General features: G+C 61.2%; 86 protein-coding genes, 3 tRNA genes, 1 rRNA gene and 1 riboswitch (1 of these 91 running past the window's edge). Of the genes, 54 read left to right on the forward strand and 36 right to left on the reverse strand.

From position 1 onward, the window contains the following. The 6 genes from HMPREF9695_RS00270 to glcF all read left to right on the forward strand — a co-directional run. On the forward strand, nucleotides 1-916 hold the 3' portion of the coding sequence (locus tag HMPREF9695_RS00270; protein WP_006018751.1) for a class I adenylate-forming enzyme family protein. 641 nt of this gene lie to the left of the window's left edge; the window shows 916 of its 1557 coding nt (coding positions 642-1557); the start codon falls outside the window, past its left edge; its stop codon occupies nucleotides 914-916. 25 nt (nucleotides 917-941) lie between these two features. Then, nucleotides 942-2396: an NAD-dependent succinate-semialdehyde dehydrogenase gene (locus HMPREF9695_RS00275; RefSeq protein WP_006018752.1), complete on the forward strand. Its 1455-nt coding sequence runs from the start codon at nucleotides 942-944 to the stop codon at nucleotides 2394-2396. Between the two features lie 127 nt (nucleotides 2397-2523). Beyond that, nucleotides 2524-3393 carry a VOC family protein gene (locus tag HMPREF9695_RS00280; RefSeq protein ID WP_006018753.1) on the forward strand — a complete coding sequence of 290 codons (870 nt, stop codon included), beginning with the start codon at nucleotides 2524-2526 and terminating at the stop codon, nucleotides 3391-3393. 87 nt (nucleotides 3394-3480) lie between these two features. Further along, complete coding sequence (locus HMPREF9695_RS00285; protein WP_006018754.1) at nucleotides 3481-4917, forward strand: FAD-linked oxidase C-terminal domain-containing protein; 1437 nt, start codon at nucleotides 3481-3483, stop codon at nucleotides 4915-4917. A gap of 15 nt (nucleotides 4918-4932) precedes the next feature. Continuing rightward, the gene (glcE, locus tag HMPREF9695_RS00290; RefSeq protein WP_006018755.1) at nucleotides 4933-6123 is read left to right on the forward strand and encodes a glycolate oxidase subunit GlcE; all 1191 of its coding nucleotides are present in this window, start codon (nucleotides 4933-4935) and stop codon (nucleotides 6121-6123) included. Between the two features lie 16 nt (nucleotides 6124-6139). Beyond that, nucleotides 6140-7447: a glycolate oxidase subunit GlcF gene (glcF, locus tag HMPREF9695_RS00295; protein WP_006018756.1), complete on the forward strand. Its 1308-nt coding sequence runs from the start codon at nucleotides 6140-6142 to the stop codon at nucleotides 7445-7447. Nucleotides 7448-7474: 27 nt separating this feature from the next. On the opposite strand, the gene HMPREF9695_RS00300 is transcribed toward glcF, so the two are convergent. Genes HMPREF9695_RS00300 through HMPREF9695_RS00320 form a run of 5 tightly spaced genes read right to left on the reverse strand, consistent with a single transcriptional unit; the run spans nucleotide 7475 to nucleotide 13120 of the window. Continuing rightward, on the reverse strand, nucleotides 7475-8515 hold the full coding sequence (locus HMPREF9695_RS00300; RefSeq protein ID WP_006018757.1) for an ABC transporter ATP-binding protein: 1041 nt from the start codon (nucleotides 8513-8515) through the stop codon (nucleotides 7475-7477). Then, nucleotides 8512-9453 (reverse strand): ABC transporter ATP-binding protein, encoded by a 942-nt coding sequence (locus tag HMPREF9695_RS00305; protein WP_237863167.1) that lies wholly within the window; start codon nucleotides 9451-9453, stop codon nucleotides 8512-8514. The genes HMPREF9695_RS00300 and HMPREF9695_RS00305 overlap by 4 nt, the downstream gene beginning before the upstream one ends. A gap of 60 nt (nucleotides 9454-9513) precedes the next feature. Next, a complete protein-coding gene (locus tag HMPREF9695_RS00310; protein ID WP_006018759.1) occupies nucleotides 9514-11211 on the reverse strand; it encodes an ABC transporter substrate-binding protein in 1698 nt (565 codons plus the stop codon). Nucleotides 11212-11244: 33 nt separating this feature from the next. After that, nucleotides 11245-12147: an ABC transporter permease gene (locus HMPREF9695_RS00315; RefSeq protein ID WP_006018760.1), complete on the reverse strand. Its 903-nt coding sequence runs from the start codon at nucleotides 12145-12147 to the stop codon at nucleotides 11245-11247. Between the two features lie 4 nt (nucleotides 12148-12151). After that, nucleotides 12152-13120, reverse strand: a complete 969-nt coding sequence (locus HMPREF9695_RS00320) for an ABC transporter permease (RefSeq protein ID WP_230551318.1) — start codon at nucleotides 13118-13120, stop codon at nucleotides 12152-12154. A 359-nt stretch (nucleotides 13121-13479) separates the two neighbouring features. On the opposite strand from HMPREF9695_RS00320, the gene HMPREF9695_RS00325 reads away from it, so the two are divergent. The 7 genes from HMPREF9695_RS00325 to HMPREF9695_RS26200 all read left to right on the forward strand — a co-directional run bounded on the left by HMPREF9695_RS00325 (nucleotide 13480) and on the right by HMPREF9695_RS26200 (nucleotide 19704). Continuing rightward, a complete protein-coding gene (locus HMPREF9695_RS00325) occupies nucleotides 13480-15132 on the forward strand; it encodes an FAD-binding oxidoreductase (protein ID WP_006018762.1) in 1653 nt (550 codons plus the stop codon). Nucleotides 15133-15144: 12 nt separating this feature from the next. After that, nucleotides 15145-15825: a glutathione S-transferase N-terminal domain-containing protein gene (locus HMPREF9695_RS00330; protein WP_006018763.1), complete on the forward strand. Its 681-nt coding sequence runs from the start codon at nucleotides 15145-15147 to the stop codon at nucleotides 15823-15825. 35 nt (nucleotides 15826-15860) lie between these two features. Continuing rightward, on the forward strand, nucleotides 15861-16202 hold the full coding sequence (locus HMPREF9695_RS00335) for a non-heme iron oxygenase ferredoxin subunit (RefSeq protein ID WP_006018764.1): 342 nt from the start codon (nucleotides 15861-15863) through the stop codon (nucleotides 16200-16202). A 184-nt stretch (nucleotides 16203-16386) separates the two neighbouring features. Beyond that, the gene (locus tag HMPREF9695_RS00340) at nucleotides 16387-17721 is read left to right on the forward strand and encodes an aromatic ring-hydroxylating oxygenase subunit alpha (RefSeq protein WP_237863165.1); all 1335 of its coding nucleotides are present in this window, start codon (nucleotides 16387-16389) and stop codon (nucleotides 17719-17721) included. A gap of 9 nt (nucleotides 17722-17730) precedes the next feature. Beyond that, a complete protein-coding gene (locus HMPREF9695_RS00345; protein WP_006018766.1) occupies nucleotides 17731-18231 on the forward strand; it encodes an aromatic-ring-hydroxylating dioxygenase subunit beta in 501 nt (166 codons plus the stop codon). Between the two features lie 146 nt (nucleotides 18232-18377). Next, the gene (locus HMPREF9695_RS00350) at nucleotides 18378-19559 is read left to right on the forward strand and encodes an NAD(P)/FAD-dependent oxidoreductase (RefSeq protein ID WP_006018767.1); all 1182 of its coding nucleotides are present in this window, start codon (nucleotides 18378-18380) and stop codon (nucleotides 19557-19559) included. 76 nt (nucleotides 19560-19635) lie between these two features. Continuing rightward, on the forward strand, nucleotides 19636-19704 hold the full coding sequence (locus tag HMPREF9695_RS26200; protein ID WP_244438006.1) for a DUF2274 domain-containing protein: 69 nt from the start codon (nucleotides 19636-19638) through the stop codon (nucleotides 19702-19704). 313 nt (nucleotides 19705-20017) lie between these two features. Here the strand turns inward: HMPREF9695_RS26200 and HMPREF9695_RS00355 are convergent, their stop codons facing one another. The 4 genes from HMPREF9695_RS00355 to HMPREF9695_RS00370 are packed head-to-tail and all read right to left on the reverse strand — an operon-like array spanning nucleotide 20018 to nucleotide 22937. Then, on the reverse strand, nucleotides 20018-20449 hold the full coding sequence (locus HMPREF9695_RS00355; RefSeq protein ID WP_006018768.1) for a type II CBASS E2 protein: 432 nt from the start codon (nucleotides 20447-20449) through the stop codon (nucleotides 20018-20020). 45 nt (nucleotides 20450-20494) lie between these two features. Continuing rightward, nucleotides 20495-21694 carry a nucleotidyltransferase domain-containing protein gene (locus HMPREF9695_RS00360; RefSeq protein ID WP_006018769.1) on the reverse strand — a complete coding sequence of 400 codons (1200 nt, stop codon included), beginning with the start codon at nucleotides 21692-21694 and terminating at the stop codon, nucleotides 20495-20497. Beyond that, complete coding sequence (locus HMPREF9695_RS00365; protein WP_006018770.1) at nucleotides 21691-22707, reverse strand: CBASS cGAMP-activated phospholipase; 1017 nt, start codon at nucleotides 22705-22707, stop codon at nucleotides 21691-21693. Before HMPREF9695_RS00365 ends, HMPREF9695_RS00360 begins: the two co-directional genes overlap by 4 nt. Nucleotides 22708-22712: 5 nt before the next feature. Next, a complete protein-coding gene (locus HMPREF9695_RS00370; RefSeq protein ID WP_006018771.1) occupies nucleotides 22713-22937 on the reverse strand; it encodes a DUF2188 domain-containing protein in 225 nt (74 codons plus the stop codon). A gap of 134 nt (nucleotides 22938-23071) precedes the next feature. On the opposite strand from HMPREF9695_RS00370, the gene HMPREF9695_RS00375 reads away from it, so the two are divergent. Together HMPREF9695_RS00375 and HMPREF9695_RS00380 are read left to right on the forward strand one after the other, a co-directional pair. Continuing rightward, a complete protein-coding gene (locus HMPREF9695_RS00375) occupies nucleotides 23072-23386 on the forward strand; it encodes a helix-turn-helix domain-containing protein (RefSeq protein WP_013500416.1) in 315 nt (104 codons plus the stop codon). Nucleotides 23387-23396: 10 nt separating this feature from the next. Further along, nucleotides 23397-24278 carry an ImmA/IrrE family metallo-endopeptidase gene (locus HMPREF9695_RS00380; protein ID WP_006018773.1) on the forward strand — a complete coding sequence of 294 codons (882 nt, stop codon included), beginning with the start codon at nucleotides 23397-23399 and terminating at the stop codon, nucleotides 24276-24278. Between the two features lie 445 nt (nucleotides 24279-24723). Here HMPREF9695_RS00380 and HMPREF9695_RS00385 read toward each other — a convergent pair whose 3' ends face one another. Then, nucleotides 24724-26094: a tyrosine-type recombinase/integrase gene (locus tag HMPREF9695_RS00385; RefSeq protein WP_006018774.1), complete on the reverse strand. Its 1371-nt coding sequence runs from the start codon at nucleotides 26092-26094 to the stop codon at nucleotides 24724-24726. A gap of 211 nt (nucleotides 26095-26305) precedes the next feature. Then, a tRNA-Leu gene (locus HMPREF9695_RS00390) sits at nucleotides 26306-26390 on the reverse strand. A gap of 179 nt (nucleotides 26391-26569) precedes the next feature. Between HMPREF9695_RS00390 and HMPREF9695_RS00395 the strand changes: the two genes are divergently transcribed. After that, entirely contained in the window at nucleotides 26570-27070 is a 501-nt protein-coding gene (locus tag HMPREF9695_RS00395; protein ID WP_041710937.1) for a disulfide bond formation protein B, read from the forward strand. A gap of 16 nt (nucleotides 27071-27086) precedes the next feature. Here HMPREF9695_RS00395 and HMPREF9695_RS00400 read toward each other — a convergent pair whose 3' ends face one another. Further along, the gene (locus tag HMPREF9695_RS00400) at nucleotides 27087-28178 is read right to left on the reverse strand and encodes an AbrB family transcriptional regulator (protein WP_006018776.1); all 1092 of its coding nucleotides are present in this window, start codon (nucleotides 28176-28178) and stop codon (nucleotides 27087-27089) included. Nucleotides 28179-28331: 153 nt separating this feature from the next. After that, nucleotides 28332-28616: a PsiF family protein gene (locus HMPREF9695_RS00405; protein ID WP_006018777.1), complete on the reverse strand. Its 285-nt coding sequence runs from the start codon at nucleotides 28614-28616 to the stop codon at nucleotides 28332-28334. 189 nt (nucleotides 28617-28805) lie between these two features. Here HMPREF9695_RS00405 and HMPREF9695_RS00410 point away from each other — a divergent pair, with 189 nt between their 5' ends. From HMPREF9695_RS00410 to HMPREF9695_RS00425, 4 genes are all read left to right on the forward strand, one after another. Next, on the forward strand, nucleotides 28806-29291 hold the full coding sequence (locus HMPREF9695_RS00410) for a hypothetical protein (protein WP_006018778.1): 486 nt from the start codon (nucleotides 28806-28808) through the stop codon (nucleotides 29289-29291). A 73-nt stretch (nucleotides 29292-29364) separates the two neighbouring features. After that, nucleotides 29365-30159: an LssY C-terminal domain-containing protein gene (locus HMPREF9695_RS00415; RefSeq protein WP_208856372.1), complete on the forward strand. Its 795-nt coding sequence runs from the start codon at nucleotides 29365-29367 to the stop codon at nucleotides 30157-30159. Between the two features lie 81 nt (nucleotides 30160-30240). Next, a complete protein-coding gene (locus HMPREF9695_RS00420) occupies nucleotides 30241-30627 on the forward strand; it encodes a CidA/LrgA family protein (protein WP_006018780.1) in 387 nt (128 codons plus the stop codon). Next, the gene (locus tag HMPREF9695_RS00425; protein ID WP_006018781.1) at nucleotides 30624-31346 is read left to right on the forward strand and encodes an LrgB family protein; all 723 of its coding nucleotides are present in this window, start codon (nucleotides 30624-30626) and stop codon (nucleotides 31344-31346) included. The genes HMPREF9695_RS00420 and HMPREF9695_RS00425 overlap by 4 nt, the downstream gene beginning before the upstream one ends. A 46-nt stretch (nucleotides 31347-31392) precedes the next feature. Here HMPREF9695_RS00425 and HMPREF9695_RS00430 read toward each other — a convergent pair whose 3' ends face one another. Further along, nucleotides 31393-32199 (reverse strand): SDR family NAD(P)-dependent oxidoreductase, encoded by an 807-nt coding sequence (locus HMPREF9695_RS00430; RefSeq protein ID WP_006018782.1) that lies wholly within the window; start codon nucleotides 32197-32199, stop codon nucleotides 31393-31395. A gap of 132 nt (nucleotides 32200-32331) precedes the next feature. Here HMPREF9695_RS00430 and HMPREF9695_RS00435 point away from each other — a divergent pair, with 132 nt between their 5' ends. Together HMPREF9695_RS00435 and HMPREF9695_RS00445 are read left to right on the forward strand one after the other, a co-directional pair. Next, the gene (locus HMPREF9695_RS00435; protein WP_006018783.1) at nucleotides 32332-33273 is read left to right on the forward strand and encodes a GlxA family transcriptional regulator; all 942 of its coding nucleotides are present in this window, start codon (nucleotides 32332-32334) and stop codon (nucleotides 33271-33273) included. Between the two features lie 436 nt (nucleotides 33274-33709). Next, complete coding sequence (locus tag HMPREF9695_RS00445) at nucleotides 33710-34825, forward strand: alkene reductase (protein ID WP_006018784.1); 1116 nt, start codon at nucleotides 33710-33712, stop codon at nucleotides 34823-34825. A gap of 92 nt (nucleotides 34826-34917) precedes the next feature. Here HMPREF9695_RS00445 and HMPREF9695_RS00450 read toward each other — a convergent pair whose 3' ends face one another. From HMPREF9695_RS00450 to HMPREF9695_RS00460, 3 genes are all read right to left on the reverse strand, one after another. Continuing rightward, on the reverse strand, nucleotides 34918-35475 hold the full coding sequence (locus HMPREF9695_RS00450; protein ID WP_006018785.1) for an HNH endonuclease: 558 nt from the start codon (nucleotides 35473-35475) through the stop codon (nucleotides 34918-34920). Nucleotides 35476-35592: 117 nt separating this feature from the next. After that, nucleotides 35593-36687: a DUF2855 family protein gene (locus HMPREF9695_RS00455; protein ID WP_006018786.1), complete on the reverse strand. Its 1095-nt coding sequence runs from the start codon at nucleotides 36685-36687 to the stop codon at nucleotides 35593-35595. Beyond that, nucleotides 36684-37499, reverse strand: coding sequence for a DNA-3-methyladenine glycosylase family protein (locus tag HMPREF9695_RS00460; protein ID WP_006018787.1), 816 nt, complete (start codon nucleotides 37497-37499; stop codon nucleotides 36684-36686). The genes HMPREF9695_RS00455 and HMPREF9695_RS00460 overlap by 4 nt, the downstream gene beginning before the upstream one ends. Before the next feature lie 74 nt (nucleotides 37500-37573). Between HMPREF9695_RS00460 and gluQRS the strand changes: the two genes are divergently transcribed. Both gluQRS and HMPREF9695_RS00470 read left to right on the forward strand, forming a co-directional pair. Next, complete coding sequence (gene gluQRS / locus HMPREF9695_RS00465) at nucleotides 37574-38452, forward strand: tRNA glutamyl-Q(34) synthetase GluQRS (protein WP_006018788.1); 879 nt, start codon at nucleotides 37574-37576, stop codon at nucleotides 38450-38452. Between the two features lie 65 nt (nucleotides 38453-38517). Next, nucleotides 38518-39798: an ATP-binding protein gene (locus HMPREF9695_RS00470; protein ID WP_006018789.1), complete on the forward strand. Its 1281-nt coding sequence runs from the start codon at nucleotides 38518-38520 to the stop codon at nucleotides 39796-39798. On the opposite strand, the gene HMPREF9695_RS00475 is transcribed toward HMPREF9695_RS00470, so the two are convergent. Further along, nucleotides 39740-40618, reverse strand: a complete 879-nt coding sequence (locus tag HMPREF9695_RS00475; protein ID WP_006018790.1) for a YihY/virulence factor BrkB family protein — start codon at nucleotides 40616-40618, stop codon at nucleotides 39740-39742. The two genes, HMPREF9695_RS00470 and HMPREF9695_RS00475, sit on opposite strands and share 59 nt — an antisense overlap. Nucleotides 40619-40750: 132 nt before the next feature. Here HMPREF9695_RS00475 and HMPREF9695_RS00480 point away from each other — a divergent pair, with 132 nt between their 5' ends. From HMPREF9695_RS00480 to HMPREF9695_RS00505, 6 genes are all read left to right on the forward strand, one after another. Beyond that, on the forward strand, nucleotides 40751-40948 hold the full coding sequence (locus HMPREF9695_RS00480; RefSeq protein ID WP_024919540.1) for a twin transmembrane helix small protein: 198 nt from the start codon (nucleotides 40751-40753) through the stop codon (nucleotides 40946-40948). Nucleotides 40949-40994: 46 nt separating this feature from the next. Then, nucleotides 40995-41567, forward strand: a complete 573-nt coding sequence (locus HMPREF9695_RS00485; RefSeq protein WP_006018792.1) for a cob(I)yrinic acid a,c-diamide adenosyltransferase — start codon at nucleotides 40995-40997, stop codon at nucleotides 41565-41567. Between the two features lie 132 nt (nucleotides 41568-41699). Beyond that, the gene (locus tag HMPREF9695_RS00490) at nucleotides 41700-42446 is read left to right on the forward strand and encodes an electron transfer flavoprotein subunit beta/FixA family protein (RefSeq protein WP_006018793.1); all 747 of its coding nucleotides are present in this window, start codon (nucleotides 41700-41702) and stop codon (nucleotides 42444-42446) included. Next, on the forward strand, nucleotides 42446-43375 hold the full coding sequence (locus tag HMPREF9695_RS00495) for an electron transfer flavoprotein subunit alpha/FixB family protein (protein ID WP_006018794.1): 930 nt from the start codon (nucleotides 42446-42448) through the stop codon (nucleotides 43373-43375). Before HMPREF9695_RS00490 ends, HMPREF9695_RS00495 begins: the two co-directional genes overlap by 1 nt. Nucleotides 43376-43531: 156 nt before the next feature. Then, complete coding sequence (locus tag HMPREF9695_RS00500) at nucleotides 43532-44410, forward strand: 3-hydroxybutyryl-CoA dehydrogenase (protein ID WP_006018795.1); 879 nt, start codon at nucleotides 43532-43534, stop codon at nucleotides 44408-44410. An 80-nt stretch (nucleotides 44411-44490) separates the two neighbouring features. Next, on the forward strand, nucleotides 44491-44670 hold the full coding sequence (locus HMPREF9695_RS00505) for a YjfB family protein (RefSeq protein ID WP_006018796.1): 180 nt from the start codon (nucleotides 44491-44493) through the stop codon (nucleotides 44668-44670). Here HMPREF9695_RS00505 and HMPREF9695_RS00510 read toward each other — a convergent pair whose 3' ends face one another. The 7 genes from HMPREF9695_RS00510 to tlpA all read right to left on the reverse strand — a co-directional run bounded on the left by HMPREF9695_RS00510 (nucleotide 44671) and on the right by tlpA (nucleotide 48046). After that, entirely contained in the window at nucleotides 44671-45048 is a 378-nt protein-coding gene (locus tag HMPREF9695_RS00510) for a VOC family protein (protein WP_006018797.1), read from the reverse strand. Between the two features lie 13 nt (nucleotides 45049-45061). Next, the gene (locus tag HMPREF9695_RS00515) at nucleotides 45062-45451 is read right to left on the reverse strand and encodes a VOC family protein (protein WP_006018798.1); all 390 of its coding nucleotides are present in this window, start codon (nucleotides 45449-45451) and stop codon (nucleotides 45062-45064) included. A gap of 136 nt (nucleotides 45452-45587) precedes the next feature. Further along, nucleotides 45588-46031 (reverse strand): VOC family protein, encoded by a 444-nt coding sequence (locus HMPREF9695_RS00520; protein ID WP_006018799.1) that lies wholly within the window; start codon nucleotides 46029-46031, stop codon nucleotides 45588-45590. Nucleotides 46032-46118: 87 nt separating this feature from the next. Then, the gene (locus tag HMPREF9695_RS00525; protein ID WP_006018801.1) at nucleotides 46119-46478 is read right to left on the reverse strand and encodes a DUF1428 domain-containing protein; all 360 of its coding nucleotides are present in this window, start codon (nucleotides 46476-46478) and stop codon (nucleotides 46119-46121) included. Between the two features lie 66 nt (nucleotides 46479-46544). Beyond that, nucleotides 46545-46892 carry an SRPBCC family protein gene (locus HMPREF9695_RS00530; RefSeq protein WP_244434430.1) on the reverse strand — a complete coding sequence of 116 codons (348 nt, stop codon included), beginning with the start codon at nucleotides 46890-46892 and terminating at the stop codon, nucleotides 46545-46547. Next, on the reverse strand, nucleotides 46859-47308 hold the full coding sequence (locus HMPREF9695_RS00535) for an ArsR/SmtB family transcription factor (RefSeq protein WP_024919537.1): 450 nt from the start codon (nucleotides 47306-47308) through the stop codon (nucleotides 46859-46861). The genes HMPREF9695_RS00530 and HMPREF9695_RS00535 overlap by 34 nt, the downstream gene beginning before the upstream one ends. A 63-nt stretch (nucleotides 47309-47371) precedes the next feature. Beyond that, nucleotides 47372-48046, reverse strand: coding sequence for a thiol:disulfide interchange protein TlpA (gene tlpA, locus HMPREF9695_RS00540; RefSeq protein ID WP_006018803.1), 675 nt, complete (start codon nucleotides 48044-48046; stop codon nucleotides 47372-47374). A 69-nt stretch (nucleotides 48047-48115) separates the two neighbouring features. Between tlpA and argH the strand changes: the two genes are divergently transcribed. The 4 genes from argH to HMPREF9695_RS00560 all read left to right on the forward strand — a co-directional run bounded on the left by argH (nucleotide 48116) and on the right by HMPREF9695_RS00560 (nucleotide 52417). Further along, nucleotides 48116-49513 carry an argininosuccinate lyase gene (gene argH / locus HMPREF9695_RS00545; RefSeq protein ID WP_006018804.1) on the forward strand — a complete coding sequence of 466 codons (1398 nt, stop codon included), beginning with the start codon at nucleotides 48116-48118 and terminating at the stop codon, nucleotides 49511-49513. A gap of 82 nt (nucleotides 49514-49595) precedes the next feature. Then, the gene (locus tag HMPREF9695_RS00550; protein WP_006018805.1) at nucleotides 49596-49874 is read left to right on the forward strand and encodes a hypothetical protein; all 279 of its coding nucleotides are present in this window, start codon (nucleotides 49596-49598) and stop codon (nucleotides 49872-49874) included. Nucleotides 49875-49878: 4 nt separating this feature from the next. Next, complete coding sequence (gene lysA, locus HMPREF9695_RS00555; protein WP_006018806.1) at nucleotides 49879-51138, forward strand: diaminopimelate decarboxylase; 1260 nt, start codon at nucleotides 49879-49881, stop codon at nucleotides 51136-51138. 289 nt (nucleotides 51139-51427) lie between these two features. Further along, nucleotides 51428-52417: a Bug family tripartite tricarboxylate transporter substrate binding protein gene (locus HMPREF9695_RS00560; RefSeq protein WP_006018807.1), complete on the forward strand. Its 990-nt coding sequence runs from the start codon at nucleotides 51428-51430 to the stop codon at nucleotides 52415-52417. Nucleotides 52418-52472: 55 nt separating this feature from the next. Here HMPREF9695_RS00560 and HMPREF9695_RS00565 read toward each other — a convergent pair whose 3' ends face one another. Beyond that, the gene (locus tag HMPREF9695_RS00565; RefSeq protein WP_006018808.1) at nucleotides 52473-53150 is read right to left on the reverse strand and encodes a methyltransferase family protein; all 678 of its coding nucleotides are present in this window, start codon (nucleotides 53148-53150) and stop codon (nucleotides 52473-52475) included. Nucleotides 53151-53371: 221 nt separating this feature from the next. Between HMPREF9695_RS00565 and HMPREF9695_RS00570 the strand changes: the two genes are divergently transcribed. The 6 genes from HMPREF9695_RS00570 (at nucleotide 53372) to HMPREF9695_RS00595 (ending at nucleotide 58526) form a co-directional block, all read left to right on the forward strand. Continuing rightward, nucleotides 53372-55933, forward strand: coding sequence for a TIGR02302 family protein (locus tag HMPREF9695_RS00570; RefSeq protein ID WP_041710947.1), 2562 nt, complete (start codon nucleotides 53372-53374; stop codon nucleotides 55931-55933). A 144-nt stretch (nucleotides 55934-56077) separates the two neighbouring features. Next, nucleotides 56078-56473, forward strand: a complete 396-nt coding sequence (locus HMPREF9695_RS00575) for an ArsR/SmtB family transcription factor (RefSeq protein WP_006018810.1) — start codon at nucleotides 56078-56080, stop codon at nucleotides 56471-56473. A 62-nt stretch (nucleotides 56474-56535) separates the two neighbouring features. Beyond that, the gene (locus tag HMPREF9695_RS00580; RefSeq protein WP_006018811.1) at nucleotides 56536-56973 is read left to right on the forward strand and encodes a VOC family protein; all 438 of its coding nucleotides are present in this window, start codon (nucleotides 56536-56538) and stop codon (nucleotides 56971-56973) included. A 39-nt stretch (nucleotides 56974-57012) separates the two neighbouring features. Beyond that, nucleotides 57013-57540, forward strand: coding sequence for an SRPBCC family protein (locus HMPREF9695_RS00585; protein ID WP_006018812.1), 528 nt, complete (start codon nucleotides 57013-57015; stop codon nucleotides 57538-57540). Between the two features lie 17 nt (nucleotides 57541-57557). Continuing rightward, complete coding sequence (locus HMPREF9695_RS00590) at nucleotides 57558-57956, forward strand: DoxX family protein (RefSeq protein WP_006018813.1); 399 nt, start codon at nucleotides 57558-57560, stop codon at nucleotides 57954-57956. A gap of 36 nt (nucleotides 57957-57992) precedes the next feature. Next, on the forward strand, nucleotides 57993-58526 hold the full coding sequence (locus HMPREF9695_RS00595; protein ID WP_006018814.1) for an SRPBCC family protein: 534 nt from the start codon (nucleotides 57993-57995) through the stop codon (nucleotides 58524-58526). Between the two features lie 21 nt (nucleotides 58527-58547). On the opposite strand, the gene soxR is transcribed toward HMPREF9695_RS00595, so the two are convergent. Continuing rightward, nucleotides 58548-59006: a redox-sensitive transcriptional activator SoxR gene (soxR, locus tag HMPREF9695_RS00600; protein ID WP_006018815.1), complete on the reverse strand. Its 459-nt coding sequence runs from the start codon at nucleotides 59004-59006 to the stop codon at nucleotides 58548-58550. A gap of 98 nt (nucleotides 59007-59104) precedes the next feature. On the opposite strand from soxR, the gene HMPREF9695_RS00605 reads away from it, so the two are divergent. After that, on the forward strand, nucleotides 59105-59494 hold the full coding sequence (locus HMPREF9695_RS00605; RefSeq protein WP_006018816.1) for an antibiotic biosynthesis monooxygenase family protein: 390 nt from the start codon (nucleotides 59105-59107) through the stop codon (nucleotides 59492-59494). 28 nt (nucleotides 59495-59522) lie between these two features. Here HMPREF9695_RS00605 and HMPREF9695_RS00610 read toward each other — a convergent pair whose 3' ends face one another. Continuing rightward, a complete protein-coding gene (locus HMPREF9695_RS00610) occupies nucleotides 59523-60311 on the reverse strand; it encodes an SDR family NAD(P)-dependent oxidoreductase (RefSeq protein ID WP_024919523.1) in 789 nt (262 codons plus the stop codon). A gap of 152 nt (nucleotides 60312-60463) precedes the next feature. On the opposite strand from HMPREF9695_RS00610, the gene HMPREF9695_RS00615 reads away from it, so the two are divergent. Continuing rightward, nucleotides 60464-61675 carry a multidrug effflux MFS transporter gene (locus HMPREF9695_RS00615; RefSeq protein ID WP_034459899.1) on the forward strand — a complete coding sequence of 404 codons (1212 nt, stop codon included), beginning with the start codon at nucleotides 60464-60466 and terminating at the stop codon, nucleotides 61673-61675. A gap of 1 nt (nucleotide 61676) precedes the next feature. Here HMPREF9695_RS00615 and HMPREF9695_RS00620 read toward each other — a convergent pair whose 3' ends face one another. Both HMPREF9695_RS00620 and HMPREF9695_RS00625 read right to left on the reverse strand, forming a co-directional pair. After that, nucleotides 61677-62051 carry a response regulator gene (locus tag HMPREF9695_RS00620; RefSeq protein ID WP_006018819.1) on the reverse strand — a complete coding sequence of 125 codons (375 nt, stop codon included), beginning with the start codon at nucleotides 62049-62051 and terminating at the stop codon, nucleotides 61677-61679. After that, nucleotides 62052-62921, reverse strand: coding sequence for an MJ0042-type zinc finger domain-containing protein (locus HMPREF9695_RS00625; RefSeq protein WP_006018820.1), 870 nt, complete (start codon nucleotides 62919-62921; stop codon nucleotides 62052-62054). It abuts the gene before it with no gap. A 176-nt stretch (nucleotides 62922-63097) separates the two neighbouring features. On the opposite strand from HMPREF9695_RS00625, the gene ftsE reads away from it, so the two are divergent. The 4 genes from ftsE (at nucleotide 63098) to HMPREF9695_RS00645 (ending at nucleotide 66353) form a co-directional block, all read left to right on the forward strand. Then, nucleotides 63098-63757: a cell division ATP-binding protein FtsE gene (ftsE, locus tag HMPREF9695_RS00630; protein WP_006018821.1), complete on the forward strand. Its 660-nt coding sequence runs from the start codon at nucleotides 63098-63100 to the stop codon at nucleotides 63755-63757. Continuing rightward, nucleotides 63750-64712 (forward strand): cell division protein FtsX, encoded by a 963-nt coding sequence (locus tag HMPREF9695_RS00635; RefSeq protein ID WP_006018822.1) that lies wholly within the window; start codon nucleotides 63750-63752, stop codon nucleotides 64710-64712. Before ftsE ends, HMPREF9695_RS00635 begins: the two co-directional genes overlap by 8 nt. A 216-nt stretch (nucleotides 64713-64928) precedes the next feature. Then, the gene (locus HMPREF9695_RS00640) at nucleotides 64929-65564 is read left to right on the forward strand and encodes a YdcF family protein (RefSeq protein ID WP_081758565.1); all 636 of its coding nucleotides are present in this window, start codon (nucleotides 64929-64931) and stop codon (nucleotides 65562-65564) included. A gap of 12 nt (nucleotides 65565-65576) precedes the next feature. Beyond that, nucleotides 65577-66353 (forward strand): lysophospholipid acyltransferase family protein, encoded by a 777-nt coding sequence (locus HMPREF9695_RS00645; protein ID WP_006018824.1) that lies wholly within the window; start codon nucleotides 65577-65579, stop codon nucleotides 66351-66353. Nucleotides 66354-66362: 9 nt separating this feature from the next. On the opposite strand, the gene HMPREF9695_RS00650 is transcribed toward HMPREF9695_RS00645, so the two are convergent. Next, the gene (locus HMPREF9695_RS00650; RefSeq protein WP_006018825.1) at nucleotides 66363-66941 is read right to left on the reverse strand and encodes a gamma-glutamylcyclotransferase; all 579 of its coding nucleotides are present in this window, start codon (nucleotides 66939-66941) and stop codon (nucleotides 66363-66365) included. A gap of 176 nt (nucleotides 66942-67117) precedes the next feature. On the opposite strand from HMPREF9695_RS00650, the gene HMPREF9695_RS00655 reads away from it, so the two are divergent. Next, nucleotides 67118-68245 (forward strand): DUF2125 domain-containing protein, encoded by a 1128-nt coding sequence (locus HMPREF9695_RS00655; RefSeq protein ID WP_041711752.1) that lies wholly within the window; start codon nucleotides 67118-67120, stop codon nucleotides 68243-68245. A gap of 105 nt (nucleotides 68246-68350) precedes the next feature. On the opposite strand, the gene HMPREF9695_RS00660 is transcribed toward HMPREF9695_RS00655, so the two are convergent. The 3 genes from HMPREF9695_RS00660 to HMPREF9695_RS00670 are packed head-to-tail and all read right to left on the reverse strand — an operon-like array spanning nucleotide 68351 to nucleotide 71247. Beyond that, nucleotides 68351-69295: a prephenate/arogenate dehydrogenase family protein gene (locus HMPREF9695_RS00660; RefSeq protein ID WP_024919516.1), complete on the reverse strand. Its 945-nt coding sequence runs from the start codon at nucleotides 69293-69295 to the stop codon at nucleotides 68351-68353. After that, complete coding sequence (hisC, locus tag HMPREF9695_RS00665; protein ID WP_006018828.1) at nucleotides 69292-70386, reverse strand: histidinol-phosphate transaminase; 1095 nt, start codon at nucleotides 70384-70386, stop codon at nucleotides 69292-69294. Before hisC ends, HMPREF9695_RS00660 begins: the two co-directional genes overlap by 4 nt. Before the next feature lie 21 nt (nucleotides 70387-70407). After that, nucleotides 70408-71247, reverse strand: coding sequence for a chorismate mutase (locus HMPREF9695_RS00670; protein WP_006018829.1), 840 nt, complete (start codon nucleotides 71245-71247; stop codon nucleotides 70408-70410). Between the two features lie 203 nt (nucleotides 71248-71450). Next, nucleotides 71451-71530, forward strand: a riboswitch (SAM riboswitch). Between the two features lie 89 nt (nucleotides 71531-71619). Between HMPREF9695_RS00670 and metX the strand changes: the two genes are divergently transcribed. From metX to HMPREF9695_RS00685, 3 genes are all read left to right on the forward strand, one after another. Then, nucleotides 71620-72819, forward strand: a complete 1200-nt coding sequence (gene metX, locus HMPREF9695_RS00675; protein ID WP_006018830.1) for a homoserine O-acetyltransferase MetX — start codon at nucleotides 71620-71622, stop codon at nucleotides 72817-72819. A gap of 10 nt (nucleotides 72820-72829) precedes the next feature. Further along, nucleotides 72830-73489, forward strand: a complete 660-nt coding sequence (metW, locus tag HMPREF9695_RS00680; protein WP_006018831.1) for a methionine biosynthesis protein MetW — start codon at nucleotides 72830-72832, stop codon at nucleotides 73487-73489. 187 nt (nucleotides 73490-73676) lie between these two features. Continuing rightward, a complete protein-coding gene (locus tag HMPREF9695_RS00685) occupies nucleotides 73677-74285 on the forward strand; it encodes a TIGR02594 family protein (RefSeq protein WP_006018832.1) in 609 nt (202 codons plus the stop codon). On the opposite strand, the gene HMPREF9695_RS00690 is transcribed toward HMPREF9695_RS00685, so the two are convergent. Then, nucleotides 74269-75048 carry an MOSC domain-containing protein gene (locus HMPREF9695_RS00690; protein WP_006018833.1) on the reverse strand — a complete coding sequence of 260 codons (780 nt, stop codon included), beginning with the start codon at nucleotides 75046-75048 and terminating at the stop codon, nucleotides 74269-74271. The two genes, HMPREF9695_RS00685 and HMPREF9695_RS00690, sit on opposite strands and share 17 nt — an antisense overlap. 221 nt (nucleotides 75049-75269) lie before the next feature. Between HMPREF9695_RS00690 and clpB the strand changes: the two genes are divergently transcribed. Then, nucleotides 75270-77903 carry an ATP-dependent chaperone ClpB gene (clpB, locus tag HMPREF9695_RS00695; RefSeq protein ID WP_006018834.1) on the forward strand — a complete coding sequence of 878 codons (2634 nt, stop codon included), beginning with the start codon at nucleotides 75270-75272 and terminating at the stop codon, nucleotides 77901-77903. A 302-nt stretch (nucleotides 77904-78205) separates the two neighbouring features. Here the strand turns inward: clpB and HMPREF9695_RS00700 are convergent, their stop codons facing one another. Then, on the reverse strand, nucleotides 78206-80236 hold the full coding sequence (locus HMPREF9695_RS00700; RefSeq protein WP_006018835.1) for a LysM peptidoglycan-binding domain-containing M23 family metallopeptidase: 2031 nt from the start codon (nucleotides 80234-80236) through the stop codon (nucleotides 78206-78208). A gap of 927 nt (nucleotides 80237-81163) precedes the next feature. Here HMPREF9695_RS00700 and HMPREF9695_RS00705 point away from each other — a divergent pair. From HMPREF9695_RS00705 to HMPREF9695_RS00715, 3 genes are all read left to right on the forward strand, one after another. Next, a 16S ribosomal RNA gene (locus HMPREF9695_RS00705) occupies nucleotides 81164-82650 on the forward strand. A gap of 222 nt (nucleotides 82651-82872) precedes the next feature. After that, a tRNA-Ile gene (locus tag HMPREF9695_RS00710) sits at nucleotides 82873-82949 on the forward strand. 56 nt (nucleotides 82950-83005) lie between these two features. Then, nucleotides 83006-83081 (forward strand) — tRNA-Ala (locus HMPREF9695_RS00715). Nucleotides 83082-83351: the final 270 nt, after the last annotated feature.

Below are 83351 nucleotides of genomic sequence, written 5' to 3' on the forward strand. Positions count from 1 at the left end.
TCATTCGTACGGGTTGACGTTGCTGCAAGGTATGTTGTTTGTCGGCGCACACCTGCGGATCATGCCGAGGTTCTCTCTCACGCAAGCAATCGACGCCGTCGTGAATGGTTCGTTGACCGCCTTCAATGCCGTCCCTGCGATGTTGTCGCGGATCATCGCTTACGTCGATCAGAACAATATCAAGCTCACGCCCAATAACCTTCGTTATGTCTATACCGGAACGGCACCGCTCGATCTGTCTCTGCGACAGAGCGTCGAGCGAGTGTTCGGCGTGGTGCTTCATAATGGTTACGGGCTGACCGAGACGTCTCCGACCATCAGTCGGACGCTGTATGCCATGGGAAGCAACGAAATCAACATCGGACCGCCAATCCCGGGAATCGAAACCAAGATCGTCGGACCTGATGGGCGGGAAGTACCCGATGGCGAAGCGGGCGAACTGCTCGTTCGCGGGCCCAACGTGATGTTGGGGTATTATGGTCAGCCGGACATGACCGCGGAGGCGATCGATCGCGAAGGATATTTGAAAACCGGAGATATCGTCAGCCGGTCGCCGGGCGGCGAACTGGTGGTCCAAGGCCGGTCGAAGGAGCTAATTATCAGGTCCGGCTTCAACGTCTATCCGCCCGAAATCGAGGCTGTCCTCAATTCTCATCCGGCGGTTCTCAATTCCGCGGTAGTCGGGCGATCAATCGAGGGCAACGAGGAAATCATCGCTTTCGTTGAGCCGACCCCTGGAAGCACCATCGAAGTGGCCGAACTGCTCGCGCTCGTGGAGCGGCAGCTCGCACCATACAAGAAGCCGCAGCAGATCATTGTCTTGCCGCAACTTCCGGTAGCCCCGAACGGGAAGATTAGAAAGCACGACTTGAAAAAGCGCGCCGAGGAGTCGCTGTCAGCGGCTACCTCAGTTTAACGAATTATAGACCGGACGGACGGAAATGGTGACAAGTCGCGAGCAGATGTACCCCGATACAAAGTTGTTCATCGATGGATCCTGGCGCGATGGAACGAGCGGAAAGGTCGAGCCCATCCTGAATCCGGCGACGGGAAAATTGATCGGAACAGTTGCGCACGCGTCTATCCCCGATCTCGACGACGCACTTGAATCGGCCGTGCGCGGGTTCGAATTGTGGCGGAGGACGTCTTCCTTCGAGCGATACAAATTGATGCGTGGGGCTGCCGAAAAGCTCCGCGAGCGAGCCGCCTCAATCGCGCGTATCATGACGCTCGAGCAAGGCAAGCCGCTGGGCGAGGCGAAGATGGAGGTGTTGCTCGGCGCAGACATCATCGACTGGTTCGCGGAGGAGGCGCGTCGATCCTACGGTCGGACCATTCCGTCACGTTCCGGCGCCGTACAGCAGGTCGTGATCCGCGAGCCAGTTGGGCCTGTCGCCGCCTTCACGCCGTGGAATTTTCCGATCAACCAAGCCGTCAGAAAGATATCAGCTGCGATGGCGGCCGGGTGCTCCGTGATTCTGAAGGGACCCGAAGAAACGCCGGCAAGTTGTGCAGCTCTGGTCAATGCTTATGTCGATGCCGGCTTGCCCTCCGGTGTCCTCAATCTCGTTTTCGGTGTGCCGTCCGACATATCGGAATACTTGATTGCCCACCCTGTCATTCGCAAGATTTCGTTCACGGGTTCGACGCCAGTCGGGAAGCGGCTTGCGGCTCTCGCTGGAAGTCACATGAAGCGCGTTACGATGGAGCTAGGTGGACATGCGCCTGCGCTAGTCTTCGAGGACGCAGATGTCAAACAAGCGGCAAAATTGCTGTCCGCGGCAAAGTTCAGGAATGCCGGCCAGGTTTGTGTTTCTCCGACCCGGTTCATGGTCCATGAACGGGTCTACGACGACTTCGTTGAACAATTCACCGCTGCTGCCAAAGCTCTCGTCGTCGGGGACGGCCTCGACGAAGCGACCCAAATGGGACCACTAGCTAATCTCCGTCGAGTCGAGGCGATGGACGCGCTGGTCTCGGACGCCGTTCAGCGCGGCGCGCGCATCCGGACAGGTGGAAGGCGCCTGCGCAACGATGGCTTCTTCTTTCAACCGACGGTTCTGACGGACGTGCCTCTGGACTCGCGCATTATGAACGAGGAGCCATTCGGCCCTGTTGTGCCAATCGCGTCGTTCTCGACATTCGAGGATGCCATGGTCGAAGCGAATCGGCTCCCTTATGGCCTTGCTGCATATGCGTATACGAAGTCAGCGGCGACGATCGGCGCGCTCGGCTCGATCGTGGAGAGTGGAATGGTGTCGATCAACCACCAAGGCCTTGCCTTACCGGAGACTCCCTTCGGAGGAATCAAGGACTCCGGATACGGTTCGGAAGGTGGTACAGAAGCGATGGACGCGTATCTCAACACTAAGTTCCTGACCCAGATGCACGGTTAGCATGCGCGATCGGCAATGCTGATACGCCGTCGCGGAGCATGCGTCGCGCAGGTCAAACCTCGCGACGGTCCTTCGCCGCGCCAGACTCTAGGGCCCAAAGATCCAACGCCTAAAGCGAGTTAGCGAAGTGTTGTTGACCATCGACCGCGTTCAGATCGCGACGCCGGATGCCAAAAGTGCCGCGGAGATGTGGCGTCGCCGATTGGGGGCGGAACAAGTCTCTGCGGATCGGGTCCGGGGATTGGGCGCCAAACGAGTGACATTGCGTGCCGGGACCGGCGAGATTGAGTTGTTGGAGCCGGAAGGCAACGGCGTTGTCGCGGACGAACTGGCAAGACGCGGGCGATCTCATCTATTCGGCGCCGGCGCGACCTCACTCGACCCGCGTGCACTGGTGCATCATGCCACGTCGGTCGGAGTTGAGCATCAGCACGAAAATGGCCAGGATTTTCTCCGGTTCGAAATCGAGGGGAAGCCGGTCCATTTCGTAATCTCTCCCCCGCGTACGGTGGAGCCGACCGGCGGGATTGATTTCCTTTATGAGGTGACTTTGCTCGCGGCCGACCAGGCAGCCGCGGTAACGCGCTTCGCCGAAGTCTTTCGTCTTGATACACGGAATTTCGTGACGATTACCTCGGAGCTCTTTGGCTATACGGGCGTCCTCACTCTCTTCGCGCCTGATCGCCTCGACCGATTTGAAGTCATCACGCCGACGGACTTCACCAAGACGCTCGGCAGGTATCACGCCCGCCAAGGCTCGTCTTTCTATATGGCGTATGCCGAAAGCCGAGAGATCGGTCGCATCGAAAGATCGGCGAAGGCGGACGACGTGGGACACACGCTGGATCCGCGCGAGGAGAAGCGGAGCGGTCGAGATCCGGAGCAACTCTGGCTTCATCCTCCGGCCCTTGGCGGAATGATGCTAGGGCTATCGCGGCCGACGCTTGGTTGGCGCTGGTCGGGCCACCCTGAGAGGGTCGTGGCGTTAGTGCAATAGAAGCTCGATGGTGGATGCGTCGGGCTTATGTCGATTGCATCAGGCCGCGACTGACCCATCGGAAAAATATCCGATGACGAGGATACGATGAGCAAAATTAGGTTCACCGAACCAAATCGAGAAATCCTCGCGCGCCGAGATTCAATCATAAACGATCTAACCCGCCTTGTTGACCCCGCTGGGCTAATAACGTCGACGGACGAGTGTCGGGCTTATGAGACAGATGCGTTGACGGCCTATCGCAAGATGCCGCTCGCCGTCGTCCTACCGAAGACGACCGAAGAGGTGAGTGCCGTTTTGAAATACTGTCACGACACCGGCGTCAAGGTCGTGCCGCGCGGCGCAGGTACGTCTCTCGCCGGCGGGGCAATTCCGAGTGAAGACGCCGTCGTTCTCGGACTTTCAAAGATGAATCGGGTGCTCGCGGTCAACTACGATGACCGCTTCATCCGCGTCGAAGCGGGAGTCACAAATTTGAGCGTAACGGCGGTGGTGGCGGAGAACGGCTTCTTCTATGCGCCAGACCCTTCCTCTCAACTTGCCTGCACGATCGGAGGCAACATTGCCAACAACTCCGGAGGCGCGCATTGCCTGAAGTATGGAGTCACGACCAATAACCTCCTCGGCGTAAGGATGGTACTGATCGATGGATCGATCATCGATCTCGGCGGTGACTATCTCGATAGCGCTGGACTCGATCTGCTGGGCCTGGTCGTCGGCTCCGAGGGGCAGCTCGGGATAGTGACCGAAGCGACCCTCCGAATTCTGAAATCGGCCGAGGGAGCGCGCCCGGTTCTGTTCGGTTTCCCGTCTTGCGAGGGAGCGGGCAAGGCGGTTGCGGACGTCATTGCCGCCGGTATCATTCCCGTAGCCATCGAATACATGGACAAGGCCGCCATCGAGATCTGCGAGGCCTTCGCCAAGGCCGGCTATCCGCTCGATGTCGAGGCCCTTCTGATTGTAGAGGTCGAAGGGTCCGACGCCGAGATGGACGCGACGCTGGCGGACATCACCGCCATCGCTCGTGCGAATGGTGCGACGACAGTGCGCGAGAGCAGGTCGGCAATTGAGACGGCGGCAATCTGGAAGGGGCGGAAGTCGGCTTTCGGTGCGACCGGGCGAGTCGCTGACTATTTGTGCATGGACGGCACGGTGCCGACCGGCAAGCTGTCGTACGTTTTGGCGGAGATCTCCAAGATCGTACAGCGACACGGATTGCGTGTCGCGAATGTTTTCCATGCCGGTGACGGCAACATGCATCCGCTCATCCTCTACAACGCGAACGATCCGTCGCAGCAGTCGAAGGCGGAAGCAGCGGGAGATGACATTCTCAGGCTCTGCGTTGAAGTTGGTGGGTGCCTGACGGGCGAGCACGGTGTCGGTATCGAGAAGCGTGATCTAATGCGCTGCCAGTTTGACGATGCCGATCTGGCTCAACAGATTCGGGTGCGCGCCGCGTTCGATCCGCGATGGCTGCTCAATACGGATAAGGTGTTTCCCCTCGATTTTCGATGTCAAGGTTAGGGTGACGGGAGTGTGATGACCGATTGCTATAAGCCGCGCGACGAGTGCGGACTGTCGTCTGCCATCAAGGATGCGGCTACAGCAAAGATGCCTCTCGTCGTGCGCGGCGCCGGCTCCAAGTCGGCGATGGGCCGACCGCTGGGTGGATACGCTATGCCTCTAACGACCGAGCGCATGCGCGGAGTTTCACTTTATGAGCCGACAGAGCTCGTCATCGGTGCTTTGCCTGGAACGCCGGTTTCCGAAATCGATCGGATGCTCGCCAAGCACAACCAGATGCTTCCGTTCGAGCCGATGGATCATCGTGTGTTGTTCGGGACGAGCGCAGAGCCGACAATCGGAGGTATTGTCGCCGGGAATGTTTCGGGTCCGCGTCGTGTCGCGGTCGGAGCTTGTCGCGACAGCCTGATCGGCGTTCGCTTGGTCACGGGCCGCGGAGACATCGTGAAATCCGGCGGGCGCGTGATGAAGAATGTCACCGGGCTCGATTTGGTCAAGCTGACCTGCGGTGCGTGGGGCACGCTCGGCGTTTTGAGCGAAGCCATCTTCAAGGTGTTGCCGAAGCCGGCGCGTTCCCTATCGCTGGGATTGCGCGGCTTGGACGACATGACAGCGATTTCGGCGCTAACCGCAGCGCTCGGGTCGACTTTCGCGGTCTCGGCGGCGGCGCATATCCCGGCGAGTATTGGGTCGGACTCGACTACGATCGTTCGACTAGAGGGGTCCGAGGGCTCGGTAGCCTACGGATCCCGCGAACTTGCCAGGCTCTGGTGCTCCTTTGGGCTGCCCGACCTGATCGAAGGGGATGAAAGCGCAAACTTTTGGTTGCGCATCCGCGACGCGCACTGGCTGGCTCAGCCAATGGATCGTTCCATTTGGCGGTTGTCCTTGGCCCCCTCCAAAGCGCCGCGTGCTCTTGCTGACATCCGGCGAAAACTCGGCGTGCGGTATTTCTACGACTGGGGCGGTGGTCTCGTGTGGCTCGCGGTCGTGGGCGCTGACGATGCGGGAGCGTCGGTCGTTCGGGAAGCTATGGTCAATACCGGTGGGCACGCCACACTCGTACGGGCTTCATCGGAGATTCGCCGCAGGATCGATGTGTTCGAGCCGCTTCCTCCTGCGGTGCTCAAGTTGACGCAGGAAATCAAGAAATCTTTCGATCCTGACCGCGTTCTAAATTTCGGCAGGATGTACGCCGGTATCTGAGGCGAGGCGGACTGGTATGCAAACAAACTTCTCGCTGACGGCCTTGGCCGATGCACATGTAAGCGAGTCAGAAAAAATCCTCCGTGCCTGTGTGCATTGCGGCTTTTGTACTGCGACATGCCCGACATATCTGCTTCTTGGTGACGAAGCGGACAGTCCGCGCGGGCGCATCTATCTGATCAAGGACATGTTGGAGGAGGAAAAGCCGGCGACCCCTCAGGTCGTCGAGCATATCGATCGATGTCTGACGTGTCTTTCCTGCATGACGACCTGTCCGTCCGGCGTGCACTACATGCACCTGGTCGATCACGCGCGAGCCCATATCGCCCGAACCTATACGCGTCCTCTGCCTGATCGGTTGCTTCGAGGCATGTTGGCGAAGGTGCTGCCGTTTCCGGGCCGACTTAGGTTGGCTTTACGCGTGGCTACCGTGAGCAGGCCGATCAGAAAGTGGCTCGCCAATCTTCCCGGCGGCGCGCAACTCGCCGCGATGATTGAACTTTCGTCGTCATTCAAGCGAAGAAGGCCGACCCGAAGGTTACCGGGCGCGACCGTCGATAGGCCGCGCGGTCGGGTTGCGCTTCTGAGCGGATGTGCCCAGCAGGTCCTCGGCCAGAACATCAACGAGGCTGCAATCCGGTTGTTGACGCGTCACGGTATCGAAGTAGTTCAACCGATCGACGAAGGGTGCTGCGGAGCTCTCGTGCAGCACTTGGGATACGAAAGTCGGGCGCTGGATGCGGCTCGACACAACGTGGATGTATGGACACGCGAAATCGAGAACGGCGGCCTCGACGCCATCGTGGTTACGACGTCCGGTTGCGGAACGGTCATTAAAGATTATGGCTTCCTACTTCGCAACGATAACGCCTACGCTCAGAAAGCCGTACGGATCTCGGCTCTAGCGCGGGACATCACAGAATTCTTGCATGAATTACCGCTTCAAGACGGTGTTCGGACTACCGGCCAGGTCGTGGCTTACCATTCGGCATGCTCGATGCAGCATGGACAGCAGGTTAGAGATCAGCCGAAGTCACTTTTGAGGCGAATGGGGTTTGTAGTGAGAGAAGTACCGGAAGGCCACATATGTTGCGGCTCCGCCGGAACATACAACGTACTGCAGCCTGAGATCGCCAATCGACTGCGCGCACGAAAGGTCACCAACATTGAGAAGGTCAAACCGCAAATCATTGCGAGTGGAAATCTCGGCTGCATAACGCAGATTGGTGCTGGAACACGCATTCCAGTCGTCCACACGGTGGAGTTGGTCGATTGGGCGATGGGCGGCCCGTTGCCTGACGTCCTAAAGGGGTGCTTGGGCTAGGTGCGGACAAGCGACCGCTCTGACGTCCTAGTTTGGATTGCCATTTCCGTCCATCGCGGCTTCGATTGCCTTATTGGCTGCTGTCTCATCATACAGATGGCAGGCGATCTGCCGATTGCCGTGCAACCGCAGCGGCGGAATTTCGCGGCTGCAGACCGGCATGGCGGACTGACAGCGAGGGTGAAATGGACAGCCGGGCGGGGGGGTGGCGACGCTCGGCACCTCGCCCTGAAGGAGCACGTGATCGCGGGCGCGCTCGATTTGCGGGTCCGGCACCGCTACCGCATCGAGAAGAATGCGCGTGTAGGGATGGAGCGGTTCGCCGTAGAGGTCGTCGCGCGTCGCGATCTCGACGATGCGTCCGAGATACATCACTGCGACCCGATCGCTCATGTGTCGGACGACGCCGAGGTCGTGCGAGATGAACAGATAGGACAAGCCGAACTGCTCCTTGAGGTCGGAAAACAAGTTCAGAACCTGGGCCTGCACTGAGACGTCGAGAGCTGAGACCGGCTCATCACAGATGAGCAGTTTCGGACGCAGTGACAGGGCGCGCGCGATGGCGACCCGCTGACGCTGGCCGCCGCTGAGTTGGTGCGGATAGCGGTCGAGGAAGCGAGTACCCATTCCGACCGTATCTAGGAGTTCGGCAGCCTTCGCGCGGCGCTCGTGGCCCGATCTGCCGACGCCCTGAATCGCCATCGGTTCGGCGATCAGGTCGGCGATTGTCATGCGGGGATTTAGCGACCCGAACGGATCCTGGTAGATGATCTGCATCTCACGCCTTAGCGGTCGCATCTGGCGATGACTGAAGCCCGTGATATCGCGTCCGTCGAACACGACCCGGCCGCCGCTCGGCGGCGTCAGTTGTAGTATGGCCATGGCCGTGGTGGATTTGCCGCAACCGCTTTCGCCGACGAGCGAGAGAGTTTCGCCGCGCTGGAGTGTGAGGGATATGCCCTTGACAGCTCGAACGGAGGGGGCGCCCGTTACGCCGAAAGAGGTTGTGCTTGCATAGTCGACGCACAGGTCCGAGACCTCGAGAATATTCGTTGCTACGTCGTTCATAGCGGATTCCAGCACGCGAACAGATGGCCGTTCCGTGTGCGTTCGTCGCCGCTAAGCGGAGGGCGTTCGTCGCACCGTTCGGTCCGACGTGGGCAGCGCGGTGCGAAGGCGCAGCCCCCGGTTCCGTCGGAGGGGGCGGGTGGCTGCCCAGCGATCGACTCGAGCCGATGAGCGATCGGACCGACGATCTTGGGCACGGAGGCGAGGAGGGCGTGCGTATAAGGATGGCGCCCATCGCGATAGAGGTCGTCGGCCGCCGCTGTCTCGACGATGCGGCCGGCATACATCACGTTGACCCAGTCGGCGTAGCGCGCCACGACGCCGAGATCGTGCGTGATGAGAAGCAGCGCCCCGCCCAATCCGCGGGTAAGGTCAGTGAGAAGCGTCAAAATCTGCGCCTGCACGGTGACGTCGAGTGCTGTCGTCGGCTCGTCCGCGATGATGAGTCTTGGCTCGCAGGAGATCGCGATAGCAACCATGACACGCTGGCGCATACCCCCACTGAGCTGGTGAGGATAGGCCTCGGCTTTGGTCTCTGCATCCGGGATGCGGACCTTCTTGAGAAGGTAGATCGCCTGCGCTTTGGCGGCGCTCCAGGACATCCGGCGATGACGCACCAGCGGCTCGGCGATCTGGCGCCAGATGCGCAGGCTTGGGTTCAGCGCTGTCATCGGCTCCTGGAAAACGATGCCGACCTCGTTGCCTCGGATGTCCCTGATCTGTTTTGGTGACTGCGTCTGCATATCACGGCCGGAGAGGCGTATTTCGCCGGCCGTGATCTTGATCGGTGGCATTGGCAGTAGATGGGTGAGCGACATCGCGGTGATGCTCTTGCCCGCGCCGCTTTCGCCTACGAGCGCCACGACCTGGCCTGAATAGGCCCGGAACGAAACGTCTGCGACAGCACTCAGCTCCGTCTTGCCCGACCAGATGCCCACGCAGAGCCCGCGTACATCCAGTATCGGGGGCCCCGACATTTCCAAAGTTCCGTGCATCGATCAGAAGCCCATCGACTTCTTTAGATCCTGATCGATCCAAGCGCGCGCCCAGACCGGCGCATCACGCCGAGCGGAGACCGAAATCTCACCATAGTAATTCTTGACCCACGGCCACCATACCGTGAACGAGCGCGGCCTGGGCAGAAACAGGAATGGCGCTCGCGCGGTCATCTCATTGGTGAGCGCGGCGACGCCCTTCTTGACCTTGTCCGGGTCCCTCTCCTGCTGGATGGTGTCGAGTGCCGCATCGACCTTCGGGTCGTTGACGCGGGCCGAATTCCAGACGGAAGAGGACCGGTACAGTTTCTCGATTGAGGCCGTCGGATTGCTCATGCCTGCGAAATGCCAATAGCCGGGGCCGTGCTTGCCGGTGGTCATCAGACTGAGAAACGCTCCATACTCCTTTGGCTCGATGGTCATCTTTACGCCGATTGCCGACAGATATCCGGCTACAATCTGCGCTTTCTTTAGCTGCTCAGGGAAGCTCGGAACCTGTGCCTTGAACTCGAAACCATTCGCAAGACCCGCTTCGGCGAGGAGCTTCTTGGCCTTGGCCGGATCGTACTGGAGAACCTCCCGGGCATCGTTCGGCATCTTTTCGGGCGGCGTGAAATAGCCTTCCCAAGTTTCGTCCATCGGCAGGTGCGGAAAGTCGGCGTGGCCGCCATAGATCTGCTTCGAGATGGCGGCCCGGTCGACCGCGAGATTCAAGGCGAGACGCACCTTCGGGTTGTCGAAGGGTGGTGCATCGACCCGCATTGCCAGTGCCTCACCCGCATAGTCGGGGTGTTCGATGACTTTGATTTTATCTTGGATCGGCGCCAGTGACTTGAGTTCGTCCCAGTTGATATTCGCCATGACATCGATCTTGCCGGTGCGGAAGGCGGCTAGGCGTGTCTGTGAATCCCCGATCGTCCGCATCACAAGGTTATCGACGAATGGGATCTTGTAAGGTTTGCCGTCGATCGTCTCGCGGTCCCAGTACTCCTTGTTAGCCTGATAATCCCCGAAGGCCCCGGCCTCATACCGCGTCAACCGGAAGGGACCCGTGCCGCAGGCATTCTGCCAGTTGCCAGCACCGCCGTTAGGGGCCTCCGTGATCTCTTTGGGATAGATGCCGGCGTAATAGCCGTAGCCGAGGCGGTACTTCCACTCCGAGTTGTACTCCTTCAGGAAGAAGGTCACCTGGTGCGGTCCCGTCTCCTCGGCCCTGTCGATGAAGGAAAAATAGACTTTGTTCGCCTTCGGACTAGCGACGAGACGGTTATACGCGAACACGACGTCTTTGGCGGTAAAGTCGCGCGCTTCCATGATGCCTTTGCAGGCCTGCCATTTCACGTTCTTGCGCAGGTTGATAACGATCGAGAGCGGTTTGTCGACGACCTCCCAGCTCTCTGCGAGTTCGCCGCGCAGCACGTCGTCGCTGAGCCAGGCCTCGCTGAAAAAGTTGTTCTTCCCGCCGCCACGTACGCCTTTGCTTAGATCGCCCACCATCAACTGCTCCATGTAGGGCCCAGCATCGATAGAGACCTTCCAGTTCCAGTCGGCGGGATCCCACGACAACGCCGCAATCCCCGGGGAGTAAGGAACGATGGTCAGCGTGCCACCGTATTTGGGTTCCTGGGCGCTCACGGCTTGGGTCGCAATCACAGTCCCGAGCGCGATAACCGCCATAGTTCCGAGATGTCGGCCTACCATTCCTTGCTCCTCCTTAGTGTTATGGTTTTTCGCTCAATTGCGCACTATTCCGCGTGGATCGAGAAGATCGCGGAGAGAGTCTCCGAAGATGTTCACGCAAAAAACGATCAGAGTTATCGCGAGGCCAGGGGCCGCGACCATCCAGACGTTCTCGAACATGTAAGGGCGGGCATCGCTCAGCATACGGCCCCACGCGGGTGCGGGCGGTGGCACACCAAGACCAAGGAAGCTGAGACTCGATTCGGCCAGGATCACGCCGCCGAGGCGCGTGGTGTAAAGCACGATGAGGGGCGCGGCGATCGTCGGCAGGATGTGCCGGAGAATAATGTGCCAGTTACCGGCGCCGAAGGAATGGCCCGCCTGCACGTACAGTTGCTCGCGCGCCGACAGGACCGCGCCGCGTACGATGCGCGAACCGGCAACGCCGTAGAGGATGCCGAGGAGGGCGATGATCTGCACGATCCCGGGGCCGAGAACCGCGACGCCCGCGATCAGCACGATTAGGTCGGGAAAGCTCTGCCAGGTATCGACGAACCGCTGAACCAGGGCATCGAGACGTCCGCCGAAATACCCGGACAGAACCCCGAGCGTGACCGATAGGGCGAGCGATAGCAGCGCGGCGGTGATACAGACGATAACGGAAGTACGGGCTCCATAGATGATGCGGCTGAGGATGTCGCGTCCGAGTTCGTCTGTGCCGAGGTGGTGCGACCAGGACGGCCCTTGCATCAGCGATGTAAGGTCGATCGCGTCGAAGTCGTACGGTGCGATCCAAGGTGCCAAGAGTGCGCAGACCACGATCGCGGCGAGAAGGCCGGCGCAAACCGTTCCGAGGATATCCTGCTTAAAAAGGCGACTGAAGAAAGTCCTGACGGGTGCTGCCCAAGCGCCTCGCCCGGGACCTGTTTCGATCTTCAGAGGTGACTCGATAGTCATGCGTTCAGCCCTGACGAATCTTGGGATCTAGGAGGGCGTAGCTGATGTCGACGAGCAGGTTGATCGTCATTACGCCGACGCCCACGAGAAGAAAGATGCCCGTAATGACCGGATAGTCCCGCTGCGACACCGCCATCAGGAGTAGTTGGCCCATACCGGAGATCACGAAGATCTGCTCAATCACGACCGCGCCACCGATCAGCAGGGGCAACTGCAACCCGACGATGGTTATGACCGGCAGAAGCGCGTTTTTGAGGACATGGCGCAGGACGACCGTCCGCTCGTCGAGACCCTTGCTCCAAGCTGTACGGACATAATCCTGGCGCATGACTTCGAGGACCATGGTGCGGGTCATCCGCATCGTCACTCCCGACAAGGCGATGCCGAGGACGATGGCGGGCGGCACCATCTGGCGGAGGCTAAGGAGGGGATCGTCGGTCAGCCGAACATATTGCACGGTCGGAGCGATCCCCCAGAGCATCGCCGGCACGACCACCACTAATGTCCCGAGCCAAAAAGGCGGGACGGACAGGGCCGTGATGGCAAAGACACGGCCGAGATAATCGACCGGCTTGTTTTGCCGGATCGCCGAGATGATCCCGACGGGCAGCGCGATCAAGAGCGCGAATATCATGGCCAGCACGCCTAGATACAGAGTAATCGGCATGCGCTCGGCGACGAGGCGGGTGACGCTATCTCCCGTCCAAAGCGAGCGACCGAAATCTCCGTGGAACACAATCGAGCTGATCCAGTGCCAATATTGTACAAGGACCGGCTGATCGAGCCCGAGTGCCTTGATAAGATCTTCGCGGGTCTGGACGCTGGCCGAGATGTCGTTCTGCGACATCATCATGTCGATCGTGTTTCCCGGTATCAGGCGAATGGCCGAGAACACAATAACGCTCGCTAACAGGAACGTCGGCACAAGGGCGACAAGGCGACGAATTAGATATCTCAGCATGACGCGGTCCATTGGAGGGCGCGCTCACCATGCAGATTGGCTTGGTCCGACAGCACCACGCTCTTGTCCCTCTCTATGTGAAAAAGGCCGCTGAACGCCCGCTCATCAAAAAATGAGGTGAGTTCTCTATTTGCAGATCAGTTGCAATCTGGCACATCCAATCTGGTCATACCATTCAAGCGTGCTCTTGGCGGCGGTGTCAAGGCGAATGTTGTCGCGGTGGCGTAGCTCCGGGGTGCTTATCTACTCCGAGAACCATTGACCGACCGAATTGGATATGCCAATTTGGTCGAACCAGATCGCGATGTCTACCAAAACGCATGCGCACCTGGATGGTTGATTTACGTCGAAAATCTCGAAGGAGAAGCGCTGTGGCGAAGGAAAAGAGTGGCTACTACGGCCAGCGAAGGAAGTTCTGGTCGTGGGGATATGAAGGTGAAGCTAATTCCAAGGACGAAATCCGAACCATGCGAGACCGCGTGGAGCAGCGGCTTGGAATTAAAGACATCGAAATTCTGTCAGACCCGACTCTGGACGAGATTGAACTTTATGCGTCGCGCATAAAGATCCCGCGAACGCTGGAGGATTTCTGTACCTCGGAAAAATGGGACAGAATTGTTCATACGTACGGTAAGGGTTTCAAGGACATGACCCTTATCTACCGGCGCGATTTCAAGAAGGCTCCGGACGTCGTGGCCTATCCGCGCGACGAAGAAGACATCGCTGCCATCTTCGACTGGTGCGGGGAAAATAGTTATGCATGCATCCCGTATGGCGGCGGATCGAGCGTCACCGGCGGCTTCTGGGGTCCCGAGCGCGACGCCTTTCCCGGGGTCGTCGTAATCGACTTGGGCAACCTCAACAAGATTCTCGAAGTCGACCCCGTGTCGCGCTGCGCGCGGATCCAGGCGGGCATTCTCGGTCCGGCTCTGGAAGAACAACTGAAGCCGCATGGCCTCACCTTGCGCCATATTCCGCAATCGTGGGAATTCTCATCGCTGGGCGGTTGGATCGCAACCCGCTCGTCCGGTCACTATGCGACCCATCTCACGCATATTGACGACATGGTGGAAAGCCTGCGCGTGGTCACCCCGGCGGGAACGATCCAGAACCGCCGCCTGCCAGGCTCGGGTGCGGGACCCAATCCGGATCGGCTGTTCATCGGGTCTGAGGGCTCGCTGGGCATCATCACCGATGCATGGATGCGTCTACAGGGGCGTGTGAAATTCCGTGCGAATGCGTCGATCTCCTTCAAGACGTTCTATCAGGGTGCCAAGGCCGTCCGTCAGATCACCCAAGCAGGACTGTTCCCGGCGAACTGTCGCTATCTGGACGAGCAGGACGCCAAATTCTACGGCGCTGGAGACGGCACCGATTCGGTCCTGTTGCTGGGCTTCGAATCCGCCGACCATCCGGTGGACGCGTGGCTGGAGCGTAGTCTCGAAATCTGCAAGGACTTCGGTGGCGTCGTGAAGCAACAGGCGGGAACTGCGGACAACGCGCTGGAGACCAGCCGTAGCGGGCCGCAGGGTAACTGGCGGCACCAGTTCAGATATCTGCCCCGGTTGATGCATACGCGCGCAGCGATGGGAATCGTCAGCTTCACGTTCGAAACTGCCTACACTTGGGATCGGTTCGAAGAAGTCGATACCGAGATCATGCGTCGCATCCGGAAGGCCCAGAAGGAAAATCTTGGCGGCGGCATCGTCTGCCGCAGGTTCTCCTTCCTGTATCCGGACGGCCCGGCTCCTTACTATTCGATCATGGCTCCTTCGACGCACGCCAACAGCCTTGAAGCCTATAAGATGCTCCACGACGTTGCGTCGGACGCGCTAATCGAACTCGGCGCAACCATCACGCACCACCATGCTGTCGGAAAATCGTTCCGTCCTTGGTACGACAAGGAAGTCGATCCGTTGTTCCGCCGTGTGCTGGCAGCCGCCAAGACCGAACTGGACCCGAAGTGGATGTTGAACCCTGGGCTGATCGTTGACAAGCCAGCAGGGCTCAAGATCGTCGGATAGGAGTCCTCTGCGATGATTGATCTATACTTCTGGCCAACCCCGAACGGGTATAAAGCAGCCATAATGCTGGCAGAGTTGGACTTGGAGTATCGTGTAGTTCCGGTTGATATAACGGCAGGTGAGCAGTTTCATCCGGAATTTCTGAAGATCAATCCAAATAACAAAGTGCCGGCCATCGTGGATCACGATGGCCCGCACAACAAGCCATATGCAGTTTTTGAATCCGCGGTCGTTCTTATCTATCTCGCGGAAAAGTCCGGTAGATTTCTCTCTCAGGATCCTGAAAAGCGCTACGATACGCTAAAGTGGCTTGTATTTCAGAATACGACGATGGGTCCAATGCTGGGCCAAGCGCACCACTTCATGGTGTATGCGACTGAGAAGATCGATTACGCGATCGAACGTTATGATCGGGAAGTTGGTCGAATATACAACATTCTCGAGAAGCGCCTTGGCGAATTTGAATATCTCGCCGGCGAGTATTCCATCGCTGACATCAGCACATTCCCTTGGGTTCGCACGCGAAAGCTGCATCGACGTGACTTGTCGGAGTACCCGAACATTGATCGATGGTACCAGGCGATCAAAGACCGTCCGGGGGTTAGGGCGGGCATAAATACGTTGTCCGACAGCAAACAATGGGAAGCGAAGCCGGGCACCGAGGCCTGGAAGAATATGTTCGGAAAGAACTGAAGTTCGCAACAATCCAAAAGCGAGCGTCGACTCGAATGACTAACTGGGTAAAAGCCGCTCTTACGAAAGATGTGTCGGATGACAGCATTCAGCAGCTCAATATCAACGGATGCAAAGTTGCGCTCTACCGCTGCGGCGAAGAGTATTTTGCCACGTCTGACGTTTGTACTCATGCCTATGCACTTCTGTCCGACGGTTGGCTCGATGGTTACGAGATCGAGTGCCCGCTTCATGGCGCCCGCTTCGATGTTCGAACGGGCGCGGCGTTGACCTCACCAGCAGAAACGGCCCTGGCAACCTATCCTGTTCGTGTCGCCGGTGATGCTGTGGAAATCGATGTCACCTCGGCACCGTCTAATCCCGACGCGTCAACCTAACTTAACGGCAAGGGGGGCGACGATGTCGCCATTTTGTGTGACGCCCCCATCTCGTCCGAAATAGCCGCTCCGCTTTGCTACAAGAAAAATAGAGGAGGTCGAATTGACCAGCTTCAGGTCGGAAGTACCCAGCCCTGTGAGGCCGAGCGACGGTGGTGTCAGAGGTGGGCCAATCACACCCGAAATGGTTTCGAAGCTGCTGGACGATCGACCCGATGACGGAATATTTCGGGTAGATCGGACGGTGTTCACCGACCAGGATATTTTTGAGCGCGAACTTACTCACGTTTTCGAGGGGACTTGGGTTTTCGTCGGGCTGGAAAGTCAGTTACGCAAGCCGAATGACTTCGTGACGACGTACATCGGGCGCCACCCCGTCCTGATTACAAAGGACGGGACTGGAGAAATTCGATGCTTCTTTAACACCTGTCGCCACCGCGGGGCGATCGTTTGCCCCTTTAAGAAGGGCAATCAGAAATTCCATGTTTGTCGCTATCATGGGTGGTCGTACGATAGTGCCGGCAAGAATGTTTCGATGACCGATGAGAAGGATGGCCAGTATCCGCCGTCCTTTCTTGCGGATGATCATGGCCTCAAGCCTGTTCCCAAGATTGCAAGCTATCGAGGGCTTCTGTTTGCAAGCGTGTCGCCCGACGTGCCGACGCTAGAGGAGCATCTTGGTGACGCGCGCGCGTTTATCGATCTCGTTGTCGATCAGGGCATCGAAGGGCTGGAGTTCGTTGACGGAAACGTAAGCTACACGTTCGACGCCAATTGGAAGCTTCAGTTCGAGAACGGGCTTGATTATTACCACTTCGCTTCAACGCACAGTTCGTATATCGACGTTCTCAAGAAGCGTGAAGTGCGGAGAGGACCGCTAGAAGTAAAGCCGTGGAATCCGACAGAGACCGACCCCGACGCGCAAGGAAGCTTCAGCCTGGCGAGGGGGCACGCGATGATGTGGTCCATTCATGCGTCAAGGGTTTATAAGCTCCGCCCTCTCAATCAGGATGGCAAACTTCTGTCGACGGTTCAGGGGCAGACTCGGGAAGACAAGCTCAAGTGGATGTTTCGTCAGCGCAATCTCACGATTTATCCTAACCTGCAGATCGTTGATATCGGCACGCTGCAGTTGCGGACGTGGCGGCCATTGGCTCCGGACAAGACGGAGATTACGTCTCACTGTCTTGCCCCAGTTGGTGAAAGTGACGAGGCGCGCCGCGTTCGCATCCGTCTGTATGAGGATTTCTTCAATCCGAGCGGTCTTGCGACGTCCGACGACAACGTCATGTACGAGCTTTGCCAGACCGGCTACGGAGCTCGTTTCGCTGGTCCTACGCAGGGGTATGCGCGAGGCTTGAGGCCGAAGTCCGGCGAGGCACTCAACTACTCTTCCGAATTGCAGGTTTCACCTGATCGGTGGACCTATGGAGCGCCCCTGTTCGGCGATGAGACATGCTTTCATTCCGGTTACCGGGAATGGCTGCGCCTTATGACTCGTGATCCCTCGGAAGGCTAGGTTAGCGACATGTCAGAGGATGATTACCTGAAGATTGCTACTCGCGTTCTCTTCACGGAGGCAAGACTTCTGGATCAGAAGAAATTCCGCGATTGGGTCAAGCTCTACGCTGACGATGCGATTTTCTGGGTGCCGGCCTGGAAGGACGAGTACGAGACGACGTCCAATCCGAACCGCGAGCTTTCAATGATATATCATGAGAACTCATATGGGCTGAGTGACCGAATTGACAGGATACAGTCGCGAAAGTCCATCACGGCGATGCCGCTTCCGCGCACGGTTCATTCCTATACGAACATCATGGTCGATGCGGCCTCGACGGATTCGATCGAGGGAAATGCCTGCTTCACGGTTCATACGTACGATCCGCGCGCTTGTAAAAGCCATACCAACTTCGGACGCCTTGAATTTCGGCTGCGCCGTCTTGGAGAGGCTTGGCTGATCGGATTCAAAAAGATTTCCCTTACGAACGATCAAATGGCCACTGCGCTCGATTTCTACAGCGTCTAGCAAGTGCGTCGCAGATGAATATCAGCAGAATCTGCCAACTAGCCTTCGGCTGAAGGTATTGAATGTGAGAGTGCTCGGCGCCTGTCAACGGCGGATAAGGAGGACGGGCGCGCCGAATGTGCCCTTCCCCTACAGGGAGCGCTAAAATGCGTTTTGTGATTGTCGGAGCAGGCCTCGCGGGGCACACAGCCGCCGTGCATCTTCGCGAGTTGGCGCCACAAGCCAAGATCGATATTCTCGGAGACGAACTCGGCCTGCCGTATGATCGCCCGCCGCTGTCCAAAGAAGTCCTTGGCGAGGGCGCACCGCGCTATCTGGCAAACGCGGAGACCTATCATGAGAACGGTATTTCGTATCATCCCGGACAAACCGCGACGCAGATCGATCGAAACCGCTCCGAAATTCTAACCGCTTGCGGAAATGCTTATGCTTACGATCGGCTACTCCTCGCGACCGGATCGCGGGCGAGAAAATTGCCGGATAGCGTCGGGCAAAGCTCGAAAATTCTCTATCTGCGAACGCTTGAAGACGCGGTTCGCTTGAAATCCGTGCTTCGGGAATCGCGTCGAATTGCTGTGATCGGCGGCGGGTTCATTGGGTTAGAGGTTGCTGCCGCCGCTCGAGCGATGGCCTGCGAGGTTTTTCTGTTTGAGATGACGGATCGGATACTATCTCGCGGCATGCCTGCTATCCTGAGCCGTTGGGCTGAGAAATTGCATCGCCTGAACGGAGTCCAGTTCGAATTTGGCTCAAAGATCGATTCAATTCATCATCAGGATGATGGTTCGTTGCGATTGCGCTGGAATGCATTCGCAGATGTCGACGCAGTCGTTGTCGGGATCGGGGTTCAACCCAACACCCAACTTGCATCGGACGCGGGGCTGGACGTCGATGATGGTATTGTCGTGGATGATCGCTGCCAGACATCTGATCCGGCGATCTTCGCTGCGGGAGAGGTGACGTCACACCCCGTCTTAGGCGGCGCGTTTCGTCAGCGACTTGAGTCCTGGAAGGTGGCCTCGGGCCAATCGCTGGTCGCGGCGAAATCCATGGCAGGGATTGACTCGCATTATGCGGAGCCGCCGTGGCTATGGTCGGACCAGTTTGGACACAACATTCAGTCGTTAGGAGTGCTGCAAAATGCTGACCGCAGTGTCGTGCTGGACGATCCTGAAACGAACAATTGGACGGCAATCTTCCTCGATAGTCACGATAAAATTGCCGGCGCAATCGCGGTGAACAACGGCCGTGATATTTCGATGCTAAAGCGTGCCTTGCTTCATGACGGAATCATTCCAGAGAAACTGCTCAATAGAGCCGCCAGATAGCGCTCCTATTACGTGTTCATCATGAGAACCGAGATACCGAGCGATATGCTTGGCTTCGACCAAACTCATTGCGCCTATGTTGGCGCGGTTCATGGCGACGGACAGAAGCTTTTTTGAAGGCTCGCCGAGTGCGTCATTTCGCTAAGCGAGCCGAAGGGTAGCCCTCGGAGAGCATCCTCAGGAAAGAGTCAGAGCGGGGTTCCCATTGTCGGCTCTCCAATAGGCCGAATAGTAAAGCCGGTTTGGGCCCGCGCCATGCGCAGTTTTCGTTGCCTATTCCGAAGCTCTAGCCGGGACCGCGTTCGCAGCCGCGCCTTCCCGATCCGGCTAAGCTGGTCCCGCCGATGTTCAAGTGCGTCATGGCGGCGGATAAGGGGCCGGAAGGCGAGAGGAAGTTGTCAGTTAAGGTAGATAGCATCAAAGCAGAAGGGGACGCCGCATGTATTGTAATATAGCCGTCAGATCCTCGGTTGCCGCGTCGCGCGACGCACCCGTCGACCATAACGCTCGTTATCCGTCGGATCGGGGTGCTTGCCGCCGCCCTTCCAGTCGTCGGAGATCAGCCAGTCCTCGAAATAGTAAAGCCACGTTGTGGCCCAGGGTACGAATGTCTGATCGATCCGCATCGTGCCGGTCCACTCGCGCGTTCCTGGCAACGTGAGGCACAGGCGCAGGGGATCATGATAGACGTGCGGCAGGGGCCGCTCACCCGCCAAAGCCGAAAGCTCGGGGTCCGTGACGAAGACGCTTGGTGTTTCGCCCCGCTGAAATGTAATGCGCATGGAGTATTCACGGCTAAGGGGCGTCGGCCTGTCACGATAATCCCAAATAAAGCCAGTCGCGTGCAGCCGGCCTGTCCCCGTACAGATGGGATTGGCGCGCAGAAACATAAACTGCTGCGCGGGCGTCAGGTCTGGGCGGTCACGCGAAAACACCTAGTCACCGAAGAACGTGTTGGAGCGAACCGGCGTCGCATTGGCCGCGCTGGACAGCGTGAGCCCGACCGTCGGCGCGACGTAGAGCTTCTTGGCCGTGCGTGCCTGCGAAATGCTGTCGGTGCGAGCATCGATAACTTTGCGAACGACCGAACTCCCGAGGCTTCCTTCCAAGCTCTTGCCGATAACGTCGATGCCCTGCAAATCCGGAAGGGCCTCGAAGTCCGCCAGTGCCTTCGCATGCCACTCGTAGAAGGCGGCGGCGCGAGCCGGCTCAGTATTCCAGCGCTCGGCGAAGTTCTCGCCGACCGTGGTTTCGTTGGCCACCACATAGATCCGCCGACCATTGACGACCGGCTTATCGATGAAGTGTGGCATCAACCGAATGGTCGCGATCAGAACGTCAAGTTCGGAATCGAAAACAAAGCTCTTGACGCAATACTCATACGACTGTGCCGCGAGCGTGGTGATGATGATGGAGATCGGTGCGATCTCCTCGACGACTTCCAGGAAATGCACATCACGATGCCGCTTGAGGATCTGCACCGTCCGCCGCAGGATGCCTTTGGCGGTGCCATGCACAGGGAAGGGCTCGACGGCCGCACGGTCCTCGGCAGCGAGAGCCTTTTGCATCCGCAAGGTGGGGATTAGGGCTGCCCTGCGTTCAAAGAGCGCCTTGTAGCCTTTCGGATTCGTCGGTTTGAATTCCCGCAGCTTCTTGTCGGGAACCAATTCGCCGCCGTTGGCGCATTTGGCATTGTTGATCGTCGGCGAGATGTCGAGATGATATTCGCGTGCGTAGTTCAAGCGCCAGCAGCGCTTCTTCTCTTCGAGCATGGCAGCGTAGCGCGCGTTCTCCTTCAGGCGATCGCCGACAATGCGTTTCAACTCTGCCGGTGGCCGGTCAGCGGTAAAGCGCAGCACCTTGCAGATGAGATCGACGTCGAAATCTTCGCGCCCGATCGGTTTGACCGTCGTGCCGAGGCCGGTCGAGCCGTGAGCATAAATATCGATCCACTTCAGAAGAGGGTTGTCCGACCCGGAGAGCCATTCCGCGACAGCCTCGTAGCTCGTCCGCGCAGCCTCAAGCTGAGCAGCGGTCAACTCCAGCGCTTGGCAAATCTGATCGAGGAGCGAGTAAACCTCGGCTTTGCGCAAAAGCAGATGCGTCTGGGGAGGCGCCGTGAACATCTGATTCATGGCTCAATTCCTTTCACGGTGTAGATAGGTTTGAACGATTCGGCAGTTTCCGTCAGAAAAACGGGTTCAATGCGAGGACGCTCCTTACGAGCTGATGAGGCGCCCATGCCTTTGAGTTGCGCGATCTTGCGCGTGTCATCGAGATTGAAGAAATCCTTCGGCACATCCGGGCAGCACCGGAAAATCGCCTCACGTTCGTATTGATGGCCGGTAAGCAACTTCGCCATACCAAGCGCGCCATGCGACTGGCCGTCCATGAACAGGCGGGTCACATCCTTTGCGAGACCGCCCCAACCAGGCGCCTCGCCGATCATGTAGACCTCGTTGACGCAGCCCAGGCTCAGCACTCGCAGACTGCTGGCCGGCCAGTCGAGCAAAGTGACGGCCTCGACCACCGCCAACGCGATCGGGTTGTTGGCCCATACGCCGCCGTCGAGCAGACCGACATCCTCGGCGGTCCGGTGGCGCTTGTAGTAGGTGGGCGCGGCGGCCGTCGCCATCGCGGCATCGACGGCGAGGCGCTTGTAATCGGTCTTGAGGCGGGGATGATGCGCTGTCTTGAAAATATAGACACCGCGATGGTCGGCATCCCATGCGGGAATCACCAGTCGCGTTCTCGCATCCCCAATGCGCCTGCTGCCGAGAACTGTAGAGAGTTCGCTCCGCAGCAGATCAGCGTCATGCTTCGGGGTGACGATGTGCTTGAGGCGACGCCACGCGTCGCCGGCGAAGCTCGCCAGAGCGCCGCCCGACTGTCCAAAAATGTGTGGGCCGCGACGGACATAGAGGTCAAGGAGATCACGCGCGGGAAGACCCATCGCCAATCCGATCGCCAGAATGCCGCCCGTGGACGTTCCTGCGATCAGATCGAAATACTCTCCGATGGGCCGGTCGAGATCCTCTTCCAGAGACGTAAGAAAGGACGCCGGCTGCGTTCCCATGATGCCGCCGCCGTCAATCGAGAGAATTCGACGAATCGGCGGTTTATCTGAAGGAACTGCAACCTGCGTCATGTCGCTTAGCCCTTCGGAGGATAGGGATCGTGCCCGTAGGAATTCTTGTCGCGAATCCGACCGTCCGGCCGATGAATGACGACTTCGCTCTGCTGGTTGATCGCGATCTCCCGTGCAGCCCGTTCGGCATCTCCCTGGGTCGGATGGATCGAGGTTGCCCTCTCATTCCTTTCGCCACGCACGGCCCATTCGTCACCGTGCGGAACGACATGCTGATTCTTGCCTGCCATGCTCACAACTCCTGATTCCTTGACCTGATTCGCAAATCGTAATAAGTAGCTATACGCTCTGTCATAGCCTGAGCCGAAGAAATAGCCCCGCGGGGCTGTCGACGATCTAGACATGGAACTCTATACGATCTGTCATGGCCGAGTCAAGCGCACCAAAAGACTTCGCCTCTCGCCTGCGCAAAACGCGCGAAACGCGGGAGCTAAGCCAATCCGAACTGGCCAGGGAAGCCGGCATGCAACCTTCGGCCATCGCCCATTTTGAGGCTGGGCGCCGCAAGCCGTCGTTCGACAACGTGCGAGCGCTCGCGAAGGCGCTGAAGGTCTCGGCCGACTACCTACTCGGGGCGCAAGCCGCGACGACCGCCTTTCGCGACGAAGACAAGCTGAGCGCAAAAGATCGACTTTTTATTCAGAACATCATCGACACAATGATTAAGGACAAGAAATAGGGGGCGAAACATGGCGGGCTTTCGGTTGAAGATGGCAACCCAGCACGGCGAAAAGGTCGCTGAGGAATTTGGCTTCAATCAGTTTCCAGTTAGACCTCGAGAGATCGCCAAGGCCAGGGATATTGTCATCCAGGCGAAACCAGCCGAAGTGACGGGCGTGTCCGGCGCGATCATCTTCGCCGGTGATTCGGCCACCATCATCTACTCCACCGAGCACGGCAACGAAGGCTTCGAGAATTTCTCCATTGGCCATGAGCTGGGGCATTGGTTCCTGCCGGGCCATCCCGAGGAGATTATCAAGGCCGGCGGCGCGCACATGTCCCGCGCCAATTTTACACAGAATACGTCGATCGAGCTGGAGGCTGACCACTTCGCCAGCGGCCTTCTCTTGCCGTCCAATCTCACACGCAACCTGCTCTCCAATTATCAGATCGGCCTCGACGGCATTCTCAAGCTGGCTGAGAAGGCCCATTGTTCGATCACGGCTGCCGCGATTCGGGCCGCGGAGTGCGGCAGCTATCCGATGGCGATCATCGTCAGCAAGGGCAACGAGATCGCATATGCGTTTACCTCGGAGTCTTTCAAGAATCTCGGCAAGCTAGCGTTCTTGCGAAAAGGCGCTCCTTTGCCCGACGGAGCGACGCAGAGGTTCAACGCGGATGCGGCGAATGTCCTTCGCGCCGAACGCGCCGTTGGTGAAACCGACTTGGCGACATGGTTCGACGGCCCGGGTCGGATCACTCTTGATGAAGAGATCATCGGCCTTGGCAAATACGGCTACACCTTGACCGTGTTGACCAGCGAGGGGCTGCCCGAAGCCCCTCTCGATGAGGAGGATGAGGATGCTGAATTGGAGCGAAGCTGGACACCCCGCTTCGCTTATGGCCGGTAGCCACATCCGACATTGGGCCGATTAGCAGGGCCATGCTGCGGGCCGTGGGATTGCCCTCGAACTAATACGGGTGTTGCACCCCCCGCAACCATCCCCTCTTCGAAACAGTATTATGACCCTTCCGGTAATTTCGGCTGCCGGAGATGATATTTCGGACGTGGCCGTAGTCCAGGAAGGTCGAAAATGCTTTATCTTTCAGCGGGGGCTGACTGACACTCTCTCCGTCGCACTGCTTCTCCATTGTATCCGGCCGTTCGAAGCCACGGCAAAGCATTGGATCTAGGCGACAACGGCTGTTGCGGTTATCTCAGGCGGACAAGCGCAACGCGATGCAACGGATGCGAAATCGATCCTTCCAGCACGAGATGCACAAGCGTCGACGATTATCACATGAGCTTTGCGACGGGTTGAATTGGGCAACTTAACAGGCCTGATGATAGGCGACTCAAGCCTGCGCGCCTCCCTTGATCGGCATCACCTTCTTGGGATCGAGCCAGTGGTCGATCCGATCAGCCCAATGCTGCATCAGCTTCGTGCGCGAGCCGATCAGCGCGAGGGGTCCGTGCTTCTTGTAGAGACCTTCCACAGTAGAGTTATCGAGATGTGCGAGCTGCAGCTCGACGACATCGCCATCCCATGCCTTGGCGTCCTTGATCTCTTCGTGGTGAGATAGAGTCGAGAACGTGGTCCGGAATCCGTGGGCACAATGATCAGTCTTGGTATCAATGCCAAGCAGCCGCAAGCGCTTGTTGAGCGTATTGTTTGATAGCGGCGCGTCCTTCGAGCAGGAAAACGCGTACCGGCGATGGCCGGTCAGCTTCTGGACGCTACGCAGGATCGCGAGTGCCTGTCGTGACAAGGGCACAACATGGTCCCAACCGGTCTTCATCTTGGGAGCTGGAACAGTCCAGCGTTTGGCATCCCAATCGACCTCGCCCCATTCCATTTCATTGACCATGCCGGGGCGGGGAATGGTCAGCGCATTGAAGCGCAAGGCAAGGCCAACGACGTCACCAAATCTCGCTCTCGTCCACGGTGCGCTGATAAGTTTGAAGACGCGCGTGACGTCGCGTGGTTCGGTGACACCGGGACGCGGCGTCGAAATGTTGGCAATCATCTGTCCATTCAGGTTGCGGAATGGATTGTAGCCGTCGCCTTCGACGTCGGCATAGTCGCAGATCTGCTCGCCGATGCTGCGCACTCGGTCCCGGGTTTCCAGCCTTCCCTCTGCTTCATATGAACGCATGAAAGCGAGCACGTCGGGACGCTTGATGTCCTGCCTGCACAGCTTGCCGAAGCGAGCCTTGACGTAGCCGACGCGCAGCTCGAGCACCTCGACGGTCTTGGGGTCGCGCACTGCGACGATCCTGCCGCGCTTGACTTTCTCCACCTTCTTCTTGGCGAGCCACTCATCGGCCCATTGCGCGAAAGGCCGGGCGGCGGCCTGCTTGTGCTTGTCGAGCTGCTTCTCGATGCTCGGGTCTTTGCCTTCCTTGAGCAGGTCTTTGGCCTTGTCGCGCTCGCGCCGCGCGTCTGCGAGCGAGAACGTGCCATCCCTGCCGTTGCCGTAGGGGCCGATGGAGTAGGTTTTCTGGCGGCCGTGGAAACGGTAGTCCATCCGCCAGAGCTTGGAGGCAGCGTTGCCGGGCCTGCTCACGTCCGGCGTGACGAAGAGATAGAGCCAGCCGCCGGTCACGTCGGAAATCTTAGCGGGACTCCACGCGCCATTGTCGAATTTCGGTCGGGCGGCGCGGCAGTCGACGTCGGTCTTAATCTGCTTGGGATTGGCGCACGCGCCGTCGTTCTTGCCGCCCATCGGCTCAATTCCTTCATTCGGCAAAGCGAAAGTCGCCGTGAACGTTTGTTCTCCCGATACCAGCAAAAATACCAGCAAATCGGGCGGCTGGGATCGGAGGAGAACAAACGGTGACGAACTAGAACGTACGCGGAAGTGCCTATTTTTCAAGGCTTTCCGAGCACGGTGCGGACGGTTGCGGACGTTTCGGAACGGGCTTGAACAGCCTGGTTGGTGCCCCTGGCCGGAATCGAACCAGCACTCCTTGCGGAACTCGATTTTGAGTCGAGCGCGTCTACCAATTCCGCCACAGGGGCCAACAGGACCGTCGCCGGAAGGCGAGGGGTCTTGAAGCGGGCGGAATATAGCTCGCGCGCGGGTGCGGTCAACCGCCTGTGATCGCGCCAGGCGTCGACAGCAGACGGCGGGCAAGCTAGGACCCACGCCGGACAGGAGATTTGACGTGTCAAACGGCACAACGACGGCATCAGGACACATGAACCGCCCGCGTGACGCAATATTTGTCGCCAGTGCGGGCATTGCGGCGATTGCCGCTGCGACCATCGCCGGTGCGTGGTTCTTCGAACTGGTGCTCGACATCCGGCCCTGTCCGCTGTGCCTCGAACAGCGTTATGCCTATTACCTCGCCATTCCGCTGGCGGCCCTTGTTGCGTTTGGCGCCTCGCAGGGTGTCTCCCGGCGTTTGCTCGGTGCGGGTCTTGTCATTCTCGCCCTCGCACTGCTCGCCAATGCCGGTCTCGGCATCTATCACGCCGGCGTCGAATGGGGGTTCTGGCAGGGGCCGACCGATTGCAGCGGGCCGATCGTCGATTTCGGCAACACCGGAAACCTGCTGGATAGCCTGAACAAGGTGAAGGTGATCCGCTGCGACGAGGTGCAGTGGCGTTTTCTCGGGCTGTCGCTGGCAGGCTACAACGTGCTGATCTCGCTTGCCATGGCGGCGCTGGCCGCGTGGGGTGCTGCCAAGGCGCGATAGACTCTGGGATCATGCCCTAGTCATCCGCATCGACCTGCGGGCGTCCGAACAGATGAACGATGCCCGGTGTCGCCACCGAGACGAAAACGAATCGCGACAGATGATGTGCGCCGACGAAAATCGGATCGATGTGCAGCGTCAGAGCCAGCGCCAGCATGGCGTCCATCGCGCCCGGCGCGAAGGAGACCACGATGTCGCCGAACCGCGCATGCGTGGTCAGCGCCGCGATCGCGATGAAAATCGCTGAAATGACGATCGCCACCGCGAACGATCCGATCGCCGCGGCCATGTAGCTCAGCAACGTGCGTGCCGAAATTTTTGCAAATCGCGTGCCGATCAGCGCTCCGATCCCGATCAGTGCGGCGGCGTAGGCCCAGCTTGGCAAGCCGCCTTCGATCGATCCGGTGCCGTGCAGGAGGCTGGAGCCGAGCATGGCGCCGAACATCCAGCTCGCCGGAAACCTCACGAGACGCAGCAGCAGCGATGTCGCCACGCATGCCGCGGCGAGGACGGCGAGCGCAAGCGGCGTTGCGGGCGCTGTGTGTATCGCGGAGCCGCCGTGCTGCGCCAGCCCGGATGCCGCGAGGATCAGCGGCAGCGCCGCGGTCAGAACGATCACGCGCATGGTCTGCACCACCGCGATGCCGGCGACATCGGCACGCTGCTCGTTGGCGAGCATGATGATCTGCGACAGCGCGCCGGGGCTGCCCGCGAGCAGGGCGGATGTGCGGTCCCATTTGTGGACGTGCTGCAGATAGAAGCTGCTGCCGAACGTGGCGCAGAAGGTCGACGCGGCAAGGATGGCGATGCTGAGCGGATAGCCCGCCATGTTGGTCAGCATTTGCGGCGACACCATCGAGCCCAGCGACAAGCCGAGCGTCATCAGGATGATATGCGCCATCAGCGGCGGCAGGCCCATCGGACGCCCTGCGATCGCGGCGGCACCCACTGCGATCATCGCGCCCGAGATCAACCCGCCGGGCAATTCCAACCATCGAAACAAGGCTCCTCCGGCCAGGCCGATCAGGAGCGTTTCAAAAGTATGGAGGATGTCGCGCGGAGTGACGCTGCGAAAAATTCGCGACAGCTTTTGAGGGACAGGCGTCATTGCTGCGGGATTTGAGGAACGGAAACGCCGTTATCACAAATCCAGCGTTACACCGCAAATGAGTGCGAGCATGGCTCAGGCACTCTCCATGCGCGGCTTGATGAAAGATCGAAGGCGAGCCAGCCGAAAGCTGACTCGCCTTGCGTCGTTGGATTAGTTCGGTTTGCCCGCAGTCTTCTTGCACTCGGAGCGGAATTTCTTGCGCTCCTTGCCGTGCAGTCCCTTGGCGTCGGCCTGTTTCGAGCATTCGAGGGAGGCGGCGGTTCGTTCCGCTTTCTCCTTGGGAGCCGCCATCTTGGCTGGCGCGGTTTTGGCCGGCTCCGCCTTGGTTGCAGGCGCAGCCGGAGCTGCAGGCGTCGGGGTTTGCGCGAAGGCGGCACCGGCCAGCATCAGCGAGGCGACGGTGGTGGCAAGGATACGTGAAGGGAGGGTGATCATGGGTGATGTCTCGCGTTTCAGATGGGCGCGAGCCTTGGCCCGCGAGGATGAACCGCTCGTGAACGCCGCAGCGCAGAATGCCCTTCGACGTTCATTATTTTTTGATCGCCGGGCGTGGCAGCGCGTTGAATGCAAATCGGCGTGGGCTAGGATGTGTCGCTTTCGAGATCCCTCATTCAGGAGAGTTCGATGACAATCCGAGCCAATCTGTTGTGTGCGGCGCTGCTGGCTGGTGCGGCGACCTTCGCGGCCATGCCGGCGCAGGCCCTGACCGCCCAGGAATGCAGCGCCAAGTATCAGGCTGCGAAGGCCGCGGGCACCCTTGGCGACCAGAAGTGGAACGACTTCCGGAAGGCCCAGTGCGGCGCCGACGCGACGCCTGCGGCCGCGACAACAGCGCCTCCCAAGGAGGCTCCAAAGGCGGCCGCAGCGCCGAAGGAAGCACCGAAGGCTGCCGCGGCTCCCGCTGCTGCTCCCGCCGCCCCGGCAGGACCCGCAGTCTTCCCGACCGCCGTTGCGCCGAAGTATTCCAGCGAGACCGCTGGCAAGGCGCGCATGCACACCTGCGTCGACCAATATAACGCCAACAAGGCCACCAATGCTAACGGCGGGCTGAAGTGGATTCAGAAGGGCGGCGGCTATTACAGCGAATGCACCAAGCGGCTGAAGGGCTGAGATTGGCTGAACGGTCATGGACCGGCCGGCTGTGAGTCCGGCCGGTCCAGCGCCGCGGCCACCGTCGCGCCGTATGAAGCGGGTGCTCATGGCGCTCGCCGTTATTCTCGTCGCCTACGGCGTGATCGCTTATCTGCTGCTGCCGTCGTTCTGGCGGCACTACGAACATCAGAGGAAACTCGATGGCCTGCCGATGGTGACAGTCACCGCGCAGGGCATTCCCGCCGATCCGATCAATGTCGGGCTGGTCGGATCGTCGAATGACATCCTCTGCGCCATGCGCGAAGCAGGATGGTTTCCAGCCGATCCGGTGACATTGCGCTCCTCGCTGGAAATATCGGGCAGTGTATTGCTCGACAGGCCCTATCCCGACGCGCCGGTCAGTCCGCTGTTTTACGATGGCCGCCGCGAAGATCTCGCTTTCGAGAAGCCGGTCGGCAAGAGCGCCGACCAGCGCCATCACATCCGTTTGTGGATGGTGCTCAAGGACGGCGAAGAGAAGCGCCCGGTCTGGCTCGGCGCGGTGACATTCGACCGCAGTGTCGGGTTCAGTCACTATACCGGCGCGATCACCCATCACATCGCGCCCGATGTCGATGCGGAGCGGCAGTTGATCGAAACCGATCTGCAGGCCGCCGGGATGATCGAGGCGCGCTACACCGTGGCCGGTGTAGGTCCCACACTGCGCGGTCGTAATGGCGAGGGCGATCTTTACTACACCGACGGCGAGGTCTGGGTGCTGCGGCTGGTCGAAGGCTGCATTAAGCGCCACAGGCCTCCAGTCGTTCTGGCAGGACCGGTCGCGAACGCACTCAAGGATACGATCTGGAAGAACATTGCCGACCTTTATCGGCGCTCGCAGCAGTGACGGTGCGTCCATGCATGTGGCGCGATTGACAGCGGCGAGCCGTCTCGCGTGTTATGCAGCGTATCCGCGCCGGAGCCGCCCATGATCGCCAGCCTGAGTGTCATTCTGATCTGTCAGTTGATCGGTGAGGTGATCGTCCGCGGATTGCGGGTGCCTGTGCCGGGGCCGGTGGTGGGCCTGGCACTTCTGTTTGTGGTGCTGATTACGCGCGATCGTTTTCCGATCCTGGCGCGAGGGCCGCTGCGCGACAACGCGGTGGAGGGGGCCGCGAAAGGCATGCTGGCGCATCTGTCGCTGCTGTTCGTCCCGGCAGGCGTCGGCGTGGTGCAGCAGCTCGATCTGCTCGCGCACCACGGTCTTGCAATCTTCGTGATCCTGGCCGCGTCGGTCCTGGTGACTCTGGTTGTCACCGTCGGCACGTTCCTGATTACCAGTCGGCTGATGCGCCGGGGACGCGGCGCGTCATGAGCGGCAATCCGTTTTCGCTGTGGGTGTATCTGTCGCAGACGCCGCTGCTGTGGCTGACCGTGACTCTGGCGGTCTACGCAATCGCCGACGCGGCCTCGCTCGCGAGCCATCGCAACCCGCTGATGAACCCCGTGCTGCACTCGATCTGGATCGTCGGCTTGTTCCTTCACCTGACCGGGACCAGCTACACGACCTATTTCAGCGGCGCGCAGTTCGTGCATTTCCTGCTCGGTCCCGCGACCGTCGCGCTCGCTGTGCCGCTTTATGAAAACCGCAAGACCGTGATGTCGGCGATTATCCCGATGCTGATGGCGCTCGTCGTGGGCTGCATCACCGCCATCGTGTCGGTGGTGCTGTTCGCGGAAGCGGCCGGCTTGCCGCGTGAGATCGTGCTGTCGCTGGCGCCGAAATCGGTGACCGCGGGTGTCGCCATGGGCATCAGCGAAACGCTGGGCGCCAATCCCGCCATCACGGCGGTCGCAACCGTCCTCACCGGCATCATGGGCGCGATCGTGGTGACCCCGACGATGAACCGGCTGGGAATCACCGACTTCCGCGCGCGGGGTTTCGCGGCGGGGCTCGCCTCGCACGGGATCGGCACCGCGCGTGCGTTTCAGGTCGACGAAGTGGCAGGCACATTCGCCGGCATCGCGATGGGACTGAACGCACTGGTGACGTCGCTGCTGGTGCCGGTCGCAGCCACGCTGTTGCTGCGCTGAAAAAGCCCCCGCCGCTGGGCGAGGGCCTTGTTCGTTCGAGCGGAAGTTATGCTGCGCTTTTTTTCTTATAGCGATCGGCAGCCTGCGCCCGTGACAGCTTCGGCGTGAGCGCCTTTCTGGCGGCATCGTAGTTTTCCCATTCCTTCACATCAGGCAGTGACGGGATGGTGATGAGTTCGCCAATGTCGAGGCCAACCAGCGAAGCATCGACCATTTCGTCCGCCTGCATCACGATGCCCTGCGGCAGGTGGGCGACCGGTACGCCTGCAACATCCCAGAAATTCGTTGCGGTCGCGCCCGGCAACACAGCCTGAACCCGAACGCCGCTGTCCTTGAATTCCTTGTGCAGCGCCTGGGTGAAATTGACGACATAAGCCTTGGTGCCGCTGTAGGTGCCGTTGAGCACATCGGTATCGAGCGCCACGATCGATGCGATGTTGATGATGAGCCCGTTCTTGCGGGCGACGAAAGCCGGGGCGGCGGCAAGCGCCAGACGGGTCAGCGCCACGACGTTGAGCTGGATCATCGCATCCATCTGATCGACATCCGAGGTCAGCAGTGGTCCGGCGGAGCCGATGCCGGCATTGTTGATCAGTGCAGTAATGCTCCGGTCGGTTTTCAGGCGCTCCTCCACGCGGCGCAAGTCGGCCTTCGCATTGAGGTCAGCAGGCAAAACCTCGACCCTGCGGCCGGTGGCCTTGGCGAGTTTGGCTGCGAGCGTGTCGAGCTTCGCCTTGTCGCGCGCGACCAGGATGAGGTCGTAGCCACGCCGAGCGAGGCGGTCCGCATAGATCGCGCCGATGCCTGAGGAGGAACCTGTTACGAGAGCCGTACCCTTGTTCTGATGTGCCATTGTCGTGTCCATAGTTTGCTGCTGTCTCCGGCGGAAGGCCGGGCTTGACGGGATCAACCTAGGAGCTTAGGGGTCTGTCTTGAATGTCATAGATACCTCGTTTTAGGACAATGTTGAGAGAGGCGAGCTGGCATGAAGCGCATCGGTCTCGTGATCTTTCCGGGCTTCCAAATCCTTGATCTGGCTGCGATTTCGGTGTTCGAGCTGGCGAACATGGTGGGATATTCGCCGTCCTATGAGATCGAGCTTTTGTCGGAGCGCGGCGGGCCGGTCGCCAGTTCATCGGGCGTCCCGATCGAGACCACAACCTTCAGCGCGGCGAAATTCGACACGGTCCTGGTGACCGGCTGGATGTCGCCCGTTCCAGCATCCGCTGGACTGCTCGCTTTCATGAGTGCGGCGAGCAAGGTGTCGCGGCGGATCGCCAGCATCTGCACCGGTGCCTTTGTGCTCGCGGAAGCTGGCATCCTCGACGGGCGGCGCGCCACCACGCACTGGGCGTTCGCACGGGACATGCAGGCCCGCTTTCCGAAGATCAAAGTTCAGGAAGACAGAATCTTCATCGTCGATGGATCGGTATGGACGTCAGCCGGTATGACATCATGCATCGACCTTTGTCTGGCGATGGTCGAGGACGATCTCGGTACCGACATTGCGCGCGGCATCGCACGCAAGATGGTGGTCTATCATCGCAGGACTGGCGGGCAGTCGCAGTTCTCGGCGCTGCTCGAACTTCAGCCGAAGTCTGACCGCATTCAGGATGCACTCGCTTTCGCAAAGAAAAATCTGAAGACCGATTTGTCGGTCGAGGTGTTGGCGGAAGCCGCGCGGCTCAGTCCGCGCCAGTTCAGCCGTGCGTTCCGCTCGGAAACCGGACAGTCGCCGGCGAAAGCCGTCGAGAACCTCCGTGTCGAAGCGGCGCGCCTCATGATGGAGGAGGCACAGCATCCCGTTGATGTGATCGCGCGCGAGACCGGGTTTTCCGATCCCGAGCGGATGCGCCGTGCATTCCTGCGGGCATTCGGCCAGCCGCCTCAGGCGATCAAGCGCGCGGCGCGGAGGGCGGCTGCCTAGGCCCACGGAGATCTGTGAGGCTCCGGTTCAACCGTGATGTCTGCGCGTTCGCGTCAAGGAAGTTCCTGACCTTTATTATTTTTTGCGTGCCGCGCTCAGGAACAACTGCTTCCCTTCAAAGGTTGCTCCACAAGTTTATGTGGAGATTAGAGATGTTGTTCCTCATGCCGCGTGTAATGACAAGTATTGCCTTGTCCATCTTTTGGTCGGCGATGACCTTGAATCAGAATGCTGGCGTTCCCGCTGTGAAGTCTGGCGTGGAAGACGACGCATCGGCGCGACAATAGGAAATTTGCCTCCGGCGATCGAATGCGCAGCTTGGTCAGTGGCCGCATCATCGGAGCGTAGGTCTGCCATGCGCGCGCGAAATGAAGAGAAAAAACGCAAGCTGTGATAACGCGTCAAAACCCTTGATGCAGACTCCGGAGCTTGCGTGATGTCCTCCTCGCTTTTCTCTCCCCTGAAAGTCGGGCCGTATCAGCTCAGCCACCGCGTCGTCATGGCTCCGCTGACCCGGATGCGGGCCGCGCAGCAGGATAACGCGCCGCATCCGTTGAACCTCGAATACTACCAGCAGCGCGCCACGCAGGGCGGCTTGATTATCGCCGAAGCATCGCCGGTCGTTCAAACCGGACGAGGGAATCCCAGAACGCCGGGCATCTATTCGCGCGAGCAGATTGCTGGATGGCGCGAAATCACCGATGCGGTTCATGCCAAGGGCGGCATCATCTTCCTGCAGCTCTGGCACGTCGGGCGTGTCTCGCACTCCTCGTTCCAGCCCGGCGGGGCCTTGCCGGTCGCGCCGTCAGCGGTTCCGATCTCCGGCAATTTCACCGCCATGACCGCCGATGGAAAGCAGGTGCCTTACGAGACGCCGCGGGCGCTCGAAACCGGCGAGATCGCGGGAATCGTCGACAGCTTCCGCGAGGGAGCGCGGAACGCGCAGGAAGCCGGGTTCGACGGCGTCGAGATCCATGGCGCGAACGGCTATCTGCTTGAGCAGTTTCTTCAGTCGCGCATCAACCAGCGGACAGATGCGTACGGCGGATCGATCGAGAACCGCGCACGTCTGCTCGCCGAAGTCACCGATGCTGCCATTGGCGTCTGGGGCGCCGATCGTGTGGCCGTGCGTCTGTCGCCTTACGGTGTCGCCAACGACACCGGCGAGGCCGATCCAATGCCGCTCTACAGCCATGTGGTGCGGATGCTGGGCACGCGCGGTCTGGCCTATCTGCATTTCATCGAGCCGCGCAGCAGCGGCGCAGGCCGTGCCGAGGTCAATCATCAGAACGTGCCGTCGGCGATGGAGTTGTTCAGGCCGCTCTGGCCGGGCGTCCTGATCACGGCGGGTGGCTTCACCGGTGAGACCGCAGAAAATGCCATCGCATCAGGCAAGGCGGATGCGGTCGCTTTCGGCCGTCACTTTATTTCGAATCCGGATCTGCCGCTTCGCCTCAAACGCAAGTCGCCGCTCACGCCGTACAATCGGGCGACGTTTTACGGCGGCGCGGAAGCGGGCTACACGGATTATCCGTTCCATCAGGAAGCCTGAGCGCGAACGCTTACGGATCGAGCTCGGTATCAAAGCAGGGAGTGACTTCTCTCCCTGCAACGCCGCGAGCGACTGGCCATTAAGCCGGAATCCTACGGGTCGAGTTCGGTGTCCCAGTAGAGATAGTCGAGCCAGCTTTCGTGCAGGTAGTTCGGCGGGAACAGCCGGCCGTTGCGGTGAAGCTGGTGCACCGTCGGCGCGAACGGCATCTGGCGCGGATGCATTTTCGCCTGCGCCATCGTCATGTTGCCCTTGCGCAGGTTGCACGGCGAGCATGCCGCGACGACGTTTTCCCACGTGGTCTGGCCGCCGCGGGAGCGCGGGATGATGTGATCGAAGGTCAGGTCTTCCTGCGAGGTGCAATACTGGCAGGAGAAGCGGTCGCGCAGGAAAACATTGAACCGGGTGAAGGCGGGATGCGTCGTCGGCTTCACGAACGACTTGAGCGAAACCACGCTCGGCAGCCGCATCTCGAAGGTCGGGCTGTGAACCGCGTGGTCGTAATTGGCGACGATATTGACGCGGTCGAGAAACACGGCCTTGACAGCGTCCTGCCAGGACCACAGCGAGAGTGGATAGTAGCTCAGCGGCCGGAAGTCCGCATTCAGCACGAGGACCGGCCAACCGCCTTGTGACACATGTGCGTTCAAGTAACGCTCCTGGCCCCAACCCCAATTGGCTGCGAAGCAGCTTGGGATGACATACTACAGGCAGCGTGACGGGATTGTGAAGAGCGTTTCCGCTCACCTGCCGGTGAGCGCTTCGCCTCAATCGGCCATCGACAGCATGTGCGCTTGTGCCGGTTTTACGCGGCCTTTGAGCGTATCCAGGTAAACCTGCTGGACCGCGTCGGAACCCCGGCTTTCGATCACATCGAGCTTGGGGCCCATCGCGGCGGTGAAGCCGGACCAGACCGCGCCGAATCGCTGGTCGATTCCTCCGGGACCCCATTCCTTGGCGCGCTTGCGAATCTGGTCCGGCGCAAAGAACCATGTCGGCTTGGCGCCGGGCAGGGCGTCGTCGTCAGGCGCTGCATCCTGATGGGTCAGGCCGACCCGTCCGCTGTAAACCAACTGGCCGCCGAAGTGCCTGTGCAGCCGGGTGCGCAGATCGGGATTGCCCGCCATATCGACGAAGGCGACCGGCTGATCCGCGGGAATGGTCTCGATGTTGTCGTATATCACGACCTCGTCGTAACAGCCGAGCGATGTGACGAAGTCCCTATTCCCCGCCGCCGTGAGTCCGATCACGCGCACCGGCTTGCGGTGGCTGTGCAGCAGCCACGCCAGCCCGAACGCGGTCTTGCTCGATGCGCTGGAAAGGATCACGGTTTTCGCGCCGAAGAAGTCCTTGTCGGCGAGGAAATCGTCCACCAGGAACGAGAGCATGAACAGCGGCCGCAGCAGCGCCTGATAGTCGCCTTCGCGGCCCTCGAAGGCGGGATCGCCGGTGACGCGGGCATAGGTATTGTAAACCGGCGAAACGCTCTGCCGGTGCGCGGCGGCATCGCGAAAACCTGCTTTCCTGACGTCGGCGGCTTCGATCACGAGATGCGTCGCCATCGGCAGATAGCCGAACAGCACTTCGCCCGCCGCGATCTCCGGATGACGCGATTCGATGACCCGGCCGAATCCCCAGACCGGAATGTTGCCGAAGCCCTCGGGTGTCGGAAACAGATGCCAGTACTTCAACTGGTCGCCGAGCATCGCGTAGGTGATGTTGTTCGCGGTGAATGCGAAACGCTCGACCTTCACCAGCAAGCCATCCTCGGGTAATTGCATCACGCCTGGCAGCGGCGTCTCGATCAGCCTGCACTTCGCCAGATCGTTCCGCTCCACAATGAATTGAGTGGACGATGTCATTTCCGCGCTCCCGTTGTCTTCGCTGCTTTCTTTGGTAGCGCATTCTTCGCCGGCTTCGCTGACGCTTTTGCGACGCGGGATTTGTTTAAAACGCCCTTGGTGTTTGAAACGGTTTTCGCTTTTGCAGGTTTCTTCTTGGTGGTCGTTTTTGGCGACGCTGTAGCTGTTCCTGCGATCACGCCTTCGCGCTTCTTGATAGCGTGATAGTACGACCACCACAGATGCGCGGCTGCGCCGCGAAACGGCCGCCACGGCTCCGCCAGCGGATGCATCTCCTTGACCGTTGGCCGCGACTTCAAGGCGAGGCCGATGCGCATCGCCTCCTGAATGGCAAGATCGCCCGCCGGCCATGCATCGCCGTGACCGAGACAGAACAGCAGATAGATGTCCGCGGTCCATGGTCCGATGCCGTGCAGCTTCGTCAGGGTCGCATGGGCGGCGTCCGCGTCTTCCTCCGCGAGCACTTCGAGGTTGAGCCGTTCCTCGCTTAATTCGCGCGCAATGAATTTCAGCGATTTGATTTTCGCCGCAGACAAGCCGAGACGTCCGAGCCGGTCCGCGCGTGCGCTCTTGAGCTTGTCATGATGAAAGGGATCGAACGTCGTGCTGACACGGCCCCAGATGGCGGCGGCGGCTTTTGTCGACAACTGCTGTCCGCAGACGATGGCCGCGAGACCTGCGAAGCCGGGCTCGCGCCTCCGCAGGTTCGGCATCCCGGCGACATCGAGCACGGGGCCGAGCCGGGGATCGAAACGGACCAGCGCATGGACCGCGTCTTCAAGGTCCGCTTGCGTGTTGAGATGGACTGTCATTGGTTTTGTGAGCATGAAGGGAATCGGACGCGAGTGCAATTGCCGGGGCACGATGCGTCGAACAGGATCGAACCATGCCGCCACCCGTTTTCCGTTTCGCGCCAAGTCCGAATGGATTTCTTCATCTTGGACATGCGCGCTCGGCGCTGCTGAACTTCGATCTCGCCCGGCAAAGTGGCGGGCGGTTGCTGCTGCGCATCGAAGACATCGACACCACCCGCTGCCGGCCCGAATACGAGCAGGCGATCTATGAGGATCTCGCGTGGCTGGGCCTGACATGGGAAGAGCCGGTGCGGCGGCAGTCGGAGCACCTCGCGCTCTATCGCGAGGCCGTCGATCGCCTGATGCGCGAGGGCCTGCTGTATCCCGCATTCGAGAGCCGCGCAGAAATCGCCCGGCTGGTCGATGCGAAGGACCGGGCGGGACCATGGCCGCGCGATCCCGATGGCGCTCCGGTCTATCCCGGAACCGGCAGGCATCTGGCGATCGACGAGCGTGATCGAAGCCTGTCGTCGGGAGCGCCCTACGCCTTGCGGCTCGATATGGACGCGGCGGCGGCGCGTGCCGATCCCTTGTTCTGGACGGAGCGAGGCGCCGGTCCGGGTGGCGAGACCGGACAGGTGCCGGCAAAGCCCGAGCAATGGGGCGACGTCATCCTGGCCCGCAAGGACACGCCGACGAGTTACCATCTGTCGGTTGTGATCGACGACGCCCTGCAAGGCATCACCGATGTCGTGCGGGGCCAGGACCTGTTCTGGGCGACCGGCGTGCACCGGCTGTTGCAGGAATTACTCGGGCTGCCGCAGCCGGTTTACCGCCACCATGGCCTCGTGCTGGACGAGGCAGGACAGAAGCTGTCGAAATCGACGCGGTCCACGGCGCTCCGGGATTTGCGGGCCGGTGGGACGACACCGGCGCAGGTGCGGCGTCTTGTTGGTATTAACCCCGCTTAAACCCGCCGTAGCGTGACTCGGCAGCCTCCGACATGTCATGTTGGAGGCTGGATGGGTGGGGAATCATGGCGGCGAAATCGCGCGTCAAGCGTAGCCTGGAGTCGCGCGTCAAGCGCGGCGCCAAGACGCCTGCGCGGAAGACGCGTGGGGCGAAGCCGGTTGCCTCGAAAAAGGCGGCCGTCAAAAAGGCTGCTGCGAAGCGGAGGGTCAAACAGCCGGCTTCGGAATCGCGGATCGTCGAGACGGCGCTGGCGGCCTTCGCCCACGAAGTCCGCACTCCGCTGACCGGCATTCTGGCAATCAGTTCACTGCTGGCGACATCCGAACTCGGTGAGCGCGAGCGGCGCTGGGTGGATACGATCAAGGTCGGTGCGGAGCATCTCGCCGCACTGGCCACCTTGTTCGTCGATGCGGCGCGCCACGACACCACCGGGCTGGCGGTGCGCCAAGACTTTTTCGATCTTCAGGCGCTGTCACGGGCGATGGGGGATTCCCTGGCTGGGCGTGCCGCGGCGAAGGGGCTGCAATCGCAGGTCGAGATCGCGGCAAAACTGCCGGTCTTTGTGACCGGCGATCCGGTGCGCCTGCGGGCGGCGCTGGAAAACCTGATCGACAACGCCGTCAAGTTTACCCAGCAGGGCACGGTGGCCCTCGACGTTTCGGCCAGCGCAGGCCCAGGCGACAGACTGGATGTGACGTTCTCGGTCTCCGACAGTGGCATCGGTCTTTCGCTCGCGGAGATCAAGCGGCTGTTCAAACCTTTCTCGCAGGCGAATGTCAGCATCGCGTCGCGTTTCGGCGGTGCGGGCCTTGGATTGTCGTCGGTCAAGCAACTCGCCCGCGCCATGGGCGGCGACATCACGGCAAGCCAGCGAGCGGGCGGCGGCATGACATTCGTGCTGACCGTTGCGCTCAAGCGGGCGAAGGCGCTGAAGCCACCGGCGCCGGGATCGGATGTGCCGCGCGCGTCGCGAGGTCTTCGCATCCTGAGCATTGAAGACAATCCATTCGGCCGCGTCGTGCTCAACGCCATTCTGACCGAGCTCGGCCATCAGACCGAATTCATCGGACGCGGCGAGGCGGCGCCGGAGCGGATCGCGCAGGGCGACTTTGATGCGGTGCTGATGGACATGGTGCTTCCGGGCATCGACGGCGTTGAAGCGATCCGGCGCGTCCGGGCGCTTGAAGGACGTTGCGGGCGTATCGCCATTATCGGCGTTTCGGGGCGAGCAGATGATGAGCAGGCCTCGCTCGCCGCCGGCGCCGATGCGTTCCTGACCAAACCGGTCAGCCCGCGCGCGCTGGCGACGGCGCTTCTTCAGGCGACGCAGCGTTCTGCCACTTGACGATCGAGGCGTTGAGTTCACCGCCGTAAACGAAAATCGCCGCGATGAAATACAGAAACACCAGCGCGATCATCACCGACGCCAGGCCGGCATAGGTCGTGACGTAGTTGCTGGCGAAACGCGCGAGGTACTGGCCAAACACCACGCCGGAGACGAGCGATCCGATCATCGTGAAGACAATGCCCGGCATAATCTCGCGCATGCGGCGCGTTCCGGCCGGCAGCCACTTGTGCAGGATCACAAGCGTCACGATCAGCGCGACAATGGTCAGCCCGAAGCGCAGGATCGTAAACAGATCTTCGTTCGGTTCGATCCGAAGCGGAATGTGGCGCCGCGCGGCGGCCAGGATCAGCGGACCCAGCACGATCAGGAACGCCATCGCCAGTGAGGTCACGGCGGCGACCATGGTGTAGCCGATCGATTCCAGCCGTAGCCAGTACCAGCTCCGCTTTTCGACGACGCCATAGGCCCGGTTCAGCCCGACGCGCAGACTTTCGACACCGTTCGATGCGAAGTACAGCGCGAGCACGACGCCGACGGTGAAAACACCGCTATGCGATTGGGTCAGCACGTTATGGATTTCGCCGGACAACGCATCGGCGACCTGCGTGGGCCACGTCTCCAGCATCATTTCGGCAGCCCGGTCGGCCAGTTCCTTCGATCCGAACACCCCGGCAAGGGAGGTGATCACGATCAGGAAGGGAAACAGCGCCATCAGCGCCGATAGTGCGATATGGCTCGCGATCGCCCAGCCATCATCGGCCAGGAACGTGTAGAACGCATCGAGTGCGACATTGAAAGCGTCTCGGATCAGCCTCACGTGCCACCCTGATTCATTGCCCCCAAGATGTAACGCGCCGGGCACTTAAAGTCATGTCCGGTTGAGGAAGTTCTCTCCAGCACTTTCAGGCAGGCGATGGCGCGAGGCCATCGGGAGTGTTATGTACCCCTCATGACAACGTTCCTCTCGAACATAGCTCTCCCCATTGCATTGGCCGCGGTCACGATTGTGCTGCTGCTCGGCCTGTTCAACATGATGCGCGGCGGCTCGCCCAACACCTCGCAACGATTGATGCGGCTGCGCGTGCTTTTTCAGTTCATCGCCATCGTCATCGCCATGCTCGCCGTCTGGGCGCTCGGCAAGAGCTGATCGGCGGAGGCGGACGGGACTTCAACAGTTACAATGGATCGACGCGATGGTCATTCTGAACCGGATTTATACGCGCACCGGCGATGACGGGACGACAGCGCTCGGCAGCGGCGAGCGCCGCCCGAAATACGATCTTCGCGTCAGCGCCTATGGAACTGTCGATGAAACCAACGCCGTGATCGGCGTGGCCCGTCTTCATCTGGCGCAGGCCCCGGTCATCGATGCCATGCTCGGACGGGTGCAGAACGACCTGTTCGATCTCGGCGCCGATCTGGCTGTTCCGCAGCGGGAGGGCAAGGCCGAGCGGCTGCGCGTGCTGGCCACGCAGGTTGAGCGTCTGGAGCAGGACATCGACGCGCTCAATGCCGATCTGGCGCCGCTGAACTCGTTTATTTTGCCTGGCGGAACACCCGCCGCCGCTCACTTGCATCTGGCCCGCACCGTCTGCCGCCGGGCGGAACGCATGGTGGTGGAACTGGCATCCCAGCCCAACGAGCCGGTGAGCGATGCAGCCGTGCAGTATCTGAACCGGCTGTCCGATTTCCTGTTCGTGGCGGGCCGCGCGGTCAATGATAACGGGGCCCGCGACGTGCTTTGGGTGCCGGGCCAAAACCGCTGAGCGGAGATATTAGGTATACCTTCCTTGTTTTCCAATTTTCGCGCGTTGACCCGGATTGGCGGGACCATTAGGTTCCGCCGCCAACCGCTTTAGAGTGGATGTGATCAACCATTTAAGGACGAAAGGGAACCGATGAAGGTTCTGGTGCCGGTTAAGCGCGTCGTTGACTACAACGTCAAAATTCGCGTCAAGAGCGACGGGACGGGTGTCGAACTCGCCAACGTCAAGATGTCGATGAATCCGTTCGACGAAATCGCCGTCGAGGAAGCCCTGCGCCTGAAAGAGGCCGGCAAGGCGACCGAGGTCGTGGTGGTGTCGATCGGACCTGCGCAGGCGTCGGAGACGATCCGCACCGGCCTCGCCATGGGCGCCGACCGCGGCATCCTCGTGAAGACCGACAGCAACGTCGAGCCGCTTAACGTCGCCAAGATTCTCAAGGCCGTCGCGGACGAAGAAAAGCCGGGCCTGATCATTCTCGGCAAGCAGGCGATTGACGACGACAGCAACCAGACCGGCCAGATGCTGGCAGCATTGCTCGGCTGGGCGCAGGCAACCTTCGCATCGAAGCTCGAAGTCGACGGATCGGACTTCAAGGTCACGCGCGAGGTCGACGGCGGCCTTCAGACCGTCAAGGTCAAGGGGCCGGCGATCGTCACCACCGACCTGCGTCTCAACGAGCCGCGCTATGCGAGCCTTCCCAACATCATGAAGGCGAAGAAGAAGCCGATCGACGAGAAGGCTGCCGACAGTTTCGGTGTTGATCTGTCGCCGCGTCTCGAAGTTCTCAAGACAACCGAGCCTCCGGGCCGCAAGGCGGGCGTCAAGGTCAAGGACGTCGCTGAGCTGGTGTCGAAACTCAAGGAAGCGGGGGCGCTCTGATGGCCACGTTGCTGATTGCTGAACACGATAACGCATCGATCAAGGACGCCACCAACAAGGCGCTGACCGCTGCCGCCGCGCTCGGCGGCGATGTGGACGTGCTGGTGGCAGGCGAAGGCGCCAAGGGCGCGGCTGAAGCTGCTGCGAAGCTCAAGGGCGTCCGCAAGGTGCTGCTGGCCGACAACGCCGCCTATGCGCACGATCTGGCCGAGCCGCTGGCTGCGCTGATTGTCTCGCTTGCAGGTCCGTACGACGCCATCGTTGCGCCGGCGACCACCCGCTACAAGAACACGCTGCCGCGTGTTGCGGCCCTCCTCGACGTGGCGCAGATCTCCGAGATCATCAAGGTGGTGTCGCCCGACACGTTCGAGCGGCCGATCTATGCCGGCAACGCGATCCAGACCGTGAAGTCGAAGGACGCCAAGAAGGTCATCACCGTCCGCACCTCGACCTTCGGTGCGACCGGCGACGGCGGCAGCGCATCGATCGACAACGCGGCGGCCGCGGCCGATCCGGCCCTGTCGAGCTTTGTCGGCGAGGAAGTCGCCAAGAGCGATCGTCCGGAACTGACCTCGGCGAAGATCATCGTCTCCGGCGGCCGCGCCATGCAGAGCCGCGAGAACTTCACCAAGTACATCGAGCCGCTGGCGGACAAGCTCGGCGCCGGCGTCGGTGCTTCGCGCGCCGCGGTCGACGCAGGCTATGCCCCGAACGACTGGCAGGTCGGCCAGACCGGCAAGGTGGTCGCGCCTGAACTGTACATCGCCATCGGTATTTCCGGAGCGATCCAGCATCTGGCCGGCATGAAGGACTCCAAGGTGATCGTCGCGATCAACAAGGACGAAGACGCGCCGATCTTCCAGGTCGCGGATTTCGGTCTGGTCGCCGATCTCTATCAGGCGGTTCCTGAACTCACTGCCGCCCTTTAAGATCGACATCCGGGCGCACGATGCGCCCGGAACCTGCTATGTTGGGCGCTCGGGCGGGAATTCCGAAACCCCGACAGGTGTTTGACGTAATATTAAAGGGGATGCGGCAAGGTCATTGCCGCATCCAGCGATAGCGAGCACAGAGACCGGAAGCGAATGGCAGCGATCAAGACGGTTGGTGTGATTGGATCGGGGCAGATGGGCAACGGCATTGCGCATGTTGCCGCGCTCGCTGGCTTTAACGTGGTCCTCTACGATGTGTCCGCCGATCGCCTGAAGTCCGCGATGGCCACCATCAACGGCAATCTGACTCGTCAGGTCGCCAAGAAGACCATCACCGAAGACGCGCACAAGAAGGCGCTCACCAGGATCACCTCGTCCGATAGCCTCGACGGGCTGGCCGCCTGCGATCTCGTGATCGAGACCGCGGTCGAGAAGGAAGAGATCAAGCGCAAGATTTTCCACGATCTGTGCGCCGTGCTGAAGCCCGAGGCGATCATCGCGTCGAATACGTCGTCGATCTCGATTACCCGGCTTGCGGCCACGACGGACCGGCCCGAGAAATTCATCGGCATCCATTTCATGAACCCGGTTCCGGTGATGGAGCTGGCTGAACTGATCCGCGGCATCGCCACCGACGATGCGACGTTCGACGCCGCGCGCGAATTCGTCACCGCGATGGGCAAGCAGATTGCCGTCTCGGAAGACTTCCCGGCCTTCATCGTCAACCGCATCCTGCTGCCGATGATCAACGAGGCGATCTACACGCTGTACGAAGGCGTCGGAAACGTCGAAGCGATCGACGCGGCGATGAAACTCGGCGCGCATCATCCGATGGGCCCGCTGGAGCTGGCCGACTTCATCGGCCTCGATACCTGTCTGTCCATCATGCAGGTGCTGCACGAAGGACTGGCGGATTCGAAGTATCGCCCTTGCCCGCTGCTGGTGAAGTATGTTGAAGCCGGCTGGCTCGGCCGCAAATCGCAGCGCGGCTTCTACGACTATCGCGGCGACAAGCCAGTCCCGACGCGCTAATCCGCCGCGCTTCCCTCAGCCAGCTTTTATTAACCGTCTCCATCTAGGTTCACGCACGTGAGTCGGGAGAGTGCGTTTCCATGGACGTGATGAGTATCGTTAGCAGCATGATGGCCATGCAGGCTGCCAACACCCAGCAGCAGATCGCGACCAGCGTCATGAAGCAGAACATCGATTCGGAGAAATCGGTGCTGCAACTGCTCCAGCCCGCCGCGAACAATCCGCCCGGCGTCGGCGGCAATCTCGATATTTCGGTCTGATCAATCGGCCGGCGTAATCCACCCGATGCCCGCGCCGCCGGGCTCGGTCAGGATGGCAATGCGGCCCACATGCGGCACGTCGAAAATCGGCCGCATCAATTGCGCGCCTGCCGCAATCGCCACCTTCACCCGCGCATCGACGTCGTCGACAGCCAGATAGGACATCCAGCCTTCCGGGACGCCTTCGAAGGCGGGCCTGTTGGTCGGAAAAATTCCGGCGGCCATTTCGCCGTCGGCATAGGCCACCCAGTAGGTCGCGCCATCCTCCATCGGCATGCCCTCGAAGGTCCAGCCGATGGTTTTCTGATAGAACTGCTTGGCGCGTTCCGGGTCCGGCGTCATCAATTCGTTCCAGTGGAAATGGCCGTGGGACGTCATGGTGATTCCCTCGTTACATCATGCCATTGGCATCGAGCACGGACAGGATATTGCCGGCCGGATCCTTGAACCATGCGATGGTCGGACCGCCGTTGCCGCGGGAGATGCCCTTCGCGTCGGTTTTGAATTCCGGCTCGTTGTAGATTTCGAAGCGCACGCCGCGCTTTCCCAGCTCGTCGACGGCCTTGTCGACATCGTCGACCGGAAAGTTGAGAACGGTGAAGGTTGCGGGTGTGTGATTGGCTTTCGGATAGATCAGCACATTGGCGCCGCCGCCAAGATGCAGGTTCAGTATTCCGTGGTCCTCGGACACTTCGAGTCCCAGCATGCCGCTGTAGAATTCCCTGGCTTTCCCGATATCGTTGGCCGAGAAGCCGCTGAATGCATGGCTTGCTTTCAACATGGCTGCGCTCCTTTGCATCACGATGGTTTCGGCTTGCGCCCATGCGGCATGGAACGCGCGGGTGTAGAGATTGGTTGCGGCTCGCGAGGGAATGGCGAAACCGCCATTCCCTGCACAGCAGGCACGCTGGAGAGTGTCAGGCCGCCTGGTCATAGGCTTGTTTCAAGGTCTTGATGTCGAGCTTGACCATCTTCATCATGGCTTCCATCACCTTCTGTGATTGCGAAGGCGTGCCGCTTTTCATCATCTCGCCAAGAGCGGTCGGAACGATCTGCCACGACAGGCCGAATTTGTCCTTGAGCCAACCGCATCTCGATTCCTCGCCGCCGTCGGCGGTTAGTTTGTTCCAGAAGTAGTCCACCTCTTCCTGGCTCTCGACGCTGACAAAGAAGGAGACGGCCTCGTTGAACTTGAATTGCGGGCCGCCATTGAGAGCGTTGAACCTCTGTCCTTCGAGTTCAAAGGTCGCCATGAAATCATTGACGGTTTCGACTTTGGCATTGGGAAACACCGACTTGTAGAAGGCGACAGCCTCGGGGACGTTGTTATCGAACCAGAGGAACGGCGTGATCGAAGTCATGGGATGTCCTTGGTTGAACTGGGCACGGACTCTCTTGTTGAGAGGAAGCATGAGCGCCCAGCGGTTTCAGAACCGTGATGAGTGGCTCTACGCAGTGACGATGGTGTCGAACCCGCCGAAGAACATGCGCTTGGCATCGAACGGCATCTTCTTCGGATCCATCATTTTCGCGAGGCGCGGATCTTTCATCACCTTGGCCATCACGGCGTCGCGATGCTTGCGCGACCTGTAGGTGATCCATGAGAAGACCACGGTCTCGCCGGTCTTCAGTTTCACGCTCTGCGGAAACGACGTCAGCTTGCCGGGCTTGACGTCTTCGGCGACGCATTCGCGATAATCCAGCGCGCCATGATCGAGCCAGACCTTGCAGGCCAGCTTCGCCAGAGCTTTGTAGGCTTTCAGATTCTTCTTCGGCACCGGCAAAACAAATCCGTCGACATACTGCATTTCAAACTCCCTTGGTGGTTTCCAGGTGTAAGCCGGTGGCGGTCGCCGCCGGCGCCGTTGTGCATTTCAGGCGAAAAACTTCTCGAGCTTGTCGAGCGTTCCGGTCCAGCCGCGCTTGTGGCCGTCACGGGCAGCTTCATCGAAGAACTTGTCGTGGGTGAGTGTGAGCAGTGTCACGTCGCCTTCCTCGCGCAGCACCACGGTCACCTGTGAGACGCGCTCCGGTGTCGAGTGCCACGCCCAACTGAAGACCAGCCGCTGATACGGCGTCACTTCGAGATATTTGCCGCCGACCTGATGCGACTGACCGTCATCGGTGCTGAAATTGATCTTGAAGTGGCCGCCGACACGGACATCCATGTCGGCTTTGACGCTGTCGCCTATGGTGTGTCCGGGTCCGAACCACTGGACGATTTTCGTGGGGTCCGTCCACGCTTCGAAGACTTTGGAGGCTGGGGCTTTGAGCCGTCGGGCGAGGGTGAGGCTGGGCTGGGTGAGCATAGGTCCTTCTCCACAAAAGCGGCGAGACGATCGAGTTGCGCGGTCCAGAATCGCTGGTAGCGGCTGAGCCATTCCATTGCCTGCTCCATCGGGGCCGCTGTCAGGCGGCACGTGACTGTGCGGCCTGTCTTGCTCCTGGTGATGAGCCCGGCGTCCGACAGCACATCGAGATGCTTCATGACCGCGGGCAGCGACATCGCGAACGGCTTCGCGAGTTCGCTGATCGTGACGCTCTCGCGCCCCTCCAATTCCGCCAGCAGCGCGCGCCGCGTCGGATCGGCGACGGCGGCAAAGACGCGATTCAGGCGGTCAGCAGAATAGTAAACCATGTGGTTAAGTATAGGGGCGCGCGCGATGCCGTCAAGTGGCTGTCGTCAGATGGAACTGCGGCGTTATTTCGCGGTCGCGGCCTTGATGAGGTTCATCGCGTCGTCGCTCGCCCATTCGGCGGGGCCTGCAATGGTGGCGATCTCGCATCCCGCACCATCGACCAGCACCGAGGTCGGCATTCCAAGTGCACGCCCGGCGCTCTTCAACTCCTGAAACACCTTTGCCTTCTGGTCATGGAAATAGGCGAGCTTGGTGAGGTTACCTTCCTTCAGGAAGTTCTTCGGCTTCTCAGGGTCGCGGGTGTCGATATTGATCGCGACCACCTCGAAGTCCTTGCCGCCGAGCGTCTCCTGCAGCTTGTCGAGCGCCGGCATTTCCTTGCGGCATGGCACGCACCAGGTCGCCCACAGATTGATGAGGACGGTGCGGCCCCTCCACTCCGACAGCTTTCTTGTCTTGCCCTCGGAATCCTCGAAAGCGAGATCGGGCAAATGAAGCGGCGCCGTGGCCATGGTTAATGCCGCGACCTCGCCTTTGGCAAAAGGCGCGATTTTCCTGGCCAGATCGACCGCGGGCGCACATTGGGCCTGCGCATGCGCATTGCGCATTAACCCACCGATCCCGTATACCCCACCCATTCCCGCTGCGGCCGCTATAATGACGGAAACGACGGTCATCCGGATGCGATAAGCATTCGCGCGGGGCAATTTGGGCGTCGATGGATCGATGTCGGGCATGAGGTCTCGTCTGACGGAAGCTTCGGTTGGCGGTTGGATTTCTGAGCAGGAACGCGTGAGTACCAGAATATGAGCAACAAGATGTGGGGCGGCCGCTTCGGTGAAAGTCCCGACGCGATCATGGAGGAGATCAACGTCTCGATCGATGTTGATCAGCACCTTTACGCCCAGGATATCGCCGCGTCCAAGGCTCACGCAGCCATGCTGGCCGCTCAAGGCATCATTACGGCCAACGATGCAAAAAACATCACCGGCGGTCTAGACACGATTTTGTCAGAAATCGGCAAGGGCTCATTCTCGTTCAAGCGCGCGCTCGAAGACATTCACATGAATGTCGAAAGCCGTCTCGGCGAACTGATCGGACCGGCCGCAGGCCGCCTGCATACCGCACGTTCGCGCAACGATCAGGTTGCGACCGATTTCCGGCTCTACGTCCGCGACGTCATCGACGACATCGACAGGGCGCTCGCCGCGTTTCAGCGCGCGCTGGTGGATCGTGCCATCGAGCATGCCGACACCGTGATGCCGGGCTTCACCCATTTGCAGACCGCGCAGCCTGTGACATTCGGTCATCATCTGCTCGCTTACACGGAAATGGCGTCGCGCGACCGCGGACGTTTCGCGGACGCCCGCAAGCGGCTGAACGAAAGTCCGCTCGGCGCTGCTGCGTTGGCGGGGACATCGTTTCCGATCGACCGCCATGCGACCGCCAGCGCGCTCGGATTCGACCGCCCGATGGCCAATTCGCTCGACGCGGTCTCCGACCGGGATTTCGTGCTGGAGGCGCTGTCGGCGTCGGCGATCGCGGCGGTTCACCTGTCCCGCTTCGCCGAGGAGATCGTGATCTGGACATCGCCGCTGGTCGGGCTGGTGTCGCTGTCGGACAAGTTCACCACCGGCTCCTCGATCATGCCGCAAAAGAGAAATCCGGATGCCGCCGAACTGGTGCGCGCCAAGACCGGCCGCGTCATCGGTTCGCTGACGGCGCTGCTGATCGTGATGAAGGGGCTGCCGCTCGCCTATCAAAAGGACATGCAGGAAGACAAGCAGGGCGCGATGGAAGCGTTCGCCGCGCTCTCGCTTGCGATCCGCGCCATGACCGGCATGACGCTCGATCTGGTGCCGGAAGAAGCGCGCATGAAGGTCGCGGCCGGCGAAGGTTATGCGACGGCGACCGATCTCGCCGACTGGCTGGTGCGCACGCTGAAAATGCCGTTCCGCGACGCCCATCACGTGACCGGCCGCATCGTGGCGAAGGCGTCGGAGCAGGGACTGGCGCTGCACAAGGTACCGCTTGCGGAGATGCAGGCGGTCGAGCCCAGAATCACGGCGTCGGTATTCGATGTTCTGTCCGTGCAGGCTTCGGTGGAAAGCCGCACCAGCTATGGCGGGACCGCGCCGGACAACGTGCGCAAGCAGGCCAAGGAGTGGCTCAAACGGCTTGAAAAAGAGCAAAATTCGGGCTGACCCCGGATATTTTCGTTCAATCCGGGCCTCGCCAGAACGGCACCTTCTTTGTATGGTGGCGCGCAATTTCAAGGACTGACTCGTGTCTCGTTCTCATCCTTCCTTCTCGAAGCTGACGGCCATTGGGCTGATTGCACTGTCGTGCGCGCTCGCCGGCTGCGGCCGCAAGGCCTATCTCGATGCTCCTCCGGGGGCGTCCGTGGATCAGAGCAACCCGCAGAACTCAGACTTCGGCATTGCTGATCGGAATTCGGCGGGCAGCCTTCAGAGCGAGGTCTATCGGCCGCCCGGCAGTGCCAACGCACCGCTTGCGCCGCGCGGAGAGAAAAAGCGGATTCCGCTCGACGCGATTCTGGACTGATCTCATGAACCATTTTCAGTATCGCAACGGCGTGCTGCACGCCGAAGACGTGAGCTTGGCGCGCCTCGCCGATGAGGTGGGAACGCCTTTCTATTGCTATTCGACCGCAACCCTCGAGCGTCACTACCGGGTGTTCGCCGAAGCCTTTGCGGACGTGCCGTCGCTGGTGTGCTACGCGATGAAGGCGAATTCCAACCAGTCGGTGCTGCGCACCCTGGCCAGGCTCGGTGCCGGAGCCGACGTGGTATCCGGCGGCGAATTGAAGCGCGCCCGGGCCGCCGGCATTCCCGCATCGAAGATTTTGTTCTCCGGTGTCGGCAAGACCGAAGCCGAACTGCGGCATGCGCTCGCTGAAGATATCCTCTGCATCAATGTGGAATCCGAGCCCGAGCTCGAACTGCTGTCGAAACTCGCCAGCGAGACGGGGCGTACCGCGCGCATCTCCATCCGCATCAATCCGGATGTCGATGCCAAGACGCATGCCAAGATTTCAACGGGCAAGTCCGAGAACAAGTTCGGCATTCCATTGAGCCGCGCGCGCGAAGTTTACGCCCGCGCCGCGAAGCTGCCCGGCATCAAGGTCACCGGCGTGGACACGCACATCGGCAGCCAGATCACCGATCTCGGCCCGCTCGAGGATGCGTTCAAGCTGATGGTGGATTTCGTCGCAACGCTGCGTGCCGATGGCCATACCATCTCGCATGTCGATTTCGGCGGCGGGCTCGGCATTCCCTATGAGCACGACCTGCCTAATCCGCCGGAGCCCTCCGTCTATGCCGCGATGGTCAAGCGCGTCACCAAGGGGATCGATGCGACATTGATGTTCGAGCCGGGCCGCCTGATCGTGGGCAATGCCGGAATTCTCGTCGCCCGCGTGATCTATGTGAAGCATGGCGATGCAAAGAACTTCGTCGTCATCGATGCGGCGATGAACGACCTCATTCGTCCGACGCTGTATGAAGCGCATCACGACGTGCTGCCGGTTCGCGAAGACGCGGCGCGTAATTTTGTCGCGGACGTGGTCGGACCGGTCTGCGAGACCGGCGACTATCTCGCGCTCGACCGCAAGATGGCCGAACCGAAACCGGCCGATCTGGTGGCGATCATGACGGCGGGCGCTTACGGCGCGGTGCAGTCCGGCAGCTACAATACCCGCGCGCTGGTGCCCGAGGTTCTTGTGAACGGCGAGCGGTATGCGGTGGTGCGGCCGCGCATCGATGCCGAAGCCCTGATTGCGATGGATCGCGTCGCGCCGTGGCTGTAGCGGCGTAGCGCCAAAGGCGCCGCGCTGAGCGGCATTTCCCCAGACAGAAAAATTATCTTCTCATCGCTGTTCCGGCGCGAGATGAATCCGCCAGTGCGCCATATCATTTCGCAATAGCATTTCATTGCTGAAAGGCCGTTGCGAGATGATCTTTAGAGCATCATCGATGCGCTCCGCTCCACTGAAGCGGCCGCGCAGCCGATCAGGTCATCAGCGCGCCTCCGCCGCGATCATGCGGCGAAAGTAGTGATGCACGACAAGTCCTGATCGAAATGGCAGGGGATTCGTCATGCGCTCTTTTGGATTTCATCGTTTTCTTGTCGCAGCGGCTGCTGCATCCAGTCTTCTTGTCGGCATCAGTACGGGCGCTTTCGCGGACGCGTGGCCGAGCCGCACGATCAAGCTGATCGTGCCGTTCCCCGCTGGCGGTGCTGCGGACACCATCGCGCGGATCTACAGCGAGAAGCTCAGCGAGGCGCTGAAGCAGCCTGTCGTGGTTGAAAACAAGGCGGGCGCCGGCACGGCCATCGCGGCTGAAACCGTGGCCGCGGCCGATCCTGACGGATACACGCTGTCGCTGGCGCCCGCGGGACAGCTCACTATTCTGCCGCACGTGAACACGGCCATTAAATTTGACCCGTTCAAGAGCTTCGCGCCGGTATCGCCGTTGGCGTCGGTGCCTTACGTGCTTGCAGCGAGCCCTGACGCGCCGGTATCGAGCGTGAAGGATCTCGTTGCCGCGGCAAAGAAGGAGCCGGGGAAGTTCACCTATTCGTCGTGCGGTCCGGGAACGCTCTGCCATCTGAGCGGCGAACTGTTCAAGAGCCTGACCGGCACGGACTTGCTACATGTTCCGTTCAAGGGCAGCGCGCCTGCGGTCAATGCCTTGCTCGGCAATCAGGTGAATCTCGCGTTCGATACACTGACTGTGCTCGCGCCCCAGATCAGGGATGGCAAGGTCAAGGGGTTGGCAGTGACAAGCCGCGAACGTTCTCCCTTGCTTCCCAACGTGCCGACCGCCGCGGAAGCCGGCGTGGCTGACTTCGTGGTGGACTCCTGGTTCGGCCTCGTCGTGCCCGCGGCGACGCCGGCATCGATCGTGGAGCGCCTGAACGCGGAAGTGATCCGCATCGGAAAACTCCCGGACGTGCGCGAGCGTCTTGAAGCGCAAGGCCTGAGCGTCACCACCTCGACGCCTGAGGCGTTCGCGCAGTTGATCCGCGCCGATTATGAGCGTTGGGGCAGGGTCGTGGACACCGCAGGAACCAAGATTAACTAACGGTCCGCGCAGACACAGGCTCCGTGGCTTTGATCGCAGCCGCCCTGGTTGCGATCTACCACACTCCCGGAATCAGCCGGTAACGCACGCGCGAACGGTAAGCATCGTAGCCCGGCAGGTGGATGACAAGAAATCTCTCTTCATCGATCAGGCGCACGGCGACCATCGCGCTCAAGATGGCTGCGGGAATGAAGGCCCACCATGAGCCGAGCGCCAGCGGCGTTGCGAGAAACATCAGGATCGCGCCGGAATACATCGGATGGCGGACGACGGCATATGGGCCCGTCGAGATGACCTTCTGGCTTTCGGCAACTTCGACGATGCTGGAGGCATAGGAGTTTTCGCGAAAAACAAGAAAGATGATAACGTATCCGATCACGACGCCGATGTCGCCCAGGACAATCAGCGCTGCCGGGACATCCGACCAGTGCGAGCGAAAATCGAAACCGGGCACCAGAAACGCAACGACGCCGGACACCGCGGTCAGAGTCTGAATGATCTTCTGACTCTTCTCTTTCTCGGCGACCGGCCCAGCCTTGAGCCGCCGTCCGATCAACGCGTCGTCGTATTTCGCGAGATACAGGATGATGGCGGCGGAGGCGGCGCCCATGATCGCGAGATAGACCCAGCCCTGCCAGAATCTCAGCGACCAGGCCGGGATGAAAAACAGCGCTGCGATGACGAGCAGCGAACGCAGCAATCCGGCGAATGCCTTTCCGGCGTTGGGACTCATTTGCGTGTCTCCGGATTCTTCTGCGCGTGAGGTAACTTGCAGCAACGCGCTTCCAAGGCGGGGAATTGGGGCTGTGCGTCACGCTTTTGTGAAACGGTAGACCGGCTTTTCGGCGGCGGCCTTGCTCTTTGGCCGCAGCTTTGCATGTGGGTAGGGCGTTGAGGCCATGCCTCATTGCCGCCGCTGTGCTAGGCTGCACTGAGTTGACTCTGGAGAGCCTGTTGAACGGACCGACCCCAGACCCATCCGAGCGTCCGCGCGCTGCCGAGGAGGCCCGGCGTCTTCAGCTTGCGCAAGCCTTGCGGCGGGCGCGGCTTGCGGTCGCATGGGAGCGCGGCTGGCCCCACCTCGCGCGGCTGCTGACGGTCGTGGGTCTGTTCCTTGCGGCATCCTGGGCGGGTCTCTGGGTCGCGTTCCCTTTCTCGGTGCGCATTGTTGCATTCGCGGTCTTCGCCCTGCTTGCAGTCGCCGCCCTGATCCCGGCAATCCGGTTTCGCTGGCCGACACGTGAGGATGCTCTGCGCCGCCTCGATCGCGGAACCGGAATTCCCCATCGTCCGGCCACGGCGCTGACCGATACGCTGAAGTCGCAGGATCCGATCACCCAGGCGCTGTGGCAGGAGCAGCATGCGCGGACACTGGCGTCGATCAAGCGCATCCGCGCCGGTCTGCCGTCGCCGCGTCTCGCGCTTCACGATCCGTGGGCGCTGCGCGCGCTGGTTGTCGTGCTGATGGTCGCGACCTTCATCGCCGCCGGCAACGATCGTCTGGCGCGCGTCGTCGCGGCGTTCGACTGGGACGGCGCCTTTTCCGCGGCGAATGTTCGCGTCGATGCGTGGGTGACACCGCCGCCCTACACCAGCCGTCCGCCGATCATCCTGTCGAACTCCCTGAACAAGGACGCACCTCCGTCAGACATGGGACCTGTCTCGGTTCCGGCGGGCAGCACGCTGATCGTCCGTTCCAGCGGCGGCAGGCTCGACGTCTCCGCAGCAGGCGGCGTAACGGAAGTCCCGGCGGCAGCGAATGCGCCGCACGGCACCAGCGAGCGGCACTTCACCATTGCCGGTGACGGCACTGCGCATGTCCGCTCGCCGTCGGGCCAGCCGCAATGGACGTTCAGGGCGATGCCTGATCGTGCGCCGAGTATCTCGCTCGCCAAGGATCCCGAGCGCCAGGCCAAGGGCGCGCTGCTGCTGTCCTACAAGCTTGAAGACGATTACGGCGTGACCGAAGCGCAGGCGCAGTTCGCGCCTCGCGCCGGCAAGCAGGAGGACGATAGCGCCAGACCGCAGCCGCTGTTCGATCCGCCGTCGATTACGCTCGGATTGCCGAACGTGCGCACCCGCAACGGCGTCGGCCAGACTGTCAAGGATCTCAGCGAAAATCCCTATGCCGGCGCGGATGTCACGCTGACGCTCACGGCGAAGGATGAAGCCGGCAACGAAGGGCGCAGCGAGCCGTTCGACATGCGGCTGCCGGAGCGGCTGTTCGTAAAGCCGCTGGCGCGCGCGCTGATCGAGCAGCGCCGCAATCTTGCACTCGACGCCAACCAGAAGCCGCTGGTGCTGATCGCGCTCGATGCGCTGATGATCGCCCCCGAAGCGTTCACACCGGAGCTGGGGCACTATCTCGGCCTGCGCAGCATCGCGTCCCAGCTTGGCCATGCCAGTACGCGTGAGGCCATGCGCGAGACTGTCGACAACCTGTGGGCGCTCGCGGTCGCGATCGAGGACGGCAATATCACCGATGTCGAGAAGGCGTTGCGGGCTGCGCAGGACGCCTTGAAGGAAGCGCTCGATCGCGGCGCCAGCGACGAAGAGATCAAGAAGCTGACGGAGAACCTGCGCGCTGCGCTGGATAAATTCATCCGGCAACTGGCCGAACAGCAGCGTAACAACCCGCAGCAACTGGCGCGGCCGCTGGACCCCAATGCCAAGGTGTTGAGCCAGCAGGATCTCAAGAACATGATCGATCGCATGGAGCGGCTGTCGCGCTCCGGCGACAAGGATGCCGCGCGGGCGCTGCTCGAGCAGTTGCAGCAGATGCTGGAAAACCTGCAGATGGCGCAGCCGGGGCAAGGCGACGGCGAGATGGAGCAGGCGCTGAACGAACTCGGCGACATGATCCGCAAGCAGCAGCAGTTGCGCGACAAGACATACAAGCAGGGCCAGGATTCGCGCCGGGACCGCAGCCGCGGCGAGCAGGGCGACCAGAACCAGATGGAGGGCCTGCGTCAGGACCAGCAGGCGTTGCGCGACCGGCTGAGCAAGCTGCTCGACGATATGAAGAAGAACGGCATGATGCCGGGGCGGCGCGGTGACAAAGGCCAGCCGGGTCAGGGGCAGCAGCCGGGCCAGGGACAGGACGGCCAGCAGGACGACGGCGACGCGCTCGGCGACGCCGATTCGGCGATGGGCGACGCGGGCAACCAGCTTGGCCAGGGCAATGCCGACAGCGCGGCGGATTCGCAGGGCCGTGCGCTCGAAGCCCTGCGCAAGGGTGCGCAGAATCTCGCGCAGTCGATGCAGCAGGGCGAAGGGCAGGACGGCGGCCCGGGTAATCGCACGGGCCGTCAACAGAACAGCGGCAACACCACCGATCCGCTCGGGCGGCCTCTCAACGGCCGTGAGTGGAGTGACGATCTCACCGTGAAGATTCCCGGCGAGATCGATGTGCAGCGCGTGCGGCGGATTCTCGAAGAGCTGCGCCGCCGTCTCGCGGACCCGCAGCGGCCGCAGATCGAGCTCGATTACATCGAGCGTTTGCTCAAGGATTATTGAGCCTTACGCCGCCGCTGCTCGCCTCTGGCCGCCGCGGGAATAGCCCACACGATTTTTTCAGATCAGGAGAGCGCTTGACAGTTTCAGGCTACGGCTGTACTTAACCAAAAGGTTATTTAACCAAATGGTTACATGAGAACGCCGATGGACCCGCTCAGCACCAAATTCGCAGCACTGGCAGACCCCACCCGCCGCGCCATTCTCGCCCGGCTGGTGCTCGGCGAAACCTCGGTCACGGAGCTCGCCGAACCGTTTGCCATGAGCATGCCGGCGGTCTCGAAGCATCTGAAGGTGCTGGAGCATGCCGGTCTGGTGACGCGCGGCCGCGCGGCGCAGTGGCGTCCATGCAAGATCGAACCGGCGGCGCTCAAGGAAGTCGACGACTGGCTCGAGAGCTATCGCCGGTTCTGGGAGGCGGGACTGGATCGCCTCGAGGAATATCTCGGCGAGCTGCAGGCGAAAGAGACGCTGGAAGCTACCCCAAAGCCGCGCAAGACGGCGAAGCGGAAATCTCCACGGCGGGCGCCTTCAAAGAAATAAAGCGCCGCCTTGCGGCGACGCTCGCACATTACATCAAGCACCCCAAAGTAACGGAGTTACCCATGGCCGACCAATCAGCTCAGCTTCCCCCGCTCGTTCCGCATCTCGTGGTCGATGGCGCCGTCGATGCGCTGGCATTCTACAGCAAGGCCTTCGGTGCGACCGAAACGCTGCGCATGCCGGCGGAAGACGGCAAGCGTCTGATGCACGCCCAGATGACCGTGAACGGCGCGGCCGTGTATCTGATGGACTACTTCCCGGAGTATTGCAGCCACGGCGACGGCAAGACCGAATCTCCCGGCAAGCTCGGCGGCTCGACATTCCTTATCCATCTCGAAGTGCCGAACTGCGACGAAGCCTACAAGCGCGCGATCGCCGCCGGCGCCACATCGATCCTCGAGCCCTGGGATGCATTCTGGGGCGCGCGTTACGCGCAGGTGCGCGATCCGTTCGGCCACGGCTGGAGCCTCGCGCATCCGCAGCCGGTGCCAGCCGCCTGATCGCCGGCGCCCAAAGCAATATCTTTCGGAGAAAAGAAAATGGCTTCAGCTCAATCCGCCGTTGCGGAAACCTACAGCAAGGAATTCGTCATCGAGCGTCTGTTCGATGCGCCGCGCGACCTCGTCTGGAAAGTGTTCACCCAGAGCGATCATTTGATGAAATGGTGGGGCCCCAAGGGTTTCAAGATGCTCGTCGGCGATCTCGATCTCCGGCCGGGCGGGACCTTTCACTACGGCATGCAGGCGCCGGACGGCAGCGAGATGTGGGGCAGGTGGGTGTTCCGCGAGATCGTCAAGCCCGAGCGGCTGGTCTTTGTCAGTTCGTTTTCCGACAAGGATGGCGGTCTCTCGCGTCATCCGATGGCGCCGACATGGCCGATCGAAATGCTGGGGACCGCAACCTTCATCGATAAGGGCGGCAAGACCCTGCTGGTCAATCGCACGGTCGCGCTCAATGGCTCGGATGAAGAACGTGCTACCTTCGAGGGCAACTTCGCCAGCATGACGCAGGGGTGGGGCGGAACGTGGGATCAGCTCGCCGCGTATCTCGCATCGCTGCAAGCCTGACATCCGGAGCAGGCACCATGAACGAGCTTGTTCCGATTTCGACGACGGCGCTGTGGACCGGACGTGTCCTCAGCGGCCTCGTGATCGTGTTCCTGCTGTTCGACGCCGTCATCAAGCTGATTCCGCTCGATGTCGTCGTCGAGACATCGCGCCAGCTTGGTATTCCGACGAATCTCGCGGTGACGCTGGGTGTGCTGACCCTGCTTGGCACGCTGCTCTATGCGTATCCGCGGACCTCGGTGCTCGGCGCGATTTTGCTGACCGGATATCTCGGCGGCGCGATCTATGTGCACGTTCGCGCCGACAGCCCGCTGTTCAGCCACACGCTGTTCGGCGTCTATCTCGGCATTCTGCTCTGGGGCGGGCTCTACCTGCGCGACGAGCGGCTGCGTCTGATTTTCCCCTGGCGTCGCTGACGCCCGAACTCAATCACATCTGAGACGGAGAGTAGCATGACGACCCTGATGTATATTGCCATCATCCTGGCGATCGTGATCGCGATCGTTCTGATCCTCGCTGCGCTACGGCCGAACACGTTCCGCATCGAGCGTTCGATCGATATCAATGCACCGGCGGATAAGATCTTTCCGCTGATCAACGATTACAAAAACTGGGGATCATGGTCGCCATACGAGCATGTCGATCCCGCCATGCAGCGGACCTTCAGCGGTGCACCGAACGGCAAGGGCTCCGTGTACGAATGGCGTGGCAACAAGAATATCGGCCATGGCCGCATGGAGATTCTCGATGCGACGCCGCCGTCGAAGATCGTCATCAAGCTGGATTTCTTCAGCCCGTTCGAGGCCCACAACATCGCCGAGTTCACCATGCGGCCGCTGGGCAGCACGACGACCGTGACCTGGGCCATGCATGGTCCGGCGCCCTACATGGCGAAGATCATGCACATGGTCTTCAAGATGGATCGCATGGTCGGCGGCCAGTTTCAGCAGGGCCTGACCAGCATGAAGGCGGTTGCGGAAAAGTGACGGAGCGATGCGGTGTCCATGCTATCGATCAAACAATCGTGCGCCCGGCCCCCGCTCACTCGCCTTGTCACCCGGATTGCGCAGCGGGCAGGTCTTCAGCGACAGGCATCCGCATCCGATACAGCCGCTCAACTGGTCGCGCAGGCGGGTCAATGTGGCGATCCGGTCGTCGAGATCGGCGCGCCACGCCGCCGACAGCCTGGCCCAGTCCCTGACCGTCGGGACGCGTCCGTCGGGCAGCGACGCCAGCGCATTGCGGATTGTCGCCAGCGGCAATCCGGTGCTCTGCGCCACCTTGATGACGGCGACACGGCGCAACACCGCTCGCGGATAGCGGCGCTGATTGCCGCGGTTCCGCGAACTCGTAATCAGTCCCTTGGATTCATAGAAGTGAAGAGTGGAGACAGGGACACCGCAGCGTTCAGCCACCTCGCCGACGCTCAGCTCCCGTGCAATTCCGGTGGGCTTGTTCTGCTTCATCGTCGCTTGACCTCAACCATAGTTGAGGTTCTAGGCTGCCCTCATCGCCGCCGCAAGCATCGCAACGTGGTGAGTGACCGACAATCAGAGATGGAAACATGCCAGAAGCGAAGTATCAGGATCGGAATCAATCGCAGGACAGCCCGCCGCGGCCGTTCGTGCTCATCAACAGTTTCACGCCCAAGCCGGGTAAGATCGACGAACTGGCGAACCTGCTCGGGGCTGCGCGCGATCGCTTCGCCGACCGGGTCCCCGGTTTTCACGGCGGCCGGGTCTACCGCGACGTCGATGGAAACTCGGCTCTGCTCATCAGCGTGTTTGAAACCGAAGATCACTACGAAGACTGGATCTCGACCGCGATGTTTGCCGAATATCAGAGGCAGATCACGGATATTACCGACGGCATGGGACAATCCCGGATCGAAGCCGGCCGTCCACGGCGAACCGGCAGCCGCAGAACGATGCACATGGGAGACGCAGCCGCTTAAACGTCGAAATGGCGGACGTGACCTGTTCTCAGCCGTTGCGGCCCTCGCCGCGCAGTGTCGGCAGGCCGATGCCGGTGGCTTCGAATCCGCCATCGACACAAAGCATCTGTCCGGTGATGTAACTGGCGCGGTCGCTGCACAGGAAGAAGATCGCCTCCGCGAGTTCTTCCTCGAGGCCGTAGCGGTTGAGCGGAATGGTGTCGTGATAGTCGGCGCGGATCGCGGGCGTGTGCACCGCCTTCGCCATCGCGGTGTCGACCGGGCCCGGCGCAACGGCGTTGACGCGAATCCCGAGCGTGGCGAGTTCGACCGCGAACTGCTTGGTGAGATGAGCCAGGCCGGCCTTGCTCGTGCCGTAAGCCGTGCGCAGCGTCGAGGCGCGAAGCGCCGAAATCGAGGTGATGTTTACGATCGCTCCGCCGCCGGTCTCACGCATCAGCGGCGCTGCCGCCTGGGTGCAAAGGAACGGACCGGTCAGATTGACCGCCAGGACGCGATCCCAATCGGCCTGCGTCGTTTCCAGCAGCGGCTTGAAGATCGCGATGCCGGCATTGTTGACCAGCGCATCGAGCCGTCCGAAATGCTGGATCGCCTGCTTGAATGCCGCAGCGACCGCGTCGGCATCCGATACATCGCAATGGATTGCCAGCGTGGTCTCGGGTGCTGCAAGCGCCTTGAAAGTCTGGGCAAGCAGATCTTTTTCGATGTCGAGCAGCGCGACCTGCCAGCCTTCCGCCAGAAACCGTTTCGCAGCGGCAAGCCCGATGCCGCGCGCCGCGCCGGTCACCAGCGCGACCTTCTGTTGTCCCTTGGTCATGTCCCGTCCCGTTTCTTGATTGACGCCATCGGCGCTCTCCATGGCATTGACCATTTTTCGCGGGCCCCCACAACAACTTCGCATGCCGGCCACGCGGTCTGATCGCGCGTCCGCTCACACAAACGACAACAATACTCAGGATACGTCACGCCATGTCTTCTACATCATCAAGCTTTGCCAGGAACGCGATCGTGCTCGGCCTGCTGTCCGCGATCGGGCCCTTTGCCATTGACATGTATCTGCCCGCGCTGCCGGCGATCGCGGCGGATCTCCAGGCGTCCACCGCGGCCACCCAGATGACGCTGATGGCGTTCTTCGTGGCGTTCGGGGTCTGCCAGATCGTCTATGGTCCGGTCTCCGACATGGTGGGCCGCAAGCCGCCGCTCTATTTCGGGATCGTCGTCTTTGCGCTCGGCAGCATCGGCTGCGGACTTGCGCCGAGTATCGCGTGGCTGATCTTCTTCCGGTTCGTGCAGGGCCTTGGCGCGGCGGCGGTGATGGTGATTCCCCGCGCGGTGATCCGCGACCTGCATACTGGCGTCGATGCGACACGCCTGATGTCGCTGGTCATGCTGGTGTTCAGCGTGTCGCCGATCCTGGCGCCGCTGGTCGGCAGCGGGCTGATCGTCCCGTTCGGGTGGCGCTCCGTGTTCGCTGCCGTCACCGTTGCATCGGTTATCTCGTTTCTGCTGGTCGCTTTCGTGCTTCACGAGACCCGGCCGCCCGAGGAACGCGTGGAAGTCAGCGTCCGCAGCGTGCTTGACGGTTTTGCCGAACTGTTCCGCGACTGGCGCTTTCTCGGGCTGACATTCATCGGCGGTTTCGGCATGGCGAGCTTCTTTGCCTTCCTTGCCAGTTCGTCCTTCATCTATATGGGGCACTTCGGCCTGACGCCGACCCAGTACGGCCTGACATTCTCGCTCAACGCCATCGGCTTCATCGGCGCTTCCCAGTTCAGCGCATATCTTGCATCACGCTTCGGCATCACGCGGGTGGTGTCGGTGGCGGTGACCTGCTTCACGGTGGCGACGCTGGCTCTGTTTGCGGTGACCGCCGCCGGTGTCGACAGCCTCGCTGTGCTGGTTGTGATGCTGTTCATCGCCAACGCCTGGCTTGGGCTGGTGATTCCCTCCACCATGGTGCTGTCGCTGGAAGATCATGGCCCGATCGCCGGCATGGCGTCGGCGCTGGGCGGAACGTTGCAGATGATCACGGGCGCGGTGACGATCGTTGTCGCCAGCGCATTCTTCAACGGAACAGCGCTGCCGATGGTGACCACGATTGCGGTCTGCGCGGTCGCGGCTTTCATCCTGACGCGGCTGACGCTCGGTCCACGCAAGACCGTTTCGCAACTGGCGGAGTGACCTAGTCGCTGCGCGACGCCAGTGCGTCCGCAACCGCCGTGCGGATGTCTGCCACCGCAAACGGTTTGGTGATGACGTCGTGGACGATGGCTTCCAGCCCGGACGCCCGCTCGCGCTGATCGGCGAAGCCCGTCATCAGCAAAATCGTCAGCCGCGGGAAATCGCGCGCGGCGGCCAGCGCCAGCGCGATTCCGTCCATCACCGGCATTTTGATATCGGTCAGCAGAAGATCGAACGCGCCCTCGTCGCGGGTCAGGATTTCAAGCGCCTCGGCGCCGTCTTCCGCCGTGACAATCTCATGACCGTCCATGGCGATCGCACGCGCCACCAGCAGGCGCATCGACTCCTCGTCGTCGGCGATCAAAACGCGGGACATTCAGGTTCCTCCGGTCGCGATATCCCGCTTGTGGAAGAACCTCACGGCAATTTCGCGGCCTTCGGCCGGCGGCGATGCCAGCCGTGTCTTGAACCATGCCCGCTCGCCGGGATTGAGCACGGGCTGCTCCAGCACGGCATTCCACGCATAGATGTCCGCGCCATTGGCATCGCGCACGATGAATCGCAGCCGCGGAATTTCCACCGACCGGCGTGCGACATCGATGATGGCTCCTTCGATCAGCAAGACCGTCTTGTTGTTCACTGTCTCGGTGCTGATCTTGAGATCCTCGAAGGCGAGGCCGCGCAGGTTCACACCCATGCCGATCATTTTGAAGAACGCGGCGGTTTGCGGCATCGCGCGCACCACGTCGGCGCGCCACGCGAGCAGGGCGAACACCACCGCGCCGAGCGCCATGCAGGCGGTCGGCAAGGTCAGCACACCGGGGAGAGCTTTTGCCCAGTTCGCGGACTTCAGGAACGGTGCGAGGGATGAGCCAAGCTTCCCGAACCGGGAGGGTTTGGCCGGGCGGGCGTCGGTCATGGCCTCCTGCTGGGCCAGGGCGGTCCAGTCCGCCTCGACGGCTTGTTGCGCGGCCGGGGGCTGCGGCCATTCACTGGAAATGGATGGGCTTTCGACATGCGGCACATCGCTGCGGTGCCAATCGCCCGATCCGCCATCCTGTCCGCCAAAGCCGTCCTGTGGAGGGACGTCTTCCACGTCGTACCCGGACATGGCCGAGGCTAGTTCCTGCGGCACAGCGAGCCAGACTTCCTGGCAGCGGGCGCAACGGACGCGGCGCCCCGCCGCGCTGAAATTCGCCGGATCGACCGCGTAAGATGTCGTACAATGGGGGCAAACGATGTGCATGGAATCGCCAGAATGAACGCACCGGAATCAGACGGCTAGAAGCTATCTGGCGTCCGTTAACGAATCGGAAACCATAACGGACGCAAAAGCGTTTTATGGCATCCGTCGCTGCGGTTGCCGGCCGAACGGGGGCACCCGGGCGGCGTCTCCATCGGTCATGTCGAACGGAGCTGAGATTGGTCCGGTTCGAAAATGTCGGTTTGCGTTACGGGCTCGGCCCGGAGATTCTGCGCGACCTGACCTTCCAGATCCCCGCCCGCTCATTCCAGTTTCTCACCGGGCCGTCCGGCGCCGGCAAGACCTCGCTGCTGCGCATGCTGTTCCTGTCGCTGCGGCCGACGCGGGGTCTGGTCAATCTGTTCGGCAAGGACGTGTCGCTGCTCGACAAGGATGCGCGCGCCGATCTGCGTTCGCGCATCGGCATCGTGTTGCAGGACTTCCGGCTGCTCGACCACATGACGACGTATGAAAACGTCGCGCTGCCGTTCCGCGTCATGGGACGCAGCGAATCCAGCTATCGCAAGGAAGTCATCGATCTGCTCAACTGGGTCGGTCTCGGCAAGCGAATGGATGCGCTGCCGCCGATCCTGTCGGGCGGCGAGAAGCAGCGCGCCGCGATTGCGCGCGCGGTCATCTCCCGGCCGCAACTGCTGCTGGCGGACGAGCCAACCGGCAACGTCGATCCGTCGTTGGCGCGGCGGCTGCTCAGTCTTTTCATTCAATTGAACAAGTCCGGCACCGCCGTCATCATCGCAACCCACGACATCGCGTTGATGGATCAATACGAGGCGCGGCGCATGGTGCTGCATGAATCGCGGCTGCACATCTATGATTGATGACCGCAAGATCATGATGGATCTGGGCGACAACACGTCGGAAGTCACGGCGAGTGCGCGCAACCTGTCGCCGATCGTCCCGCGTGGATCGATTTCGGGGCGCGCGCTGATCGCGGTCGTCGCCATCATGACATATCTGGCGTCGATGACCACCGGAGCGGTGTTGCTGGTGCGCGCATCGGCCGCCGAATGGCAGTCAGATGTCTCCAGCGAGCTCACGATCCAGTTGCGGCCCTCGCCGGGCCGCGACATCGAGCGCGATGTTCGCAGCGTCATCGATGCGGCGCGTGCGCAGCCCGGAATTCTGGAAGTGCGGCCATTCAGCAAGGCCGAGTCGGCGCGGCTTCTGGAGCCGTGGCTGGGCACCGGACTGTCGCTCGACGATCTTCCCGTTCCGCGCGTGATCGTCCTGCGCGTCGCGCCGGGTTCGACGCCGGATCTTGCGGCGCTGCGCCGCAGTGTCGCGCAGGCCGCGCCGTCCGCCACCATCGACGATCATCGTGCGTGGATCGAGCGCATGCGATCGATGACCGGCGCGATTGTTCTGGCCGGCACTGGCATTCTGATCCTCGTGATCGTGGCGACCGTGATCTCGGTGTCGTTTGCCACACGCGGTGCGATGGCAGCCAATCGCCCGATCGTCGAGGTGCTGCACTTCGTGGGCGCGCAGGATCGCTACATCGCCAACCGTTTCCTCCGCCATTTTCTGCGGCTGGGTCTCGAGGGCGGTCTGATCGGGGGCCTCGCCGCGATGCTGACATTCGGATTTTCGGAATCCATCGCAAGCTGGTTCTCGGGGACGCCGGTGGGCGATCAGTTCGCGGCGCTATTGGGGACGTTCGCGCTGCCGGCCTCGGGCTATCTCGCGCTTGCCGCCCAGACGCTGATGATCGCCGCAGTCACGGCGTGGGCTTCGCGGCGAACGCTGTTTGCGACCCTTGAAGAAATCGACTGAGTGTGTTTTCAGGCGAGGAAAGCGCCGGCTTCGGCTGAAGATAACCTGTCAAAACATGGTGTTGGCGGCGTTTGAGGCCACAGCCGCGCCGGATTTTGATATAGACTGAGAACCGCGCGACAACGCGATCTGCGCCTGAGCGAGTTGAGATTGCCCGAGACCACACACAGCCGCGATACCACGCCGACGCACGGGCGCTTGCGCCATCGCGTCGTGATGCTGGCCTGTGCCGGAATTCTTCTTTTTATCGGACTGGGCTTTGTCGACTTCCTGTCGCGGGTGCCGCCATCCGAGGAAAAGCCGTCGCGCAATGCCGACGGCATCGTGGTTCTCACCGGCGGCTCGTCGCGCGTCTCGGATGCGCTGGAATTGTTGTCGGTGGGATACGGCCGCCGGCTGCTGATCTCCGGCGTGCACCCGACCAACGGCTACAGCGATATTCAGCGCACGCTGCCCGACAGCCAGCGCCTGCTTACCTGCTGCGTCGATCTGGACCGGTCGGCGGTCAATACCCGGAGTAATGCGACGGAGACGCGGCGCTGGGTGGTCGAGCGCGGCTTCCACTCCCTGATCGTGGTGACGTCGAATTATCACATGCCGCGCGCCATCGTTGAACTGTCCCACGCCATGCCCGATATCGAACTGGTTCCGTTTGCCGTGGTCGGCGACAAATGGCGCGAGGAGCCCTGGTGGACGAGTGGCGCCGCATTGCGGCTCCTGCTATCGGAATACGCGAAGTATGTTTTTGCGCAGACGCGGGTCGCTTTCGGCGGCGTGGGGCAGGGCGGCATGCCGGAAATCGGCACACAGGCTGTCCCGCCATCGAAGCCGGCCACTGCGTCCGCTAACTAATCAGGTCTGTCGATGGTTTCGGTATTTTTGCGTTCGCTGCTCTATAATGTCGTTTTCTATCTGAACCTTGCTTTCTGGGTGATCCTCGGACTCCCGACGTATGCGATGCCGCGCGCTGGCATTGTCTGGATCGCGACCAACTGGGGCAAGACGAGCATCTGGTGGATGCGGATCATCTGCAACACCAAGGTCGAATATCGCGGCCTCGATAAAATTCCGAAAGGTCCGCTGATCGTCGCCTCGAAACATCAGTCGGCCTGGGAAACTTTCGCGCTGCTGCAATTCTTCGATCAGCCGCTTTACATCCTCAAGCGCGAACTGACATGGCTGCCGCTGTTCGGCTGGTATCTGCTCAAGGCCGGCATGATCGGCGTCAACCGCAGCGCCGGCGGCCGCACATTGATCGACATCACCAAGCGCGCCGCCGAGGAAATCAGGCGCGGCCGTCAGCTCCTGATTTTCCCCGAAGGAACGCGCCGCGCTGTCGGCGCGCCGCCGGACTACAAGAATGGCGTCAGCCTGATCTATGGCGAGGCCGGCGTGCCCTGTATTCCCGTCGCGCTGAACTCCGGTCTGTTCTGGCCGCGCCGGACTTTCCTGCGTTATCCCGGAACGATCGTGATCGAATTCCTCGATCCGATCCCGCCGGGTCTGAAGCGTCAGGAGTTCACGCCGCGCCTGCAAGCCGCGATCGAAGAGGCGACCGATCGGCTGGTGAAGGCGGGACGCGAGGAACAGGTGCGCCTGATCGGGTTTTCTGCGCCGGTGGCCGCGTCGGTCAGATCCTGATCGTATTGACTAGCTGTGGCGGTGCAGGGCGCCTTCGCCATGGAGCATCGCCGCGAGACGATGCAGCGGCGCGTCACGGATGCCTTGCGCCTCCAGTGCGGTTACCGTCGCAATGACGTATTCGTCGTTCGGCCCATACGCGCCGTGACCTTGGCGGACGAGCCGTAACTGCTCGTCAATGGTCAGACGTCCCGCGTACTGATCGTGACTGCGGTCGGCGACATAGGCGAGCGCCCTAACGCGCGCATCGCCCTTGAGCCAGACCGAGCGCATGACTTCGCGATAGACCCCGGTGACCTGCTCGCGTTCGCGCAAGTAAGCGACGGTGGCTTTTCGCTCAGCCGCCGCCACCCGGAACGCGACGCCCTGACAGGCTCCGCCGCGATCGAGCCCCAGCACCAGTCCGGGTTTTTCGTAGGTGCCGCGATGGACCATCGAGTAGATGCACAGCGAGCGATGCTCGCCGATCAGCCGCGCCGGCTTCTGTTCGAGGAAAGCAAAACCCGGCTTCCAGATCAGCGATCCATAGCCGAACACCCACAGGTCGCCCTCGGGAAACTCGGATTCGGCAAGGATCTTTGCGGCCATGATTGTTTACCTGGTCGATCACGCCTACCAGCCCGATGCCGTGCGTGCAACCATATGGACTTCAACGCGATTTACGAGAACAGTGCATCTTTCAATTGCCTGATTCCGGTGCTCTAGCTCCCGCCATGCATACATCTCCAGCCGTTCCGCGCCGCCGCCTCTGGCCCGTTTTCGTGATGCCTGTTCTGGTCCTCGTCGCAGCCGCGGCGTGGAGCGGGTTCTGGTTCTATGCCGCGTCTCATGTCGACGAGAAATTCGACGAGTGGCGCACCCGCGAGGCGAAATCCGGCCGCGTCTATGAATGCGCCAATCGTTCGGTCGCAGGATTCCCCTTCCGCATGGAAGTCCGATGCACCGATCCGGTGGTGACGCTGACGTCGCAAACTGCCGACCAGACCCAGCTCACCGCGCGCTTGAAGGATATTCTGGTCGTCGCGCAGGTTTACGATCCGACGAAAATCATCGCCGAATTCACCGGTCCGGCTACCGTCGCAAGCCGGGGCGAAGCGCCGTCGTTCGTCGCCGGCTGGACCACAGGCCGTGCCAGCGCGTCCGGTCTGCCCACGCCGCAGCGCGTCTCGCTGGTGTTCGACGATCCGGCGCTCGATCGCATGAGCGGTTCAACTCAGTCGCCACTGTTGCGTGCAAAACATCTCGAACTACATACGCGCCTGCTGGAAGGCTCGTTGTCCAACAATCCCGTGGTGGAAACCGCGCTTGAGGTGACAGCCGGAAGCCTGCAGGGATTGCATCCGATTCTCGCCGAGCCGTTTGACGCAGACATCCGCGCGTTGCTGCGCGGCCTGAAAGACTTTGCACCGAAGCCCTGGCCCGAACGCTTTCGCGAAATCCAGGCTGCGGGCGGCCGCCTCGACTTCACCCAGTCCCGCGTGCAGCAGGGCGAGACCATCGCGGTCGCCGCAGGTTCGCTGGCCCTGACGCCGACCGGTTATCTCGACGGCGAACTGACGATGACGGTTGCCGGGCTTGAGCGGGTCGTATCGCAGCTTGGCATCGACAAGCTGTTGATGGAGGGCGTGCCGCAATCGTCAGTCGATCGCATCGCGCCCGGCATCAGCGCACAGGACGTCAACAAGGTGATCGGTGCGCTCGACCGGATGATTCCGGGCCTCGGCAATGTCGCGCGCAAGAACGCCAATGCCGGCGTGGTCGCGGGCATCAACATGCTCGGTCAGGCCTCGACGCTCGAAGGCAAACCCGCGCGGGCGTTTCCGCTGAAATTCACCGAGGGCGTGATTTCCATCGGCCCTCTGCGGATCGCGCAGACCGCGCCGCTGTTTTGAGTTTTCCGTCATTGCGAGGAGCGAAGCTACGAAGCAATCCACTTTGATTCAGGAATGGATTGCTTCGCTACGCTCGCAATGACGTGTTGATAGATCAGAGGTAATCTACTTCCCGTCCGGCTTCGGCAAATTTGCATGCTTGCGGCCGAAGTCGGGATCGGCGGTTTCCTGACCAAGGCTGACGATGCCGCGGCGGATCGCGCGGGTCCGCGTGAAGTGATCGAACAGCGCGTCGCCGTCGCCGCGCCGGATCGCGCGGGTGAGCTTCGAGAGATCTTCCTGAAACGCGCCGAGCATTTCCAGCACGGCATCCTTGTTGGCAAGGAACACGTCGCGCCACATGGTCGGGTCGGATGCGGCGATGCGGGTGAAGTCGCGGAAGCCGCCCGCCGAGAATTTCAGCACTTCCGCCTGCGTCACGTCTTCCAGTTCATCGGCGGTGCCGACGATGGTGTAGGCGATCAGATGCGGCAGGTGACTGGTGACGGCGAGCACGAGGTCATGATGATCGGCGGCCATGGTCTCGACATTGGCGCCGAGCGCGCGCCAGAATGCCGCGAGCTTCTCGACGGCGGCCGGATCGGCGTCCGGCGGCGGCGTCAGGATGCACCAGCGGTTGATGAACAGTTCGGCGAAGCCTGAATCGGGGCCGGAATGTTCGGTGCCCGCAACGGGATGCGCCGGAACGAAATGCACGGTCTTCGGCAGATGCGCGGACATATCCCGCAGCACCATGCCTTTGACGGAGCCGACATCGGAGACGATGGCGCCCGGTTTGAGATGCGGCGCAATTTCCTCCGCGACCGGTCCACACGCGCCGACCGGGATGGACAGGATCACGAGGTCAGCGTCCTTCACGGCCTCCGCGTTCGTCTCCACCACGCGATCGACGAGGCCAAGCTCCTGCACCCGGGCGCGGGTCGCCGGCGAACGCGCTGTGGTCACGATCTCGCCGGCAAGCCCCTGAGCGCGCGCCGCGCGCGCGATCGAGCCGCCGATCAGGCCGAAGCCGATCAGCGCGATCCGTCCGAACATGGGTGTGGTACTCACTTCTGCCCCATGAATTCGGCAAGCGCCGCAACCACGAGGCGGTTGGCTTCCTCGGTGCCGACGGTCATGCGCAGGGCATGCGGCAGCTTGTAGTTCTTCAGCGCGCGCAGGATCAGCCCGCGCCTGGTGAGGAACGCGTCGGCATCTTCCGCCGTCTTGCCCTTCGTTTGCGGGAAGTGGATCAGCACGAAGTTCGCCACGCTCGGCGTCACCTCAAGCCCGAGCTTGCCGATTTCATCGGTCAGCCAGGTGCGCCAGGTGTCGTTATGCGCGCGGGACTGGTTCTGATGCTCGGTGTCTTCCAGCGACGCGATGGCTGCTTCGGAGGCGGGCGTCGAGACATTGAACGGGCCGCGAATGCGGTTCACCGCATCGATGATGTTGGCAGGGCCGTACATCCAGCCGACGCGCAGCGCCGCGAGGCCGTGAATCTTCGAGAAGGTGCGCGTCATCACCGTGTTGTCGGTGGTGGCCACCATCTCGATGCCGGCCTCATAGTCGTTCTTCGAGACGTATTCAGAATAGGCCGCGTCGATCACCAGCAGCACATGCGACGGCAGTCCCGCGCGCAGGCGCTTGACCTCGTCGAACGGCACATAGGTGCCGGTCGGGTTGTTCGGATTGGCTAGCCAAACCATCTTGGTGCGCGGCGTCACCGCGGCGAGGATCGCATCGACGTCGGCGGTGTAGTTCTTCTCCGCCGCGATCACATTGATGGCGCCGTTGCCCATGGTCGCGATCGGGTAAACCAGAAAGCCGTGGGTGGTGTGGATCGCCTCGTCGCCGGGGCCGAGATAGGTGTGCGCGAGATAGTTCAGCAGTTCGTCCGAACCCGCGCCGCAGATGATGCGGTCGGGATCGAGGCCGTAGGTGCGTCCGATGGTTTCGCGCAGCGCGCGCGAGGTGCCTTCCGGGTAATCCTCCAGATGATCGGCTGCGGCCTTGTAAGCGGCAATGGCTTTCGGCGACGGCCCGAGCGGGGTCTCGTTCGCGGACAGCTTGAAGACGCGGCCGGTCAGCCCGGCGCCGCTCTTGCCCGGCGTGTAAGGCGCAATATCGAGAATTCCTGGCTTCGGCACAGGACGAGACATCAACTCAACTCCGAAAGAAGACTATTTGGACGTAGTGGCAGGCGGCACCGTATAGCGCGTTGCATGGCTCCCGACGAGAGCCGATGAACGCACCGATGCTCCGGCCGCGATCAGCGCAGCGGTGATTTTCGCAAGGCCATCCGGGCCCGGAACCGAGATCAGCAAGGCGGCGCCGTCGGACGCGGTGTCGGGGACGGCGATAATCTCGGAAAACGGCGACAGCGCACGCGCGACATCCGCGCTCCAGCCGGACACGCGCACGCTCCACATCCCGACCTCGGTGACCATCGCATCGGCGGCGACGCGCGACACCACGAACACCGGCAGCGCGGCCGGATGATCGGCGCGCTCGACGAACGGCAGGCGCGCGATGATCTTCGGCGCGGCCGCAGGCTCGAGCGCGATCCACCACGGCAGACGGCTGCTGACCGCCGAGATCAACGCGAGATCGCCCTTTGACTTTGCAACGGCCTCCACCGCGGCTTCGGCATTGAAGTGCGCCAGAAACGGAACGGTAAAACCGAAATGAAACCGCGCCGAATCCCGCATCGCGGACTCGCCGGCAGACAGGTCGGCATGCACCGAGAACGGTGCCTGGACGTAAGTGAACGTCGAGATGATGACGCGCCAGATGCTCTCCACGGTGTCCAGCGGCAGTATGCCGCGATGACGCTGCACCAGACGGCGCATCATGTCGGCTTCGCGCGCGGGCCGGAACGCCGAGCCGACTTCCTGCGTCTTCTTCACCGAGATCAGGCGGTCGATGATGTCGCCGCGCTTCATCAGCAGTTCGTGCACCTGCTCATCGATGGAATCGATTTCGCGGCGCAGGTCCTGCAGTGATGGCGGTTGCTTGGTCATCGGTTCAACCTGGGTCCGAACGCGGCTTGCGGCGCGAAGGCCTTCCGGAATTCATCGAAAACGGGATTTGTCGGGCGCATTGATAGGCAGGAGAGCGCCTGAAAGCAAAGAAAACATTGGCAATTCCGGCCTCACACCAAAGCAGGGTGGCCTTGCGATGTCGCGGTGCAGCTTGACGAAAAGGCCGTTCGTGACTAGTAACTTAGCCATTCTGTGGTCATTTGAGCCGGCCGGCTTGCAGCCACGTTAAACAACTCGCTAAACAGGCCGGGGACATAAGTGATCCCGGCCGAACCTCGTTTCAGGCCGGGTTTTTTATGGCCTGATTTCCGATGTTGGTCTTCGCGACCTGCTGAGGAGGCCAGTAACAAGATGGTTAATGTCAAACCGTTGAAGAGTGATACTGCGGCCGCTGAACGCGCGCACGAGGCGGATCATCCGTCATCGCTGGTCGCGCAGTTCGGTGCGGACAAGCCGCTGCGGCTGGACTGCGGCATCGATCTCGCGCCATTCCAAATTGCCTATCAGGCCTACGGCCAGCTCAACGCCGACCGCTCCAACGCCATTCTGATCTGCCATGCGCTCACCGGGGATCAGCATGTCGCGAACGTCCACCCGGTCACCGGCAAGCGGGGCTGGTGGGAGACGCTGGTCGGCCCCGGCAAGCCGATCGACACCGATCGCTACTACGTCGTGTGCGCCAACGTGGTCGGCGGCTGCATGGGCTCCACGGGTCCGTCGTCGACAAATCCCGCCACCGGTAAGCTGTGGGGACTGGATTTTCCCGTCATCACCATTCCCGACATGGTGCGGGCGCAGGCGATGCTGCTCGATCATCTCGGCATCGACAAACTGTTCGCCGTGGTCGGCGGCTCGATGGGCGGCATGCAGGCGCTGCAATGGACGGCGGCCTATCCAGAACGCGTGTTCTCTGCGCTCGCGGTGGCGTGCAGCACGCGGCATTCGGCGCAGAACATCGCATTCCACGAACTCGGCCGTCAGGCAGTGATGGCCGATCCCGACTGGCGCGGCGGGCGTTATTTTGAGGACGGCGCCCATCCGCACCGCGGGCTCGGTGTTGCGCGCATGGCCGCGCACATCACCTACCTCTCCGACGCCGCGTTGCATCGCAAGTTCGGCCGCCGCTTGCAGGACCGCGAGGTGCCCACGTTCTCGTTCGATGCCGACTTCGAGGTGGAAAGCTATCTGCGCCATCAGGGCTCGTCGTTCGTCGAGCGCTTCGACGCCAACAGCTATCTCTATCTGACGCGTGCGATGGATTATTTCGACATTGCCGCCGACCACAATGGAGTGCTGGCGGAAGCCTGGCGCGGCACCCGCACGCGCTTCTGTGTGGTGTCGTTCACCAGCGACTGGCTGTTTCCGACGTCGGAGGCGCGTGCGGTGGTGCACGCGCTCAACGCCAGCAGCGCGCGGGTGTCGTTCGCGGAAATCGAGACCGACAGGGGACACGATGCGTTCCTGCTCGACGTGCCCGAGTTCATCGAGATTTCCCGCGCATTCCTGGAATCGGCTGCGTCGGCGCACGGCCTGACCTCGGCCAGCAGGTAGGAGCGCCAGGATGACAATTCAGGATCAGGCGTTCCGGCCGACCGCGGTTCTTCCCGTCACCGAGAACGGCTATCGCGCCGACCATCTGCTGGTCGCGCAGATGGTCGAGCCCGGCTCGCGGGTGCTCGATGTCGGCTGCGGCGAAGGCGATCTGCTGCGGCTTCTGGAAACACGCGGCGTCGACGGGCGCGGCATCGAACTGTCGCGCGAGGGCGTCAACCGCTGCGTCGCCAAGGGCCTCGCGGTGGTGCAGGGCGACGCCGACACCGATCTGATCAATTATCCCGACGACGCGTTCGATTACGTGATCCTGTCGCAGACCCTGCAGGCGACGCGCCAGCCGCGCGTGGTGCTGGAAAACCTGCTGCGCATCGGCCATCGCGCCATCGTGTCGTTTCCGAATTTCGGCCACTGGAAAATGCGTCTCCAGTTGCTGGTGAAGGGCCAGATGCCGCGCACCGACAATCTGCCGGCGACATGGTACGACACGCCGAACATTCATTTCTGCACCATCAAGGATTTCGTGCAGCTCTGTAACGAGATCAACGTCAACATGGAGCGCGCTGTTGCGCTCGATCTCTATGGCCGGCCGCTGCGGCTCAACGCACCGTGGTGGTTCTGGAACATGTTCGGCGAGCAGGGCGTCTTCCTGCTCACGCGCCGCGATTAATATTCGCGGCTTCAATGTGGCCATGTATGTTCGCATTCTCGCCGTGAAATGATCCCGTTATCGCCGCGAAATGAATCCGCGAGCGCCTTTTCCTGTCTTGCTCTCGTCACACCCACCCGTTTTTTGCGCTGCGGAATGTCGTTCGCGTGCGAACGATGGGCACAGGGGGTGTCACGAGGAATAATGGATGACTCTATCGCGTAAACTTCGCCTGCCACTTCGAGGCGCCGCGCTGGCGCTGTGTTCGGTGGCAATCGTCGCACTGGCAACTCCGGCTTCGGCGAGGCCGCATCACGGAGCAAGCCGGTACACTCACGCTCACCATTCCAAGCATCACGCCAGGAAGCATTATGGCCATAGCACTCGCCATCATGCGCGGCGCGGGCGTTACGCAGCGGCTGCGGAAGCGTCAGCTTCGCAGGGCTTCGGTGGCGGCTTCGGCGGATCGAATGTCGTCGCCGAAGCGCGGCGTTATATCGGCAGCGGAAATCCGACGGGCCGCTCCAGCCTCTGGTGCGCGCGCTTCATGAACATGGTTCTTGAGCGTTCCGGCCACAAAGGCACCGGCTCCGACATGGCGCGTTCGTTCGCGGGCTATGGCCAGCGCATCTCGGGCCCGCAGGTCGGCGCTATCGCGGTGATGTCGCGTGGCCGCCGTGGCGGTCATGTCGGGATCGTCAGCGGCATCGACCCCAAGGGCAATCCGATCGTGATCTCGGGCAACCATGGCCACCGCGTCGCCGAGGCCACCTATTCGCGTGGGCGGGTCTATGCCTACGTCATGCCGTCGAGCTGAGTTCTGTGATGGTATCGCCGGCGGCAATCGTGCCGCCGGCGATCACTTCGGCGTAGACGCCGCAATCGGCGTGATCGAACATTTGCATCAGTGCGTGCGGGATATTCAGGTCCCGTTCTGCGGTGACCGGATCGACATTGACGGCGGCACAGCGGACGATCCGCTTGATCACCTTGAGCCGCGTATCGCCGATCGTCAGTTGTTTTTCCAAGAGATCGAACTCGTGCCATGCGGGCCAGCCGCTGACATAGAGATTGCCGCGAAAGCGCAGCGGATTGACTGGCTGGCCGACGATGGTCTCAATGGCGGCCACGCTGGCCAGATTGATAATCGACACCACCTTGGCGGCGACGTCCGAAAAGCTGTGACCGGGCGCAGAGAGGACCTTCGGCGGCCCCTTCAACTCCGGCGAAAAATTCTCCGCGAAGAACATCTCGATGGCCGCGCGCCCTTCCGGCGTCTCCAGATTGCCGCGCGCGGCTTCCGCGCCGTTGTACCTGATCGTCAGAGTATTGCTGGCGTCGTCGAACCGGGTCTGAAGTCCGGCGAGACGCTCGTTCCGCATCAGCATTAAAAAGCGGATTTTCGGAAAATACTTCGGATTGGCAGGCTCGAAGCCGATCGGGCCGTTCTCGATCGCGTAGCGGCGGTCGGCGGGCAAGGTTCGGCCTGCCTGCAAGGCGACATCCGGGAGCAATTCCGGCGACAGGCCTTTGACGGGATAGCGATAGATGCTCTGGAGGGTTGCGGTGGTGTTTGTCATTCCCGGTTCTTAGGTGGATTCGCGGCTTCCCGCCACTTTCGCCGAATTTTCAGCCCTGCCTCTTTCACAGGCGCGCCGCAGTTCCCACATGACGCTCAGGCCGGTGCAACGCCGGTCCCCGCCACGGGTTGAGGAACGTCAATGCCGGCGGCGGAACCCCATTGAAGATGCTAATATCCGTGCCTTCGGGGCGGACAATGGCAGGCTGAGGGAAACCCGAAATGAACATTGAAAAATATACCGACCGTGTGAAGGGATTCATCCAGTCGGCACAGACGTTGGCCATGCGTGAGGGCCATCAGCAATTCACGCCCCTGCATATCCTGAAAGTGCTTCTCGACGACAGCGAAGGTCTTGCGGGCGGTCTGATTGATCGCTCCGGCGGCAACTCGCGCGCGATCCTGAAGGCCACCGAGGATGCGCTGGCGAAAATGCCGAAAGTGTCAGGCGCAGGAGCGGGACAGGTTTACCTGGCCCCGGCGACGGCGCGCGCTTTCGATGCCGCCGAGCAGGCGGCCGAGAAGGCCGGCGACAGCTTCGTCACCGTTGAGCGGCTGCTTCAGGCGCTCGCGGCCGACAAGGACAGCGACGCGGGCGCGCTGCTCGCCAAAGGCGGCGTCACGCCGCAGAATTTTAATGCTGCGATCAACGCCCTGCGCAAGGGCCGCACCGCTGACAGCGCGTCGGCGGAAAACGCCTATGACGCACTGAAGAAATATGCCCGCGACCTGACCCAGGCCGCACATGACGGCAAGCTCGACCCGGTGATCGGCCGTGACGAGGAAATCCGCCGCACGATTCAGGTGTTGTCACGCCGGACCAAGAACAATCCGGTGCTGATCGGCGAACCCGGCGTCGGCAAGACCGCCATCGTCGAAGGCCTCGCCCTGCGCATCATCAACGGTGACGTGCCGGAAGGTCTCAAGGACAAGAAGGTGCTGTCGCTCGACATGGGCGCGCTGATCGCAGGTGCGAAGTACCGCGGCGAGTTCGAGGAACGGCTGAAGGCTGTGCTCTCGGAAGTCACCAGCTCGGACGGCCAGATCATCCTTTTCATCGACGAGATGCACACGCTGGTCGGCGCCGGAAAAGCCGATGGCGCGATGGATGCGTCCAACCTGCTGAAGCCCGCGCTGGCGCGCGGCGAACTGCATTGTATCGGCGCGACCACACTCGACGAATACCGCAAGCATGTCGAGAAGGACGCCGCATTGGCCCGCCGTTTCCAGCCGGTGTTCGTCTCCGAGCCCACCGTCGAAGACGCGGTGTCGATCCTCCGCGGCCTGAAAGAGAAGTATGAGCTGCATCACGGTGTCCGCATCACGGATTCCGCGATCGTGGCTGCGGCAACGCTGTCGAACCGCTACATCACCGACCGCTTTCTGCCGGACAAGGCGATCGACCTGATCGACGAAGCCGCGGCGCGGCTGAAGATGCAGATCGATTCCAAGCCGGAAGAGCTCGACAACATCGATCGCGAGATCGTGCGGCTGAAGATCGAGCAGGAGGCGCTGAAGAAGGAAACCGATTCGGCGTCGAAGGATCGCTTGCAGCGGCTCGAGAAGGAGCTGGCCGACCTTGAGGAGAAGGGCGCTGCACTGACTGCGAAGTGGCAGTCGGAGCGTGACAAGCTGTCCAATGCCCAGAAGGTCAAGAGCGAACTGGAGCAGGCGCGCCAGGAACTCGCCGACGCGCAGCGTCGCGGCGAATTCCAGAAGGCGGGCGAACTGGCCTATGGCCGGATTCCCGAACTGGAAAAGAAGCTGAAGGCGCTGGAAGAAAGCGAGAAGGCCGGCAACGTCGTGCTCGAAGAGGCTGTCACGTCCAGCCATGTCGCGCAGGTGGTGTCGCGCTGGACCGGCATTCCGGTCGACAAGATGCTGGAAGGCGAACGCGAGAAGCTGCTCAAGATGGAGCTGCAGCTTGCGGAGCGCGTGATCGGCCAGGCCGAAGCTGTCAGCGCGGTATCGACTGCGGTGCGGCGTTCGCGCGCCGGCCTGCAGGACCCCAATCGTCCGATCGGCTCGTTCATGTTCCTCGGCCCGACCGGCGTCGGCAAGACCGAACTGACCAAGGCACTCGCCGAATATCTGTTCGACGACGAGACGGCGCTGGTGCGCATGGACATGTCCGAATACATGGAGAAGCACTCGGTCGCGCGGCTGATCGGCGCGCCTCCGGGCTATGTGGGTTATGACGAAGGCGGCGCGCTCACCGAAGCGGTGCGGCGCAGGCCGTACCAGGTGGTGCTGTTCGACGAGATCGAGAAGGCGCATCCCGATGTGTTCAACGTGCTGCTGCAGGTGCTCGACGACGGCCGCCTGACCGATGGTCAGGGCCGCACCGTCGATTTCCGCAACACGCTGATCATCATGACCTCGAACCTTGGCTCCGAATTTCTGGTCAGCCAGGGAGAGGGCGAGGATACGTCGGCGGTGCGCGATCAGGTGATGGCGGTGGTGCGGGCGAGTTTCCGTCCGGAATTCCTCAACCGTATCGACGAGATCATCCTGTTCCACCGGCTGCAGCGGACCGAGATGGGCCGCATTGTCGATATCCAGATGCGGCGGCTGCTGAAGCTGCTGGCGGATCGCAAGATCACGCTGACGCTCGATGACAAGGCGCGCGACTGGCTGGCTGCGAAGGGATGGGATCCGGCTTACGGAGCGCGTCCTCTCAAGCGTGCGATCCAGCGCGCGCTGCAGGACCCGCTGGCGGAAATGATCCTGTCCGGCCGCATCCATGACGGTGAAAACGTCGCCGTCTCGGCGACCGATGCGGGTCTGACCTTCAACGGTCAGCTTGCAAAGATCGATAGCGAGATGCCGCCGGTGCCGAAGAGCAAGCTGAACTAAGGACTGCGCACTCTGTCATCACGGGGCATAGCCGTTCGAAGAACGGTGTCGCTCCGCTGTCCCGGTGATCCCGATGGGTTGGGCACAATGCCCTATTCGTCGGGATGGCCGTGACAGGCCCGGCCATGAGCCGCGGAGGCGACAAACCCATGGATCACGGCGCTAGCCTCCCGACTGTTTTTAAGTCTTGTGCAGGGAGTATTTGTCGCGTCGTTTTGCTGGGCAATCAAAACCAGCATTGCATTCCACGCGCGATGCAAACGGCATGCGTTGCTTTAAACGAAAAATATTTGTCGTGAAATTTAGCGGTCGTTGGCCTGCGCCGTCTTCTGGCCCTTGGCGGCCTGCGGCTGCGGACGATTGACGCCGGGACGGTTGCTGATCATGCCGTCCAGCCGGTCGCGTTCGGCTTCAAAGCTCGCCAGCATCGGCCCTTCGAGGGAGCGGCCGCGCGGCAGCTTGATGCGCATCGGATCGACGAAGCGGCCGTTGACCAGAATTTCGTAGTGCACGTGCGCGCCGGTGGACAGGCCGGTCGAGCCGACAAAGCCGATCACCTGGCCCTGCCGCACGCGCTTGCCGGGCTCCATGCCCTTGGCGAACGCGGTCATGTGACCGTAGGCGGTTTCGTATCCGTTGGGATGCTTGACGCGGATATATTTGCCGTAGCCGCCTTCCCATCCGGCCTTTTCGATCACGCCGTTGCCCGATGCGAAGATCGGCGTGCCGTAAGGAGCCGCCCAGTCCACGCCGGTGTGCATCTTGGTGTAGCCGAGAATCGGGTGACGGCGGCCGCCGAAGCCGGAGCGCATGATGGCGTTGCTGACGGGTTTGCGGACCAGGAACTTCTTCGCGCTCTTTCCGGTCTCGTCGTAGTAGTCGACGATGGAATCGTCCGGCGCCTGGAAGCGGTAGTATTTCTTGGTTTCGCCGCCGACTGTGAGGGAGGCGTAGAGCACTTCGGTCTTTTCGTTGTTGACCGGTGTCTCGTCTTCGCCGGCGAAGAACACCTCGAACGAGTCGCCGGCCTGGACCTTGCGCTGGAAATCGACGTCGTAGGAGTAGATGCGGATCATGTCCTCGATGACGGTCGCCGGAACCTTGTTGCGCAGCGCGGTCTCGTAAATGCTCTGGTAGAGCCGCACGCCGGTGCCGTCATCATCGTCGTCATCGTCATTCGTGTTCGCGGTTTCGGTGACGGTGTTGAAGCTCTGGGGATCGACGGCGACGTATTTGCCGAGATCCGAAAGTGCGGCCACGGCTTCAATCGTGGTTTCGTTGGCGACGATCACCCGGACCGGCTGCTGGCGTTGAAGTCCCGGACCGGTGCCCGCCATCATGATGCGCAGCTTCTGGCCTTCCCTCAACCCGCCGTCGCGGCCGCGCGCGCCGAGATTGTTGGCGATGGCGAGGGCTTCGCCGGGGCTGGCGCCCAGATCGCGCAGGATCGACTGCACGGTGTCGCCCTTTTTGACGATGTGGATTTTTTCGCTGGAGGGGTTGCCGCCGGTGATCTGATCCTTGGTTTTCGGCAGCAGTGTCACGTTTTCCGGCACCACGCGGGTCTCGAAGCCGGCATAGGGATCCGGCGTGCCTTCCGCGGCGTAGGCCATCTTGAGATCGGTCGGCATGGTCGACGCATATTTGACGGCGCTGTTGCCGCGCCAGCTTGAAGCGTCGCGCACCCGCAGCAGCACCTCGTCGATCGCCACGCTGGCGGCGATCTTGGCCCGGGGAAGCACCTGGGCGAGGTCGCGCGTTACAAACGAGACTTCGGCATCCGGCTCGGCGGCATTGGGATTTTGCGAATCGTCGCCGTCCGCAGGGGCGGCAGTGCCGACATCGGTCAGCATGCGCTGGGCGTTGAAGGCGGGAACCTTGGCGGAAAGATCGCTGGTCGTCAGCGACAGGTTGCCGGCAATGCGGACGAACGGGCGTACCCGCATCACGTCGCGTCCGCCGGCGCGCACGGCTGTCGAAACGCGAATCACCTGGCGCGCGGCGGCCGAATCGCTGGGAGGCGGAAGACGGTCGCTCTTGCGTGCGACGGCGCCCTTGTCATTGGCGCCGAATGCGCCGCGCAGTGCGCCTTCGACGCGCTCAGGAACCTTGGCGAAGGTCATTTCGCCGTCGAGCGACGCGAAAACGGCGCCGCCGATCAAAGCCGCGCCGCACAGACCGGTGAGAATCGTGCCGCTAAACCACTGTACGGAGACGCGGCGGCGGTCGATGACAGCGGCTTCCGAACCGTCAACTGACAGCGGTGGCTCGTGACCGAGATCAATGATCCCGGCACGCCCGTAATTGCCCCCGCGTGACGTCCCGTGGTTCAAAACTGCCTTCCCCCCGCAAGTCTTCTCGTAGCAAGTCCAAGTCGTCTTCAGTGTCGTCGTCGGTCGTCGCTCAACGAGCTTCCAGTTCGCCGGTCGTGCGGCCCACATCCCAAGGTGGGACAGCTCGAGCCAATAGCGTCTGGTTATTTTGCCGTCACTGCCGTTTTCGTCGCGCGCCAAGGTGCTGGCGAAACGGGCCTGACGTCAATGCCACGCAACTCGTCGGTGTTTTTCATCCCAAGTCAGGCGACGATCCCAAGTCATCGCCAAAGTCATCGCCGAATCTTTCAACCTGACCGGCCAAACTATACTGGTATTTGTCCGGCCAAGGCATATTTCCTGTGCAGGACGTCGCAGGAATGTGGCTCAAGTACGGCGCGAACCCCTGATAAATCAGGACTTCTCAGCGATTCGATTTTCTTGGGTGCGTTGCGACGATTTTTTGACATGGGCGTTGACAAGCTCAGACGGCAGGGCCTATAACCCGACCACTGAGCGCGGCGGCGCCGGGGCCCACAGCCCAGGCAAGCTTCCGCGCCTGTCAAGCTCCTCTCCTAGACGAGTGAACAAACAGCCGATAGTTGTCGGTTGTCATTCGGCGTCGGATGGGTGGCAGGGTCTCTTTAAGTAGAGACCGAAAGATTTTTCGCCCGGCCACGGGCGAGTGAAACCCTCGGGTTTCGGGCTGTTTGACAAGTAAAGATGAAGAAAGAGAAACGTGGACGGCGGAGTCCTTGCGGGTCTCGGCAGGTTGGGAAACTTCGGTTTTTCAATTGGTTGAGACCGGACGAAAGACTTCGGCGGTACACGTTTTAAAGGTTACACCATCGTTGTCAGCGATGTGAATCGCAGACAGCATGTTGGCTTCGGCTAACAATGGTGGGACCTCGTCAAACGTTGTGATCAGCCGGTTTAAAGTTTCAAGTCCAACTTGAGAGTTTGATCCTGGCTCAGAGCGAACGCTGGCGGCAGGCTTAACACATGCAAGTCGAGCGGGCGTAGCAATACGTCAGCGGCAGACGGGTGAGTAACGCGTGGGAACGTACCTTTTGGTTCGGAACAACACAGGGAAACTTGTGCTAATACCGGATAAGCCCTTACGGGGAAAGATTTATCGCCGAAAGATCGGCCCGCGTCTGATTAGCTAGTTGGTGAGGTAACGGCTCACCAAGGCGACGATCAGTAGCTGGTCTGAGAGGATGATCAGCCACATTGGGACTGAGACACGGCCCAAACTCCTACGGGAGGCAGCAGTGGGGAATATTGGACAATGGGCGCAAGCCTGATCCAGCCATGCCGCGTGAGTGATGAAGGCCCTAGGGTTGTAAAGCTCTTTTGTGCGGGAAGATAATGACGGTACCGCAAGAATAAGCCCCGGCTAACTTCGTGCCAGCAGCCGCGGTAATACGAAGGGGGCTAGCGTTGCTCGGAATCACTGGGCGTAAAGGGTGCGTAGGCGGGTCTTTAAGTCAGGGGTGAAATCCTGGAGCTCAACTCCAGAACTGCCTTTGATACTGAAGATCTTGAGTTCGGGAGAGGTGAGTGGAACTGCGAGTGTAGAGGTGAAATTCGTAGATATTCGCAAGAACACCAGTGGCGAAGGCGGCTCACTGGCCCGATACTGACGCTGAGGCACGAAAGCGTGGGGAGCAAACAGGATTAGATACCCTGGTAGTCCACGCCGTAAACGATGAATGCCAGCCGTTGGAAAGTTTACTTTTCAGTGGCGCAGCTAACGCTTTAAGCATTCCGCCTGGGGAGTACGGTCGCAAGATTAAAACTCAAAGGAATTGACGGGGGCCCGCACAAGCGGTGGAGCATGTGGTTTAATTCGACGCAACGCGCAGAACCTTACCAGCCCTTGACATGTCTATGACCGGTACCAGAGATGGAACCTTCCCTTCGGGGCATAGAGCACAGGTGCTGCATGGCTGTCGTCAGCTCGTGTCGTGAGATGTTGGGTTAAGTCCCGCAACGAGCGCAACCCCCGTCCTTAGTTGCTACCATTTAGTTGAGCACTCTAAGGAGACTGCCGGTGATAAGCCGCGAGGAAGGTGGGGATGACGTCAAGTCCTCATGGCCCTTACGGGCTGGGCTACACACGTGCTACAATGGCGGTGACAATGGGACGCTAAGGGGCAACCCTTCGCAAATCTCAAAAAGCCGTCTCAGTTCGGATTGGGCTCTGCAACTCGAGCCCATGAAGTTGGAATCGCTAGTAATCGTGGATCAGCATGCCACGGTGAATACGTTCCCGGGCCTTGTACACACCGCCCGTCACACCATGGGAGTTGGTTTTACCTGAAGACGGTGCGCTAACCGAAAGGGGGCAGCCGGCCACGGTAGGGTCAGCGACTGGGGTGAAGTCGTAACAAGGTAGCCGTAGGGGAACCTGCGGCTGGATCACCTCCTTTCTAAGGATGAACCTTCAGATTGCTTCGGCAGCTATCGGTTCGTTTTAGAAACATCAGTGGCCAGTGATTGGATCAATCGCTGAGCTGCATTGGCGGGACACCGCCGTCTTCGTTTCTCTTTCTTCGCGGACGAACACGCGCCAGGGGCGGCGCTGCAGCGTCTTGTCATCAGACAAGGTGCGCCAGCTTGAGCCTCATATCCTTTAATGGACATGGTCGTTAGGGCTTGTAGCTCAGTTGGTTAGAGCGCGCGCTTGATAAGCGTGAGGTCGGAAGTTCAAGTCTTCCCAGGCCCACCACTTTGATTGCGCCATGCGTCTCTTCAGTCGGCTTTCGAGCATTCGTCTTCTGGAACGGGGGCATAGCTCAGCTGGGAGAGCGCGTGCTTTGCAAGCATGAGGTCGTCGGTTCGATCCCGTCTGCCTCCACCAGAGGCTGGGTTGCCGATGCGACAATGCGCGTCAAACAATCGTCCGCGAAACATCGTTTCGCATGCAGAATGTCTTCACCAAGACTCTGCCTGCGTGATTTCTGACATCGTAAAGAGAAGATCGATCCGAGCAGGATCGCCACAAAGCGTTTTGCAAAACTTGTTTTGCCTGGCGCCGGCGACAACCTTGCGCGTATCTCCAGATCATTTTCGGCGCTCAAGCATCGCGAGATGCGCGAGTTGTAAAATGATCTTTGTCGGCAACGCTTGA

It is taken from the genome of Afipia broomeae ATCC 49717, assembly GCF_000314675.2.
GTDB lineage: Bacteria > Pseudomonadota > Alphaproteobacteria > Rhizobiales > Xanthobacteraceae > Afipia > Afipia broomeae.

What these genes read in the sequence shown, in the direction of transcription:
- HMPREF9695_RS00480 (WP_024919540.1), top strand. Translation starts at nt 40,751, where the DNA reads ATGACAACGTTCCTCTCGAACATAGCTCTCCCCATTGCATTGGCCGCG.
- HMPREF9695_RS00365 (WP_006018770.1), bottom strand. Translation starts at nt 22,707, where the DNA reads ATGACGCAGGTTGCAGTTCCTTCAGATAAACCGCCGATTCGTCGAATT.
- HMPREF9695_RS00275 (WP_006018752.1), top strand. Translation starts at nt 942, where the DNA reads ATGGTGACAAGTCGCGAGCAGATGTACCCCGATACAAAGTTGTTCATC.
- HMPREF9695_RS00485 (WP_006018792.1), top strand. Translation starts at nt 40,995, where the DNA reads ATGGTCATTCTGAACCGGATTTATACGCGCACCGGCGATGACGGGACG.
- HMPREF9695_RS00610 (WP_024919523.1), bottom strand. Translation starts at nt 60,311, where the DNA reads ATGACCAAGGGACAACAGAAGGTCGCGCTGGTGACCGGCGCGGCGCGC.
- HMPREF9695_RS00330 (WP_006018763.1), top strand. Translation starts at nt 15,145, where the DNA reads ATGATTGATCTATACTTCTGGCCAACCCCGAACGGGTATAAAGCAGCC.
- HMPREF9695_RS00670 (WP_006018829.1), bottom strand. Translation starts at nt 71,247, where the DNA reads ATGACCAAGCAACCGCCATCACTGCAGGACCTGCGCCGCGAAATCGAT.
- HMPREF9695_RS00580 (WP_006018811.1), top strand. Translation starts at nt 56,536, where the DNA reads ATGGCCGACCAATCAGCTCAGCTTCCCCCGCTCGTTCCGCATCTCGTG.
- HMPREF9695_RS00420 (WP_006018780.1), top strand. Translation starts at nt 30,241, where the DNA reads ATGATCGCCAGCCTGAGTGTCATTCTGATCTGTCAGTTGATCGGTGAG.
- clpB (WP_006018834.1), top strand. Translation starts at nt 75,270, where the DNA reads ATGAACATTGAAAAATATACCGACCGTGTGAAGGGATTCATCCAGTCG.
- HMPREF9695_RS00415 (WP_208856372.1), top strand. Translation starts at nt 29,365, where the DNA reads ATGAAGCGGGTGCTCATGGCGCTCGCCGTTATTCTCGTCGCCTACGGC.
- HMPREF9695_RS00690 (WP_006018833.1), bottom strand. Translation starts at nt 75,048, where the DNA reads ATGACAAACACCACCGCAACCCTCCAGAGCATCTATCGCTATCCCGTC.
- HMPREF9695_RS00370 (WP_006018771.1), bottom strand. Translation starts at nt 22,937, where the DNA reads ATGGCAGGCAAGAATCAGCATGTCGTTCCGCACGGTGACGAATGGGCC.
- HMPREF9695_RS00505 (WP_006018796.1), top strand. Translation starts at nt 44,491, where the DNA reads ATGGACGTGATGAGTATCGTTAGCAGCATGATGGCCATGCAGGCTGCC.
- soxR (WP_006018815.1), bottom strand. Translation starts at nt 59,006, where the DNA reads ATGAAGCAGAACAAGCCCACCGGAATTGCACGGGAGCTGAGCGTCGGC.
- HMPREF9695_RS00510 (WP_006018797.1), bottom strand. Translation starts at nt 45,048, where the DNA reads ATGACGTCCCACGGCCATTTCCACTGGAACGAATTGATGACGCCGGAC.
- hisC (WP_006018828.1), bottom strand. Translation starts at nt 70,386, where the DNA reads ATGTCTCGTCCTGTGCCGAAGCCAGGAATTCTCGATATTGCGCCTTAC.
- glcE (WP_006018755.1), top strand. Translation starts at nt 4,933, where the DNA reads ATGACCGATTGCTATAAGCCGCGCGACGAGTGCGGACTGTCGTCTGCC.
- HMPREF9695_RS00590 (WP_006018813.1), top strand. Translation starts at nt 57,558, where the DNA reads ATGAACGAGCTTGTTCCGATTTCGACGACGGCGCTGTGGACCGGACGT.
- HMPREF9695_RS00490 (WP_006018793.1), top strand. Translation starts at nt 41,700, where the DNA reads ATGAAGGTTCTGGTGCCGGTTAAGCGCGTCGTTGACTACAACGTCAAA.
- HMPREF9695_RS00435 (WP_006018783.1), top strand. Translation starts at nt 32,332, where the DNA reads ATGAAGCGCATCGGTCTCGTGATCTTTCCGGGCTTCCAAATCCTTGAT.
- HMPREF9695_RS00535 (WP_024919537.1), bottom strand. Translation starts at nt 47,308, where the DNA reads ATGGTTTACTATTCTGCTGACCGCCTGAATCGCGTCTTTGCCGCCGTC.
- HMPREF9695_RS00575 (WP_006018810.1), top strand. Translation starts at nt 56,078, where the DNA reads ATGGACCCGCTCAGCACCAAATTCGCAGCACTGGCAGACCCCACCCGC.
- HMPREF9695_RS00560 (WP_006018807.1), top strand. Translation starts at nt 51,428, where the DNA reads ATGCGCTCTTTTGGATTTCATCGTTTTCTTGTCGCAGCGGCTGCTGCA.
- HMPREF9695_RS00595 (WP_006018814.1), top strand. Translation starts at nt 57,993, where the DNA reads ATGACGACCCTGATGTATATTGCCATCATCCTGGCGATCGTGATCGCG.
- HMPREF9695_RS00350 (WP_006018767.1), top strand. Translation starts at nt 18,378, where the DNA reads ATGCGTTTTGTGATTGTCGGAGCAGGCCTCGCGGGGCACACAGCCGCC.
- HMPREF9695_RS00340 (WP_237863165.1), top strand. Translation starts at nt 16,387, where the DNA reads ATGGTTTCGAAGCTGCTGGACGATCGACCCGATGACGGAATATTTCGG.
- HMPREF9695_RS00445 (WP_006018784.1), top strand. Translation starts at nt 33,710, where the DNA reads ATGTCCTCCTCGCTTTTCTCTCCCCTGAAAGTCGGGCCGTATCAGCTC.
- HMPREF9695_RS00430 (WP_006018782.1), bottom strand. Translation starts at nt 32,199, where the DNA reads ATGGCACATCAGAACAAGGGTACGGCTCTCGTAACAGGTTCCTCCTCA.
- HMPREF9695_RS00335 (WP_006018764.1), top strand. Translation starts at nt 15,861, where the DNA reads ATGACTAACTGGGTAAAAGCCGCTCTTACGAAAGATGTGTCGGATGAC.
- HMPREF9695_RS00320 (WP_230551318.1), bottom strand. Translation starts at nt 13,120, where the DNA reads ATGGACCGCGTCATGCTGAGATATCTAATTCGTCGCCTTGTCGCCCTT.
- metX (WP_006018830.1), top strand. Translation starts at nt 71,620, where the DNA reads ATGGTTAATGTCAAACCGTTGAAGAGTGATACTGCGGCCGCTGAACGC.
- metW (WP_006018831.1), top strand. Translation starts at nt 72,830, where the DNA reads ATGACAATTCAGGATCAGGCGTTCCGGCCGACCGCGGTTCTTCCCGTC.
- HMPREF9695_RS00625 (WP_006018820.1), bottom strand. Translation starts at nt 62,921, where the DNA reads ATGCACATCGTTTGCCCCCATTGTACGACATCTTACGCGGTCGATCCG.
- HMPREF9695_RS00585 (WP_006018812.1), top strand. Translation starts at nt 57,013, where the DNA reads ATGGCTTCAGCTCAATCCGCCGTTGCGGAAACCTACAGCAAGGAATTC.
- gluQRS (WP_006018788.1), top strand. Translation starts at nt 37,574, where the DNA reads ATGCCGCCACCCGTTTTCCGTTTCGCGCCAAGTCCGAATGGATTTCTT.
- HMPREF9695_RS00565 (WP_006018808.1), bottom strand. Translation starts at nt 53,150, where the DNA reads ATGAGTCCCAACGCCGGAAAGGCATTCGCCGGATTGCTGCGTTCGCTG.
- HMPREF9695_RS00425 (WP_006018781.1), top strand. Translation starts at nt 30,624, where the DNA reads ATGAGCGGCAATCCGTTTTCGCTGTGGGTGTATCTGTCGCAGACGCCG.
- HMPREF9695_RS00615 (WP_034459899.1), top strand. Translation starts at nt 60,464, where the DNA reads ATGTCTTCTACATCATCAAGCTTTGCCAGGAACGCGATCGTGCTCGGC.
- HMPREF9695_RS00310 (WP_006018759.1), bottom strand. Translation starts at nt 11,211, where the DNA reads ATGGTAGGCCGACATCTCGGAACTATGGCGGTTATCGCGCTCGGGACT.
- HMPREF9695_RS00470 (WP_006018789.1), top strand. Translation starts at nt 38,518, where the DNA reads ATGGCGGCGAAATCGCGCGTCAAGCGTAGCCTGGAGTCGCGCGTCAAG.
- HMPREF9695_RS00375 (WP_013500416.1), top strand. Translation starts at nt 23,072, where the DNA reads ATGGCCGAGTCAAGCGCACCAAAAGACTTCGCCTCTCGCCTGCGCAAA.
- HMPREF9695_RS00520 (WP_006018799.1), bottom strand. Translation starts at nt 46,031, where the DNA reads ATGACTTCGATCACGCCGTTCCTCTGGTTCGATAACAACGTCCCCGAG.
- HMPREF9695_RS00405 (WP_006018777.1), bottom strand. Translation starts at nt 28,616, where the DNA reads ATGATCACCCTCCCTTCACGTATCCTTGCCACCACCGTCGCCTCGCTG.
- HMPREF9695_RS00400 (WP_006018776.1), bottom strand. Translation starts at nt 28,178, where the DNA reads ATGACGCCTGTCCCTCAAAAGCTGTCGCGAATTTTTCGCAGCGTCACT.
- HMPREF9695_RS00655 (WP_041711752.1), top strand. Translation starts at nt 67,118, where the DNA reads ATGCCTGTTCTGGTCCTCGTCGCAGCCGCGGCGTGGAGCGGGTTCTGG.
- lysA (WP_006018806.1), top strand. Translation starts at nt 49,879, where the DNA reads ATGAACCATTTTCAGTATCGCAACGGCGTGCTGCACGCCGAAGACGTG.
- HMPREF9695_RS00640 (WP_081758565.1), top strand. Translation starts at nt 64,929, where the DNA reads ATGCTGGCCTGTGCCGGAATTCTTCTTTTTATCGGACTGGGCTTTGTC.
- HMPREF9695_RS00315 (WP_006018760.1), bottom strand. Translation starts at nt 12,147, where the DNA reads ATGACTATCGAGTCACCTCTGAAGATCGAAACAGGTCCCGGGCGAGGC.
- HMPREF9695_RS00395 (WP_041710937.1), top strand. Translation starts at nt 26,570, where the DNA reads ATGAACCGCCCGCGTGACGCAATATTTGTCGCCAGTGCGGGCATTGCG.
- HMPREF9695_RS00685 (WP_006018832.1), top strand. Translation starts at nt 73,677, where the DNA reads ATGACTCTATCGCGTAAACTTCGCCTGCCACTTCGAGGCGCCGCGCTG.
- HMPREF9695_RS00300 (WP_006018757.1), bottom strand. Translation starts at nt 8,515, where the DNA reads ATGAACGACGTAGCAACGAATATTCTCGAGGTCTCGGACCTGTGCGTC.
- HMPREF9695_RS00380 (WP_006018773.1), top strand. Translation starts at nt 23,397, where the DNA reads ATGGCGGGCTTTCGGTTGAAGATGGCAACCCAGCACGGCGAAAAGGTC.
- tlpA (WP_006018803.1), bottom strand. Translation starts at nt 48,046, where the DNA reads ATGCCCGACATCGATCCATCGACGCCCAAATTGCCCCGCGCGAATGCT.
- HMPREF9695_RS00500 (WP_006018795.1), top strand. Translation starts at nt 43,532, where the DNA reads ATGGCAGCGATCAAGACGGTTGGTGTGATTGGATCGGGGCAGATGGGC.
- HMPREF9695_RS00620 (WP_006018819.1), bottom strand. Translation starts at nt 62,051, where the DNA reads ATGTCCCGCGTTTTGATCGCCGACGACGAGGAGTCGATGCGCCTGCTG.
- HMPREF9695_RS00650 (WP_006018825.1), bottom strand. Translation starts at nt 66,941, where the DNA reads ATGGCCGCAAAGATCCTTGCCGAATCCGAGTTTCCCGAGGGCGACCTG.
- HMPREF9695_RS00515 (WP_006018798.1), bottom strand. Translation starts at nt 45,451, where the DNA reads ATGTTGAAAGCAAGCCATGCATTCAGCGGCTTCTCGGCCAACGATATC.
- glcF (WP_006018756.1), top strand. Translation starts at nt 6,140, where the DNA reads ATGCAAACAAACTTCTCGCTGACGGCCTTGGCCGATGCACATGTAAGC.
- HMPREF9695_RS00460 (WP_006018787.1), bottom strand. Translation starts at nt 37,499, where the DNA reads ATGACAGTCCATCTCAACACGCAAGCGGACCTTGAAGACGCGGTCCAT.
- HMPREF9695_RS00525 (WP_006018801.1), bottom strand. Translation starts at nt 46,478, where the DNA reads ATGCAGTATGTCGACGGATTTGTTTTGCCGGTGCCGAAGAAGAATCTG.
- HMPREF9695_RS00360 (WP_006018769.1), bottom strand. Translation starts at nt 21,694, where the DNA reads ATGAATCAGATGTTCACGGCGCCTCCCCAGACGCATCTGCTTTTGCGC.
- HMPREF9695_RS00605 (WP_006018816.1), top strand. Translation starts at nt 59,105, where the DNA reads ATGCCAGAAGCGAAGTATCAGGATCGGAATCAATCGCAGGACAGCCCG.
- HMPREF9695_RS00410 (WP_006018778.1), top strand. Translation starts at nt 28,806, where the DNA reads ATGACAATCCGAGCCAATCTGTTGTGTGCGGCGCTGCTGGCTGGTGCG.
- HMPREF9695_RS00645 (WP_006018824.1), top strand. Translation starts at nt 65,577, where the DNA reads ATGGTTTCGGTATTTTTGCGTTCGCTGCTCTATAATGTCGTTTTCTAT.
- HMPREF9695_RS00495 (WP_006018794.1), top strand. Translation starts at nt 42,446, where the DNA reads ATGGCCACGTTGCTGATTGCTGAACACGATAACGCATCGATCAAGGAC.
- HMPREF9695_RS00455 (WP_006018786.1), bottom strand. Translation starts at nt 36,687, where the DNA reads ATGACATCGTCCACTCAATTCATTGTGGAGCGGAACGATCTGGCGAAG.
- HMPREF9695_RS00345 (WP_006018766.1), top strand. Translation starts at nt 17,731, where the DNA reads ATGTCAGAGGATGATTACCTGAAGATTGCTACTCGCGTTCTCTTCACG.
- HMPREF9695_RS00635 (WP_006018822.1), top strand. Translation starts at nt 63,750, where the DNA reads ATGATTGATGACCGCAAGATCATGATGGATCTGGGCGACAACACGTCG.
- HMPREF9695_RS00285 (WP_006018754.1), top strand. Translation starts at nt 3,481, where the DNA reads ATGAGCAAAATTAGGTTCACCGAACCAAATCGAGAAATCCTCGCGCGC.
- argH (WP_006018804.1), top strand. Translation starts at nt 48,116, where the DNA reads ATGAGCAACAAGATGTGGGGCGGCCGCTTCGGTGAAAGTCCCGACGCG.
- HMPREF9695_RS00385 (WP_006018774.1), bottom strand. Translation starts at nt 26,094, where the DNA reads ATGGGCGGCAAGAACGACGGCGCGTGCGCCAATCCCAAGCAGATTAAG.
- HMPREF9695_RS00355 (WP_006018768.1), bottom strand. Translation starts at nt 20,449, where the DNA reads ATGTTTCTGCGCGCCAATCCCATCTGTACGGGGACAGGCCGGCTGCAC.